This window comes from Rhizobium sp. P1_B8, assembly GCF_056406515.1.
On sequence record NZ_JBFTZZ010000033.1, the window covers coordinates 1 to 100,840 of the forward strand.

Below are 100,840 nucleotides of genomic sequence, written 5' to 3' on the forward strand. Positions count from 1 at the left end.
GGGGCAAGCTGGGTGCGAGCCTGATGCATGTCGCCGATGTCATGCATACCGGCGAGCGGCTGCCGCTCGTTGCCAAAGGCACACCGATGCCGGAGGCGATCACCGTGCTGTCGCGCAAGCATTTCGGCTGCGTCGGGGTGCTGGATGAAGATGGGCGGCTCTGCGGCATCGTCACCGAGGGCGACATGGCGCGCAATCTCACACGCAATCTGGCCGAGCTTGATGTCGACGACATCATGACGCGGACGCCGAAGACGGTGAAGCCGACGGTGCTGGCGACCGCGGCCCTGGCACTGCTCAACCAGCATCACATCGGCGCGCTGATCGTCATCGATGATGACCGCCGGCCGGTCGGGCTGGTGCATTTCCACGACCTGCTGCGGATCGGCGTCGCCTGATCAGGTTCGTTTGTTCAGACGGGCTCGACTCTGAGGTCGCGGCCGTTGCCAGCAGAATCGCAGTTGGTCGCGCTATAGAAGGCGCTTCTGGCCATAATCCGTGGGAGGCGCGATCTTGCTATCGAACGTGCGGAATTGCAGGGAACTGCATTGCAAGCACCCGCAACATCACATGGGCAAGTTTGCTGCCCTATTTCCGGTCGCCGCGTTGACTGAGAAAAATTTTTGGCTGGGGAACCTGGACTCGAACCAAGATTAACGGAGTCAGAGTCCGTCGTTCTACCATTGAACTATTCCCCAGCAGTTGCCGCCGAAGCATGGCTTGGCTGCTGTGCGGCGCTTATAACCAAAAGCGGGCGGATTGCAAATAGCCGTTTTGAAAAAATTCGGTGCTGCTGCGGAAAGGTGAAACCACCCGCAAACCCCCGTCCAAAAAAGAATTTGGCGATTTCGGCGGGCGCTGATATTCTTGCCGCAACGCAAAAATCGAATGAGCGCCTGCTGCATATCTCAAGACTTGCGCGGCGCGGTGGAAAAACAACGTGGAAGACCCCGAAGGCGGCGCAAAGCCGCAATTTGACGGGGCGTCGGCGGCAGGGCGCAAGGACGGCAAGAAGTCCAGGCGCCGCAAGGGCAAACGTGGCGGGCAATCCCGCAACGCGGCTCATCCCGCTTCGCATGAGCCTTCCGGCGGTGCCGGACAGCCAGCGCGCCCGATGGAAGATGCAGCCGGTAATCCGGCCCGCAAGCGCAAGCGCCGCCGTCGTGGCGGCCATGGTGCTGCGCAGGATGGTTCACTTCAACCTCATGTGATGGAACAGGCCGGAGCGGCAGAACATGCCGCCCGGTCCGATGGCGATTCGGCGCCCAGCCGTCGCAACCGCCGCAAGCATCGCGGCAAGCGCGGTCTTCAGGGCCGGCCTCTGACATCGGCAAAACCATCAGGTGTCTCGCAACAGGAACGCCGCGCGGAAGAGACGGCGCTCGGTGCCGAGCTGCGTGAAACAGTGAATGGTGCGAGCGCCAACCGCAGGGGCCGCCAGGAAAGCCATATCAATCCCGGTCACCAGGGGGATCGCCAGGCCGGCGAGCATGCTTGGCCGGAGGAGCTCTATGCCGCTCTCGATCTCGGCACCAACAATTGCCGTCTCCTCATTGCCCAGCCGACCCGTCCGGGACAATTTCGCGTTGTCGATGCTTTTTCCCGCATCGTGCGCCTCGGCGAAGGCCTTGCGGCCAGCGGCCGTCTGTCCGACGAGGCGATGGAGCGGGCGATCGAGGCCTTGAGGATCTGCGCCTCCAAGCTCAGGAACCGGGAGATCCGCCGCATGCGGCTGATCGCCACCGAAGCCTGCCGCCAGGCCGTCAATGGTGAGGAATTCCTCAGCCGCGTCGTTGCCGAAACCGGCCTCACGCTCGAAATCATCGATCGCGAAACCGAAGCGCGGCTTGCCGTCTCCGGCTGCTCCTCGTTGGTCGGTCGCGAGACGCGCTCCGTCGTGCTGTTCGATATCGGCGGCGGTTCGTCGGAGATTGCCGTCATCCGTATCGGCGACAATCGCTTCAGCCGCCTCGCCAATCACATCACCCACTGGACCTCGCTGCCGGTCGGCGTCGTCACGCTGTCGGAGCGCCATGGCGGGCACGACGTCACGCCGGAGGCTTTCGAAGGCATGGTGCGCGAAGTCGAAGGCATGCTCGGACACTTCGATTGCCCGGAGATCGAGGTCGCCCAGACCGGCGACTTCCACCTGATCGGCACGTCTGGCACGGTGACGACGCTTGCCGGCGTCCATCTCGACCTGCCGCGTTATGACCGGCGCAAGGTCGACGGCATCTGGCTGTCGGATGATGAGGTCTCCGCCATGCAGGCAAAGCTTCTCTCCTGGGATTTCGCAAGCCGCGCCGCCAATCCCTGCATCGGGCCGGATCGGGCCGATCTGGTGCTGGCCGGCTGCGCCATTCTCGAGGCGATCCGCCGCCGCTGGCCAAGCCCGCGCATGCGTGTTGCCGATCGTGGCTTGAGGGAAGGCCTGCTCACAGACATGATGGCCGATGACGGCGTGTGGCGGCGCAACCGTAACCGCCGCGGCCAGCGCGCGAGATAGGAAGAAGGCATGACCAAGGCACCGATCGCGGGAAACCGCACCGGCCGCAAGCTCGGCCAGCGCGTCAAAAACAAGAAGATGAAGGCCTCCTCCCGCCAATGGCTGGAGCGCCACCTCAACGATCCCTATGTGCAGCGCGCCCAGCTCGAAGGCTATCGCGCCCGTGCTGCCTTCAAGCTGCTGGAGATCGACGAGAAACATCATATCCTGCGCGGCGCCAAGCGCATCATCGATCTCGGCGCTGCGCCGGGCAGCTGGTCGCAGATCGCAGCCAAGGTCACCGGCTCGACGGATGATGATATTCGTGTGGCCGCGATCGATTTCCTTGAGATGACCCAGCTGCCGGGGGTCAAGATCCTGCAGCTCGATTTCCTCGATCCCAGTGCGCCGGAAAAGCTGCTGGAGGCCGTCGGCGGCACGCCCGATCTTGTCATCTCAGACATGGCGGCGCCAACCACTGGCCACCACCGCACCGACCATCTGCGCACCATGCATCTCTGCGAAGTCGCGGCACATTTCGCCGTCGAAGTGCTCCAGGAAGGCGGACATTTTCTCACCAAGACCTTCCAGGGTGGCACCGAGCGTGAGCTGCTCGCCATGCTAAAGCAGAACTTCCGCCAGGTCGTCCATGTCAAGCCGAACTCGTCGCGCGCCGAATCGGTCGAGATGTTCCTGCTGGCCAAGGGGTTCAAGGGGCGCAAGGCCGAAGGCGACGCTGAAGAAGCTTGATCTTCGTGCCGGTCCTGACGGATGATGGCGATCGACTGCATAGCTCCTTAAAACGCTGTCGATTTAAGGATGAGATATGCAGCAATGGAAAGCGTTGCCGCGTCCTTTGCATATCTGAAAGGGCGCGCGGCGCTGTCAGGATTTGAACCGCTGATCCCATGCTTCTTTACGTCACGCTCGGAACCAACGACCTTTATCGTGCAGGGCATTTTTATGATGCCGTGCTGCCTGTGCTCGGTTATCGCCGACAGCGTTCTTCCGAAGAGGAAATCGGCTATGCCGCCGAGGGCGATACGCGCTGCCGCTTCTGGGTGGTGACGCCCTTCAATCGCCGCCGGGCGACCTCGGGCAATGGCGCCATGGTGGCACTTGCGGCCGAAACACGGGCCGATGTCGACGCCTTCCATGCGGCGGCGATCGCGGCAGGCGCCGTGGATGAGGGTGAACCCGGCCTGCGCTCCTACCATGCCCATTTCTATGCCGCCTATGTCCGTGACCTCGACGGCAACAAGCTTTCTGCCGTCTGCGAAAACCCGCAGTAACGGTGACCTAAACCGTCGCAATCTTTCAGATTCGCTCCTCGCGCTTCAGTCTTTGTTTCCACGCATGTCGTTACCGCAAAACCGCTGCGCGCTTTTCCGCGACATGCTCTATTTCACCGCGTGCTGTTCGGCTTCAACAGTTGCTGCCGTCATCGTTTTCAAGCGGTGGCCGGAAACGAGTGCGCCGGCATTGCGGTCCATCCGGATGAAGGGAATGGTCGCAATGACCGTCAGTCCGGCGATGATGTAGAAGGCAAGGTGGAAATCGGCCACCTGTAGCGCTTCGCCGCTGATGTAGATCGAGCTCTCCAGGATCGCGGCGGCGACCGCAACACCGAGCGCCAGGCTGACCTGCTGCATCACCGAGCTCATCGATGTCGCCTGGCTGGCTTCGGCATCATCGATATCGGCGAAGGCAAGCGCATTGACGCCGGTGAACATGAAGGAGCGGGAAAAGCCGCCGAGCAGCAGCACGCCGATGATGACGAGATGCGGCGTCGACGGCGTGAACAGGCCGGTGATGACAGTCACCAGGGTCGTTACCCCGGCGGCGCCGAGAAGCGTGGTGCGGAAGCCGGCGGCGGCAAAGACCCGCTTCGCCATGAACTTGGTGGTGATCGCCCCGATCGCGCCGGCAAAGGTGATGAGACCGGATTGGAACGGCGTCAGCCCGAAGCCGAGCTGCAGCATCAACGGCGTCAGGAAGGGCATGGCGCCAACGCAAATGCGAAACAGCGTGCCGCCCAAGGTCGAGGCGCGGAACGTTGGGTTCTTGAACAGGTTGAGGTTGAGGATCGGCGCCGGGTGACGCTTGGCATGGCGCACGTAGAGGAGGCCGCAGCTGAGGCCGATCAAGGTGGCGGTGACGCCGATGATCGGGGGCAGGGCCGGCAGACTGACTACCGACAGGCCGAAGACGACGCCCGCAGCCGATAGCGAGGTCAGCACGAAACCGGTGAAATCGAGCCGCGGCGGCGCCGTCGCTTCCACCTCCGGCAGGAAGATCGTCGCAAGCCAGATGCCGATGATGCCGACCGGCACGTTGATCAGGAAGATCCAGTGCCAGCTGAAATAGGTGGTGATGAAGCCGCCGAGCGGCGGTCCGGTGAGCGGGCCGACAAGTGCGGGGATGGTAAGCAGCGCCATGGCCGAGACCAGATCGCTGCGCTTCGTGGTGCGCACCAGCACGAGACGGCCGACCGGGGTCATCATCGCGCCGCCCATGCCCTGCAGGAAGCGGGCAAACACGAATTCCACGAGGTTGGACGAGATTGCGCAGAAGATCGAGCCGATGACGAAGACGGAGATGGCAAGCCGGAAGATCTTCTTGGCGCCGAACCTGTCGGCCATCCAGCCGCTGACGGGGATGAACACTGCCAGCGCCACCATGTAGGAGGTCAGCGCGAGCTTCAGCGTGATCGGCCCGACATGCAAATCACTAGCGATCGCCGGCAGCGCCGTCGCAATGACGGTCGAGTCCATCTGTTCCATGAAAAGGGCGACGGCAAGGATCAGCGGGACGATGCGATTCATAGGCGGGAGCCTTGATGGGGCAGCGGATTGAAGCTGGAAAGGCCCGTGCTGTTTAGTCCCAGCTGTGGGTTATGCCAATCCCCAAATCCCGGTCGACGACACGTTTGCTTCACGTCTGCGTGAGACGGCTTGCGCATCAACGTCGTGTGTCAAGATTGACATATGTTTACTTGGCCGGGGCAAGAAATCCGGTCGGAATCGACACTGGGGGCCGCGCGGTCACACAGCTGCACCTCATGAAGGATGGACATATGACAATTTCGTCGGGAATAAAGCGGCGCACCCTTTTTGCCGCAGGCCTTGGCCTGCTGGCGGCGCCGGGAGAGGGCCGAAGCGGCCGCAACTGGAGACAGCAATCATATGGATGGAACGCCTTTGCCCGAGGTCAATCAATTCAAGCTCGGTTCCTATAAGTTCACCGTCGTCCGCGATGGCACCAGCATTGTCGAAAAGCCCTATGAAACCTTCGGCACCAATCAGGACCCCGAAACCGTCAAGGCGTTGCTGACCGCAAACTTCCTGCCGGCCGACAAGTTCATGAATGGCTATACGCCGGCCCTTATCGATACCGGTTCGGATGTCATCCTCGTCGATACCGGCTTCGGCGCCAGCGGCCGGGCACGTGGGGCCGGTCAACTGACCGAAGGCCTGAAGGCGGCGGGATATTCGGCCGACGACGTCACGCTCGTGGCGCTGACCCATCTGCACGGGGATCATATTGGCGGCCTGATGGAAGACGGCGCGGCGGCCTTCAAGAATGCCCGCTATGTCGTCGGCCGGGCCGAATATGATTTCTGGTCGGACAAGGCACGTGAGGGCACGCCGGCCGAGGGTGGCCACAAGGCGGTGCTTGCCAATGTGGTGCCGCTCGCCGAAAAGACCACTTTCATTAAGGAAGGGGACAGTTTCGCGCCCGGCATAACGGCGATGCTGGCGGCCGGCCACTCACCGGGGCATATGGTGTTCCACGTCGAATCCGAGGGCAAGCGCCTTGTGCTCACCGGCGATACCGCCAATCACTATATCCTGTCGCTGCTGCGGCCGGATTGGGAGGTGCGCTTCGACATGGACAAGACGCAGGCGGCGGCCACCCGCCGCAAGGTCTTCGAGATGATTGCGAGCGAGAAGATCGCCTTCCTTGGCTATCACATGCCGTTCCCGGCGGTCGGCTTCGTCGAAAGGCAGGATGGCGGTTATCGCTTCGTGCCGAAGACCTATCAGTTCAACATCTGATCCGTACCGGTTCAGCCTTTCACGGAAGCGCTGGACCGCTCTAACTTCTTGTTTTTATGCAATTCCGAACGGAAGAGCGCTTACAGCGCCGCGCGTCTTTTCAGACGCGCAAAGGACGCTGTAACACTTTCAATCCTCGCATCGAGCTTTCCGAAAATCCATTCCGATTTTCGGGCCGATGCGCTGGCGCTTTTCCTGCAATGCTCTTGGCGCATGGCACCCATGACGAGCCCGGCGGACATGCCGGGCTTTTTGCTATTTCCTTCCTGTCATAGACGTGTTACCAGCCCTCGCCAACTTCCAAGCAACCCATGCAGACCGCCGGGGCGGACGATTCGTTTCCGGACAGGGTCGCATTTTTATTAAATGAAGGAATTTGGCCATGGCACGCATCATTGAAACGGCAACCGGCGCAGACGCGCTTACCTTCGACGACGTGCTGCTGCAACCGGGACATTCCGAGGTCATGCCGGGCCAGACGAATATCTCCACCCGCATCGCCCGGGATTTCGAACTCAACATCCCGATCATCTCATCAGCCATGGATACCGTCACCGAGAGCCGCCTGGCGATCGCCATGGCCCAGGCCGGCGGCCTTGGCGTCATTCATCGCAACCTGACGCCGATCGAGCAGGCCGAGCAGGTCCGGCAAGTGAAGAAATTCGAAAGCGGCATGGTCGTCAACCCGGTGACGATCGGCCCCGATGCGACGCTTGCCGATGCGCTCGGGCTCATGAAATCCTACAGCATTTCCGGCATCCCTGTCGTGGAGAAGTCCGGCCGCCTCGTCGGGATCCTGACCAACCGCGACGTCCGCTTCGCTACCGATCAGGAACAGAAGATCCATGAGCTGATGACCAAGGACAAACTGGTCACCGTCAAGGAAAACGTCGATCAACAGGAGGCCAAGCGCCTGCTGCATTCGCATCGCATCGAGAAGCTGCTGGTGGTCGATACCGAAGGCCGTTGCGTCGGCCTCATCACCGTCAAGGATATCGAGAAGTCGCAGCTGAACCCGAACGCTTCCAAGGATGCGCAGGGCAGGCTTCGCGCTGCCGCCGCCATCAGCGTCGGCGATGATGGCTTCGAGCGCGCCGAGCGGCTGATCGAGGCCGGCGTCGACCTTCTGGTCGTCGATACCGCCCATGGCCATTCACAGCGCGTCCTCGATGCCGTCAGCCGCGTCAAAAAGCTTTCCAACTCGGTGCGGATCATGGCAGGCAACGTCGCCACCTATGACGGCACCAGGGCGCTGATCGATGCCGGCGCCGATGCCGTCAAGGTCGGTATCGGTCCGGGTTCGATCTGCACGACGCGCATCGTCGCCGGCGTCGGTGTGCCGCAGCTCGCCGCCATCATGTCGGCAGTGCAGGCCGCGAATGATCAGGACGTGCCCGTCATCGCCGATGGCGGCATCAAGTTCTCCGGCGATCTTGCCAAGGCGATTGCCGCCGGCGCTTCCGCCGTCATGATCGGCTCGCTGCTTGCCGGTACCGATGAGAGCCCGGGCGAGGTCTATCTCTACCAGGGACGCTCCTTCAAGGCCTATCGTGGCATGGGCTCCGTCGGCGCCATGGCCCGCGGCTCGGCTGACCGTTACTTCCAGGCCGAGGTGCGAGACACGCTGAAGCTTGTGCCTGAGGGCATCGAAGGTCAGGTGCCGTACAAGGGGCCGGTTTCGGGTGTTATCCACCAGCTCGCCGGCGGCCTGAAAGCGGCCATGGGATATGTGGGCGGCAAGGACCTCAAGGATTTCCAGGACCGCGCCACTTTCGTGCGCATCTCCGGTGCGGGTCTTCGCGAAAGCCACGCCCATGACGTGACGATCACCCGCGAGAGCCCGAACTATCCGGGCGCCGGCCTCTGATCATGAAGGCGGGCAGCCGGATTCCTCTCTGGATCGTCGCGCTGCTCGCAGCCCTCTGTCTTGCCGTCCTCGCCTGGACGACCTTCGGCTTCGTCGTTCCGTTCAAGCACGAAACCGGCCAGGCGGTGCTCGATACTTATTTCGCCGGTTACGACGAGTCGGCGGTCTTCCACATGCAGAAGCTGCTCGATGAGAACGAGACGGCGACCCGGTTGTTGCGCGCCATGTATTTCGGGCCGGAGCTGATCTTTCCGGCATTGCTGACAGCGCTGCTGTTCCTCGCCTTCCTCAAGCTCGGTTCCGGCGGCGCATGGTTCGGCCGATCGGCGCATCCGCTCGTCGGCAAGGCGGTCTACCTGCTGCCGTTCATCTACGGCATCGCCGATTACGGCGAGAACATCTCGAGCCTGATCGCCTTCGGCGATGGTACGCCCTCAGGCCTTGCAACACAGCTGCTGCCGTGGATGACGCGGCTGAAATTCGCAAGCCTTGCTATCTGCTTCATCCTCATCGCCCGGCTCGCCATCGCCAGCTGGCTCTCACCGCGCCAAGACTAAGGGTGCTATCAGCCTGTCCACCGCCACGTCGGATTTGAAAGCCGCGCCACCATGAAATCCGAGAGCACCTCCACCTTCGCAGGCCGAGCCCGGGCAGAGGGCGTGACGAAATAGAGTGCTCCGCTCGGCAGCGTCCAGTCGGCGAGGATCGCTTTCAACCTGCCATCGGCGAGATATTCATGCGCCATGAATTCCGGCAACTCTACAATTCCAAGGCCGTGCAGCGCCATCGGAATCAAGGCTTGCGAATTGGTGGAGCGCAACGGACCGGCCGGCACGACAACTTCCTCTTCGCCTGCCTTATTGCGAAAGCGCCAGACGTCCTGGCGCGGCCGATAGGCGTACCCTAGGCAATGGTCAGCCTTAAGCTCGCGCGGATGTCGCGGCGTGCCGTATCTATCGAGGTACGCAGGTGCAGCGAGAATGAACGGAGCGACCGCTGTCAGCCTCCGGGCGACCAATGAGGAATCCGGCAGAACGGCAATTCTCAGGGCAGCATCGAAACCGTCTCCCACTAGGTCGACGGTGGCGTCGCTCATATGCAGGTCGATAGAAATATCGGGATAGAGGTCGAAAAAGTCGGGCAGGATCGGCGCCAGCCAGCGTGTGCCGAAGGCCATCGGCACGGCAAGCCGGATGAGCCCCCGCGGTTGGCTGGACAGCTCGCGCGCTGCATTTTCCGCAGCCTCTGCCTCCGCATAGAGCCGCGAGGCACTGTCGACCAATCGCAAGCCGAAATCGGTCAGCGCCAGTTGCCGCGAGGTGCGGTTGAAGAGCCGTGCGCCAAGTCTCTCCTCCAGCCGGCTGACAGCCCGCGAAACGGTAGGCACCGACACACCGAGCGTCCTAGCGGCGCGGGCGAAAGAACGCTCTTCGGCGACCTTGGCGAACATTGCGAGGCCTTCGAAATCCGGAAATTTCGTCATTTCATTCCTGTAATAATAGCTTTCATTTCTTTCTATTTCGAAACGTTCGTCGCGTCCATATCTCAGCCTTGGTCGAACAACAGGAGACGACAATGACACAGAGGTTGAGTGGAAAGATTGCAGTGATTACTGGCGCAACGTCGGGCATCGGTCTTGCGACTGCCAAGCGTTTCGCCGCCGAAGGCGCCCAGCTTTTCGTGACCGGCCGGCGCAGGGACGTGCTCGACGCGGCCGTTGCGGAGATAGGGGGTAAGGTTGTTGGCATCCAGGCGGACTCGGCAAAGCTGGCGGACCTTGACCGGCTCTATGAACGCGTGAAAGCCGAAGCCGGCCGGATAGATGTGTTGTTCGTCAATGCCGGCGGTGGTTCGATGCTGCCACTCGGCGAAATTACCGAAGAGCAGTATGACGACACGTTCGACAGAAATGTGAAAGGTGTTCTTTTCACCGTGCAAAAGGCGCTGCCGCTGCTCGGTCAGGGCTCATCGGTTATCTTGACGGGATCGACGGCGGGCTCGACCGGTACTCCGGCCTTCAGCGTCTACGCCGCCTCGAAGGCCGCGCTACGAAGCTTCGCTCGCAACTGGATCCTCGATCTCAAGGATCGCGGCATTCGTATCAATACGCTGAGCCCCGGTCCTACAAAGACAACCGGTCTCGTCGAACTCGCTGGCAAGGATGAGGAGCAACAGCAGAGCCTGCTCGATTATCTCGCAACGCAGGTGCCAATGGGGCGGGTCGGCCGCGCCGAAGAGATCGCCGCCGCCGCACTCTTTCTCGCTTCCGACGATTCGAGCTTCGTCACCGGTACCGAACTCTTCGCCGACGGCGGCGCCGCGCAGGTGTGATGAAATCCGGCGGCCCGCCAATTTTCTGATGGCGGGCCGCCGATGCTGGTATCCCGATCGTCTTTCGACTAATGCTCGCGTCGAAATCGGAAGCGGAAAGGAAACGGCCACACATGACCGGTTATCAAATCTTCTGGCCACTCCTCGCCCATGTGGCCCTGGTCTATGGTCTTTATGCGCTTCTTGGGCTTCGGCGCGCAAAAATGGTCCGCGCCGGCACCATCGCGAAATCGGATTATCGCGAAAATCGTGACGAGCCGGCCGAAAGCCTTGTTGTGAAGAACTGCCTCGCCAACCAGTTCGAACTGCCTGTGCTGTTCTACGCCTGCTGCATTCTTCTCTATGTCACCGAGGCCGACAATCTCGTCGCCCTCGGCCTCGCCTGGGCCTTCGTCGCCCTGCGCTACGCCCACGCCGCCATCCATGTCACCAGCAACGACTTGCGTTATCGCAGCCCGATCTTCGCCGCCGGTTATTTGGCTCTGGCCGCCATGTGGGTCTGGCTCGCCATTTGGATGGCGATGGGGTGAAGCGGCAGGCGAGTTGGCCCATCAACCATCATGCGGACCAGATCGCTTGAATCGGGTTGTGAGCCGATAAAACCGCAGCCTAAAATCGCGATTACACACGCTTTTCCCGGCCGTTAAAATGCGAACGTTTCCATTTACGGCGGATGAAGACCTGCATGTCATATCGACCCGACGCGGTGATTTGGCACATGCCTTCCGCCGCGAACAAAAAGAATGGGAACGACATGGGCGCGGAAAGCATGGATCGGATAGGCCTGCGAAGGAAGCCGAAGCAGGAGCGCAGCATCCAGAGGCTGGACCTCATTCTCACCGCCGCCGCCAAGATCATCGCCGAAAAGGGCGTCAGTGCCATGCGGATGACCGAGCTCGCCGCCGCCGCCAAGGTGCCGATCGGTTCGGTCTACCAGTATTTCCCGGAGAAGGCGGCGATCGTCAAAGCCCTGTTCGACCAGCACGCCTCGGCGATCCAGGCGAAGATGGCGGCGATGTTCACCGGCGTACAGTCACTTGATCAGGCGCTGGATGTCGTCTGCGCCACCATCGACTGGTATTACGATTCCTACCACAACGATCCCGTCTATCTCGGCGTCTGGATGGGAACAGAGACCGACCAGGATCTCTTGCAGCTGAATATCGAGCATAGTGGTCGCGTCGCCGGCATCTTCCATGACGCCGTGCGTCGGCTGGCTCCCGACCTTTGTGACGATGAAATGTACGCGCGTACTTACCTGTTCAGCCACCTGATCGGCGCCGTCATCCGGCTTGCCGCCGTGAGCGAGGAGGCCCTAGCGCGGCGTATGCTCGATGAGTGGAAGCGCGTCATCCGCGCCTCCCTTTTCACCACGACCGTGTCGCGCGCCGCCTGAGAGTTCTTACCAGCTTGGGACCATATTGGCCGCCTTCAGCCGCGGATAAAGGCGCGCCTGAGCGGATTTGACATCCGCTTCGAGCGTGTCGTCGACGACAGTGGGCGTGATGTTGTCGAGGCAGGCGGTGATATGCGCCGTGATCGCGTTCATCAGTGAGAGCGAAACGCCAGGTCGCTTCATGATGCCGATCTGCACCGGCGGCAGCGCCGGGAAGCCGTCCGCCTGGCTCAGCACCTTCATGCCCGTTCGCAGCGCCGATTCCGGCATCACCGAAACCGCCATGCCGGCAAGCACGGCGGCGGCAACGACGGTGCAGGACCAGCTGGTGAATAGGATCTGGTGCTCGCGTCCCACAGCATCGAGCGCCGAGCAGGCGAGCTGGCGCCACTGGCAGTCGCGCCGGCCGACGGCAAGCGGCACCGGCGCGTCGTCGCGGATCGGATGGTTGGCCGAGCCCACCCAGCAGAGCGGTTCGGTTCGCACCACATCGGACATGCGTTCGCGCGGATTGTGGGTGACGAGCGCAATGTCGAGCTCGCCCTTATGCATGCGTTCGGCAAGATCCACCGAGGGCTCGCAGACGATATAGAGCTCGACATTCGGATGCGTCTTGGCGAAGCGGCCGATGATTTCGGGCATGTAGCGGTCGGCATAGTCGTCCGGCGTGCCGATCCGCAGCATCCCCTCCAGCCTGTTGTCGTCGAAGGCCGCGATCGCCTCGTTGTTGAGGCGGATGATGCGCCGGGCATAGTTGAGCAGCTTTTCGCCCTCGACCGTCAGCCGGTTGCCGCGCCCGTCCTTGATGAACAGCTGCTTGCCGATGCGTTCCTCGAGACGGCGCATCTGCATGGAGACGGCCGATTGGGTCTTGTAGACCCGGTCGGCGGCCTTGGTGAAGCTGCCGGAATCGACGATGGCGATGAAAGTCTGCAATTGGTCGAGATCAAGAGGCGCGGACATGTTGTCACCCATAAAGATAGCTGATGATAATCATTAGAAACATTCGTTGGACTGATCAATAGGTCTTTGGCATCTTCGGGATGCAAATCAAGCAAAGTGAAGGACAGACACCCTGCCTGTCCGAGCCCAATTCAGCCTTGCTCCTTCCCGTGCGACCTCGCGGGAAGGGTGGGTTGTTGCGCGCCTAAAAGAAAATCGAAAGAAAGGAGAGTCCCATGCGGATGACAGACAGAACAATAGAACTCGACTGCGGCAAGCTCACCCCGACGTTTTCCCAGCGTCTGGCAGCAGGCTTCACACCGTTGACCTCCCTCTTTCGCGTGTTCCGCAATCGCATGGAGATCAACGGTCTACACGATCTGAACGACACTCAGCTGAGGGATATCGGCCTTAGCAGGGCCGACCTGACCTCTGCGTTCTTGGCGTCGACCTTCTTCGAGGACCCGTCGGAACATCTGACGCGCTCGGCGCGCAATCGCTGGCGCCTGTCGCTCTTCCGCTCCCACGAAGAGTAGGAGCGTCGAGTTTCCCCGCAGGGTGATAGCCAATTAGCCCTGCCGCTTGACCCGGTGATCGGCTTTCCCAAGCCATCTCCGGGTTTTTTTATGCCCTGCAGCGTCCTTTGTGCATCTTTCCAGACGCGCAAAGGACGCTGCAATATTTTGGATTTGCGCGAATTCCTTCCGAAAATCGATTCCGACTTTGGGGGTTATTCGCTCGTCTCAGAGGAGGACTTCGGCCGATAGGTTTCGAAGATCGCTTCCAGGTTCCTCTGATAGTTCTTCTGCACCTCCAGCCCGCTGTCGAACATGGCGTTCAGCATTTCGGTATAGTTGTCGGTATTGATCTTCGCCTCTTCCTTCGGCGCCTCCGGTGCCTTGGTCTTAGTCTGGGCCGCCGGCTGCTGGCCAAGCCCGCCCATCATCTCCTGGAAGGCCTTGGCGAAGGGATTGTCGAGGAAGGGGTTCGGCTGAGATGTCGCTTCCGGCTTCGGCACCGAAAACATCAGCTGCATCGCCTGCGTGAAGGGATTGTCGAAGATGCTGGGCTCTGGGGCCGTCTTCGGCTTCGGCGCAAAGCCGGTGCTTTCCAGCCATTTCTGGATGGTCTCGTTCATCGCGGTGTTGACGAAGGGGTTGACCGGCGAGGCCATCTGGCCGGTCGTCTGCTTGAAGAGCCCGCCCATCAGCGTATCGGCCAGCACCGGCAGCATCCGTTTGTAGATATCTTGGCCGATCCCGGTTATCTGTGCCGCCTGGGCGGCGACTGCGCGCGAAACCTCCTTCGAGCCGAAGAGTTGGGCAAGGATGTTGTTGCCGTCGGAAATACCCTCCGGCGTGAAAGCCCGGCTCATATCCTCGAAATATCGCGCGTAATTGCCGGAGGAGACCGCCTGCATCAGCCCGACGAAATCATAGGGATTGCTGGTGCTGCGTTTCAGCCCGGCGGAAAAGGCCGGCATCAGCGCCGCCATCGCCTTCGTCGCCTGTTCCTGCGCGAGGTTGAACTGCCGGGCGATCGCCTCCATCGCCGCGCCGTTCTGCGCCTGCATCATCATGTCGAAGAGTGGCAGCATGGAAGTTCCTTTCCCCGGGTCGTGACGCGTTGTAACGCCACTATAACCGGAAATGGCAATGCGCAAACTGCTTTTTGCCATAAGAACTTAGGGAGGAATTTATCGAGAGCATGCGACCAAGGCTCCAGCCGCCGGTCGGCGGAGCACCACGTTGCCGGCCCTCATTTCCGCCGCTCGGAGCCAGTCGAAAATAGGGGGCTGTCAGAGCGATTCCGGTAAAACCGGAACCGCTTTGGGTCGGACTCAGTACTGATAGTCCTCGAAGACCGGCTCCACGGAACCGTGCCAGCGGCCGTGATAGAGCGAAAGCAGATCCTCGGCGAGCGTCGCCTTCTTGGCGAGCACCTCGTCGAGCGGCGCCAGGAAGATGCTCTCGTCCTGGCCTTCCCGGTTGAGCTTGCCGCGCGCCTTGAGACCAACCCTTGATATGCCGACCACCTCGCGCGCCATGTCGAAGAGCGGATGTCCGCGAAATTGCGCCTTCAGCCCTTCGGCAGGAACGGCATTGCGCAGGGCGCCGATCTCAGCAAAGCTCCAATCCTTCGTCAGCTCGTCGGCGGCCTCGAGTGCCGCTTCGTCGTAGAGCAGGCCGACCCAGAAGGCCGGCAGCGCACAGATGCGTCGCCACGGGCCGCCGTCGGCGCCGCGCATTTCGAGGAAGCGCTTCAGCCGCACGTCGGGGAAAAGTGTCGAAAGATGGTTCGTCCAGTCACCCATCGTCGGCGCCGGATCGGCGACCTCGCCCTTCAATGCGCCGTTCATGAACTGGCGGAAGGTGACATGGGTACAGTCGTGATAGTGGCCGTCGCGGACGATGAAATACATCGGCGCGTCGAGCGCCCATTCGGCATAGTCGCGGAAGCCGAAGTCGTCGCGGAAGGTGAAGTCGAGCAGGCCTGCGCGCCGGTTGTCGACGTCGCGCCAGATATCGCCGCGCCAGGAGAGCAGCCCGTTCGGCTTGCCCTCGGTGAAGGGCGAGGATGCAAACAGAGCGGTCGCCAGCGACTGTAGCTTCATCGAGACGCGCATTTTCTGGCGCATGTCGGCTTCCGAGGAGAAGTCGAGGTTCACCTGGATCGTGCAGGTGCGGTACATCATGTCGAGACCCTGGGTGCCGACCTTCGGCATATAGCGGGTCATGATCTCGTAGCGTGATTTCGGCATCTGCGGGGTTTCCGCATAGGTCCATTTCGGACTGCCGCCGATGCCGAGGAAGCGGATACCCATCGGCTCGGCGATTTCACGCAGCGTCGCCAGATGCTGGTTCGATTCCTTGCAGGTCTCGTGGATCGTCTCCAGCGGTGCGCCGGAGAGTTCGAACTGGCCGCCGGGCTCGATCGAAATCGCGCCCATACCGTGCTGCTCAGCAAGGCCGATGATGTTGCCGCCGTCGGTGATCGGCTCCCAGCCACTTTTTTTCTGCAGGCCGCTCAAAAGGGCCGAAATGCTGGCATCGCCGAAATAGGGAACCGGGCTGTTGTCGGCGCGGAAGAAGGCGAATTTCTCGTGTTCGGTGCCGATCCGGAAGCGCTCCCGCGGCTTGTTGCCCGCGGCGATATAGTCGGTCAAATCCTGGACCGAAGAGAGCGGTGTCTGGTCGGTAGTGTCGCGGGCCATGCGGGATACCTGTATTCAAAAAGGCGCCCAGGGGGCCGGGCAGTTGGAAGGGTGATTAGGACCCAAGCCACCCATGTTGCAAGTGAAATTGTTTCAACGACGCATCAAAAAAATAACAGCGATTTCCATGTCAACCCGTTTTCGACCTTAGTTCCAGTCGCCGATCGCCGCCTGGACCACCGCCAAGGCCGCAACGGCTGCCGTATCGGCCCGAAGGATGCGCGGTCCGAGCGGAATGGCGGTGACGAAATCGAGGCTTCGAAGCCGCGCCCGTTCCTCTTCCGAAAAGCCGCCTTCCGGCCCGACGAGCAGAGCGAGATGTCTTTCCCTGATCGCTGACAGCACCGGCAGCGGGTTTTGCCCGGCATCGCCCTCGTCGCAATAGATGATGCGGCGCTCGCTTGGCCAGCGGTCGAGCAGGTCGAGAAGCCTGACCGGCTCGGCGACATCGGGAATGCCGAGAATTCCGCACTGCTCCGCCGCTTCGACGGCATTGGCGCGCAGCTTGTCGAGATTGGTGATCTTGCCCTGGACGTGTTGGGTCATCACCGGCTGCAGCAGGCCCGCCCCCATTTCGACCGCCTTCTGCACGAGGTAATCCATGCGGCCGACCTTGAGCGGCGCAAAGAGATAATGCAGGTCGCAGGGCTGCGGCTGCGGCCGCGTCTCTTCGGTGGCCGTCAGCTGAATGCGTTTGCGCGTGGGGAAGGAGAGGCTAGCCTTCCACTCGCCGTCGCGGCCGTTGAAGAGCAGGATCGCCCCACCTTCCTCCATCCTCAGCACATTGGCGAGATAGTTGAACTGATCGGCATTTGCCTCCACGATGGCACCGCTGGAAAGCGGCGCCTCGACGAAAAGCCGTTGTATACGGAAATTGGCGCGCATTCGAAAACTCGAGACCTCAGACGAAGAGCGCGAACATAACCCAATAAATCATTGCCGCAAGCGCTGCCGAAAGCGGCACTGTAACGATCCAGGCGGCGACGATCGTCATGAAATGCGAGCGGCGCACGAGATAGCGCCGTCGCGTCTCGTGGATATTAGGCTCCTCCGGCTCGTCGATATCAAAGCTCTCGGCCTTGCGCCTGATATAGGCAATGCGGCGCTTCGAATGGCGCGTGTACCATTCACGAAAGAATCCGACACCGAAGACCGAGCCGACGGCGATATGTGTGGTGCTGACCGGCAGGCCGAGCCAGGAGGCGACGATGACGGTAAAGGCGGTCGACAGCGCGACACAATAGGCCCGCATCGGATTGAGCTTGGTGATCTCCTCGCCGACCAGGCGGATGAGGCGCGGCCCGAAGAGCAGCAGACCGACGGAGATGCCAAAGGCGCCGATCAGCATCACCCAGAGCGGCGGATGCCCGATGCCACCGCCGCCGCCAATGCCGACCGAATGGACGATCGCCGACAGCGGCCCGACCGCGTTCGAAACGTCGTTTGCGCCATGCGCGAAGGACAGCAGCGCCGCAGAGCCGATGAGCGGCAGCCGAAACAGCGTCCGCAACGAGCTATTGCGGTTTTCGAGAGCCCGCGCTTGGGCGAGAACGAGTGGTCGGGCGGCAAGCCAGCTTACCAGCCCGATGCCGATCCCGATGAGGAGGACGGTCAGCGGCGGGAACCTGCCCGTGGGCGACAGCTGCAGCACCATATAGGCCATGAAGCCGCCGGCCATCACCGCGACCAGCACCGGCACCCAGCGTTGGGCCGCCGCGACCTTGTCATCGCGATAGATAATGAGGGTCTTGACGAGATAAAGCAGCCCGGCTGCAATCAGCCCGCCAATCAGCGGGGAGGTGATCCAGCTCGAGGTGATCTCCAGCATCACCCGCCAGTTCACCGGCTCCGGCCCGACCGCTGAGATGCCGGCCCCGATCACCGCGCCGACGATCGCATGGGTGGTGGAAACCGGCGCGTTCATCCAGGTTGCGAGATTGATCCAGAGGGCCGCCGCCATCAGCGCCGCCATCATGATCCAGCCAAGCAGCACCGGCGGCACCTGGACGGCGTCGACGATGTTTGCGGAAATCGTCTTGACGACCTCGCCGCCGGCGACCGTGGCGCCAAGAACTTCAAAAATCGCAGCGATGACCAGTGCCTGGCCCATCGTCATGGCGCGCGCGCCGACGGCAGCACCGACATTATTGGTCACATCATTGGCGCCGATGTTCATCGCCATGTAGCCGGCAAGGGCCGCCGCTGCCACGACGAGCATCGCTCCCGGCCGGTCGAACACATAGACGCCGGCAAAGAGCATGGCGAGACCGACGAAAATTAATCCGAGGCCAGGCGCCACCAGCCGTCGCAAAACATGCTTCGCCACGTCCTCGGCATGGGTGATCTTGTCGAGGTCCTTGTCGAGCGTACGTTTCGTGAGGACTGCGGGACGTGGCGGCATTCTTTTTCCTGAGGATGACTCTGCTTCTACGCTGCTTTCTTAGCAGTGCAAGATGGCAGGATTCATTCCGCCGGAATTTGCTTTGCCGCTCCGGCCGAAAGCCGGTCGGTCATCGTCCGCTTGAAGGCGAGCAAGAGGTGCCGGAGCTCCGGTTCACGCACACGCCCGGCCGCCTCGTCGAACGAGACCCATTCAATGCGGCGCTCGCCTTTTTCCTTGAAGTTCTTTGCCATGTCGGTGACTTCGAGCGCATAGACCTGCACCTTGCAGATCACCTGCACCCCGTCGCGGAGCACCTTCGAATAGCTGTAGGCGCCAAGCGTTTCCGTTTCGACTACGCCGCGGACGCCGGCTTCCTCGAAGGCCTCCTGCATCGCGACCTCATGGGCGCATTTGCGCGTCATCGGCCAGCCTTTGGGAATGACCCAGCGGCCGGTGTCGCGGCTCGTCATCAACAGCACCTCGACCTCGCCGCTCTTCTTCCTTACCCGGTAGCAGAGTGCACCATATTGCTGTCGCGGCGGGCGCCGGAACATCAGTTGCACATCGGAAGCCAGTCGGGCGAAAAGAGTCAATGGTCGGGTCACCTTCACAGTCGTCGTTAGGAATCACTCATATACGTATATCACGGAAAGCTTACGCAATTCAAAAAGGCGCAGCACGACTCGAAACGCGATTTGATCGCCGTTCATAGGGGAAATCGAGGTGGGACAGGTTCGGAAAATCCGTCACACCCTGTCTCGAATGCGTCACATTGCACAGCTGTACAATATGGCGTGATCTTGCCTTTCGTTCAATGGCGAGATTTAGTGATCCACTATGATCTGGTGAATGTCGTCCTCATGCGTCTTCCATCGCTCAATGCCATCCGCGCCTTCGAGGCCGTCTGCCGTCATGGCAGCATTCTGAAGGCTGCCGAAGAGCTGAATGTGGTGCGCGGCGCCGTACGCCAGCAGATCGCCACGCTGGAGAATCACTTCGGCCGCAAGCTCTTCATACGTGACGGCCGCAGGCTCGTCCCGACCCTGCAGGCCCGGGCTTTTGCCGAAGCTTCGGGTGCGGCTTTCGACATCCTGCAGCGTGCTGCTTTTGAGCTCGACGGGACTGCGGCGAACCGCATCCGTCTCGGCGTGCCCTCCGCCTTCGCAGTCTGGTGGCTGATGCCGCGTGTCGCAGCGATGCAGGCAAGTCTCGGCGACACGGCGGTCGACATCGTGCCGATGACCATCGTCGAACCGTTGCAGATGCACCCAGAATTGGACGCTGTGATCATGGGCGGCGAATATCGTCCTGCCGCGGGCATCACCGCCCTGCGATTCATGGAGGACGAGTTCGGCCCGGTCGCCACGCCTTCGCTTGCCGCGACACTATCGCGCGACCCGGTGGCGATGGGCGCGCTGACGATGCTCGCCAGCCGCAGCGTTCCGATGCTCTGGGACGAATGGTTTGCCGAAAGCGGCACGCCGCCGGTCGTCTTTTCCCGCGCCCAAGAATTCGAGGATCTGCTGCTGGCCCTGGCTGCCGCCCGCTCCGGGCTGGGCATCGCACTTGCCCCGCGTGCCTCGATCGAGGACGATCTCAAGCGCGGGCATCTGGTCGCGCCCTACGGCTTCATTTCCAGGCCATCGGGTTACAGCTTCTGCTGCCGCATGCCGGATGCGAAACGGCCAGCCTTCGCGGCCCTGTCCGGTTGGCTGCTTCGTTGCGGGACACCGGCCTGAAAGAGCAGATTTTCTGCCCCTTCGCCAGAATTACTTCCATATCGGCCGCCTCGTCGCTCCGCTAAAGCAATTCCAGCAAAAGTGTGCAGCGGTTTTGCGTCCGGAAATGCGCAAACCCCAGAAACCGCACGAACACGGAATTGGGAAGAGAGATGATGGAAAAGAGCGCAACCCGCATCGACTGGATCGGCAACAGCTGCCGGCTGCTCAAGGCGACGGCCGCCGAATTCGAGCGGACGCGTCCTTTCGAGGGCCTGTCGATCGGCACCGGCATTCATCTGGAGCCGAAGACGGTGGCGCTGCTGACGACGCTTCGCGCCGGCGGCGCGCGTCTTGTCTGCACGGGCAATCTCAACAGCACCCAGCCTTCGACAGTCGAGTTCCTGCGCTCGCAGGGCATCACGGTTTTCGCGACGCAGACGACGGATCCGGCCGCTCACCATCAGAACCTCGAAGCGGTCATTGCCGAAAAGCCGGATCTGCTCCTCGACAATGGCGGTGATCTCTTCGCCATCGCGGCGGAAAAACCCTACGCCAATCTCCGCGGCGGCACCGAGGAGACCACCTCGGGCCGTACGCGCCTGCTGCCGCTGCGCGCGCGGCTGAACATGCCGATCCTCGTCATCAACGACAGCCCGATCAAGCAGTTCGCCGAAAACAGGCATGCCGTCGGCCAGAGTCTGTTCGAAAGTTATCTGCGCTTCACCAATCGCTCCACCAACGGCAAACGCGTGACGGTGTTCGGCTACGGTGCCTGCGGCAAGGGCACGGCCACCTGTTTCCGCAATGGCTTTTCCACCGTCGGTGTCGTCGATATCGATCCGGTGACGACGCTCGAAGCCCATCTCGATGGTTTCGTCACGCCGCTGCGCGACGCGGCGATCCGCTCGGCCGATATCATCGTCACCGTCACAGGTTTTGCCGGTATCGTGACGGCAGCCGACCTGCCGCTCGTCAAGGACGGCGCGATCCTGATGAATGGCGGCCATTTCCCGCATGAGATCGATGTCGAAGCCTTCCGCCGCCATCCCGATGTCACCGGCATCGACCGCTACGAGGCCGACCATATCGAGACCTTCCATCTGAGCGACGGCCGCTCCTTCCATGTGCTGGGTGGCGGCCACATGGCCAATCTCGCCGGCCCGCGGCCGCTCGGCAATACCGTCGAGTCGATGGATCTCGGCTTCACCCTTCAGGCCCGCTGTCTGGAACGTATCGCCAAGGGCGAAGCCGGTCCCCAATCTTGCCTCGTGCCTGTGCCCGCTGATATCGATGCCCTGGTGGCGAACGCCTATCTCGATTTGGCGCGCTAATTCCGCCGACGGATTAAGGTCAGTCGATCTCGACGACGAGCTTCCCGTCTGCCTGCCGGTCTTCGATCAGCCGATGCGCCTCATCTGTATCGGCAAGGGTGAAGCGGCGCGGGTCGAGCTTCGGCATCACCTTGCCGGCTTCGACGAGCTTCGTCATCTCCCGCATGATCTCACCATGATGGGCGCGTCCTTCGGCGGTCAGAAGCGGCAGCAGCGTGAAGACGCCGGAATAAGTGGCGGCCTTGAAGGACAGCGGCGCCAGCGCATGGCTTCCCCAGCCAAGGCAGCTCACGACATGGCCGAACTGGCTGACGGCTCGGAATGCCGTATCGAGCCCCTGGCCGCCGACCGTATCGTAGACCAGATCGAAACCCTTGCCGCCGGTGTGTCTTGCGACGTAACCATCCACCGTTTCCGCGCCACGATCGATCGGTGTTGCGCCAAGGCCGGCGAGATAATCCGCTTTCGAAGCGCCGTCGACCACATAGACCTCGGCTCCGGCAGCCTTGGCGATCTGCGCGACGATATGGCCGACACCGCCGCCGCCAATCACGAGAACCCTCTGGCCGGCCTTGACCCCGGCGCGGTCGACAAGTCCCTCCCAGGCGGTAATTGAGATCAGCGGCAGGGCGGCTGCCTCGCGCATCGACAGATTCTGCGGCTTTGGTGCCAGCAGCGCGGCGTCGACGGCTGCAAATTCGGCAAGCGATCCCTGAATGCCGCCGACCCCGCCGGTCATGCCGTAGACCGCGTCGCCGCGGCGGAAACCGCTGACGCCAGTTCCGATCTCTTCGACAACACCGGCCATATCGATGCCGACAATGGCGGGAAGCGGATGGCGGGCATGAGCCGCATTGCCGGCCCGGATCTTGAGATCGAGCGGATTGACGCCGCTTGCCTTAATGCGCACCAGAACCTGGCCTTCGCCGGGCACCGGCTTTGCAATATCGGCGATGCGCAATGGCGAATTCGGCATTTCGGCCAGCAGCGCTTTCATCATTGATTGTACAGACATGGCGGTCTCCTTCGTTCGCATCGTGGCGTCCGTAGGGCGCCCGCAACAAGTTGTTCCGGAAGTAAGATGGTTCATTGAAACGCGAATGAAAATGAAAGATAACGACTGAAGCCCATGCATTTTTGTTTGACGGATGCGAGCGATGGAATGGAGCGACCTCAAGCTGTTTCTGGCCATCGCCCGGTTCGGCACGCTGGGGGCAGCAGCCCGCAGCCTCGGGCTGACGCAGCCGACGATGGGCAGGCGGCTGCGTGTCCTTGAAGCCTCTCTCGGCCAGACGCTTTTTCAGCGCACGGCCGATGGCTTCGTGCTGACCGACGAAGGCACAGCGGTGTTCGCCGGCGCTGAACGCATCGAGGAGGAGGCGCTCGCCATGGAGCGCGTCCTTGCCGGCGGCAGCCGTCAGCTCGATGGATTTCTCAGGCTATCCTCATCCGACTGGTTCGGCGCGCATGTGCTTTCGCCGGTGCTGGCGGAATTCTCACAAGTCCATCCGAAGGTAGAGATCGAATTGCTGACCGACAGCCGGCTTCTCAACCTGTCGCGACGCGAAGCCGACCTCGTATTCCGCATCCGACCTTTCACGGAAGCGGAGATCATATCGCGCAAGCTCATCCATATCGAATACGGCCTTTACATCAGACGCGGCGCGCAGCACCCCGAAGCCGGCGACGGCACGGGCGCCCGCCTCATCACCATGGACGAGGCTTTTGGCGACATGCCGGATGTCGGCTGGCTGCAACGCCTGTTGCCGCGGGCCGACATCGTCATGCGCAGCAACAGCCGCGACGTGCAGGCGGCGCTCTGTGCCAATGGAGCCGGGCTCGCCGTCCTGCCGCGGCCGCTCGGCGATTCGCATGCCGCCATCGAACTGGTCGATCTCGGTGAACCGCCACCCGGCCGCGACACCTGGGTCGGCTATCACCGCGACATGAAGCGCCTGGCGCGACTGCGCGCCCTGCTGGATCTCGTCATCGAGAGATTGGCGCGCTGAACCGGCGCTGCCATCAGCGCTCCCAATAGGGGACGGGGCCGTAAAGCTCTGCCAGATAGTCGATGAACAGCCGCACCTTGGCCGGCAGGAACTGCCGGCTGGGATAGACGGCCGACAGCGCGACATTGTGCGAGCCCTCATAGGCCGGCAGCACCTGCACCAGCCGGCCTGCCTTGAGCTCTTCGCCGATATCCCAGGTGGAGCGCAGCGCGATCCCGAGGCCGGCGATGACAGCCTCGCGGATCACCTCGCTGGAATTGGTGATCAGCATGCCTTCCGGCCTGAGACTCAGCGCCCCGTCCGGCCCGTTCAGCCGCCAGGTGTCGTTATTGTGGGCCGGCAGGCAGCGGTGGTGTTTCAGCTCGTCGATATGCTTCGGCTCGCCATGCGCTGCAAGGTAGTTCGGCGAGGCGCAGAGCAGCCGGCGTACCGGCGCCAGACGGCGGGCGACGAGGCTCGAATCGGTGAGTTCGGCGATGCGGATCGCCAGATCGAAGCCGCCGCCGACGATGTCGCTGAATTCGTCGGTCAGCACCAGGTTGATCGCAAGCTCCGGATGCGCCTCCATGAAATCTTTCAGATGCGGCGCGATATGCATGCGCCCGAAGGAGGTCGGGGCCGAGATCTTCAGCGTGCCGTGCATCTGCGCCGAGCGGCCGGAAATGTAGAATTCTGCCTCCTCCAGCCCGGCGAGAATGCCGAGAACGCGGTCGTAGAAGCCCTGTCCGGCTTCCGTCAGCGAAATTTGCCGCGTCGTGCGCTGCAGAAGCCGGGTGCCCAGCCGATCCTCCAGCCGCTTGATTCGTTTGGAGACGACGGCTGGGGAAAAGCCGAGCGCGCGGCCGGCGAGCGACATGCTTCCCGTTGAAACGACCTTGGCAAAGATTTCGAGATCACCCAGATTGGTCATAAGGTTTTGTGACTTTTTCCCCTTTTGGCATAAGTGCTTAGCATTTGCGCCACTTTCGGGAAAGTGCTAAGCCGGTCTATCGGCGGCAGGGAGGTTCGCGGCCGGTTTCCGCTGTCATCTTCCCGCTGCCATTCCCCCTCGTCAGGGCCAGGGAGAGCGCCATGTCCGACGCCATTTCGTTTCTCAGCCCCCGCGCCGACGTGCTGGCGCGCCGAGCCCAGATCGTTGCCGATCTGACCGATCTTCTGCCGCCGGAATGCCTGGTGCATGAGGCGCGCGAGCTGGTACCGTTCGAGACCGACGCCTTTGTGTCCTATCGTCGCCTGCCGCTCGCCGTTGCCCTGCCGCGCACCACGGCTGAGGTTTCGGCCGTCATGCGTTATTGCCATCGCTACGGCATTCCCGTCGTGCCGCGCGGCGCCGGCACCTCGCTCTCCGGCGGCGCCATCCCGCAGGAGGATGCCGTCGTGCTCGGCCTGTCGAAGATGAACAGCATCCTCGAAATCGATCTGCCGAACCGCGTCGCCGTGGTCCAGGCCGGCGTGACCAATCTCAATATCTCCGAATCCGTCTCCGCGGACGGCTTTTTCTATGCGCCTGATCCGAGTTCGCAGCTTGCCTGCACCATCGGCGGCAATATCGGCATGAATTCCGGCGGCGCTCACTGTCTGAAATATGGCGTCACCACCAACAATCTGCTCGGCGTCAGGATGGTGCTGGTCGACGGCACGGTGATCGAGCTTGGCGGCAAGGCGCTGGATGCGGCAGGCTACGATCTGCTCGGCCTCGTCTGCGGCCATGAAGGCCAGCTCGGCATCGTCACCGAGGCGACGGTGCGGTTGATCGCCAAGCCGGAAGGCGCGCGCCCCGTGCTCTTCGGCTTCGAGAACTCGGAAGAGGCCGGCGCCTGCGTTGCCGATGTCATTGCCGCTGGCATTATCCCGGTGGCGATCGAATTCATGGACAAGCCGGCGATCGAGATCTGCGAGGCCTTCGCCCATGCCGGATACCCCCTCGACGTCGGCGCGCTTTTGATCGTCGAGGTCGAGGGGTCGGAAGCGGAGATGGACGCGACGCTGAAGGACATCGTCGAGATCGCCCGGCGACACGCTGTGAAGACCGTGCGCGAATGCCAGTCGGCGACCGAGGCGGCATTGATCTGGAAGGGCCGCAAATCCGCCTTTGGCGCCACCGGCCGCATCGCCGACTATATCTGCATGGATGGCACCGTGCCGCTCAGCCAGCTCTCCCATGTGCTGAAGAGGACTGCCGAGATCGTCGATCATTACGGCCTGCGCGTCGCCAACGTCTTCCATGCCGGCGACGGCAATATGCACCCGCTGATCCTCTTCAACGCCAATGATCCCGAGGATGCCGCCCGTGCCGAGGCGGCCGGCAACGATATCCTTCGGCTCTGCGTCGACGCCGGCGGCTGCCTTACCGGCGAACATGGCGTCGGCATCGAGAAGCGCGACCTGATGCGCCACCAATATTCCGAGGCCGATCTCGTCCAGCAGATGGCGGCGCGTGCCGCCTTCGATCCCGGCTGGCTCCTCAATCCGTCGAAGGTCTTCCCGCTCGAAGGGCGCCCGGCCGCATGATCGATCTGATGCCGACGAGCGAGGAAGAGGCAGCAGTGATCGTCCGCGCCCATGCGGAGAGCGGCCGGCCGCTGGCGATCTGCGGCGGCGAGACCCGCTCGGGCTTCGGCAATGCCGTTGCCGCCGAGGACCGGCTGCGCTCAACCGGGCTTTTCGGCATCGTCGCCTATAATCCCGGCGAAATGGTCATGACTGTTCGATCCGGCACGCCACTTGCCGAGGTCGAGGCGGCACTTCAGGAGAGCGGCCAGATGCTCGCCTTCGAGCCGATGGATCATCGCCCTGTTATGGGCACATCCGGCGAGCCGACCATCGGCGGCGTCTTCGCCGCCAATGTCTCCGGTCCGCGTCGGCTGATCGCGGGTGCTGCCCGCGACAGCCTGCTGGGGCTGCGCTTCGTCAACGGCAAGGGTGAGATCATCAAGGCCGGCGGCCGGGTGATGAAGAATGTCGCCGGCCTCGATCTCGTAAAGCTGGTCGCCGGCTCGCATGGCACGCTGGGTTTCCTCACCGAAGTCACCTTCCGTGTGCCGCCGCGCCCGAAGACGGAGCGGACGGTGGTGCTATCGGGCCTCAACGACGCCGAGGCGGCAAACGCCATGGCGGCGGCGATGGCCCTGCCGGTCGAAGTCTCGGGTGCCGCGCACCTGCCCTTGACGGTGACGTGGAAATTCCTCGCCGGCAAATTGCCCGAGGGCGAAGCGACCGCTTTGCGCATCGAAGGCCTGCCGGGCTCGGTCGACGTGCGCATCGAAAAGCTTGCGACGGCAATGTCGGCCTTCGCCACTGTCACGCGGCTGGAGCAGCCGGAAAGCCAGAAGCTCTGGCAGGAAATCCGTGACGTGCTGCCTTATGCCGACGGCACGGCGCGGCCGGTCTGGCGCGTCTCGGTCGCCCCCGGCACCGGCCATCAGCTGGTCGCAGCACTCCGCCTCGAAGCCGCCGTCGACGCCTTCTACGACTGGCAGGGTGGTCTCGTCTGGATGCGCATGGAGTCAGGCCCAGAAGCCGAACTGGTTCGTCGCTATATCAAGGCGCTCGGCGGCGGCCACGCGACGCTGATCCGTGCATCTGCTGAGGCGAGGGCGGTCACATCAGCCTTCCATCCCGAGCCCGAGGCGGTGGTGATGCTGTCACGGCGGGTGAAGGAAAAGTTCGATCCGGCCGGCATATTCAATCCGGGGAAGATGGGGTGAGGGACAAGATGGATCCGTGTCTGCCTATCTCCAGCAAAACCTCCAATACCCGTGGGGGATTCCGCTAGATGCAAACCAACTTCACCCTGACCCAGCTCCTCGATCCCGATGTCGCCGAATCCGAGCAGATCCTGCGCAAATGTGTCCATTGCGGTTTCTGCACCGCCACCTGTCCCACCTATGTGACGCTCGGCAATGAGCTCGACAGCCCGCGCGGCCGCATCTACCTGATCAAGGACATGCTGGAAAACGGCCGCCCCGCCGATACCGAGGTCGTCACCCATATCGACCGCTGTCTCTCCTGCCTTGCCTGCGTCACTACCTGTCCCTCCGGCGTCGATTACATGCATCTGGTCGATCACGCCCGCGCCCATATCGAAAAGACCTACAAGCGCCCGTTCATGAACCGGCTGACACGCGCCATCCTTGCCGCCGTGCTGCCCTATCCCGGCCGTTTCCGCCTGGCGCTCAATCTCGCCCGTCTCGGCCGGCCCTTCGCCGGCCTGATGCGCGGTGGCGCGCTGAAACCCTTCGCAGCCATGCTGGGACTTGCGCCGCGCCGCATCCCCGCCGCTTCGGACTTCGCAAAACCCGGCACGCACCGGCCCGAAACGGAACGGCGCGGCCGAGTGGCGATCCTTTCCGGCTGCGCCCAGCCGGTGCTCGATCCCGGCATCAACGCGGCGGCGATCCGGCTGTTGACGCGGCTCGGCGTCGAGGTCGTGGTGCCGGAAGGCGAGGTCTGTTGCGGCTCGCTGGTCCATCACATGGGCCGCGCCGAACAGGCGCTCGCCAGCGCGCGCGCCAATGTCGATATCTGGACGCGCGAGATCGAGGGGCAGGGCCTCGACGCGATCATCATCACCGCCTCGGGCTGCGGCACGACGATCAAGGACTACGGCCACATGCTGCGCCTCGACCCCGCCTATGCTGCAAAGGCGGCCAGGGTCTCGGCGCTCGCCAAGGACGTCACCGAATATCTCGCAACCCTCGACCTGCCGGCGCATATGCCGAACGGCGTCACGGTCGCCTATCATTCCGCCTGTTCCATGCAGCACGGGCAACGGATCACGCTTGCGCCGAAGCAATTGCTGAAAGCGGCGGGCTTTACTGTGCGCGATCCCGCCGAAGGCCATCTTTGCTGCGGCTCTGCCGGCACCTACAACATCATGCAGCCGGAGATCTCGGCTGCGCTGAAGGCACGCAAGGTCAAAAATATCGAGGCCACCAAGGCCGATGTCATCGCCACCGGCAATATCGGCTGCATCACCCAGATCGCCACCGGCACCGGCATGCCAATCCTGCACACGGTCGAACTGCTCGATTGGGCCTATGGCGGCGCTGTGCCGGAAAAATTAACAGGTTTGCCGTTAGGCTGAAGCTTGCGAAGGCCCGTCGGGCCGGTCTCGGGAGTTTAGACGATGTGGCGGGGAATGATTGTGCTTGCGGGACTGCTCGGTGCGGCAGGCACCGCCCATGCAAATAGCCGTTATTTCTGTTCCGCCGATGACAAGGAAGCACGCTTCACGCTCGAAAGCGGTTTCGAAAGCGATGCCGGCCACAAGCTGAACCATTTCCGCGGCGCGTTGATCGTCAAGGATGAGGCCCAATCGACAGTATTCGGAAAGCGTGTTTTCGAATCGCAGCACCTGACCAACCACTGGTCGCGCGACGGCGAACTGCTTATGGAGGTCTTTGACGGCGGCGGCGACGATACCGACGGAGCAACGCTGGATCTGGTGGTCGTCGCCGGTGAGCGCGGCAAGCCGTCGGCAAATTTCAGCGGCACCTATTCCCTGACGATCGAAGGCGGTGAAAAACCCTATGCCGTCGAGGGCAAGGTCAGCTGCGGCACGAAATAGCACCGCAGCCGAAATTTATTTACCAGTGGAACGATACGCCGACGTTGACGGCATTCGTGAAGATGTTGGTCTTCAGGTCAACGCCGCTGTCGATCGGAACGTCGATGCGCGAATAGGTGCCCTTGTATTCGACGAAGGTCGACCAGCGCTCGGTCACCTTGAAGTCGACGCCGGCCTGGGCCTGCAGCGTCACGCCGCCGAATTCATAAGCCCAGGTCTTGCCCTCGGGGCGAATCACTTCGACATGCGGAATGTTCACGCCGATACCGGCGCCGAGATAGGGGGTCCAGCGGCGGGTCGGATCCTGGAAGCGGTAGAGACCGTTCACCGTGATCAGGTTCAGGCCGTCGGTGAATTCGAAATGCGACCAGCCGGTCTTGGCCAGCGTATCGTCGTCGGCATAGACCTTGTCATGGGTATAATCGAGCGAGATACCCCAGTTCGGCTTGTTGAAGTTCTCGAGCCACCAGGTGACGCGGCCGCCGTAATAAGGCGGGCTGCCGAAGGACTTGCCTTCCCAGCCGGCGGTGAAGTGCGTGCCGTCGGAAAGATCGACGCCGCTGTGCGGCGCGGTCTGGTAGCCGCCGTAGATTGAGAATTGCAGATCTTCCGCCGAGGCGGAAACTGCCGAACAGATTGTGAAAAACGCGATGCCCGCAAGTACGGAAGCGGAGGAACGCAGCGCATATGTCATTGAATAGCCCCGATATTGCAAATGTGTCGACTCTTAGGCAGGTTTGCCAGCTTTCGGCCTGAAAGTCTAAGCAAAATAAAAGGCGCGTCAAAAAGCGCCTTTCGTTTTTTTGAAAGTGTTGCTCAGCCGCCAAACATCGTGCGCAGCACGTCGATGCCCCGGTCCTCAAACGCCACATTGCCCTGCCGGTTGCCGGGGCCGATGACGATCACCTTGGTGCCGACAGGCGCGCGGTCGTAGAGATGCGTCACATCCTCGTTCATCATCCGGATGCAGCCGGAAGACATGTTGAGGCCGATCGTCCAGGGCTGATTGGTGCCGTGAATACGGAAGATCGTGTCGCGGCCACCCTGGTAGAGATACATGGCGCGGGCGCCGAGCGGATTGTCCTCGCCGCCTTCCTGGAAAGCAGGAATCATGTGTCCTTTGGCGGCTTCGCGGCGGCGCATCTCTGCCGGCGGCGTCCAAGCGGGCCATTCAGCCTTGCGGCCGATCTTGACCACCCCCGACCAGCCGAAGCCGTCGCGGCCGACGCCGATGCCATAGCGGGTGGCGCGGTTGTTGCCCTCGACGAGGTAGAGATATTTGTTGTTGGTATCGATGATGACGGTGCCGGCGGCTTCCGTCGTTACCAGGCGCACTTTTTTGCGCTTGAACTGCGGCTTCACGTATTTCGGCATCTGCGCCACGCGCACGATCTGCGCCGGGCGTCGTGCATTGTCGGACGCGGAGCCTGCGGGTGCAGCAAAGGCGGACGTAGACATCAAGGACAGGACAAGTCCGGCAGCAGCCAGACCCGGCATTAGTTTGATCATTATCGATTCCCCTCAAGCAAATCCGCCCGAAGCTACATGAACTTCTGCCCGATTCAAGATCGGCGTGGCCGGATACAGCAATTTTGGAGAAGGGGAGCCGGATGTTCTTGCGGCCCCTGCTGCATAATTGATCCTCAAATCGGAATCGACTTAAGGAAAAATTATGCAGCAATTTAAAGGGTCACAGCGCCCTTTGCGGCTCTCGAAAAGACGCGCGGCGCTGTAAGTATTGCGCTGCCGTTACATGACGATGACGCGGGTTCCCACACTGACGCGGTCGTAGAGGTCGATGACGTCTTCGTTGCGCAGGCGAATGCAGCCGGAGGAGACGGCGCTGCCGATCGACCAGGGCGCGTTGGTGCCGTGGATGCGGTAAAGCGTCGAGCCGAGATACATGGCGCGCGCGCCGAGCGGGTTTTCCGCGCCGCCGTCCATGCGCGCCGGCAGGTAATGACCCTTGGCGGCTTCGCGGCTGATCATCTCGGAAGGCGGCGTCCAGTCCGGCCATTCGGTCTTGCGGGTGATCTTGTGGGCGCCCGCCCATTCGAAGCCCGGCTTGCCGACGCCGACGCCATAGCGGCGCGCCTTGCCGCCTTGCATCACCAGATAGAGGAAGCGGTTGTTGGTATCGATGACGATCGTGCCCGGCTTTTCCTGCGTGTCGTAGTCGACCATCTGCGGCAGGTATTGCGGTTCGATCGGATGGCGGATCGACGGGATGCCGGGATTGATCGCCGAAACGGTCTGCGGTGCGGCCTGCGGCGCCTGGCGCAGCACGCGACGCTGGAAAAGGCCGCGCTGCTGCTGGCGGACGACCGGCCGCTGATAGACGACGGGACGAACGGTGCCGCCGCCCAGCTGGTTGATCCAGGGCGCGGTCAGATCGGGGCTGAGCACGACGGGCGGGCGAGTGGCGTAGCGGTCGTCTGCAAGGGCGGCCGTGGAGAAAATGCCGAAGAGGGCTGCGGCAAGAACAAGCTGTTTCATCATCGGACGAACTCTCTACAAATGACCGAAAATGCGCTGGCGGGACATGTCCGCCCGGGCGGAGATGTTCCGCCCGGCAAAGACGCTGCCACCCAATCCGCCAGCGAATGGTAAAGATCGATTCATGAAAAGCCGACCGTTGGGATAAACTTTTCGTCAGGGTTACCGTTCGGTTTGGAAAGACGGTTTGCAAATGGTAAAGGCGGAAAAGACCGGAGAACGAAGCGGACCGCCGCAGAATGAAGGATCATGAGCGCGACAGGCATCATCATCGGCGAGGACGGCAGGAGTCGTTGCCACTGGCACGCCAATCTGCCCGATTATCTGCGGTATCATGACGAGGAATGGGGCCGCCCTGTCACCGATGACATCCGCCTCTTCGAGAAGATCTGCCTGGAAGGTTTCCAGTCCGGCCTTTCCTGGCTGACGATCCTGCGCAAGCGGGAGAATTTCCGCGCCGCCTTCGCAGGTTTCGATTTCCACAAGGTCGCCCTCTTCGGCGAAGGGGATGTCGCTCGCTGCCTTGCCGATGCCGGCATCATCCGCCATCGCGGCAAGATCGTCTCGACCATCAACAATGCCAAGCGTGCGATCGAGCTTAGGGACGAATTCGGCTCGCTCGCCCATTATTTCTGGCGCTACGAACCCGGCCATAACGAGCGGCCGGCGGTGGTCGACCGCGAGCATATTGTTGCCAATCCGACGACGCCGACATCCGTGGTCATTTCGAAGGATTTGAAGAAACGCGGCTGGACCTTTGTCGGCCCGACCACAGTTTATGCTTTCATGCAGGCGATGGGTCTCGTCAACGATCATCTGGAAGGTTGCTTCTGCCGGCCCGAGGTCGAGGCGATGCGCACCGCTCTGGTCCGCCCATGAAAGATCTATCCGTGAGAACAATAATCGCCGCCGCTGCCCTTTTCCTCCTGACGGCCTCCGCCATGGCGCAGACGCCGCAGCTCGATCCCGGCGAGAAGCTGGAGAAGCTGCAGTTCCCGGCCGTCACCATGCAGTTGAAGGGCTGGACGAAGTTCGGCAATAGCCATGTCTATACGCTGCCGGTGCACGCCGGCCAGCATATGAGGATCAGTTTTTCCAGTAAGAGCAAATTTGCCTTCCTGGCGATTTTCGACCTGTCGAAACCGGATGACGAGGCCTTCTTCGGCACCGACGAGGACGGCATGAGCTTCGAGACAACGGTCAAGGAGAACGCCACCTGGCTGCTGCGCCCCTATTATTCCAAGGTCTCGCCGCGCCGTGGCCTCGGCGCTCCCTTCAGCATCCTGATCGAGCCGTTGGCGGCTGCCCCGCAGCAGCCGAAACCGGCCGCCGAGCCGGAGCGCCCGTCGCTGTTTCCAAAGGCGCCTGCCAAGCAGTGAGCCAAGAGCTACAAGCGCAACTTGGCAGCTTATGAGAGCCGGTCGATCAGGTCGCGCAATTCGCCGAGGTGGTCGATCTTGCGGAAACGCGGCGCCTCTTTCGGCTCGTCCACATGTTCGAGCACCCAGGTCAGTTCGTGCGGCACGAAAACGCCGTAGCTGCCGGCGGCGATTGCCGGCACGATGTCCGATTTCAGCGAATTGCCGACCATCATCGCCCGCTCCGGCCCGTCGCCGACCTTGGCGAAGATGCGGCGATAGGTGACGGCCGTCTTGTCGGAGACGATCTCGATGGCGTCGAAGAAGTCGCCGAGCCCGGATTGGGCAAGCTTGCGCTCCTGATCGAAGAGATCGCCCTTGGTGATCATCACGAGCAGGTATTTGCCGGCAAGCGCTTCCAGCGTGTCGCGCACATGCGGCATGGTTTCGACGGGATGAGAGAGGAGCTCGCGGCCGGTATCGAGGATCTTGGCGATCACGCCGGCCGGAATCTTGCCCTCGGTGATTTCGATCGCTGTCTCGATCATCGACAGCGTGAAACCCTTGATGCCGAAGCCGTAGTGGCGAAGGTTGCGCTTCTCGGCTTCCAGCAGCCGTTCGGAAATCTTCGGTCCTTCGGCGAAATCGGCAAGAAGCCCGGTGAAATGCGCTTCCGTCAGTCGGTAATATTGTTCGTTCTGCCAGAGTGTATCATCGGCATCGAAGCCGATCGTGGTCAGTGGTCGCGTCGCCATATGCGCACCCTAGAGCATGATGCCGAAAAGTGTGAGCGGTTTTCGGACGACATCATGCTCTCACTCTTTAACTTAGAACAGGATTCAGATTTTAGGCCGACCCGGCCTAAAATCATCCTGTTCTTAAAATATGGCCGGCAATCTATCGGATGCCTGTGTCGAGACAAGGGCATCCGCCTTTACAGCGCCGCGCGTCGGCGTTGAAAAGCGCCGCCGCCGCACTACATGAAAATCGCCTCACCTTGCAGCCAGCCACGGCTGTGCCTGTCATATGCAGGCCAATAATCAAAAAATGAAGTTCAGCAGTTCGCAAGCCCCTCTTGCGGCAGACACAAAGGAATATTTCGACCATGCGTTACAATCAACTCGGAAATACGGGACTTTTCGTCTCGGAAATCTGCCTGGGCACGATGACCTTCGGCGAAGCCAAACAAGGCAGTATGTGGGGCGCCATCGCCGACGTCGACCAGAATGCCGCCGACCGGATCGTCGAGCGCTCGCTTGCATCAGGCGTCAATTTCATCGACACGGCCGACGTCTATTCATCCGGCGAGTCCGAAAGGCTGCTCGGCCAGGCGCTGAAGAACCTCGACATCCCCCGCAAGGACGTCGTCATCGCCACCAAGGTCTACGGCGTCATGGGCGACAAGCCGAATGACCGTGGCGCCTCGCGCGGTCACATCATGGATTCCGTCGAGGCGAGCCTCAAACGCCTGCAGACCGATCATATCGACCTCTATCAGATCCACGCGACCGATACGGTGACGCCGATCGAGGAGACGCTGCGCGCTCTTGACGATCTCGTTTCCCGTGGTCTTGTGCGTTATATCGGCGTCTCCAACTGGCAGGCTTGGCGCATTTCCAAGGCGCTTGGCCTCTCCGAACGCCGCGGCTTTGCCCGTTTTGAAACCGTGCAGGCCTATTACTCCATCGCCGGCCGCGATCTCGAGCGTGACATCGTGCCGATGATACAGGAGGAAAAGCTCGGTCTGATGGTCTGGTCGCCGCTCGCCGGCGGTCTGCTCTCCGGCAAATACGGTCCCGGCGCGCCCGGCAACGGCGAAGGCCGCCGCGCCAGTTTCGACTTCCCGCCCGTCGACAAGGACAAGGCCTGGGCCTGCGTCGCCGTCATGCGCGAAGTCGCCGAAAAGCACGGCGTAAGCGTCGCCACCGTGGCGCTCGCCTATATCCTCGCCAAGCCCTTCGTCACCACAGTCATCATCGGCGCCAAGCGGGTCGATCAGCTCGACCAGAACCTTGCCGCCGTCAAGCTGAAGCTCGATGGTGACGATATGAAGAAGCTCGACGAGGTGAGCGCGCTTGCTCCGGAATATCCGGGCTGGATGCTGGCGCGACAGGGCGCCGGCCGCCGCCCGGCCGATTTCGAGCCGGAGGACTGACCTCGCCAACATAAGTCCTGGGGAACGCCGGACATTTCCGGCGTTCCCCATTTCATCAACGATCGATTATTTGCCGTAGGCTTTGAGCCAGGCGTTCATCTCGGTGATCTCGGCTTCCTGCGCCTTGATGACGGCTTCGGCGAGCTTGCGGATAGCGGGATCTTTTCCATATTGCAGCTCGATCCTGGCCATATCGATCGCGCCCTGATGGTGCGGGATCATGCCGCGGACGAAATCCGCATCGGCATCGCCGCTATACTCGATCATCATATCCTTGTGCATCTTAGCGTTGGCGTCGCTGAAGGCGTGGCTTGCCGCATCGTGGTTGCCCATCGGCTTGCTCATATCCATGGGCATGTCTTCGGCAAGGACAGGAGCGGCAATGATGGCGAGCATTGCAGTGAGGGCGATGATTTTCAAAGACATGAGAGTTCCTTCCTCTGTCTGACAATAGGTTTGCCGGGCAGCTGGGCCACCCGATTGGCATGGATTGCTGTGGTGTCAGGACAGTCGGGGAGGCGGCGACTGCGGTGTCGGTTTGTTGTCATCGAGGGCGCGGGCAAGCGCCGGGACGGGATAGCCGAAGATGGACTTTCCGCTGGCCATGACCATCACCGCCGGTGGCAGCAGCAGACAGGCGGCGCAAAGCGGCATATGCGCGGAATTACCGGTGGCGCACGGGTCTTTCAACGGATCGGCCTCATCAGCCCCCCCAGGCATATTCATGCCTGATATCTCATGGTGCATACTGCCGGTTTCGACGGCGACCGGTGCGTTCATCGACGCACATGTCGGACAGCCCGCCCATGCGGACATGGCGCTGTAGACCAGCCAGCCGAGAAACATCGTGATGAGGGCGAGCATGCGCATACTGTTTTATAGGCGAAGGCCGGGTGCAAGCCAAGCCGACCGGCGATCACATCCTGATCACTGCAGCGCCGCGCGTCTTTTCAGACGCGCAAAGGACGCTGTAGCACTTTCAATTAGCTAGCTTTTGCCGGTGGCGGCAAAACGCCATGCAGCAGGTCGGCCTCCTCATGTGTCTTGCCGTTGCGGTCGATGACGGCATAGGCGATATCGGTCACCAGGCAACTGCGGCAGGAAAGCCCGGAAAGCCCGGCCAGATGTGCCGCGATCAGCCTTTCCACCGTGTCTTCAGGCATTCGCCCGGCGTCAGCTTCACGGCGCCGTTTCACACCGCGACCGATCTGTGACAAGAGGTTGGCGGAAACCACTAGATCGAGATAGGGCACAGCGCGCAGGAAACCGAGCGGTTCGGGCTCGCGGCCGGCGGCAAGTTCATCGTAGCCGGAGAGATCGCGCTCGATCAGCCGGACATTGCGATAGCCCTTGCCCGACAGCCACAGGCGCACCGAGGCGAGATGAACGAGATCGACCAGCACGACGGTGTCGAAATCTCGCGCCAGCACCCTGATCGGTACATCGCGCAACAGACCGGAACCGAGCACGACGGCGGTCCGCTTCTGCCTGAGATCGGCGGTCGCCGCCAGGATTGCCTTCCGGCTCATCTCCTCATGTTCGGCCCAATCCCCGGCGCAGCGCCCGGCGCGCGACCAGAGATTGACGGAATAGCGGATGAACTTTCGATGCGGCTTGCCGGTCAGCGGCAAGGTTGCGGCATAGAGAAGCGCCTCAGTGATCATGAGCATATCCGCATTTCTGATGGATGCCTCTTCGTTGAATCGATTCTCGCAGCCACATCAAGACCCTTCGCCCTTGCCGCTCCCCGCCCAATCCGCTAGGAAACCGCCACTGTCACAGTCAGTGGAATTCCCGGAAATGAACGACAAGCAGAAGAAACCACAAAAGCTCAAGGCCCGCCTGCCGCGCGGCTTCGTCGACCGGACGGCCGGCGATATCCGCGCCGTCAACGAGATGACGGCAAAGATCAGGGGAGTCTATGAGCATTATGGTTTCGATCCGCTCGAAACGCCGCTGTTCGAATATACCGATGCGCTCGGCAAGTTCCTGCCTGACAGCGACCGGCCAAACGAGGGCGTGTTCTCGCTGCAGGACGATGACGAACAATGGATGTCGCTGCGTTACGACCTGACGGCGCCGCTCGCCCGTCATGTCGCCGAGAATTTCAACGAGATCCAGCTGCCCTACCGCACCTATCGCGCCGGTTACGTCTTCCGCAACGAGAAGCCCGGCCCCGGCCGCTTCCGTCAGTTCATGCAGTTCGATGCCGATACCGTCGGCGCGCCCGGCGTCCAGGCCGATGCCGAAATGTGCATGATGATGGCCGATACGCTGGAAGCCCTGGGCATCAAGCGCGGCGACTATGTCATCCGCGTCAATAACCGGAAGGTCCTGGACGGCGTGCTCGAGGCCATCGGTCTCGGCGGCGACGACAAGGCCGGCCAGCGGCTGAACGTGCTGCGCGCCATCGACAAGCTCGACAAGTTCGGCCCGGAAGGCGTGGCATTGCTGCTCGGCCCCGGCCGCAAGGATGAATCCGGCGACTTCACCAAGGGCGCCGGGCTTAACCAGGAGCAGATCGACAAGGTGCTGTTCTTCGTCGGCATCAAGGTCTATGCCGAAAGTGCCGCCCGCCTCTTCGAGCTCGTGGCGGGAACCTCCAGGGGTGGCGAAGGCGTCGAGGAGCTGAATTTCATCGCGGCACTCGTCACCAGCGCCGGCTATGGCCCTGACCGCATCAAGATCGACCCCTCCGTCGTCCGCGGCCTCGAATATTATACCGGCCCGGTCTATGAGGCCGAACTGAGCTTCGACGTCACCAACGAAAAGGGCGAAAAGGTCGTCTTCGGTTCGGTCGGCGGCGGCGGCCGTTATGATGGCCTCGTCTCGCGCTTCATGGGTCAGCCGGTTCCGGCGACAGGCTTTTCGATCGGCGTCTCCAGGCTGATGACGGCGCTGAAGAACCTCGGCAAGCTCGGCGCCAGTGAGATTATCGAGCCGGTGCTGGTGACCGTCATGGACGGCGATGTCGAGGCGATGGGCCGATATCAGAAGATGACGCAGGAACTGCGCGCCGCCGGCATCCGCGCCGAGATGTTCCAGGGCAATTGGAAGAAGTTCGGCAACCAGCTGAAATATGCCGATCGCCGCGGCTGCCCTGTCGCCATCATCCAGGGCGGCGACGAGCGCGCCGAAGGCGTCGTGCAGATTAAGGATCTGATCGAAGGCAAGCGGCTCTCCGGCGAGATCGAAGACAATGCCAGCTGGCGCGAAGCGCGCGTGGCGCAGGAGACGGCGCCGGAAGCCGACCTCGTCGCCAAGGTGCGTGAAATCCTTGCTGCGCAGGCCGAGGATCGGAAGAGGGCGGGCGGCAATGTCTGAGGCATTTCCGACACGCTCTTTGCCTATCGTTCGGAGGCCCGCATGCCTCTGATCAACCTCCCCGAATTCTCCAACGACCTGCTTGCCGAATTTGTCGCGCGCAATGCCGAGCGCATCGACACGCCTGTCATTCAGCCGGCCGAACCTTTCCTTGATATCGCCGGCGAGGATCTGCGCCGCCGCATCTTCATGACGGAGAGCGAAACCGGCGCCAGCCTCTGCCTGCGTCCCGAGTTCACCATCCCCGTCTGTCTGCGCCACATCGAGACGGCGACCGGCACGCCGAAGCGCTACGCCTACCTCGGCGAGGTTTTCCGCCAGCGTCGCGACGGCGCCAATGAATTCTATCAGGCCGGCATTGAGGATCTCGGCGATATCGACCTGTCAAACGCCGACGCCCGCGCCATCGGCGATGCCACCGGCATTCTCGCCCGCCTGCTGCCGGGCCGCCGCCTGGCGGTGACGCTGGGCGACCAGGCGGTGTTCGAGGCGGTCGTCCAGGCGCTCGGCCTGCCGCTCGGCTGGCAGAAGCGCCTCATCCACGCCTTCGGCAATATGACGCAATTGGAAGCGCTGCTTGCCAGCCTCGTCAGCCCGCAATTCGTCACCGGGTTGGACGACGATATTGCCAGGCTTGTCGCATCGGGCGACGAGCAGGCGCTGGTCGCCCATCTCGAGCGGGAGATGCAGAAGACCGGCTATTCGACGAATGCCGGCCGCTCGGCCCTGGAGATCGCCCGAAGGCTCAAGGAAAAGCTCATCCTGTCCGAAACGCGCCTCGACGACGCGGCCTTCCACGTGCTGGAAGAGTTTCTGTCGCTTGACGTGCCGCTCGTCAATGCGTCCGCGGCCCTTGCCGGTTTCGCCGATGCTGCCGGGCTGAAACTCGGCAACGCCCTCGCACGCTTCAATGGCCGGGTCGCAGCACTTTCCAATGCCGGTGTCGATCTTTCCTGCCTCGACTATCGCGCCGCCTTCGGACGCCCGCTCGATTATTACACCGGCCTCGTCTTCGAGGTGACGGTGGAAGGCTCGACCGCGGTTCTGGCCGGCGGCGGCCGCTTTGATCGGCTCCTGACTTTCCTCGGCGCAACGGACCGCATTCCGGCCGTCGGCTTCTCCTTCTGGCTCGACCGTATCGAAACCGAAAGGGCAGCCGCATGACCATCACCATCGCGCTTCCCTCCAAGGGCCGGATGAAGGAGGACGCTTCGGCGATCTTCGAACGTGCCGGCATGACGATCTCGGCGGTTGGCAACGATCGCTCCTACCGCGGCCGCGTCGAAGGCTGGGATGATGTGGAGATCGCCTTTCTCTCGGCTTCCGAAATCTCCCGTGAAATCGGCAACGGCACCGTCGATTTCGGTGTCACCGGCGAGGATCTGATGCGGGAAGGTTTTGCCGAGGTCGACAAGCGGGTCGAATTCTGCGCCCGGCTCGGCTTCGGCCATGCCGATGTCGTCGTTGCCGTGCCGGAGATCTGGCTCGATGTCGACACCATGGCCGATCTCGTCGATGTCGCCGCCGATTTCCGCGCCCGCCACTCCAGGCGCCTTGCCATCGCCACCAAATACTGGCGGCTGACCCAGCAGTTCTTTTCGAGCCAGCACGGCATCCAGCTTTATCGCATCGTCGAAAGCCTGGGCGCCACCGAGGGGGCCCCCGCGTCCGGCTCGGCCGATATCATCGTCGATATCACCTCCACCGGCTCGACGCTGCGCGCCAACCACCTGAAGGTGCTCCAGGACGGCGTCATCCTGCATTCGCAGGCCTGCCTCGTGCGCGCCCGCAAGGAAAGCCATGCCGGCGAACCCGCTGTGCAGGCGATCATCGAGGCAGTGCGCGCCGCCCTCTGAAATTAGCCGTTAAGACACAAGAAAAACCCGCCGTCGGATGACGGCGGGTTTCTCTGTTTCTGGGAGGATATAGCTGGTGTCAGGCCGCTGCGTAGGCACCACGGCGGGCGTCGAGCGAGTAGGCGCCTGCGCCATTGGTTGCGAGCATGATATAGGCGCCGGCGAGCGTGATGTTCTTCAGGAAGTTGACGAAGTTCAGGCCGTTGATCCAGCCGTTGGCCGCAGCCGGGAAATCCGGAACATTGACCGGCGCAAGGTGGAAGACGACGCCGGTGAAGACACAGAAGACGGCCAGCAGCCAGCCGACGATGCGGACCTGGAAGCCGACGAGCACGGCAATACCGGTTGCGAGTTCGAAGAGGCCGGCGAGATAGGTCAGCGCGGTGGAAGCCGGAAGGCCGGCACCGGCGATCATGCCGGCGGTCGCTGCCGGATCAGTTACCTTGCCGAAGCCGGCAAAGATGAACATGAAGGAAAGAAGAATACGGGCAATCAGGATAATGACGTTGTTCGACATGGACGTTGTCTCCGTTTCAATGACTCTGGAGATCTTGGTGCCCCGGCACCGGTTCGACCTCGGATGCCTCTATGTCGCTCTTTTCTTGCGTTGTGGAAAGATAAACGAAAGGGGACACTTCGTTCACTAATATGGAACGATCTCCTTGCCGTCTCCCGCTTGCCTTTGCCAAGCCCGGTCTTTTATGGTCGGCGCCCAACATGGAGAATCCGATGGCAGATCTTTCCGCATTTCCGATCACGACGCGCTGGCCGGCTAGAAATTCCGATATCATCCAGCTCTATTCCCTGCAGACGCCGAATGGGGTGAAGGTCTCCGTCGCCCTCGAAGAGCTCGCTCTCGCCTATGAGCCGCATTATATTTCCTTCGCCGCCAACGAGCAGAAGTCGCCGGAATTCGAATCTCTCAATCCGAACGGCCGCATTCCGGCGATCATCGATCCAAACGGTCCGGACGGGAAGCCGATCGGCCTTTTCGAATCCGGCGCCATCCTGCTTTATCTTGCGGAAAAAACCGGCAAGCTCATCCCTGCTGATGCTGCTGGCCGCTACGAAACCATCCAGTGGGTGTTTTTCCAGATGGCGGGTATCGGCCCGATGTTCGGCCAGTTCGGACATTTCCACAAATTCGCTGCCGACAAGGTCGCCAACAACGCCTACCCGGTGGAGCGCTATCGCGATGAATCCAAACGGTTGCTCGGCGTGCTCGAGGGCCGGCTGAAGGGTCGTCAGTGGATCATGGGCGATCAGTATACGATCGCCGACATCACCACCTTCACCTGGGTTCGCGGCGCCGATATCTTCTATGGCGGTCGCGAGGTGCTCGAATATGCGAAATTCCCCGCCGTCTCGGATTGGCTGGAGCGCTGCATCGCCCGTCCGGCAAGTGCCAGGGGCCTCAACATCCCGGTCAAGCCGGAGTAACCAACAGATCGCCGGAAAGTAGAAAGGCCGCCCTCGAAGACATCGGGAGCGGCCGTTGATTTTGCTCTTCCGGCCTATCGCCAACTCCCGCACAACTCCTTAGATCGGAACAGATTTAAGGGGCTACAGCGTCCTTTGCGCGTCTGAAAGGACGTGCGGCGCTGTCGTGATCTGGCTTGCCCCTTCCAGCTTGAAGCGTGGAAAGATGAAGACGCCGACCATGCTGCCGCTGTATTTCTGCTCAAGCCCGTTCGACTCGCCCATGCAGAACAGCGGCTGGCGGAAGCCGTTCGGCATGATGATCGTCGTCGAAAAACAGAAGGAGGAGCAGAGCGTCGCCGCCTGCTCAAACAGCTCCAATATGTGGCTGCGCTCCTTGGCGTCGTAGCAGCGGATCAGGCTTAAGAGTCCGCATTCCTGTGCGGCAAGACCGTGCAGCATCGCGCTCCATTCGCCGAGACGGAGCATCCCGCTCGAAAAATCTCCAGTCCAGGCTTCGGAAACGGAAAACTGCGCCAACATCTCGTGATTTTGATTGGCGTCATCAAGCGAGCCGGGCGTCAAGGGTACGGCTGCATTGGCTCTGGCGATCTTAAACAAGGCGTTCCCCAGTTCGGATGCGGCTCTTCCGCCGCACGCTCGGCAAACACAAAGAAACAGGATCACGCAGCAGCGGGCATGATGCCCGCGCTTACCTCCGGCGATGATTGCACGGCCATCGGGCCTCTGTAACCGGAGCCCTTCGAAACCGAACGTTCACGCATCGCCTTCCGCACTCCGGCCTGGTCTATTGGCGAAAAATTATCGCCGGGCGCGCTTTAATTGCAGCGCGGATTTATAGGGGCTTTTGGACAAACGGCAACGGCTTTTTAAGGGGTATTCGGATCGGCCTCATTTCTTGGGATGCCCGCATCTTCCGCCTATTTCGCCAGAATTGGCATGGGAAGATCATCTTTGAGAGCTCTGCCAGCGTTTTCACTCCACGTCAGGCCGGAAATACTGCCGCAGCGCTGCGATTTCTCGCATTTTGGCAGGCTCAGAAATACGCAGGCAGCGCAAGCTTGGCGCAAGCTTCGCGCCCGGGGCCGGCAAGAGGGAACTGGGTAAACGTTTCGTCGGCTATGCCAATCAGTGTGCCGCGTTTCGAATCGCTTGGGGGAAAAAGAAAAGGGCGACCCGAGGGCCGCCCTTCCTGTTCCGGATGCCGGAATGGTGGTCAGTGATGGCTTTCGCCAATCACATCATGTCCATTCCGCCAGCTCAGCGCGCTTGACGCGCTGAACCATCTTAGATGATGGGCGGTTTCATGAACGATGCTGTGAAAGGCCGTTGGCCTATCACATCATGTCCATACCGCCCATGCCGCCCATGCCGCCCGGCATGCCAGCAGGGGCATCCTTCTTCGGCAGTTCGGCGATCATGGCTTCGGTGGTGATCAGCAGCGATGCGACAGAAGCAGCGTTCTGCAGCGCCGTGCGAACGACCTTGAGCGGGTCGACGATACCCATGGCGATCATGTCGCCATATTCGGATGTCTGGGCGTTGTAGCCGAAGTTGTCTTCGTTCTTGTCGAGGACCTTCCCGACAACGATCGAGGCTTCGTCACCTGCGTTTTCAGCGATCTGACGAACGAGCGACTGCAGGGCGCGGCGAACGATGTTGATGCCGGCTTCCTGGTCGTCGTTTGCACCCTTGACGGTGATCTTCGTGGAGGAGCGGAGCAGAGCGATACCGCCGCCGGGGACGATGCCTTCCTGAACAGCAGCGCGGGTCGCGTTGAGCGCGTCGTCGATGCGGTCCTTCTTTTCCTTCACTTCAACTTCCGTCGAGCCGCCGACGCGGATGACGGCAACGCCGCCAGCGAGCTTGGCAAGACGTTCCTGCAGCTTCTCGCGGTCGTAGTCGGAGGTGGTTTCTTCGATCTGAGCCTTGATCTGGGCAACACGGCCTTCGATGTCGGTCTTGGCGCCCGAACCGTCGACGATCGTGGTGTTTTCCTTGGAGATCGAAACCTTCTTGGCACGGCCGAGCATGTCGAGCGTGACGGATTCGAGCTTGATGCCGAGATCTTCAGAGATGACAGTGCCGCCCGTCAGGATGGCGATGTCTTCGAGCATGGCCTTGCGGCGGTCGCCGAAGCCAGGAGCCTTGACGGCAGCGATCTTGAGGCCGCCGCGCAGTTTGTTGACGACGAGCGTTGCGAGGGCTTCGCCTTCGACGTCTTCAGCGACGATGAGGAGCGGCTTGCCGGTCTGAACGACAGCTTCGAGAACCGGGAGCATCGACTGCAGGTTCGAGAGCTTCTTCTCGTGAAGGAGAATGAAGACATCTTCGAGGTCTGCGATCATCTTTTCCGGGTTGGTCACGAAGTAGGGGCTGAGGTAGCCACGGTCGAACTGCATGCCTTCGACGACTTCGAGTTCGGTTTCGGCGGTCTTGGCTTCTTCAACCGTGATGACGCCTTCGTTGCCGACCTTCTGCATGGCTTCAGCAATGTCGAGACCGACCTGCTTGTCGCCATTGGCCGAAATCGTGCCGACCTGTGCAACTTCTTCCGAGGTGGAGATCTTCTTGGCCTTGGCCTGGAGATCCTTCACGACGTCAGCAACAGCAAGATCGATGCCGCGCTTCAGGTCCATCGGGTTCATGCCGGCGGCAACGGCCTTGTTGCCTTCGCGAACGATCGCCTGGGCAAGAACGGTTGCAGTCGTGGTGCCGTCGCCGGCGATGTCGTTGGTCTTCGAAGCAACTTCGCGGACCATCTGGGCGCCCATGTTTTCGAACTTGTCTTCGAGTTCGATTTCCTTGGCGACCGAAACGCCGTCCTTGGTGATGCGCGGAGCGCCGAAGGACTTGTCGATGATGACGTTACGACCCTTCGGGCCGAGCGTGACCTTCACTGCATCGGCGAGAATGTCGACGCCGCGCAGCATCTTTTCGCGCGCGGTGCGGCCAAACTTGATTTCTTTAGATGCCATATTCTTAACTCCTGAATTCGAGTTGTTCGGGCAAAAGGCCCGTCAGCCATTTCGGGAAAGCAGGTCGGCCGATCAGCCGATGATGCCCATAATGTCGGCTTCCTTCATGATCAGAAGGTCTTCGCCGTCGATCTTGACTTCGGTGCCGGACCACTTGCCGAACAGGATGCGGTCGCCAGCCTTGACGTCGAGTGCGACAACCTTGCCGGACTCATCGCGCGCGCCGGAGCCGACGGCGACGATTTCGCCTTCCTGCGGCTTTTCCTTGGCGGTATCGGGAATGATGATGCCACCCTTGGTCTTGGCTTCGGACACAACGCGGCGAACAACGACGCGGTCGTGAAGGGGGCGGAAGTTGGTGCTTGCCATTGTCTAATCCCTCGATCGAATGACATTCGCGGACCGGAGTGGTCCACATGGATATGTGTTAGCACTCCCTTGCGGTGAGTGCTAGCGACGAGCATTTAGGGATGGCTCCGAAAGGAGTCAATGAGAGCAATCACGAATTTTTGCGCCGGAATTGTGAAGAGGCTGGAGAATAGTCGGAGATTGCGGCCGAAACCCGGCGCAGCCGAACTCGTCCGCCTTGGGATGGGATCGTCAAGCTTTGCCCATCCACTCCCGCCGATCGCCGGTCGAAATCTTCCCATTGGCCGGCAGCAAAGAAAATGCCTTGCCATCGCCTTGCGCCTTTGCAATGTCACCGGTGACTGAAGCAAATCGGGAAATCGGAATGGCGAAGCGGATAGAAAACTTCTCGGAGATAACAAGTCACTATGATGTGGTGCTCTGCGATGTCTGGGGTGTCGTTCACAACGGCGTCGATCCGTTCCCCAAGGCGGCAGCCGCCCTTGAAGCGGCACGCGAGAGTGGTCTTACCGTCGTCCTTATCACCAATTCGCCGCGTCTTTCCTGGCAGGTGGTCGAGCAGCTGCGCCAGATCGGCGTTCCCGATAGCGCCTATGACAGGATCGTCACCTCGGGCGACGTCACGCGCCGGCTGATCTCCGAAGGGCCGAAGACGGTCTTTCTGCTCGGCCCGGAGCGCGACAAGGCGCTTCTCGAAGGCATTGGCGTCGAGCGCCGGCCGGCGGGCGAAGCGCAATCGCTGGTCTGCACCGGCTTTTTCGACGACGAGACCGAGAAGCCGGAGGATTACACTGACATGCTTCTCGACTTCAAAGCCCGCGACGTGCCGATGATCTGCGCCAATCCCGACCTCATCGTCGAGCGCGGCCATCGCATCATCCCCTGCGCCGGCGCCATGGCCGCCTATTACGAACAGCTCGGTGGCAGCACCCGCATCGCCGGCAAGCCGCACCGGCCGATCTACGAGGCGACGCTGGCCGCTGCTCGCGAGCTTCGCGGCGATTTCCCCGTCGACCGAGTGCTGGCGATCGGCGACGGCATGCCGACCGATGTGCGCGGTGCCTTGAATTATGGCCTCGACCTTCTTTACATCAGCGGCGGGATCCACGCCAGGGAATACACCCTCAACGGCGAAACCGACGAGGCGATCCTCAACGCCTATCTTGAACGGGAAAAAGCCGCGCCGAAGTGGTGGATGCCACGCCTTGCATGAAGAGAAGCCAGCCGATGACCGTCTTCCACCGCAATGAAACCCGGGAACCCTTGCCCGCCCATCTGAAGGGCGGCGTCATTGCCATCGGTAATTTCGACGGCGTGCACCGCGGCCATCAATCGGTGCTGAGCCGCGCGCTCGAAATCTCCAAGGCGCGCGGTATTCCCGCTTTGGTGCTGACCTTCGAGCCGCATCCGCGCACGGTCTTTCGGCCGCAGGCGCCGGTCTTCCGCCTGACGCCCGCGCCGCTGAAGGCCCGCATCCTGGAAGCGCTGGGTTTCAGCGCCGTCATCGAGTATCCCTTTGACTACGAATTCTCGCAGCGCTCGGCCGATGATTTCATCCATTCGATCCTGAAGGATTGGCTCGGCGCCTCCGAAGTCGTCACCGGTTTCGATTTCCATTTCGGCCGCGGCCGCGAAGGCGGTCCCGCCTTCCTGATGAATGCCGGACATACCTACGGCTTCGGCGTCACCTTGATCGATGCCTTCCGCGACGAAAACGCCGATGTCGTCTCTTCGAGCCACATCCGCGCCCTCTTGAAGGAGGGCAGCGTCAGCGAAGTCGCCGGCATGCTGGGCTACCGCTACACGGTGGAAGCCGAGGTGATCGACGGCGAAAAGCTCGGCCGTCAGCTCGGTTTCCCGACGGCCAACATGCGCCTGCCGCCGGAGGTCGATCTTGCTGCCGGCATCTATGCCGTCCGCTTCCGCCGTCAGGACGGCACGCTCCACGATGCCGTCGCAAGCTACGGCCGCCGGCCGACGGTGACGGAAAACGGCGCACCGCTGCTCGAAACCTATCTTTTCGATTTCAGCGGCGATCTCTACGGCCAGCTCTGCTCAGTCTCCTTCTTCGGCTATATTAGACCCGAGCTGAAATTCGACGGCCTCGATCCGCTCGTCGCCCAGATCAAACGCGATGAGGAAGAGGCGAGGGCGCTGCTTGCGGGTGTTACGCCGCTCAGTGCGCTTGATGGGAAACTGTGCTTTTACTGAGGTCGCCTTGAGTGCGGCTGTCGCTGGGACACCGTCAATTCCAGCCGTTGATGCCGATTGCTAGCCGGCAATTCTTCTCTTCCTTTTCCCGGCAAAAACGCCTATGAACCGGCGCGATGACGAAATTTCGGCTGGCAATGATGATGCGAATTATCGGCCCGGCCTTCCGCGCGCGCTAAGCGGCCGGAAGGTCCGGGTTTTCAGCGCTTGGAAACGAGCGCTTCCGCCACCAGCTATTTCACGCCCGTTGCGCCCTTTCCGGGCCGCCAGAAACGATTGCCAGACATGACCGACACAGCCGAAAAGATCGACTATTCGAAGACCCTCTATTTGCCCGACACTGATTTCCCCATGCGCGCCGGCCTGCCGCAGAAGGAGCCGGAGCTCGTCAAGCGCTGGCAGGAGATGGGTCTCTACAAGAAACTGCGCGCTTCCGCCGCCGGCCGCGAGAAATTCGTCCTTCACGACGGTCCGCCCTATGCCAACGGCAACATCCATATCGGCCACGCGCTGAACAAGATCCTCAAGGACGTCATCAACCGCTCATTCCAGATGCGCGGCTACGACGCCAATTACGTGCCTGGCTGGGATTGCCACGGCCTGCCGATCGAATGGAAGATCGAAGAGAAGTACCGCGAGAAGGGCAAGAACAAGGACGAGGTCCCGGTCAATGAATTCCGCCGGGAATGCCGTGAATTCGCCGCCGGCTGGATCAAGGTCCAGGCAGAAGAGTTCAAGCGTCTCGGCATCGAGGGCGACTTCGACAATCCCTATACGACGATGAACTTCCACGCGGAGTCGCGCATCGCCGGCGAACTGTTGAAGATCGCCGCAAGCGGTCAGCTTTATCGCGGCTCCAAGCCGATCATGTGGTCGGTCGTCGAGCGCACGGCGTTGGCCGAGGCCGAGGTCGAATACCAGGACTATGAGAGCGATACGATCTGGGTGAAATTCCCCGTCGTCGAAGGTCCGGCGGCGCTCAAGGATGCATTCGTAGTTATCTGGACGACCACGCCCTGGACGATCCCCGGCAACCGTGCGGTCTCCTTTTCCGCGCGTGTCTCCTACGGCCTCTATGAGGTGACGGCCGCCGAGAACGATTTTGGCCCGCGCCCGGGCGAAAAGCTGATCTTTGCCGATAAGCTGGCCGAGGAATCCTTCGCCAAGGCCAAGCTGCAGTACAAGCGCTTGAGCGATGTCTCTTCGGCTGACTTCGCAGCGATGACCTGCGCGCATCCCTTCAAGGGTCTCGGCGGTGGCTATGATTTCCTCGTGCCGCTGCTCGATGGCGATCACGTCACCGACGATGCTGGCACCGGTTTCGTGCATACGGCCCCAAGCCACGGTCGCGAAGACTTTGATGCCTGGATGTCGGCTGTCCGCACGCTTGAGGCCCGCGGCGTCGAGACCAAGATCCCGTTCCCGGTCGACGACGGCGGCTTCTACACATCAGACGCCCCCGGCTTCGAAGGCGCTCGCGTCATCGACGACAACGGCAAGAAGGGCGATGCCAATGACCGCGTCATCAAGGAACTGATCGCCCGCGGCGCACTCTTTGCCCGCGGCCGGCTGAAGCACCAGTATCCGCATTCCTGGCGCTCGAAGAAGCCGGTCATCTTCCGCAATACGCCGCAATGGTTCGTCTATATGGACAAGACCCTTGCCGACGGCACGACGCTGCGTTCGCGCGCGCTCGGTGCAATCGACGACACGCGCTTCGTGCCCGCCGCCGGCCAGAACCGCCTGCGCGCCATGATCGAAGGCCGCCCGGACTGGGTGCTCTCGCGCCAGCGCGCCTGGGGCGTGCCGATCGCCGTCTTTGCCGACGAGGAGGGCGAGGTCCTGGTCGATGAAGCCGTCAACGCCCGCATCCTCGAAGCCTTCGAACATGAGGGCGCTGACGCCTGGTTTGCCGAAGGCGCCAAGGAGCGATTCCTCGGCAATGACCATGACCATTCCCGCTGGACGCAGGTCATGGATATTCTCGACGTCTGGTTCGATTCTGGCTCGACGCACACCTTCACGCTCGAAGACCGTCCGGATCTGAAGTGGCCGGCCGATCTTTATCTCGAGGGTTCCGACCAGCATCGCGGCTGGTTCCATTCGTCGCTGCTGGAATCGGCTGCCACCCGTGGCCGTGCGCCTTACGACGCCGTCCTCACCCATGGCTTCACCATGGACGAGAAGGGCGAAAAGATGTCCAAGTCGAAGGGCAACGTCACCGCGCCGCAGGAAGTGATGAAGGACGCCGGCGCCGATATCCTGCGCCTCTGGGTCATGACCTCGGATTATGCCGACGACCTGCGTGTCGGCAAGACGATCATCCAGACCAATGTCGACGCTTATCGCAAACTGCGCAACACCATCCGCTGGATGCTCGGCACGCTCGCCCACGACAAGGGCGAGGAGATCGCGCTTTCCGACCTGCCCGAGCTGGAGCAGCTGATGCTGCACCGGCTTGCCGAGCTCGATGAGCTGGTGCGCGAGAACTACGATGCCTTCGACTTCAAGAAGATCGCTCGCGCGCTGATCGATTTCGCCAATGTCGAGCTTTCGGCCTTCTATTTCGATGTCCGCAAGGATGCGCTCTATTGCGATGCGCCGTCGAGCCTGCGCAGGCGCGCCAGCCTGCACGTCATCCGTCAGATCTTCGATTGCATGGTGACGTGGCTCGCCCCGATGCTGCCCTTCACCACCGAGGAGGCCTGGCTGTCGCGTGACCCGTCTGCCGTTTCCGTGCATCTTGAGCAGTTTGCTCCGGTCGCAAGGGAATGGCGCAACGATGCCTTGGCCGAGAAGTGGAAGAAGATCCGCGCAGTGCGTTCGGTTGTGACCGGCGCCCTGGAAATCGAGCGCAAGGACAAGCGCATCGGCTCCTCGCTGGAAGCGGCTCCGCTTGTCCACATTGCCAATCCGGAGCTGTTAAAGGCGCTGGAAGGCCAGGACTTCACCGAGGTCTGCATCACCTCGGCAATCGAGATCAAGGCCGGCGAAGGACCGTCGGATGCTTTCCGCCTTGCCGAGGTGCCTGAGGTCAGCGTCGTGCCAAAGCTTGCAGAGGGTGAAAAATGCGCTCGGTCATGGCGCATCACCAGGGATGTCGGCTCCGATCCGGAATATCCCGATGTTTCGGCCCGCGACGCTGCTGCCCTTCGCGAGCTTGCCGCGCTCAAGTGAAGAATATTGCCGGATGAATTGCGCTTTCGCGGTTCATCCGGTAAAAGCTGCCTGAAAATGGCCGGATTTTTGCGTCAGGGGGACGGTTGTCCGGTTGGGCGAGGATTGCACCGGCAGGGCTGGAAGGGTTTTCATGTTAGCAACGCATTGGTTCCGTATGGGCGCCTGCCTGTCTGTTGTAATGGCGGGATGCTCCCTGGTGTCCAGTTGCGCCAGCAGCCCGACCTACGGCACGGACAAGACCGCCATGGAACAGTTGACCGACGATCTCGGCCAGTCCGTGTCGTTGACTGGACCGGACCCGAAGAACAAGGGCGTCAAGTACACGCCGCGGCCGACGCTGGTGCTGCCGGCACAGGCGCAGAAAGAGACCCTCGTTGCGCCGCAGCAGACGGTCGCCAACAAGGACAATCCGCAATGGCTTGAATCGCCGGAGGAGACCCGCGCCCGTCTCGTTTCGGAAGCCGACGAGAATTCGGACAATCCGAATTACCGTTCGCCGCTCGCAAGCTCTGCGATCGAAGGCGGCCGGCGCACGACGGAAGCCCAGACCAAGGCTTATCGTGAAGCCCGTGCTCTGCAGAAGGGCTCCTATGTCGATCAGCGCCGCTATATATCAGATCCGCCGCCCGGCTACCGCACCGTCGACGATCCGGCAAAGCTCGATGATGTCGGCGAGCCCGAGCTCAAGAAGCAGAAGAAGCGTAAAAAGGATGCAGCTGTCGCCAACACCGGCAAGCAGTGGTGGAACCTCCTGCAATAGCTTTTTCGGCGCGCCGGCAAGGATGACGGCGCCGCGCACCGGCGCTGGAGATTACGGCGCCTCTCTCCTTTGCGAGAAGAACTTTCGCAGCATATCGGCCGATTGGACCTCGTTGAAGCCGGAATAGACTTCCGGGGCGTGGTGGCAGGTCGACTGCCCATAGAATCGCACGCCATTGTCGACGGCGCCGCCCTTCGGGTCCTCGGCGCCGTAATAGAGCCTGCGGATACGCGCAAACGAGATGGCTGCTGCGCACATGGTGCAAGGCTCCAGCGTCACGTAGAGATCGGCACCGACAAGGCGCTCTTGTCCAAGCGCTTCGCAGGCGAGCCGGATCGCGGCGATTTCGGCATGCGCGGTGACGTCTTTGAGCTCGCGCGTACGGTTTCCCGAGCGTGAAACGGCAATATCGTCGATAACGACGACGGCGCCGATCGGCACCTCACCGCGTTCTCCGGCCGCGCGCGCTTCTTCAAGCGCCATCTCCATGAAACGATTTGTCTTCACGATCGCAAGAATTTCCACTTAACCGCAGATGCGTGACCTGATAGACAGGCCCAAAAGGCAGGCAAACAACAAATGACACCCAAAGACAAGCCAAAACGCCCGGGCGCAAAGCCCCTTTCACGGGATATCAGGTCGAAAGCCGGCCCGAAGGCGGACGACGAGAAGCCGGCAAAGCCTGCGGCCGCACGCACGATCGCCGCCGAGACCGATGGTGAGGCCAAGGCCGAACGCATTTCCAAGGTGATGGCGCGCGCCGGCGTTGCCTCCCGCCGCGACATCGAACGCATGATCATGGAAGGCCGTGTGACGCTGAACGGCAGGGTGCTCGAAACCCCCGTCGTCAACGTCACGCTCGCCGATCGGATCGAAGTCGACGGCGTGCCGATCCGCGGCATCGAGCGCACCAGGCTGTGGCTCTATCACAAGCCCGCCGGCCTCGTGACCACCAATGCCGATCCGGAGGGCCGCTCGACCGTGTTCGACAACCTGCCGGACGAGCTGCCGCGCGTCATGTCGATCGGCCGCCTCGACATCAACACCGAAGGCCTGCTGCTGCTGACCAATGACGGTGGTCTCGCCCGGGCGCTCGAGCTGCCGGCGACCGGCTGGCTGCGGCGCTACCGCGTCCGCGCCCATGGCGAGATCGATCAGGACGCGCTCGACAAGCTGAAGGACGGCATCGCCGTCGACGGTGTGCTCTATGGCTCGATCGAGGCGACGCTCGACCGCACGCAAGGCTCGAACGTCTGGATCACCATGGGCCTTCGCGAAGGCAAGAACCGCGAAATCAAGAACGTGCTCGGCGCGCTCGGCCTCGACGTCAATCGCCTGATCCGCATTTCCTATGGCCCGTTCCAGCTCGGCGACCTGCCGGAAGGCCATGTGATCGAAGTGCGCGGCCGGACACTCCGCGACCAGCTCGGCCCGCGCCTCATCGAGGAAGCCAAGGCGAATTTCGACGCGCCGATCTACAATGCGCCGGCCGTCGCTGCCGAGGAAGAGGCAGAGCCCGCAGCACCGGAAAAACGCGAGCGTCCGCGCCGCGACGAGGACAAGCGCGAACGGGCGCTGAGCCGCCTCGACACCAAGCGCGACGACCGCCACGGTGGCGCGCGCAAAGAGGACGACCGCCGCGATGGCGGGCGCCGGGACGATGAAAGGCCAAAGCGTCCCCAGCCGCTCGGCCAGCGCCGCAGCGCCAATGTCTGGATGGCGCCGGGCGCCCGGCCGCTCGGCGAAAAGGCTGCTGCGAAAGCCGCCAAGAATGCGCAGACCGCGCGCCGGCGCGGCGAGCCGGCGCCTGCCAAGAATGATCGCATCGAGGATCGCCCGCGCACACAGGTGAACCGCGTGCGCGAAGAGGATGGCGAATGGATCCGCTCGAGCGAGCAGCCCCGTCGCAAGGATGAGGGCGAGGGCTTCGGCCGCAAGCGTTCCTTCGGGGATCGCCCCGCTCGCGAAGACCGTGGTTTTGGCGACCGCCCGGCGCGCGGCGAACGGCCGTTCAGTGATCGTCCCTCGCGTGGGGATCGGCCCTTCGGCGACAAACCGCGCGGTGATCGCAAGCCGCGTGCGGAAGGTGACGAGCGTCCTCGTGCCGCCAGAACCTCCGCCGGCGAAGGCCGTTCGGAGCGTCCGCGCGGCGATCGGCCGTTCGGTGATCGCCCCTCGCGTGGGGATCGGCCCTTCGGTGACAAGCCGCGCGGCGATCGCAAGCCGCGTACGGACGGTGACGAGCGTCCCCGTGCCGCCAGAACCTCCGCCGGCGAAGGCCGTTCGGAGCGTCCGCGCGGCGACCGGCCGTTCGGTGATCGCCCCTCGCGTGGAGACCGGCCCTTCGGCGACAAGCCGCGTGGCGATCGCAGGCCGCGCGAGGACGGTGATGAGCGTCCGCGCGCAGCCAGAAGCTTTGCCGGCGAGGGCCGCTCCGAGCGTCCCCGCGGTGAAAGACCGTTCGGCGACAAGCCTTCGGGTGATAGACCTTCTGGTGACAGGCCGCGCGGCAAGGGCTTTGCGGCCAAGCCCGGTGGGGCCAAGCCTGGTGGGGCCAAGAGTTTTTCCGGCAAGCCGAAAGGCGCCAAACCCGGTGGTGACAGGCCGGGCGGCGACAGGCCTGCAGGCGGGCCGTCCAGAGGTGGTGCTAAAGGAAAGGGAATGACGCGCGGTGCGGATCGTCGGCGGTGAGTTTCGCGGACGGCCTCTCGCCGTGCCAAAATCCAACGAGATCCGGCCGACTGCCGACCGGACGCGCGAGAGCCTGTTCAATATATTGAGCCATGCCTATCCGGAATGCGTCGATGGCACCCGGATCCTCGACCTTTTTGCCGGCACCGGCGCCGTCGGCCTCGAAGCCGTTTCACGCGGCTGTCGCCATGCGCTCTTCGTCGAAAACAGTGTCGAGGGCAGGGCGCTGCTCTGGGAGAACATCGATGCGCTCGGCCTGCACGGCCGCACGCGCATCCTGCGCCGGGATGCGACCGATCTCGGCAGCGTCGGCAATCTCGAACCCTTCGACGTGCTCTTTGCCGACCCGCCCTATGGCAAGGGTCTCGGTGAGAAGGCGATGGCGGCGGCGGCCGAGGGCGGCTGGCTACGGCCGGGCGCAATCGCCGTGCTCGAAGAACGCGCCGATATTGTCGTTTCCGTCCATCCTTCCTATGTTTTCCTCGAAAGCCGCATCTTTGGCGATACGAGGGTGCATTTCTTCCGATATCAGCCGCAATAAGCGGGGGCGGGCGTGCAGCAGGCAGAGATCATCAGCCCGAAATTGCCCGCGATCAGCGATCTGCCAACGGTTGCGGTCGCTTTCGGCGGCGGCGGCGCGCGCGGGCTTTCTCATATCCACATCATCGAGACGCTCGATGAACTCGGCATCCGCCCGGTGGCGGTATCGGGCTCGTCGATGGGCGCGATCATGGGCGCCGGCATGGCTGCCGGCATGTCCGGCGCCGAAATCCGCGAACATGCGCTGACGACCGTCGGCAACAAGACGGCGGTCGTTGCTCGCATCTGGGGGCTGAGGCCGGCGACGGTGCGCGATGCGGTGGCCAAGGGTATCCGTATCGGCCAGTTCAATCTGGAGCGGATCCTCAAGGCCTTCCTGCCGTCCGAACTGCCGGCCCGCTTCGAGGACCTGCTGGTTCCGATGAAGGTGATCACCACCGATTATTACGGGCAGTGCGAAGTCATCATCGAGCAGGGCGAACTGTTTCCCGCACTCGCCGCCTCGTCCGCCATTCCCGCCGTCTTCATGCCGGTGCGCTTGCGCGACCGCGTGATGATCGACGGCGGCATCAGCAATCCGGTGCCCTATGAATGCCTGATGGATCTTGCCGACATCGTCGTCGGCATCGATGTCGTCGGCGCGCCGGAAGGCGACGGCACCCATATTCCGAACCGCATGGAGAGTATCTTCGGTTCCGGCCAGCTGATGATGCAGACGGCGATCTCGCTGAAGCTCAAGCTTCGCCCGCCGCATATCTTCCTGCGCCCGACGGTCGGCCGCACCGGCGTTATGGATTTCCTCAAAGCCCGCGAAGTCCTCGCCATGTCCGTCGGCGTCAAGGACGATTTGAAATTCGCCCTCGACCGGGAAATCGAGGCTCGGCTGAAGCGCTAGAGCAATTCCAGGAATAGTGCGAAGCGGTTTTCCGCCCGGAATTGCGTAAGAACAAAAAGTTAGAGCGGCTCTGCGCTTCAATGAAAAGCTGAACCGCTCTGTCGCTCGGATTGGCCGTTGGTCCACGGATGAAGGCTTGGTCAGCCGATGTTCAGTGCGGTGGGTCGTGCAGACCCGCGCGAAGATGGACGGGTCAAGGAAACGGAGGCTGGGGCCCGTGCGGTTTTTCGGGAGGTTCCAGACCGGTCGGGCAGCCCAAATTCCGCGGGCGTTTTACCGAGCATCGCTTCGGCTATCAGCTCGGCATCGTCATTGTCGATCTCGAAGAGGCCAAAGCGCAGTTGATAGCCCCAGCTTGCCCGACCGCTTGTGAAGGATAGTCGGTCGAGCAGTGGCCGGATAGGCGTTTCCATGGCCGGCCACCAGGCGACATCCCGCCTCCAGGGGCGGAAGTCGGGATGAACTTCCACCTGATATGCATCAGTTTCCTTGACCATGCCAATTGCAGTCAACGGTTGCAGCCGATCCCTGCCGCCAAATGTTTCGGTCGGCGAATAGTAGATCACGCAGTCACCAGGCGCGCTCCGCCTAAGCGGAGCGGCCTTTCCGTGACAAACCTGCATGAAACCCGCCTCCCGCCCGATGCGTACATGGTTTGCCGATGCCACTGCGATCCAGTTGCGGGACATGTTTCAGCCTTCCGCCACGTTATAGACGCGCAGGCGATGCCCGTCGGGATCCGCCGCGACAAAGCTACGGCCGAAATCGAGGTCGGTCGGCGGCAAAAGGATGGTCGCGCCCTTGCCTTGCCATTCGGTGTGAAGCGTATCGACCAGGTCTGCTGTCGCCACCTTGAAACCGAGGTCGCAGCCGCCGCCCGTGGGAGCTGGAGCCGGCTCAACGCCCGTCTTGCCCCAGAGTCCAAGTGCCAGACCCGAAGGCAGGATGAACATGGCGAAGGTCGGGCTGGCCTCAACGGCGTCCAGCCCGAGCAGTCGGGTATAGAAGCTGGCGCTCTTTGGCGCGTCGGCGACGAAGAGTAGAATGCTGTTGCTGTCGATCACGGTAAGCTCCTGTTTGTCAGTCAGGAGGACACCTACAGAAGCATGCTGACAGATTCTGGCAGCAGCGAGTCCCCGGCGGCGAGTTCGCCACGCTCAAGCTTCGCACGTCCTGGAGTTGATCTAAGCGTCCGCCGTCGCATCCGCGGTTCCGGCCAGCGGATCGTCCTCGAAGGGATCGGCAGCACGTTTCGGCTTGACCAGCGGTTCGGGGCGGACGGGGTGGGAAAACAGCATGTCGCGCCCGGCCTGCAGCCCTTCGGACACCTGCAGCACCAGACGCGCCTCGTCGCGCTTGCGGATATCCTCGCCGATTTCATAGGCGTCGACCTCGGAAACGCCAAGCGCCTCCAGTGTTCGCCGCCCGAAGAGCAGGCCCGATTCCAGCGTTTCACGCAGCTCGTAGTCGACACCTTTGTTGCGCAGTTCGATCGAATGGATGCGGTCGTAGGAGCGCACGTAGAGCCGCGTCTGCGGATAGTCGGCCTGCACCAGCTCCACCACCTTGTCGGTGATTTCCTTCTTCTGCGTGCAGACGAGCACGATCTTCGCCCGGTCGATGCCGGCCGAGCGCAGCACGTCCTTGCGGGCGCCGTCGCCGAAATAGATGCGGAAGCCGAAGGAGGAGGCCTGGCGGATGCGGTCGGCCGAAAAATCGATGACGGTGACGCTGCGCCCTCCGGCAAGCAGGATCTGGGCGGCGATCTGGCCGAAACGCGAGAAGCCGACCATCAGTACGTCGGCGCTGGCACCCTCGAAATCCTCGTCCAGTTCCTCCTGCTCGTCGCCGCGCAGCAGCCGCTTCGAAAGGGCCGATCCGATCGGCGTCAGCGCCATGGACAGCGTGACGACCGCGACCAGCAGCGAGGCCGTGCTCGTCGACATCAGCCCGACCGTACCCGCCGTGGTGAACAGCACGAAACCGAATTCGCCGCCCTGCGGCAGCAGGAAGGCGATGCGGATCGCATCGTCGTGCGGGGAGCCCGAGATCCGGCAGAGCCCATAGATGACGATCGCCTTGACGGCCATGACGATCGGCACGGCGACGATGACGAAGAGCGCGTTGTCGGCCAGAACGTCGAGTTCCAGCGACAGGCCGACGGCGATGAAGAAGATAGCGAGCAACACGCCGCGGAAAGGCTCGATATCCGCCTCCAGCTCGTGCCGGTAGGAGGATTCGGCAAGCATTACGCCGGATAAGAAGGCGCCCATCGCCATCGAAAGCCCGGCAAGTTGCATCAGGCTCGCCGATCCCATGACGACGAAGAGGGCGGCGGCAATCATTGCCTCGCGCGCGCCGGTCCGGGCGATGATCTGGAAAAGCGGCGTTAGCAGGTAGCGTCCCATGACGATCATCGCCGCAACCGCACCGACGGCGACCGCGAAATCCAACAGCGGTGCGTTGTTGCCCTTGTCGCCGCTATCGAGGATGGTGATCAGCGCCAGCAGCGGCACGATTGCCAGGTCCTGGAACAGCAGCATCGAAAAGGAACGTTGCCCGTACCTGGTGTTGACGTCGCCGTCGCCCTCGAGGATCTGCATGGCAAAGGCGGTCGAAGACAGCGCCAGGCCAAATCCGGCAACGATGCTGCCGCGCCAGTCGAGAACTTGGGAAAACCAGGCAAGTGCGGTCAGCGCCAGCCCCGTCAGCACCACCTGCGCCGTGCCCAGGCCGAAGATGTCGCGCCGCATCTGCCAGAGACGGGTGGGCTTCAGCTCCAGTCCGATGATGAAGAGCAGGAAGACGACGCCGAGTTCGGCGACGGCGAGGATCTGTTCGCCATCGGTGATGCCGTGGAAGACCGGGCCGATGACGATGCCGGCGGCGAGGTAGCCGAGCACCGTGCCGAGCCCGAGCTTCTTGAAGATCGGAGCGGCGACCACCGCGCCGCCAAGCAGCAGGATCGTTTCGGAAAAAAGGGCATTGGGCGCTGACATGCTGACAATTTCTTTCAACGGCAGGGAGCACGCAGGCAGCCCCGATAAAGAATCGGCGGCGGCGGCCTTGATGCTTGGGAGAGTGCACAATAAATGGAAGCCGAAGGAAAGGCCAAATCATGTCCTCTGAAATTGATTCCTCGACACTTCTTTCCCGCGCAAGTCAATTGATCGATCTGGCAAGGAAGGCAGGGGCTGATGCCGCCGATGCCGTCGTCGTCCGGTCGCGCTCGCAATCGGTCAGCGTGCGCCTCGGCAAGGTCGAGGGCACGGAATCCTCCGAAAGCGACGATTTTTCCCTGCGCGTCTTCATCGGCAAGCGCGTCGCCAGCGTTTCGGCCAATCCGGGCTTCGATCTTCAGGCGCTTGCCGAACGCGCCGTTGCCATGGCCAAGGTTTCCCCGGAAGACCCCTTCGCCTGCCTGGCGGATGAGGCGAGCCTTTCGAGATCCTATCCCGACCTGCAATTGCTCGATACCACGGAGGTCTCCTCCGAGATGCTGCGCGAGGCGGGTCTTGCGGCTGAAGCGGCCGCGCTTGCGGTCAAGGGTGTCACCAATTCCTCCGGCGCCGGCGCCTCAGCCGGCATGGGCGGCCTCGTTCTTGCCACCTCGCACGGATTCGAAGGCAGTTACATGGCCTCGCGCTTCGGCCATTCCGTCAGCGTCATCGCCGGTGAAGGCACCGGCATGGAGCGCGATTATGATTTCGACAGCCGTCTCTATTATGCCGAGCTCGACGACCCCGCTGAAATTGGCCGTCGCGCCGGCGAACGGGTGATCAAGCGCGTCAATCCGCGCCAGGTGCCGACCGGCAAGGACGTCACGGTGATCTTCGACCCGCGTGTCGCCCGCGGCTTCGTCGGCCATATCGCCGGTGCGATCAATGGTGCTTCCGTCGCCCGGAAGTCCAGTTTCCTGCGCGACAGAATGGGTCAGCAGGTGCTGAAGTCGGGACTGTCGATCACCGACGATCCGCTGATCGTGCGTGGGCCCTCCTCGCGGCCCTTCGATGGCGAGGGTGTGTCCGGCGAGCGGCTTGTCATGATCGAGGATGGTGTTTTGAAGCACTGGTTCCTCTCGACCTCGACCGCGCGCGAGCTCGGCCTCGAGACCAACGGCCGCGGCGTACGCGGCGGCACTGCCGTCTCGCCTTCCTCCACCAACCTTGCGTTGGAACCCGGCGACATCTCGCCGGAGGATTTAATCCGCAGCGTCGGCAACGGTTTTTATGTCACCGAATTGATCGGCCACGGCGTCAACATGATCACCGGCGAATACAGCCGCGGCGCCACCGGCTTCTGGATCGAGAACGGCGAACTCACCTTCCCGGTCTCCGAGGTGACGATCGCCTCGAACCTCAAGGAGATGTTCATGCGCCTGACGCCGGCAAACGACATCGATCGCAAGTTCGGCGTCGCGGCCCCCACCTTCGCCATCGAAGGCATGACGCTTGCCGGACGCTAGAGCATGATGCCGAAAAGTGTGCGCGGTTTTCGGACGACATCATGCTCCAACTGTAGTTCAGAAATGGATTGATCTGATGAGCGACATGGAGAAAGCCCGGTGGCAAAGCGATCTCACGCTGATCGCCGATGCTGCGAGAGAGGCGGGCGCCGTCGCTTTCGGCTTCTTCAACCAGTCTCCCGAGGTCTGGTGGAAGAATGAGGATCGTTCTCCTGTCAGCGCTGCCGATTTCGCTGCAAACAAGACGCTCGAGACCATCCTGCGCAAGGCCCGGCCGGATTATGGCTGGCTCTCGGAGGAAACCGACGACGATGCCGAGCGTCTCTCACGCGAGACGCTGTTCATCGTCGATCCGATCGACGGCACGCGCGCCTTCCTCGGCGGGCAGAAGGTCTGGTGCGTGAGCGTCGCGGTGGTTCATCGCGGCCGGCCGGTGGCCGGCGTGCTCTATGCCCCGGCGCTCGAGGAGCTCTATGAGGCGGTTGAGGGCGGCGTGGCGCTGAAGAACGGCGTGCCCTTCACCGTTTCGGCCGCCGGAGCGGAAGAGATGAGCCGCCTTGCGATCGGCGACGACCTGCTGAAGACCTTTCCGACGGAATTCCGCGACCGGGTGACGCGCGAGAAATACATTCCCTCGCTCGCCTATCGCATCGCCATGGTGGCGGACGGTCGTCTCGAAGGCACCTTCGTCAAGGGCAATTCCCATGATTGGGACCTTGCCGCCGCCGATCTGATCCTTGTCTGTGCTGGCGGCGGTCTCGTCGACATCGAAGGCCAGCCGATCGTCTACAACCGTGCCGAAGTCACCCACAAGGTCCTCTGCGCGGCCCCAACACCCCGCCTCGGCGAATTCCTCGCGGCCTTTGCGGGGCGACGAGACAGTTGACGTTTCCGTCAAAATCCCGCAGATGGGTGGCGGAGGAGAATAGGCAGAAAGAGAACAAAAAATGACTGAATCCGGTGACAAGAAGCAACTTCTGCATCTCGTTTTTGGCGGCGAACTGGAAAGCCTCGATGACGTCCAGTTCCGTGATCTGCAGGGTCTCGATATCGTCGGTATTTTCCCGGATTATGCCACGGCGCTGACGGCCTGGAAGGCGAAGGCGCAGCAGACGGTCGACAATGCGCATATGCGCTACTTCATCGTCCACATGCATCGTTTGCTTGATCCGCAGGAAAAGGCCAGGGGCAACTGACCTTGGCAAGTGCTGCCGGCCGGCCGCTCGTCGAGCGGGGCTTTGGTGCATCGGGCGCCGTCGATCCGGATTGTTGGACGCATTCTGAACAAATTAATCGGCCATTGCGGCCGCAACGATAATTAGGGAATGGGTTTGATGTCGATCGGTTTTGATCGGAGGCTGGCGCAATGAGCTCCCGGATGGCGCGCTTCGGTCTGAACGCATACCGTCTGGCGGGAACCGTGGCCTCTCCTGTGGTCGGCCTCTATATCACCTACCGCACGGCCAAGGGCAAGGAAGACCGGGCCCGCCGCCTGGAACGTTTCGGCTATCCGAGCGCCAACCGGCCGCAAGGCCCGCTCGTCTGGTTTCATGCCGCAAGCGTCGGTGAAACCAACGCCGTCATCCCGCTGATCCGTGAAATCCGCCGCCGCGACATTCATGTCATCCTGACGACCGGCACCATCACCTCCGCCAAGCTCGCCGCCGAGCGCCTCGGCCAGGAAGCGATCCACCAATATGTGCCGCTCGACCTGAAGCCCTCCGTCAGCCGCTTCCTCGATTATTGGCAGCCCGATTGCGCCATCATCGCCGAATCCGAGATCTGGCCGGCAACGGTGCTGGAACTCGGCCACCGCCGCATTCCGCAGATCCTGATCAATGCCCGCATGTCGGACCGCTCCTTTGCCCGCTGGCGCCGGCGCCCGGCGATCGCCGAAGCCTTGTTCGAGAATCTTGCCCTTGTCATCGCCCAGTCGGATGTCGATGCCGAACGTTTCCGCGATCTCGGCGCTGTCCCTGTCATCACCTCGGGCAATCTGAAGGTCGATACCGACGCACCACCTTATGACAGCGCTGTCCTCGCCCGCTATAAGAAGCAGATCGGCGAGCGCAAGACCTGGGCGGCGATCTCGACCTTCGACGGCGAGGAGAATGCCGCCGCCATCGTTCACCGGGCTCTCAGGGAGCGCGACCATCAATTGACGATCATCGTGCCGCGCCATCCCGAGCGCAGCGACGAGATCGAAGCGGCCCTGGTCAAGCAGGGGCTGAAGGTCGCGCGCCGCACCCGCGACGATGTCTTGTCCGCCGATGTCGATATCTTCCTTGGCGATACGATCGGCGAAATGGGCCTCTATTTGAGACTGACGGAAATCGCTTTCGTCGGCCGCTCGCTCTTTGCCGAAGGCGGCCAGAATCCGCTGGAGCCTGCCATGCTCGGCTGCGCCATTCTCTCCGGCGGCCATGTGCAGAATTTCCGCGATGCCTATCAGAAGCTTGCCCGCAGCGGCAGCGCCCGCATGGTGCGTGATACCGAAATGCTGGCCAAGGGCGTGCATTACCTGCTGATCAACGACGACGCCCGCCGCAACATGATCGAGGCCGGCATCACTGCCGTGCACGAGATGCGCGGCGCGCTGACTGCGACAGTGAAGGGGCTGGAACCCTATATCAATCCGCTGACGGTGAAGGCGCGGCTGTTGCCCAAGGCCGTGGCCCAGGTCTGAGGAGATATGATGTCGGCAGCGTCCCCTATCAAAGGCATTCTCTTCGACAAGGACGGTACGCTGCTCGACTATGATGAGAGCTGGCTGCCGGTCAACCGCGAGCTTGCCCGCATCGCAGCCCAGGGGGATGAGCTTCTCGCCGACCGGCTGCTTTCCGCTTGCGGCATGGATCCGGTGACCGGCCATATCGTTCCCGACAGCCTGCTTGCTGCCGGCAATACCCGCCAGATCGCTGAGGGTCTCGTTGCCGCGGGCTCGATGGTCGATGTCGGCGAACTGACGGTCCGCCTTGACGAGCTCTTTTCCAGCGCTGCTGAATTTTCCGTGCCGGTGACCGATCTTGCCGGTTTCTTCGCCCGGCTGCATCGGCGCGGCTTCAAGCTCGGTGTCGCCTCCAGCGACAATGAACGATCGATCCGCCAGACGGCGGAACGTTTCGGTTTTGCCCCCTATGTCGATTACATCGCCGGCTACGACAGCGGTTTCGGCGTCAAGCCGGAGCCCGGCATGGTGCTCGGCTTCTGCGCTGCAACCGGTCTTTCGCCTGAAGAGGTCGCCATGGTCGGCGACAACAACCACGATCTGCATATGGGTCTGAATGCCGGGACGGGGCTGAGGATCGCGGTGCTGACCGGCACCGGTTCGCGCGAGACGCTTGCCGCCGCAGCCGATCACGTGCTTGACGATATCACCGCCATCGAGACCCTGCTGCCGGACCTGCAGCCCGCCTGACCGCCGGCACTTAACCGCGAACATCGGAATCGATTTTCGCGGTTAAGTGCCGGTTCAAAGTCGTAGAGCGTCCTTGATGCGTCCTATCGGAGGCGCGGTGCCGTAAGGCTTGCATTCTTTCAGGTTTTGGCTTCTCAATCCGGCCGGTCGAGAAGCAAGGGGCTGGCTGTGGCTAAAGCAATTCCAGCAAAAGTGCACAGCGGTTTTGCCGGGAAAAGCGCGCAGCGACTTTCCCAAGGGACTGCGTGAGAACAAGCCGGGCAGGGGAGCGGGACGGCAAGATGATATCCGAAGCGCCACCGTTCTGGTGGAGGAAAGCCGATTGGCGGGCCTGGCTGCTGCTGCCGCTTTCTTTTCTGTATGGCCGTATCGCCGGCCACCGCATGGCCCATGCGCGCCGCGCCTCCGTTCCGGTTCCCGTCATCTGCGTCGGCAATTTCACCGTCGGCGGCGCCGGCAAGACGCCGACGGCGCTAACGATCGCCCGCGCCGCCAAGGCGAAGGGGTTGAAACCCGGCTTTCTCAGCAGGGGTTACGGCGGTTCGCTCGATGTGACGACGGTGGTCGACCCTGATCATCACCGGGCGGGCGCCGTCGGCGACGAGCCGTTGCTGCTTGCCCAGGAAGCGCTGACGGTGATTTCCCGCCGGCGCGTCGAAGGGGCTGCGCGCCTGGTGGCGGAGGGTGCCGATCTCATCATCATGGACGATGGCTTCCAGAGCGCCCGGCTGGCGATCGACTATGCCCTGCTCGTCATCGATGCGACCCGCGGCCTCGGCAACGGCCATATCGTGCCGGGCGGGCCGGTCCGCGCGCCGATCCGTCAGCAGCTGCGTTCTGCGACGGCCTTGCTCAAGGTCGGCGGCGGCAATGCCGCCGACAGGATCGTCCGGATGGCGGCGCGCGCGGCAAAGCCCTATTTCACCGCATCGCTGAAAGTGCGCGGCGACAATACGCTTGCCGGCACGAAGGTACTCGCCTTCGCAGGCATCGCCGATCCCGCCAAATTTTTCCGCACCGTTGAATCACGCGGCGCCGAGATCGTCGTCGCCAAGTCCTTCGGCGATCACGAGCACCTGACCGAGGAGGAGATCGACGACATCCTGACGACTGCCGAGCGTCAAGGTCTATTGATCGTCACCACCTCCAAGGATTTCGTCCGCCTCTCCGGCCATCAGGGCAAGGCGGCACGGCTCGTCGAAAAGAGCCGGGTGATCGAGGTCGACATGGTCTTCGAGGATCACCTCGCCCCCAGCTTAATCATTGACCGGGCGATCGTCGCCTGCCGCGAACGGAGGCTGCGGGAGATGAAGGCCTGAGTTAAAACGATTCCAGGAAAGGCTGAACGGCTCTAACAGGCAGCTGCAAACGCCTCGTCCTGCGTACATCTCCAGATGCAACGCTATCACGCGATCGAGTGAAGCAAAGTTTCGCGGGCGGAAGTCAGATGCAACCGGCATGCGCGATCGATCAAGGCGATATTGCGGCTTTCGAGGGCTTCGATCAGGGCGAGATGTTCCTTGATGGCGACCTCATTCCGGGCGCGTTCATCACGCTTGTTCCACTGATAATGATAGTGGAAGACCATGGCTATCACGTCTTGGAAGCTTTCGATAAAGCGGTTTGGCGCGACTGCGGTAATTAGCCGGTGGAACCGGCTGTCCAGCTCCGAGAAATCCTGAAACCGGGCGTCGATATCCGCGAGCAGTTCCAAATGTGCCGCCCGCATAGATTGGATCTGTTTCCAGACGGGCGACCCGTCGGGCAGGGCAGCGAAAAGCCGTGCGGAGCGCATTTCGAACATCTCTCTGATCTCGAACAGCTCGAGTGCGAAACTGGCTGTGAACCCTTTAAAAACCCAGCCTGCATTCTGACGCTTCTCGATCAGCCCATATTTCTGAAATCGATTGAGAAACTCACGGACAATCGTTGTCGCGACGCCGAATTTCCGAGCTAGTTCCGCCTCGTTGATTTCTGTGCCCGGACAGGCATCGCCGCGCAGCATCCATTCCATGAAGCTCGTCTCGACCTGTTCCGAAATTGCCAAGGTCTCTTTCTTCGGATAGCGCTCTTTCTGTCGTGGCTGCTCACGTATGATCCGCCTGTGTGCTTCAGATATGATGATCCCACGTGCGGACATCCCCGCCAGCACCTTCCGCACCGTTGTTCTGCTCACGCCAAGCTGGGCGCGCAGTGCATTTTCGGACGGCAATTCCGCCCCAAGATCGAGCGTGCGAATGATATCGATCATATCATTGAATGCCCGCTTGAAAGTCGTATCCGTTCTCATAGTGCAACTCGTGATATAATTAGATATCCATAAAAAACAATTTGACGCACGTGTATCATATGTTTCTTATGTATAAAAAACGGGGGAGGCTAGGGGAATTTGGAAGACTCCGGGATTCTGCCTCAGAATTCGTCCCGGCCTGGTGGTTCGCACGATGCAACCTTCCAGCCGAGACAATCTGGCATCACATTCGGACTGAAGCTATTGAGCCTTGGCCCTCTATTGATCCTGATTATGCTCATCGCCGTCGTCAGTTTGATCACGCCGGCTTTTCTAAAGCCGGTTAACCTGGGGAACATCCTGGCGCAGACTGCAGTGATTGCTGTTGTAGCAATGGGGCAGCAACTCGTTATCCTGACGCGCGGCATCGACCTGTCTGTCGGCTCGAATCTTGCGCTGGCAACAGTCATCGGCGGACTTGTCTATCAGCAGGTTGATTCTTCAGTCGTCGTCATTATGGCCATGCTGCTTGCCGGCGCTGCCATTGGTGCGGTCAACGGCCTGGTCTTTGTCTACGGTCGGCTGCCACACCCCTTTATCATTACACTTGCGACCTTGAGTATCTGCCGCGGTCTGGCACTTGCATTGGCGCCCGGCCGCACCACCATGCGCGGGATGCCCGATGCAGTGACCGCGATCGGTGGCGGTACGACGCTTGGTGTGCCCAATTCCTTCTTTGCCGTTGCGATGTTCGCGCTTCTTTTTCTGATCCTGACGAAGTCGATTGTCTTTGGCCGTTGGATCTATGCGGTCGGCGGCGCGCCGAATGCCGCCAGAAGCATGGGTATCCCGGTAAAGGGCGTTCTGCTCGCAACCTACATTATTTGCGGCTTTTGTGCAGGTGTCGGCGCGGTGCTGCTCGCAGGACGGACCGCCGCCGCCTCGCCAATCTACGGCAATCTTTTGGAACTCGACACGATTGCTGCGGTGATTATCGGTGGCGCCAGCTTCCTTGGCGGACGAGGCCATCTCGGCCACGCCCTGATCGGCGCGGTGCTGATCGGCGTCATCCGCAACGCCCTTAACCTTCTAGGGGTCGACGTGTTCTTTCAAATGATCGCGATTGGGCTCGTCATCGTCATCGCCGTAGAGGCCGACGTGCTTCGTAACCATCTCGAGGCGCGCGCGCGCGTGCTTCAATCGGCGAGAGTGCAATGAACACTGCATCCACCACACCGGCACTTTCGGTTCGAAACGCCCAGAAGCGCTTTGGCGCCATCCATGCCCTGAAAAATGTAAGCTTTGATGCCTATGCAGGTGAGGTAACCGCTCTCTTGGGTGACAACGGCGCCGGCAAGTCGACGCTCGTCAAATGCATCAGTGGGCTTCATAGTCTCGACGAAGGAGAAATCCTCGTGGATGGTGCGCCCGTATCGCTCCATTCAACGGCCGCCGCCCGCCGCGCCGGTATTGAAACCGTCTATCAGGATCTGGCGCTTTTCGACAACCTGACCCCCGTACAGAATTTCTATTGCGGACGAGAAATCTCTTTCCCCTCCTGGCTGCCGCGTCCGCTCCGCTTCCTCAACACGGGCCTGATGAAGCGGGAAGCAGCTAGCGTCATCGATCGCCTGAAGGTTAAGCTGCCGAGATTCGATGCGCCGGTCGCGCTGATGTCTGGGGGACAGCGACAGGCGATCGCGGTCGCGCGCGCCATTGTTTTTGCGCGCAAGCTGGTAATCCTTGACGAACCAACCGCCGCCCTCGGTCTTCGCGAGTCTCGCCAGGTTCTTGACCTTATCCATCAGCTCAAAGCCGACGGCAATGCCGTGATCATCATCACGCACAATATGGAGCATGTCGCCGAAATCGCCGATCGGGCGGTTGTGCTGCGGCAGGGGCGCAAGGTGGGTGAACTGAAGCCAACGCAAGCGAACAAGCAGGACCTTGTCGCGATGATTGTCGGCGCCGAGGCTTAAAGGAGATCGCTGCTTCTTTGGGGCAGCGGACAACGAGATCGCTCTAGAGGAGGGCGGTCGAAACATGGGAGGTCTATCATGAAACTGCAATCCCTGCTGGGCGCTCTTGCGCTCCTGGCCGTCGCTGTAGTCCCGTCCTGGGCGCAGGAGCCGGTCAAACTCGGCTTTATAACCAAATTCCCTGTACCGTTCTTCGCAACAATGGAGAACGCAGCCAAAGATTATGCAAAGAGAAATCCCGGCGTCGAGATCATCTACGGGCAAGGTACATCGGCAACCGACATCGAGGGCCAGATTGCACAGATCGAGTCCATGGTGACACGAGGCGTGCAGGGCATTGCCCTCACGCCCGTCGATCCCACCGTGTCCACTGCGCTGGACAAGGCGGTGGCGGCCGGTGTCAAGATCGTGCTGATGGATAACAACATTCCGGATTGGAAAGGCAGGACGGCGCTTGCCACGACCAATAATTTCGCTGCGGGCAAAATCGCTGGCGAATATCTCAAAACCGTTCTTAAAGCCGGCGACACGCTCGGGATTCTCGAGGGCGTGCCCGGTGTGCCGGCGCTTGATGACCGCGTGAACGGTATGCTTGAAGGGCTGAACGGGCTTGATGTCAAGATCGTCGGGAAAGGCGCAACAAACTGCACCGAGGAGCTCGGGATCAGTGTCGCCGAGGATCTGCTCACGAAGAACCCGGATCTCAAGGCCATTTATGCCGCTTGCGGCCCGCCCGCTGCTGGCGCGGCGCGCGCAATCAAGAACGCTGGCACCGCCAATGACAAGATTGTGCTGGTCGGTTTCGATTTCTGCTGCGGCGAAGAGGAAGCGCTGAAGAGTGGAGTCGAGGATGCGTCGGTTGCGCAGTTCCCCACCAAGATGGCTGAACTCGGTGTGGATGCGCTGGTAAAATCGATTCGCGGAGAGAAGGTTGAGTCCTTGATTGACTCCGGCGCTGCGCTCGTGACGCCGGAGAATATGGCGAAATTCAAGTGAACCGTCGCCCCTGTGGGGATCGGATCACGCAAACGGTCCGTCCTTCGCTGGGCGGGCCGGCGAGTGACCGCTCGTTGTGCCCAGATTTCAATCTTTTATCGGTACGGCCAGCACGCCTTCAGCAAAGCCTTGGCTGATCGTTATCGATGGTGAGCCGCGCGACGCTTTAGCGCCGCTGGTTCGGCAGCACGCCGGCGCGTTTGTCGGCCTCGATCGCCGAGATCACGTCGGCATAAGGCTCCTGCCGGGCAACACTCCAGTAGCGCAATTCATCCAGCGGGATCTGTTTTCCCGTCATCGCGCAGACGACATAGGAGCCGGGCGAGAGAATCTGGAAATCGCCATCGAGATACCGGATCTTCGCCTCGCGGTTTCCGTGTCCTTCGAACAAATTCATGCGCTCCGTTCCCTGCAGTCTGTCATTAAAGCATGTCGCGCAAAAGTGTGCCGCGGTTTTGCGATCACGACATGCGGAACACCAAAGACCTAAAGCGTGGCAAGCCAATCTGAAAGATCGCGACACGCTTTAGTCTGCCATACTCCCGAAAGGACTGCTTTTCCAGCTTTTTTAGCTTCTGCCGAAAAGCCGTTCGATATCGCTCAGCTTCAATTCGATATAGGTCGGCCGGCCGTGATTGCACTGGCCGGAGCCGGGCGTCACTTCCATTTCCCGCAGCAGCGCGTTCATTTCCTCCGGTCGCAGCCGCCGTCCAGAACGCACCGATCCGTGGCAGGCCATGGTCGCCGCCACATATTCGAGCTTGGCCGATAGGCCCGACGCCGTGTCCCAATGGGCAATCTCGTCGGCAAGCTGGCGGATCAGCCCATGCGCATCGACCTCGCCGAGCATTGCCGGCGTCTCGCGCACGGCAATCGCGCCTGGGCCGAAACGCTCGATCGCAAGGCCGAGTTCGGAAAGCTCGGCCGCATGCTGCATCAACCGGTCGCAATCCTCTTCCGGAATGTCGATGATTTCGGGGATGAGCAGCACCTGAGAGGCCAGCCGCTTGGAGTGCAGCGCCTTGCGCATTGCTTCGAAGACCAGCCGCTCATGCGCGGCATGCTGGTCGACGATGACGAGCCCGTCCTCGGTCTGGGCAACGATATAGTTTGCGTGGATCTGCGCCCGCGCCGCGCCGAGCGGATACCGTGCGTTTGGTTCGGGGGCTGCCGGCTGCGGCGAAAACTGTGGCTCGGCCCGTGCCGTCGGCATCGAAAGCCCGTCGAAGGACGCCTGCGGCCGCTCGCCGAAACCCGTTGTCGGCTGATAGGGCCGGGAGGGCGACGTTTCGGCCGACCATCCGCCCACCTGCGGCCGCTGGGTATTCGGCTGGAAGCCGGGGCGGAAGGAACGCAGCATGTCGCTCGCCCCGGTCGTTGCCGCTCGGCTGCCGTCGCGCGCCAAGGCCTCGCGGATGGCGCCGACGATCAGACCGCGTACCAGGCCAGGATCGCGGAACCGCACGTCGGATTTTGCCGGATGCACGTTGGCGTCGACGAGAGCGGGGTCGAGCGTGATCGACAGCACCGCCACCGGATAGCGTCCGGATGGGATCGTCTCGGCATAGGCGCCGCGGATCGCCGAGAGGATCAGCTTGTCCTGCACCGGCCGGCCGTTGACGAAGGCATATTGATGAGCGGAGTTGCCACGGTTGAAGGTCGGCACGCCGGCAAAGCCGGTCAGCGAGATCTCTTCGCGCACGGCGTCGAGCGCAATCGCATTGTCCCGGAATTCCTTGCCAAGCACCTGCGCCATGCGCGCCAGATGATCGTCGCCGGTCGCCGGAAATTCCAGTGTCGTGCGGTCCGAACCCGACAGCACGAAGCGCACCGCCGGAAAGGCGATCGCCATGCGCTTGACGATCTCGGTAATGGCGCCGGCCTCGGCCTTCTCCGTCTTCAGGAATTTGAGCCGGGCCGGTGTGGCAAAGAACAGGTCGCGCACTTCGACGATCGTCCCGGGATTGGCGGCAGCCGGGCGCATATGCGCGATTTTGCCGCCGGTCACGGCGATCTCGTGGCCGCCGGTGCTGTCGCGCTTGCGGCTTGCGATGCTCAGCCTTGCGACCGAGCCGATCGAGGGCAGCGCCTCGCCGCGGAAGCCGAGCGTACGGATATCCTCGAGCGTCTCCGATATCTTCGAGGTGCAGTGGCGCCTGACCGCCAGTTCCAGATCGGCCGCGTCCATGCCCGAGCCGTTGTCGCTGACGCGCAGCAGCGCCTTGCCGCCGCCAGCCGTGGCGATTTCGATGCGCGTCGCGCCCGCGTCGAGCGCGTTTTCGATCAGTTCCTTGGCAGCGCTCGCCGGCCGTTCGATGACTTCGCCGGCGGCGATCTGGTTGATGAGCGTTTCGGAAAGCTGTCTGATGGCCATGGGCTATTTTCGGGGATTCGCGGGCCGGAGGGAAGGGGTTTCGATGCGCTTTCCCAAAGCGTGATTACCGCCGTCTCCGAATTTGGGGGTGGCTAGTGTTAAGCCGGTTTTAACATAAAAATGGCATTTCTAATCACATACTTCCGGAAGCTGTGAAATCGAACAGATGTGGGACGCAATGGAATGAGTGCCGGCTTCGAAAAGGCGGACACATCATCAGAAATCGATGGGTCTCCCGCCGAGGCCGATCTGCAGACGGCGCTTTTCGATGTGGTGTGCGACAGCCTTTCCGCAGCTTTCATCATCTACGACAAGAACGATCATCTGATCTTCGCAAGCCGCCAGACCCTCGAATTCTTTCCGCTGCCCGCCGAAATGCTGAAGCCGGGCACGCGGCTTCGCGATTTCCTCGGTGCGATGTACGACACCGGCATTCGCCAGCAGTACGATGTCAGGCAGGGCGGCTCACTGAGCCGCGAGGACTGGCTGTCGCAGAAAATCGCCTCGCATTGGCGTGAGCGCTTCGACGCCGTCGAGCGCCACGGAGCCGACAGCTGGGTCCGGTTCGTCAAGCGCAGGCTGCCGGGTGGTTACGGCGTCACCATCATCTCCGACATTTCCGAGAACAAGAAGCGCGAAGAGCAATGGCGCTCCGATCTGGAGCGCGTGCAGCTGACCGAGGACATTCTCGACAATCTGCCGTTTCCGCTTTTCGTCAAGGACCGCAACCTCACCTATGTCGCGGTGAATCTCGCCTTTTGCGAGAAATATCAGACGAGCGCCGACGAGGTGCTCGGGCGCAAGAGCGGTGATCTTTTTTCAGAGGAGATTGCCAAGCGTTTCGAGGAGAGCGATCGCCACGTGCTGGAGACCGGCGAGATGTCCGTCTCTCGCCAGCGTCAGATCTCCCGCGACGGCATCGAGCGCGACATCGTCAGCCGCAAGCACCGCATCGGCAAGCCCGGCCGCTATTTCCTGGTATCGACCATGCAGGACCTGCCGCGCGACGGCGCCGATCTCGATGAGTTCGGCCAAGCGTCCGCGATCACCGCCTCCAGCAATCAAAGCTACCGCCGGGCCTATGTACCGGTACCAACCGGCGGCGAGCGGCGCGAACCGGCGGCGATGGAAGCGATCGTTCCGGAGAATTTCTCCGGCCGCAAGGTCCTCGTCGTCACTGCCGACCTCGCAGCCGAGACCGCCGCGCTGCGGACGCTGACGAAATACGGCTTCGAATCCTGCTCGGTCCGCGGCGAGGACGAAGAGGAGCGGTTCCTGGAAATCGCCACCTCCTCCGGCATCTCGCTCGATCTCTTGATCATCGACAACCAGATGGGCATGCGCTGCCTCGAGCTTGCCGAGCAATACGGCATCCCGGCGCTCGTCATGGACGGTTTCCAGATCGCCAACGAGCTCACATTCCAGATCGCCCGCCATTTCAATCGCAACAGCCGCAGCGCTGCCGGTTCGGATACGGATTGGGAAATCAGCATTTCCGACGATGTGGTCGGCCTGCAGGTTCTCGTGGCCGAAGACAACGATATCAACCAGATCGTCTTCTCGCAGATCCTCGAAGGCCTCGGCTACCGCCATATGCTGGCAGCGACCGGCGACGAGGCCGTGCGCCTCTGGGCCGAGCACCGGCCGCAGATCGTGCTGATGGATATTTCCCTGCCCGGTTTCAACGGCTTCGAGGCCGCCCGCCTCATCCGGCAGATGGAGGAAACCGGCGGCGGCACCCGCACCCCGATCATCGGCGTGCTCACCCAGGCCTTCGAGCGCGACCGCGCCGAATGCGTCAAATCAGGCATGGACGACGTCATCATGAAACCCGTCAGCCCCGATATGCTTGAGACGGTGTTTCAGAAATACCTGCTGGACGAGGCTATGCGGGCGCGAAACTAGAAGGCGATACCCGTCAACTCCCTAGATTTTGGGCGTTTCAGGCGGCGGAGGCCGCTGATTTCCTATCGAATTGTTAAGACATGCCGGTCATTCTTTTGCATGGCTGCGGGGGAAGCTCGGGTTTGCATGATGAAATCGGCGGAAATAGCTTTCTTGACCGTGGGTCAGAATGAGCTTCAGGCGATGGCCTATACCGATCCGCTGACCGGATTGGGAAACCGCAATCGCATGCGGGAGAAGGTCCTGCAGATCTCTTCCGAGCGCGCCAGCGATCCGGCCCCCTTCACCATCGGCATCGTCAACCTCGACAGTTTCAAGCCGATCAACGATCTGTTCGGCTCGACAGCCGGCGATGAAATCCTCTGCCAGGTCGCCCATCGTCTCAGGGCCTGTATTCCTGACGGCGCGCTTGTGACCCGCCATGACGGCGACGAATTCGCCTTCGTGCTGCCGTTGATCTTCGAGCGGGCGAGCGCCGAGAAATTCGGCCAGATGATCCGCGAGGTGCTATCGGCCCCTTACGACCTCGGCGACCGCAACGTCCGTCTCTCCGCTTCCCTCGGCTTCTCCATCTATCCGTTCGCCGGAGAGGATTGCGAGGAACTGCTGAAGAGCGCCGAGACCGCCCTTTACCGTTCCAAGCGCCGCGGTCGCGGCCAGATCACCGTCTATTCGCGCGAGATCGCGCAGGAAATGAAGCGCGCCACGCAGCTGGAGCAGGCGCTCAGAAACGCCATCATCTCGGATGCGATCGACGTGCATTTCCAGCCGATCGTCTCGCTGTCCAACAATCAGGTCGTCGGCTTCGAGGCGCTTGCCCGCTGGAACGATCCCGATCTCGGCTTCGTGTCGCCCGGCGTCTTCGTGCCGCTCGCCGAAGAGCGCGGCTTCATCGACGCGCTGTCGGAGGCGTTGCTGCGTAAAGCTGCCGAAGCAGCACTTTCCTGGCCGCGCGAACTCTTTCTGTCGTTCAATCTTTCCTCGGCCCAAATGATGGATCCGGGCACGAGCAGCAGCGTCCTGTCGATCCTTGGGCGCGTCGGCTTCGATCCGCATCGCCTGGAGCTGGAGATCACCGAGACCGCGGTGATGAGTTCGGCCGATACCGCTCATCGCATCATCACCGATCTGCGCACCGCCGGTGTGCGCATCTCGCTTGACGATTTCGGCACCGGTCAGTCGAGCCTCGGGCGCCTGCGCGACTTCATCTTCGACAAGATCAAGATCGACCGTGCCTTCGTCTCGCGCATCAATTCCGATCGCGCCTCCGAACACATCGTCAAGGCGATCCTTACCATGTGCGAGGGCTTGGAACTGGAAGTCGTGGCGGAAGGTATCGAGGATTATGCCGAGGCGGTGAAGTTGCGCACGCTCGGCTGCGGCATGGGCCAGGGCTATCATTTCGGCCGTCCGGCGGACGGTATCGCCACGCTGCGCTTCCTGCACGAGAATTATTATGATCCGACCGTGATGGAGCGTGTCAGCGCATAAAACGATGGCGCCCCTGGGAGCGCCATCGCCTACGCTATACTACCACGCACGGATTACTTAGGCGTGGTCGAGCCGGTTGCCGTGGTGTCGGTACCGGTCGCAGCCGGAGCCTTTTCGGCCGCCAGCATTGCCAGCGTCTTGAACTCAGGTGCGGCCTTCAGCGATTCAGACGTTTCGCTGGTCGTCAGCTTGACGCTGCCGTCCTGGGTGTTCTGCGCGACGGTGATCTTTTCCATCGGCACGGCGACGTTCTTTTCGCCGATGCCGAGGAAGCCGCCGACACCAACGATTGCGGCTACAAACCCGCCATCCTTCTTCAGGATCAGGTCGTTGACGCTGCCGATGCTTTCATTGTTGCCGTTATATACCGACTGGCCGATATAGGTGTTGGCGCTGACCTGGTCCGGAGACTGTTCCGTCAGATAGCCGGCCTGAGCCGTGTCTGCCGTCGGTGCTGCGGCCGGAGCCTGTGCAGCATCGCCTGCGGGCTTGGTGACATCAGGCGTCATCGGCTTCGGTGCTGCCGGATCGGCGGGGGCCGCCTGGGTCGGAGCAGCGGGATCCGCAGGCTGCGGGGCTGTCTGCGAGAATGCCGCCGGTACGAAAGCCGTGGCAAACAGTGCGCCAGCGGCAACGGTCGTCAGAAGTTTGCGTGTCATTTCGAACCTACCTTCGTTTTTCCCTAGAGTGTTCGCTGGCGCGGCAACACCTGTTTCTCAGGTCTCGTTGCCGCGCCGGTTCGAAGGGGAAATGACTGGTGGAGCGATTGGTTCCGGTTGAAAACACGGAAAATTTCTCGATTTTCACGGAACATTTATCGAAGAACCGCCGCTAAAACGAGAAAAGGCGCCCCGGTCGGGAGCGCCTCTGATGGCCTCTGATCACCCCGTGATCAGATCACGTAGACGGGATCGAACACGCCTTTGACCTCGATGCCGAGTTCCAACAGCGCGCCGGCACTGGGCTGCGCCGAACGGGCATCCTCATCCAGCCCTTCCCAGGCGGTCGTTACCGCCAGGCGGTCGGCATTGACGCCGATGAAGGCAGGGCAGGAGGGTTGGACCGCAGGAACCTTGTAGCGCGAGATGCGCAGGCCGTCCGGACTGTAGCGGTCGACGACGCCGGCACCCCAGCGCGCATTCCACAAATAGCCGTCGGCATCGACCACCGAGCCGTCGATGTCGCCGGGGTCGTCCATGCTGTCGACAAGCACGATCGGCTCGCCCGAAGGCAGGCCGGTCAACGGATCGACCATGACGCGCATCAGCCGGTTGATGCGGGAATCCGTATAATAGCCGATCGTGCCGTCAGGCGAGAAGCAGATCGAATTCGGGATGCTGATGCCGTTGAAGATCTTCGTCACCTTGCCGCTAGCGACGTGATAAATGGCGCCGGCCTGGTTTTCCGCCCGCTTGCTCATCGTGCCGATCCAGAGTGCACCGGAAGGATGCGTGCGGCCGTCGTTCGAACGGTTTTCCGGCCTGTCGTTTTCGAGTGCTGCGTAGAAGGTGAGGTTGCCGCTTGCGACGTCGCGCACGAAAAGCCCTTCTTCCGTCGCGATCAGCTGCCGCCCGGCGTCGATGCGGGCAAGCACGCTCGCCATCACAGGCAGCGGATGCACCTTTTTCGTGCCCGTCGAAAGATTGAGTTCGTGCAGTTCCTTGCCGAGGATGTTGAACCACCAGACGGTATTGCTGTCCGGATCATAGGTCGGGCCTTCACCGAGAACGGAATTGGTATTGCAAAGTGTTTTGCCCTCGAACTCATAAATATCGGTCATACGTTCACGCTCCCAATGGCTGCATCATAGGCGTAAATGGTCGCCTTGGCGCGCTCGGCAACCTCTGATGCGGTCATTCCTGGCTTGTAGATGCTGGTGCCGAGGCCGAAGGCGAAGATGCCGGCCTTGGTATAATCGCCGAAATTCTTATCCGACACACCACCGACGGCGGCAATCATCAGCTCCGGCGGCAGGATTGCCCGGATCGCCGTGATGCCGGAAGGGCCGAGCACGCTGGCCGGAAAGAATTTGAGACCGGTGGCCCCGGCGCGCGCTGCTGCCAGCGCCTCGGTCGGCGTAAAGACGCCCGGCATCGTCACCATGCCGTAGTCGCGCGCCCGGATAATCACCTCGGGCTCGACATTCGGGGTGACGAGCAGCTTGCCGCCGGCCGCATGCAGGCTGTCGACCGCCTCGACGGTCAGCACCGTGCCGGCGCCGATCAGCACGTCGGCCGGTGCCATCTTCGCGGCGATCTCGATGGATTTGAACGGTTCCGGCGAGTTGAGCGGGATCTCGATCGCCGTCAGGCCATTTTCGATCAGTGCACCGACGACGCTTTCGGTCTCGTCAGGCCGGATGCCGCGAAGGATGGCGATCAGCGGGCGTTTCATGTCGGGGAAGGGGATACGGTTCATCGTGTCAGCTTTCTCAATTCGGCCAGATGGCTTCGGCGGCAGCCGAAAGCCCGCGGCGCACGGCCGCGTCGGCGTCGATGGCGGTGAAGGCAAGGGAGAGGGTGTTGAAGGCCTGTTCGTAGAGCGCCTGCAGGCGCCCTGAGGCGACGAGGGTGATGTCGGTGCCGTTTGCCGCATCTTGCAGCGCGCCGGCGATTTCGAGGCCGATCAGCGTGCCGGATAGCCGGGCTTGCGCGGCAGCGGCAGAAATCCCGTGCAGGAGCTGGCCGGAGCGGGCGGCAAACAGCAGGTTGGAGGCAAGGGCCGGGCGCGCGAAAGCGGCCGAGACGGCGGCCTCGAAGGCTGCCGCATCCGCTGGCTGCTCTGCCGCACCGGCAACGGCATGCGAAAGGATCGTGTGTTTGCTGATGACGTCGAACAGCTCGCCGGTCATGAAGGTCGAAAAGCCGGTCACCTTGCTGTCCGTCACATGCACCCATTTCGAATGCGTGCCGGGCATGCAGACCGCCTGCGCTCCGGAGCTTGCGCGGCCGAGCGCGCCGAGAAGCTGGGTTTCTTCGCCGCGCATGACGTCGGGCGTCGCCATGTCCCGCTGGGCAAGGCCCGGCAGGATGCGGATGTCGCGGCTTTCACCCGGTACGGAGACCGCCCCGGTCAGGATCGAGGCAAGCGGCGTCGGCACGTCGATATAACCGGCCTCGACCCAGCCCTGCCGTGCGCCGGCCATGCCGCAGATGATCACCGGCAGGTTTTCCGGCGCCTCAATGGCTGTGAGATGGCCGGTAAGCACCGCGGAAAAGCCGGTCTTTGCCGCGCTCGTCATGCCTTCGCCGCTGCGGCGTTCGGCAAGGACGGTGCCGTCCCTACCCATCAGCCACAAGCGGAAGCTGCTGGTGCCCCAGTCCACCGCGACATAAGCGGGATTTGCCATTACAGAACGCCTCCATCGACAATCAGGGACTGGGCGGTCATTCCAGCCGCACAGTCGGATGCAAGAAACAGGCAGGGACCGACGATCGCATCGGGTTTGAGCGCGACCTTCAGGCACTGGTCCTCGACCGAGCGAGCAATGCTCTCCTCGGTGAGCCAGTGCTGCATCTGCCGCTCGGTGACGACCATGCCGGGCAGAATGCAGTTGACCCGGATGTTCTCCGGCCCGAGCCTGCCCGCCAGGCTCTTCGTCAGCCCGACGACCGCCGCCTTGGCTGCCGCATAGGCGGGAAAGCCGCCCATGTTCAGCTTGAAGGCAATCGACGACATATTGATGATCGCCCCGCCGCCGGCCACCCGCATCGACGGCACGACTGCCTGCGAGGTGAAGAACACATGCTTGAGGTTGACCGCCTGGTTGTTGTCCCAATAGGCCTCGGTCACCGCGTCGAATTCATGGCGGTCGTCCCAGGCGGCATTGTTGACCAGCACGCGGATCGGCCCTGAGCTGGCAATGACGCTATCGACCGTGCGCCGGATCGCCTCGATGTCGCGCAGATCGGCATGGTGAAAGGAGACCGGATGCGTCGTCTCCCGCGACAGCCTGTCGGCGAGTTCGCGGCCGGCAGCCTCGGCGATATCGATGAACGAGACCTTGGCGCCTTGGCGCGCGAAACCTTCGACGATCGCAGCACCGATGCCCGATCCGCCGCCGGTCACCAGCACGGCTCGGTCTTTGAACTCGGGAAATTGTGCTGCTGGCATCATGGTCACCGTCGCCTCCCGACCGTATCGTTGTTCCATTATTTGGAACTTAATTTGACTATATGGAATTATCGAATTACAGTGGCCTTTCTGTCAAGGGTGGATGAGGCAATGGATTCAAACGGCGGCGGCGCAGCACAGGCACGTGAGACCGGCACGCTCGGCAAACTGATGGTTCTGCTCGATCTTGTCACCCATGCGGATGCGCCGCTGCGTTTTACTGATGTTCTGGCTCTCGCCGGCCAGCCGCGCGGCACGCTGCATCGCCAGCTCAGCCATCTGGTCGAGGAAGGGCTGCTCGAGCTCGATGGCGACGGCCGTTATGCGCCCGGCCTGCGCCTGCTCGATTTCGCCGCGCGCAGCTGGGCGCGCAACGAATTCCGCCTGATCGCCGAGCCGCACCTTGCCGATCTGCAGCGGGCAACCGGCGAGACGGTGCATCTCGGCGTTCTCAGGGGCCAGTCGATCATCTATCTCGACAAGGTCGAAGGCCGACAGCCGGTGCGCATGTATTCTCAGATCGGCAATGCCTCGCCTTGCTACTGCACCGGCGTCGGCAAGGCCGCCCTTTCGCTGCTTCCGGCCGAAAGCCTCGTCGATCTCGTCGCTGGCCTGAGCTTCACCAGCTTTACCGCCTCGACCCATGTCTCGGCCGAAACGCTGCTTGCCGAAATCCGCGAGATTGCCGATCAGGGCTATGCTTTCGACCGCGAGGAGCATGAGGCCGGCATCCGCTGCGTCGCCGCACCGGTCTGGTCGGAGGATCGGACCTTTATGGGGGGTATTTCGATTACCGGCCCGGCCTATCGGTTGTCGATGGAACTTCTGCACCAATGGGCCGTTCCGGTTCAACTGGCGGCTGCGAGGATCATGGAAGGCATGCGCGTCCGTCTCGGTCCGCGCCGCTGAGAGAAAAATTGCTATCAGCCCGCTGCTGGACGCAATCGCAGAGCATGCTTATGATGAGCGCGATATTGAGATTTGCCGACGAATCACCACAACTAGAACGGTCCGCGAAATCTACAACCAGTCACCGGCCGAACGCTCAACGCTGAAGCCGATTCCAACCAGCGATCGTCGTTCCCCGATGCAATCGAAACACCCATAGCGGGCAGGTTTCGCAAACGGTTTGCCGGCCGCTGTGCCGAAGATGAAGAAATGTGATGGCACCCTTGTCGCAAACATCCACGGAAGAAGACGATTATATCAAGGAAATAGCGGGCCTGAAGACCCAGTTCGATATTTTCCGTTTCATGAAACGGGTGACGGAAGCCTATCGCAGCCGTGCCTTCATGGTCCTCAACCTGCCGCCGATCACTTCCTTCGATCTTCAGGGCAGCACTGTCATCACCAGCTGGCCGGCCGAGCTTCTGGCTCTCTATGACCAGGAAGGCCTGATGGTGAACAGCCCGGTCCTCAGACGCCTCAGAACATCTGCGCGGCCCTTCTTCTACGACATGTCAAGACAGAACTGGTCGCGGGACGACGGCAAGTCCATCCTCGTCGCCTCCCTGTTCGAGCGCTTCAAGATGATGCGCGGCGCCTATTTTCCGACGCACGAGCCCTCCGGACTGCGCGGCGCCGTCTCTTTCGCCGGCGACCGCGAACCCTTCAGCCCGGCCGAGATGCGCGAACTCTGCTATATCGCCATCCATGTGTTCGACAGGCTTGCCGAGATCCGCAACCTCGATACGCGCATCACCGACACGCTGACCGACCGCGAAATCGATTGCCTCAACTGGACGGCGGCCGGCAAGACCAGTGCCGAAATCGCCGAAATCCTCACCCTGTCCGAGCACACGGTCAATCACTACCTCAACCGCGCCACCAAGAAGCTCGACACGGTCAACCGCACCCAGGCCGTCGCCAAGGCGCTGCGCATTGGCTTGATCAAATAAGTTGCAAAAAACAACCGAATGCTTTCGAAGCCGCCCAGCGCATAGGCAAGTCCTTCCCGGTGGAGGGCTGTCCCAAGCGCTTTTGCGCTGATTTTCCATCTGGCACGCTTTCTGCATCTCGTTTTGCGAGAGGTCCAGAGGGGACTTTGAGACCAGCGCCAGGAAATGGCGCGGCCGACACACCGCTGCCCGACGCCGATGCCGCTTTCTCCCGGCCCTTCGGTGTCGGCGGCGGTTGTTGCGTTTTGGCACCGCTTCTTTCGCAGCTGTTTGCGATTTCCTCTTCCCGGTTCACTTTTCACTGGCCTTTTGCTCGGCTTGCTCTAGTTCGCCCCGGATTGCGCCGGTTCTCGGGGAGACCGTTGCGGCCATCAGGGCGAAAGCCCGGCGGACTTGATGGCCGCAACGGATTGCCAATTCCCCGCCGCTCTTTTGGCACGCCGTCAAATCGATTTTCTTCCCGATGATTTTGTTTGGCGAAGGCTTCCGTCTCCACTATCTCTACTGCATGATTTCAGCCTTGATCGATTTCGATCAAGGCTGAAATCATGCAGCAATTCAAAGTGCTACAGCGTCCTTTGCGCGTCTTGAAAGACGCGCGGCGCTGTAGTCTGCAAGAAAAAGCAGTGAGGGTGGAATGACCGACGTCACCAAGGAACAGGTTCTCGAAACGCTGAAGACCGTGCGTGGACCGGATCTCGAGCACGATATCGTCGAGCTCGGCATGGTCTCCGACGTCTTCATCTCCGACGGAAAGGTCTATTTCTCGATCACTGTTCCGGCCGACCGCGCCAGGGAGCTTGAGCCGATGCGGCTCGCTGCCGAGCGCGTCATCAAGGAAATGCCGGGCGTCAAGGGCGCCCTCGTCACACTGACCGCGGACAAGAAGGCGGCCGCCGCTGCTCCGGCGGCCCGCCCTGCGCCGAACCCGCCGCACGGTCATCCCGGCCACGATCACGGGGCCCACGCCCCTCAACAGCCGCCGCGCGCCGGCAAGATCGGTGTGCCTGGCATCGGCGCCATCATCGCCGTCGCCTCGGGCAAGGGTGGGGTCGGCAAGTCGACCACCGCCGTCAATCTCGCGCTCGGGCTGCTCGCCAACGGTCTTCGCGTCGGCATTCTCGATGCCGATATCTATGGTCCCTCGATGCCGCGACTGCTGAAGATATCCGGCCGCCCGACGCAGATCGACGGCCGCATCATCAATCCCATGGAGAATTATGGCCTCAAGGTCATGTCGATGGGCTTCCTTGTCGACGAGGAGACGGCGATGATCTGGCGCGGGCCGATGGTCCAGTCGGCGCTGTTGCAGATGCTGCGCGAAGTCGCCTGGGGCGAACTCGATGTTCTCGTCGTCGACATGCCGCCCGGCACCGGCGACGCGCAATTGACCATGGCCCAGCAGGTTCCGCTTGCCGGCGCCGTCATCGTCTCGACGCCGCAGGATCTCGCTCTGATCGATGCCCGCAAGGGCCTCAACATGTTCCGCAAGGTCGAGGTGCCGGTGCTCGGCATCGTCGAGAATATGAGCTATTTCATCGCTCCTGATACCGGCACCCGCTACGACATCTTCGGCCATGGCGGCGCCCGCAGGGAGGCCGAGCGCATCGGCGTGCCCTTCCTCGGCGAAGTGCCGCTGACGATGAACATTCGCGAAACTTCCGACGCCGGCACGCCGCTCGTCGCCTCCGAGCCGAACGGCGTCGTCGCCGGCATCTATCGCGGCATCGCCGCCAAGGTCTGGGAGCAGATCGCCGGCCAGTCCCAGCGCCCGGCGCCGACGATCGTCTTCGAATAATGCATGTCGCCCGGAAGTGTGCAGCGGTTCCGGGATAACGTCGGTGCTTGAGCGAGCCGAATCACTGCGACGGATACCCCAAATTGTGGGGGAAACGTGGTGAAAAGCCGCGCTTCACGGAAGATGTCTTGATTATTTCACGGCTTTGCTTCATATGCCGCGGCGCCATGATGGCGTTTTGCTGCAGATGCTCAATGACGGTCGTCTTCGTTTCGAAGAGGCGGCCCGCCTGCAAGTTCGGAGTTGTCTTGTCGATCGAAGGATTGGGAACTGCGATGCGGTTGAGCACAATGCGCATGCCGACCTTTGAGGTTGGATGCAGCCGGAGAGACTACCGGTGATTACCGCTTACTGTTCGAATTGCAAGTCGGTCGAGATCCGCGATCTGTCGCATGCCGCCTCCTTTCCCGAGGATGTCGTCTGGATCGACATGATCGAGCCGACCCGCGACGAGGAACTCTATGTCGAAAAAATTCTCGGCATCGAGGTTCCGACCCGCGACGATCTCAAGGATATCGAGCCTTCTGCCCGTCTCTATGTCGAAAACGACGCCGTCTTCATGACCGCCTCGCTGCTCTGGAAGGCTGACACCGACATACCGACTCTGACCGATGTCGCCTTCATCCTGGCCGGAAACCGCCTGGTCACCATTCGCTACGCTCATCCCAAATCCTTTGCGCTGTTCATCGCCGCGCTCCACCGGCTGCCGGAAAACTGGCGCAGTGGTGCCGCCCTTCTCGCCAAGCTCTTGGAGACGATCGTCGACCGCACCGCCGAGATCCTCGAAATCTCCGTTTCACGCCTCGACATCTTGTCGACGCATGTCTTCGGCGACCGGGCAAGGAAGGTGCGCAAGCCCTCGAACTACCTCGAGGAGAAGCTGCGCGATATTGCCGGCCATCACCGGATGATCAGCAAGGTGCGCGACAGTCTCGGTTCGCTTGCCCGCCTGCTGACGTTCTTTCACACGATCCCGGCGATCCAGCAGGACCGCGAGGCGAAGGAGCTCTGCCGCACCGTCTCGCGCGATATCCAGTCGCTGTCGGAGCATGCTTCCTTCGTCGCCGCCAACATCACATTCCTGCTCGACGCTTCGCTCGGCCTGATCAACATCGAGCAGAACTCGATCATCAAGATTTTCTCGATTGCCTCGGTGGTGTTCTTGCCGCCGACATTGGTCGCCTCCATCTATGGTATGAACTTTCAGATCATGCCGGAGCTGACCTGGGTCGCGGGTTATCCCTACTCGCTGGCCCTGATGGTGATATCCGCCGTCATCCCCTTCTTCTTTTTCCGCTGGAAAGGCTGGCTCTAAGGAGCCTGTTGCAACTTCATGTCCGAAGAGAGCCATCCGAACGAACGCCACATGACGCCGCGAAAGCTGTTCTATCTCGGGCTGGGTTCCGTCGGTGTCGTCTACGGCGATATCGGTACCAGCCCGCTCTATGCCTTTCGCGAGGCGTTGAAGCCGGTGGCGCATGACGGCGTCACCCGTTTTGAAGTCATCAGCCTGATCTCGCTGATGATCTGGGCGCTGACGATCATCGTCACCATCAAATATGTGCTCTTCCTGCTGCGCGCCGACAACGACGGTGAGGGCGGCACGCTGTCGCTGCTTGCTCTGCTGATGAAGACCGCCAACGGCCATACCGCCATCCTGATGCTGCTCGGCCTGATGGGTGCTGCCCTCTTCCTCGGCGATGCGATGATCACGCCGGCGCTTTCAGTGCTGTCGGCCGTCGAGGGTCTGAAGCTCGTCACACCCAGCCTCGCGGAATATATCGTGCCCATCTCGGTGGTGATCCTGGCGCTGCTCTTCGTCGTGCAATCGCGCGGCACCGGCGCCGTCGCGAAGTTCTTCGGCCCGATCACCGCCGTCTGGTTCCTCGTCATGGCTGCCGCCGGCATTTCCCATATCTCGGACGATTACGGCATCCTGGCCGCCTTCAATCCCTATTATGCCGTCAGCTTCCTGCTGCATGAGGGCTTCTACGGCGTCGTTGTGCTCGGCGCCGTCTTCCTGACGGTGACGGGTGCCGAGGCGCTCTATGCCGATCTCGGTCATTTCGGCCGCCGCCCGATCCAGTGGGCCTGGTTCCTGCTGGTTTTCCCGGCGCTGACGCTGAACTATCTCGGGCAGGGGGCGCTCGTTCTCGGCAATCCGATGACGATGTCCGATCCCTTCTATCTGATGTATCCGAAATGGGCGCTGCTGCCGGTCGTTATCCTGGCGACCGCCGCGACGATCATCGCCAGCCAGGCGGTCATCACCGGCGCCTTCTCGATGGTGCGCCAGGGCATCAACCTCGGCTTCCTGCCGCGGATGGAAATCCTCTTCACTTCGGAAACCAATACCGGGCAGATCTTCGTGCCGTCGGTCAATGCCGTGCTGTTCATCGGCGTCATCTTCCTGGTGCTGAGTTTCAAGACTTCGGACGCGCTGGCGACCGCCTATGGCATCTCCGTCACCGGTGCGATGGTCGTCACCTCGATCATGGCCTTCGAATTCGTCCGCGCCCGCTGGAACTGGTCGCTTCCCGTCGCGGTGATCGCGCTTGCGCCGCTGGTCGTGCTCGAAATGATCTTCCTCGGCGCCAACCTTTTGAAGATCCACGACGGCGGCTATATCCCGATCATGATCGCCACGGCCTTTACCGTCGTCATGTGGACCTGGCGTCGCGGCACGGCGATCCTGATGGAAAAGACCCGCCATACCGATATTCCGCTCGCCTCCTTCGTCAGCTCGATCGAGCGCAAGAGCGAACATTCGCCGGCCCAAGTCCCGGGTACGGCGATCTTCCTGACCAGCGATCCGGAATCCGCCCCCGCCGCCTTGCTGCACAATCTCAAGCACAACCATGTGCTCCACGATCGCAACGTCATCTTGACGATCCGCACGATCAACAAGCCGCGCGTGCCAAGCCACGACCGCTACAAGGTCGAGCAGATTTCCGAGCGTTTCTCCCGCGTCGAGCTGCTGTTCGGCTTCATGGAATCGCAGAACGTCTCGCAGGCCTTGGCGACATTGCGCAAGACGGGGCTGAAGTTCGACATCATGTCGACCTCCTTCTATCTCGGCCGCCGCAAACTGGTGCCGGACGCCAAGTCGGGCATGCCCTATTGGCAGGACCGGCTCTACATCGCCCTCGCCAACGCCGCTGCCAATCCCTCGGACTACTTCCGTCTGCCGGCCAACCGCGTAGTGGAACTGGGCTCGCACGTTATTATTTGATTGCGCTTCGCCGCCGGCCTTTCTCCCCGTGTCGACGGGGAGAAGTCGCGGGTATTGCGACAGCACGCATCCCTTCGGGTTGTGCTGAGCTGCCCATAGGCACATTCCGGCACGGCCTGTTAACCGGACGTCAAGGTTAATGCGAGATTTTCAATGGAATGTTCCCGCGTTCCATGCCCGGAGTCCGTGTTGCGTCGAAAGAGCCCTTCCCGTAGCAAGCTGCGTCTCATTCCCGAGAATTGGGTGTCGCCCGTAATCTTCGGTCTTGCCGGCTGGCTGATTTTCCCGAGCGTCGCTTCTCATGCCGATCTGGCCGCCATGCTCGCCGGCCTCGATCATGAGGGGGAGAACTGGCGCATGGTGCTGACCAATTCGCCGGCCGGCTCCATCCACCAGGCCGAACTCGCCTTCGCCGAGCCGATGGTGACGGGTTCGATCTCCGCCGGTGCCGGCATGGTGCTGCCCGATGGCCGCAAGGTCGCTTTTACCGCCAAGGACAAGGGCCACGAGGACACGCCGGACGAGGATCGGGTCAATCGCAGCACCAAGAAGGGCCGCGTCGTCGCTGTCGAGAAGATGCAGCCGCCGAAGGACTTTTCCGCCGGCTCGATCCTCGAGCGCACCAAGATGCTCTTCACCCCGAGCTTCGATCTCAAGGACAGGTCGGCCTTCGTCAAGCCGAAGATCCAGGGCAAGGAAATCCAGATCGCCACATCTTTCTATAAGACGCAGCCTGTTGTGACCGATAATGGCGTGCCGGCAATGCTCGCAAGCCTCGTCACCAGCAACAAGGCCGACGTGCTGGCCACGGCCTATGCGCCGGCAGCACCTGACTATGCCCGCCAATCGCCCTTCGATTCCATCCTGGCCGAGCCGGACAGCGGCCGCTTCGTTCCGGAGATCGGCCCGCGCGATCATGCCTGGGCCGCAAGCGTGCTGGCGCCGAGCGTCTTTTCCGCCCGCGAACAGCAGTGCCTCGCCTCCGGCATCTATTTCGAGGCACGGGGAGAATCGGTGAAGGGCCAGGCGGCCGTCGCCCAGGTCATCCTCAACCGCGTCCGCAATCCCTCCTATCCGAAGACCATCTGCGGCGTCGTCTACCAGAACGAGGACTGGCGCAACCGCTGCCAGTTTTCCTTCGCCTGCGACAGCATCAAGGACAGGGTGAACTCGGAATATCACTGGCGAGTCGCCCGCGATGTGGCGATGGCGGTGACATCAGGCAAGATCTGGCTGCCGCAGGTGGGCTCGGCGACGCACTATCATGCCGTCTATGTCAGACCGAAATGGGCAAAGACCATGGAAAAGGTCGGTCGCATCGGTCTTCACGTCTTCTATCGCACCTATGGCGGCGGCTGGAGTTGAGATAAAGCGCTTGGGCAAGCAGATTTCCGGCCCGGAAAAGCGGATTCTTTCCGTCGAATTTGCGCGATCGATCCGGAGTCGATTTATCTCTTTGATTTGATAGAATTATTTTCTCGCTGGACAGAAGCTGTCTACGCCTTGACTATGCTAATCCCTAAAACTATGTTGCGCGCGACTTCAGAACGGGCCGGAAGGGTCTCAACCTTCGTGTCCGGGGTCCGAATGACCGGGGTAGCGGGAGTGCGGGCGACGGGCAGACGAGGAGAGATCCATGGCGGACGACCGCGAGGAAAGTCTTGAAAAGCGCCGTGCGCAATTGGGAGCGAAACTCGCGACCAAGGGCGTCGAGACGGGAGAAGACGAGGCTAGGGAAGCCCGCGCCGAGGTAAGCCGCAAAGGTTATGCCCAGGCGATGAAGCTTTCCAGCGAGTTCATTTCCGCAATCGTCGTCGGTGCTCTCCTTGGCTATCTCCTCGACCGTTTTGTTGGCACGGCGCCTTGGGGTTTGATTGTTCTTCTGCTTCTCGGATTTTGTGCCGGCGTTCTGAACGTGCTGCGTTCTGCGGGGGTGGTGGCCCATCCCCTGGACGACAAGGACGACAAGAAATAAGGACCGGTTCCGGTCCAGTGCAATGACCCCGCGTCCTGCGGGCCAAAGAGAGAGAACAAGCGGTGTCTAACGATCCGACTCATCAGTTCCTGATCCAGAAGATTGTGCCGATCGAAATCGGCGGAATTGATTTTTCGTTCACCAATGCATCGCTCTTCATGGCCGCTTCGGCTGCCGTTGCCGTAGGCTTCCTCTATTTCGCGACCTCGAACCGCGCCATCGTGCCGGGCCGTTCGCAGTCGGTCGCGGAAATGTCCTATGAGTTCATCGCCAACATGCTGAAGGAAGGCGCGGGCAAGCAGGGAATGAAGTTCTTCCCGCTGGTCTTTTCGCTCTTCACCTTCGTTCTGACGGCGAACCTGCTCGGCATGTTCCCGTATTTCTTCACGGTCACCAGCCAGATCATCGTCACTTTCGCGCTGGCGCTCTTGGTTATCGGTACGGTTCTCGTCTACGGTTTCTATAAGCACGGCTTCCACTTCCTGAATGTCTTCGTGCCCTCGGGCGTGCCGGGCGTTCTGCTGCCGCTGGTCGTCACGATCGAAATCATCTCCTTCCTGTCCCGTCCGATTTCACTCTCTGTTCGTCTTTTTGCGAACATGCTCGCCGGTCACATCACGCTGAAAGTGTTCGCAGGCTTCGTCGCCTCGCTCGGAGCCCTTGGTGCTGTCGGTGTCGGCGGCGCCGTTCTTCCCCTCATCATGACCGTCGCCCTGACCGGTCTCGAGTTCCTCGTCGCCTTCCTTCAGGCTTACGTCTTTGCGGTGCTGACTTGCATGTACCTCAACGACGCAATCCATCCGGGCGGGCACTAAGGATAACGACATCGACGTCAAAGGGCGTCAGTCATTCGCCGCAACAACCATTTCAAAGGAGTTCAACATGGAAGCGGAAGCAGCAAAGTACATCGGTGCAGGCCTGGCTTGCTTTGGTATGGCCGGTACGGCTCTCGGCCTCGGCAATATTTTCGGCAGCTACCTCTCCGGCGCTCTGCGCAATCCGTCTGCCGCTGACAGCCAGTTCGGCCGTCTGGTATTCGGCTTCGCCGTTACGGAAGCTCTGGGCATCTTCTCGCTGCTCGTCGCTCTCCTCCTCCTCTTCGCCGTCTGATATCGGCGAATAGATGGATCACGGCCTGCGACCGCAAGCCGTGATCCTTTGCATTTGCAGTCCACCTGGAGGTGAGCATGTTTTTTGTGACCCCGGCTTACGCTGAGGAAGCACCGGCGGCAGCGACGGGTACGGATGCGCACGCCGCTCCGGCCGCAGGCGAGGTCCATACCGAGACTGGTGTTGCCGAAGGCGAACACGCCCGCGGCCCTTTCCCGCCTTTCGATTCGACGACCTTCGCGTCCCAGCTGCTCTGGCTGGTGATCACGTTCGGCGTCTTCTATTTGCTCATGCAAAAGGTCATCGCGCCGCGCATCGGGGCCATCCTTGATCAGCGTCACACGCGTATTTCCCAGGATCTGGAAGAGGCAGCCCGCCTGAAGGCGGAAGCCGATGCCGCCGTCCGGACCTATGAAGGTGAACTGGCCGCTGCCCGCGCCAAATCCAACGCGATCGGCGCCGCCGCCCGAGACGCCGCTAAGGCCAAGGCCGAAGAGGATCGTCGCGCTGTCGAGGCGAGCCTGTCGGAAAAGATCAAGGCTGCCGAGCTCCGCATCGGCGAGATCAAGGCCAAGGCCTTCGCCGACGTCGGCACCATTGCCGAGGAAACGGCGGCTGCCGTTGTCGATCAGTTGATCGGCGGCACCGTTGCCAAGGCCGATGTCGCTGCCGCCGTCGCGGCTGCCAAGAAGGAGGCTTGATCGATGGAATTTGCCTTTGACGCGACTTTCTTCGCCTTTGTCGGCCTCGTCCTCTTCCTGGCGCTGGTCGTTTACCTGAAGGTTCCGGGCATGATGGCACGGTCGCTCGACGACCGCGCCGACCAGATCCGCAACGAATTGGCCGAAGCCAAGCGTCTGCGCGAAGAGGCCCAGCACCTGCTCGCCGAATACCAGCGCAAGCGCAAGGAAGCGGAAGCCGAGGCGGCCCATATCGTTGCCGCCGCGGAGCGCGAAGCCCAAATGCTGACTGCTGAAGCGAAGAAGAAGACGGAAGAATTCGTCACCAATCGCACGGCGCTCTCCGAGCAGAAGATCAAGCAGGCCGAGGCCGAAGCGATGAAGGCGGTACGTTCCGCTGCTGTCGATCTGGCGATCGCCGCCGCAGAAACCGTGCTTGCCAAGCAGGCCGATGCCAAGGTTCAGTCCGAGCTCTTCGGCAATGCCGTCGGCCAGGTCAAGACGCGGCTCAACTGAGCGCTTCGAAAAAGATTGCGAGGAAAGGCCGGGCATGTCCCGGCCTTTTCGTTTGAGCGGTTTTTTCTTCTGCTTGGCTTTTTTTGAATGGCCTATTCGGAAAGCAACTCGTCCGTCTCAGGACCGTCCTCGACCTTTCGCAACGGCCTGAAGCTCATCCGGTGCAGGGAACAGGGGCCGTGCCTCTCGATGCCGGCGCGGTGCTGCGCCGTGCCATAGCCAACATGCGCCGCAAAACCGTAATCCGGAAATACATTATGCGCTCGTGCCATCATCCGGTCGCGCGTCACCTTGGCGACGATCGAGGCGGCGGCGATCGAGACCGAGCGGGCATCACCCTTGACCACGGCCTGCCCGGGGCAATCAAGGCCGGGCGGCACATCGAGCCCGTCGGTCAGCACGTAGCTTGCTGGAATGGCGAGGCTGCAGATGGCTCGGCGCATGGCGTCGAGGCTTGCCTTGCGGATATCCGTCTCGTCGATGCGCGTCGAGCTGGAGGAGGCGATCGAGACGGTCGCCGTCGCAAGGATCTGTACGAACAGTTCCTCGCGCCGTTGCGCCGAAAGCTGCTTGGAATCGTTCAGACCCTCAGGGATGCGCCGCGGATCAAGGATGACCGCAGCAGCAACGACCGGTCCCGCCAGCGGCCCGCGGCCTGCCTCATCGGCACCGGCAACCGGCCAGTGGCCGGCCTTGCGGGCTTTGAGTTCCAGCCGGAAATCCGGCACGAGCGGAACCGTGTCGAAAAGCAGCGGAGAATCGGGTGACGTGCGAGGTTTCATGCGGCTGAACCTCGCACGCCAACCCGATTGCCCGCAAGTCCCCGGATCAGGGCGGCGGCCGGGGACGCTCCGGCGGATGGTGGCGGTCAGGGCCATCCGCGGGAATTGCGCTCGGGCTCGAAAACAGGCGGTTTTCTCGAGAGCCGATGCGCAAGCTCGAAGCAATTCCAGGAAAAGTGCCGCGCGGTTTTCCGTCCGGAATTGCGTAAAAGGTTAGAGGCAATTCCAGGAAAAGTGCCGCGCGGTTTTCCGTCCGGAATTGCGTAAAAATAAAAGGTTAGAGCAGCGACAACTGCACGCCGCTGCCATCGGGCGGCACGAACAGATCGTCGCGCAGCGGCACGCTGCGGCGTGTCAGGCCGAAACGTCGGGCGGCCATTTCAAAACGCCGGGCGATTTGCCAGGCATAGGGGCCGGCGCCCTTCATGCGCTTGCCGAATTCGGCGTCATAATCCTTGCCGCCGCGCATCGAGCGCACCAGCGACATCACATGCCGGTAACGATCAGGGTAATGCTGCAGCAACCAGTCGCGAAACAGTGGGCTGACCTCGAGCGGCAGCCTGAGGATGACATAGCTCGCCTCGGCGGCGCCGGCAGCCTTGGCCGATTCGAGGATGCGCTCCAGCTCATGATCGTTCAGCGCCGGGATAAGCGGAGCGGCCATGACAGCCGTCTGCACGCCTGCTTCGGCAAGGGTGCGGATCGTCTCCAGCCGCCGCGGCGGCGTGGCGGCACGAGGCTCCATCGTCCGGGCAAGCTTGCGATCCAGCGTGGTCACCGAGATGCCGACACGCACCAGGTTCTTAGCTGCCATCTCCTGCAGAATATCGAGATCACGCAGGATCATCGCCGACTTGGTGACGATCGATACCGGATGGTTCGCCTTGTTCAACACCTCGAGAATGCCGCGCATGATGCGCCATTCCTTCTCGATCGGCTGATAGGGATCGGTATTGGTGCCGATGGCGATCACTCGCACCTTGTAGCCGGGCTTGGCGAGTTCCCGCTCCAGGAGTTTTGCCGCATCGGGCTTGGCAAAGAGCTTCGTCTCGAAATCGAGCCCTGCAGAAAGCCCCATATAGGCGTGTGTTGGCCGGGCGAAACAATAGATGCAGCCGTGCTCGCAGCCGCGATAGGGATTGATCGAGCGGTCGAAGGGAATGTCCGGCGATTCGTTGCGGGTGATTGCCGTGCGCGGCTTCTCGACCTGCACTTCTGTCTTGAAGGGCGGCAGCTCTTCCCACGTCTGCCAGCCATCGTCGACGGTCTCCCGCTGCAGCGCCTCGAACCGACCTGTCGGGTTCAGCCCCGCCCCACGTCCACGCCGCCGATCGACCTCGACTCTCAGACCGGAGGAAACGATCATCGCATCGGCAATATCTGCCGTATTGGCAGGCGCGAATGCGGCCTGCCCTGCCAGGGACTGCTCTCTCATCGGATTCTCCCGTGGCGGAAAGCCATCGCCTCCGCCCGTTCTGCTGATTAAATTCCTATCTGCAAAACGAGAACAATGCAAGAACAAAATGAGGAAAACGGTGCTGGCAAAAATTTGTGCGGCGCATTATAAATGGTCAATGTTGACGGTTGTTCTCGAATGTCAGGATCAGGAATCTGAGCTGGCGCAGACCTTATCGGTATTGGTGGCAGGCGCGGTGGAGGGGCTGGTGAGCGATGTGGTCGTGCTCGATCACGGCTCGCGCGACGGCACCTCGCGGGTGGCCGACGCCGCCGGCTGCCGCTTCCATTCGCAGTGGGATATCAAGGACATCGTCCGCTCCGCCCGCGGCGAATGGCTGCTCTTCGTCGAGCCGGGCGCGAGACCCCAGGCGGGCTGGATCGATGAGATCGCCGAATATGTCGCGCTGAACAAGCTGCCGGCGCGCTTCACCGCCTCGCGTGGTTACAGGCGGCCGTTCTTCCAGCGTGTCGGCCGTGCCGTGCCGCCGCTGGAACTAGGCTTTCTCCTGCCGAAGAAGCAGGCGCTCGCCATCGCCAAAAGCGGGATGCGGCTTACCGAATTCGTCAAGGGCCAGAAGCCGCGCAAGCTCGCGAGCGAACTGATTCCCTCCTGGGTCGCCCGCGCTGCACGATAGGTGCCGCAAACCTCTCCATGAGCAAAAGATGGCGCCCAATAGGATTTCGCGCTATAATTCAACATGGCGCCGTCGAAGCGCCGCGCTTCGCAACGGAATGGCCATGGAATGCCGGTGAACGGCAGAACAGGTCAGCGAAAATCTCCTCTTCTGCCGGGTTTCCGGCGAAAGGAGGTGCGTCATGGTACGCAGTATGATCTACGGCCTCATAGCCGTCATATTGCCGACATTGGTGATCGCGCATCCGCATTCGGCAGCATCGCAGATGATGCGCAGTTGCGCAGGCCGACCCGAAATCGTCAATTTCCTCGACAAAAACTTCGCCGAAAAGCTCACGGCAGTCGGACTGATCAACGAGAACGCCATTCTTGAGGTCTATGCCGCCGAAAGCGGCACCTGGACCCTCATCGTCACGGATGTTCACGGCATAAGCTGCGTTCTGCTGTCGGGTGATAGCTGGGACACCATGCCCGTCTTGCCGGGCCTGGCCACATAGTGAATGCCCCTGGTTCGCCAGGGGCAACCATGCCCTACTTCGTCGCGCCGCGTTTCAGGTGTTCGTCCAGACGCGGCATGATCTCGACGAAATTGCACGGCGCGCTGCGGTAGTCGAGCTGTCCTTTCAGAATGCCGTCCCAGGCATCCCGGCAGGCACCGGGTGAGCCCGGCAGCACGAAGATGAAGGTGGAGTTGGCAACGCCTGCCGTGGCGCGCGACTGGATCGTCGCCGTGCCGATCTTCTCGTAGGAGATCCGGTGGAAAATGGCGGAAAAACCGTCCATCCGCTTTTCGAACAAAGGCTCCAGCGCCTCTGGCGTCACGTCGCGGCCGGTAAAGCCGGTGCCGCCTGTGGTGATGACCACGTCTATGTCTTCTCTGTCAGTCCAGGCCTTCACCCGCGCGGCAATCTCCGCGCGATCATCAGGCACGATTCCCCGGTCGACCAACCTATGGCCCGCCTCTGTGATCCGCGCCGCCAGCGTGTCGCCTGACTTGTCTGTCTCCGGCGTGCGGGTATCCGAGATCGTCAGAACCGCAATGCCGACCGCGATGAAGGGCCGCTTTTCGTCCAGACCTGCCATCATGCGCCTCCCGAAACCGTTTGCGTCGCCTGGAAATACCAGTCGGGCCGCTCGTCGTGAAGAGCTGCCGCCGCATCTTCGGCAGCAGCCATGGTCGCAAAGATGCCGAAACAGGTGGCGCCGGAACCGGACATGCGGGTCAAAAGCGCGCCGTTAGCCTGCAGCATCGCCGAGATCGCCGCAATCTCCGGCACGAGTTCGCGCGCCGGCGGTTCCAGGTCGTTGCGGGCAGCGGCAATCGCCGCGAGCCAGTCGGCAGCTAGAGGCCGGCTCGGTGGCAGGCTCAGGGCCGGATTGTTCTTTGTCGCCAGTTGGCGGAAAACCTCGGGCGTGGAGACGCCCTTCAGCGGATTGGCGAGCACCATGGCAAGGACGGGCAGCTCCGGCACGGGTTCGATCTTTTCGCCGATGCCGCGGGCAATCAGCGGCCGGCTCGCAAGGCACATCGGCACGTCGGCGCCGAGCTTCAGGGCGAGAGCTGCGAGTGCCTCCTCGGGCAAGCTCGTGTCCCAGATCCGCATCAGCCCGCGCAGCGTCGCGGCCGCATCGGCCGAGCCGCCGCCGATGCCGGAGGCAACCGGCAGGTTCTTTTCGAGATGGATACGGACGGGAAAGGCGAGGGGCCCGATCACCTCGCGCAGGAGGTCGCGCGCCTTCAACACCAGGTTGGTGCCGCCATCGCCGGCAAGTGTTTCGCCGAAACGGCCAGACAGGGTAAATTCGTCGGTCGGCGACCGCATGAAGTCCAGCCGGTCGCCATGATCTGCGAAGGTCACCAGCATATCGAGCAGATGATAGCCATCCGGCCGCTGGCCCGTCACATGCAGGGCCAGGTTGATTTTGGCGCGAGCTTCCTCGGAGATGCTGGAGCATGATGCCGAAAAGTCTGAGCGGTTTTCGGACGACATCATGCTCTACTTCTTTGATCTCGAAGCGGCCAAGCCCTCTTCAGGGCCCTCTTCAGGCAAACGTCCCGCCCGTCAGGATTTCTTGTCGACCGGCGGCGGGATGACGGGTGCCGGATCCGGCTGCTTCTTGTCGGCCGCCTTGGCATCGTCGCTGGCGGGAGGCAGGCCGTTGGCGACCTTGTCCTTGATCTTCGGAATTTCGGCGGCTTCAGGCTCCGAGCTGAGCGCCCGGTTCCACTGGTAGACAGCCTCGAGCTTGCGCCCGACGCGCCAGTAGGCATCGCCGAGATGGTCGTTGATCGTCGCGTCGCCGGCCTTGATCTGTGCGGCCCGTTCCAGCTCGTCGACGGCATCGTCGAAGCGGTTGAGGCGGAAATAGGCCCAGCCGAGCGAATCGATGATGTAACCATCGTCAGGGCGAAGATCGACGGCCTTCTTGATCATGCCGAGACCTTCGTCGAGGTTCCGGTTCATGTCGATCCAGGAATAACCGAGATAGTTCAGCACCTGCGGCTGGTCGGGATTGAGCTCCAGCGCCTTGCGGAAGTTCGGTTCCGCCTGGTCCCACTTCTTCAGCCGCTCATAGGCGATGCCGCGTTGGAAGAAGACGCTCCAGTTGGCGCGGCCGGGGATGGGGCCGATCGCATCGACGGCCTTGTCGTAATTGGTGGCCATCGCCTGGTAGTCCTTGGCGTCGGAAAGGACGCTGCCATAGGCGAGGTAACTGCGGATGTCCTTCGGGTCGGAGGCGATCAGCGCCTGCAGGTGCTTGCGCGCCTCATCCACCTTGCCGCCCTGGGCAAGGGCAAGGCCGAGCTGCAGCTCGGAGATGCGCCGCATCGGTGAATTCTCCGGCACCTTCTTGTAGAGCGCGATGGCGCGGTCCATCTGGTTCTGCTTCTCGGCAATGCCGCCGAGCAGCACCAGCGTATCGGCGCTGTTCGGATCGAGCGCATTGGCCGTCTGCAGGTAAAGCGAGACGATATCCTCGGCGCCGTCGCGGTTCAGCGCGCCACCGACGGAGAAGAGCACGCCGGCAGCGCCTTCTTCGGCCGTCTTGACCTGCTGTTCCTGCTTCTCGTTCTTTTCGACGCTGTCGCGCAGCGCATTCAGCGGCGCATAATTCGGCAGCAGGTTGTCGCCGACGGAAACGGCGTCGAGCGCCTTCTGCTTGTTGCCTTGTGTTGCTTCGAGGCGGGCAAGCGCCATGACCGCGCGCATGAAGGTATCGGGCGCTGTCGCTCCGCCTTCCTTGTCGAGCACGGCATCGTTCAGATGCTGGCGGGCGGATTTCACGTCGCCGATGGCGATGGCGATCGCGCCGGCATTGTAATTCTGGAAGATGCGGAACCAGTCCGGCCCCTTCATCTTCTCGACCATGGCAAGCGCTTCCTTGCCGCGGCCGGCGCCGACACGGGCCCAGGCGAGCAGCAGGTCGTTCATCATCCGGTCGAGATCGTTCGGCCCCTTATATTTCAGGATGGACTCGGCGGTCTTATAGTCGTCGCGGCGCACGGCATCCATGCCGCGCACAATCGTGGTGATGCGCTCGACGGAAGGATCGCCCTTCAGGTCGTTGGCGTATTTGACGCCCTCCTTGATGTCGCCATTGAGCAGCAGCGAGATCATCAGCCGCTGGCGAATCTCGGGATTGCCGGGCTCGATCTGCAGCGCCTTCTTGTAGAGCTCGATCGCCGTTTCGTAGTCATGATCGACATCGGCCGTGCGCGCGGCAAGGAAGGCGCCGGAGAAGCTGGTAACGCTATCGGCATCAAAGTGAGCGGCCGTGCCGGCATCGTCTGCCTTGGCCGCATCCTCGGCGTTCACGCCGCCGACACTGCCCAGCGAAAGGACAGCTGCAAGCGCTGCGCTCGTAAGAAGACGGATGGCAAGTCTCTGCCGCATTAGGAAACCTTTCTTCGACAGCGTCCCGACAATGGTGCCGGCCGCAAAACAAGTTGCGATCACTGATTCATAACAGGATGGCTTTTTTGAAGCGGCGCCGCAAGAAAATCAGCCTGCGATCAAGGACGTTTGATCAATTGACGCGCTCGATGCAGAAGTCGATCACTTCCATCAGGGCGGATTTCCACACCGTATCGGGAAGCGGCGCAAGCGCGTCCCGCGCGATCGTGCCATAATGGATCGCGCGGCCGATCGTGTCGCTGAGCGTGCCATATTTGGTGATCAGCCCCAGCGCTTTTTCGAGATTGGCGTCGGTGCTGTTGCCAGCTTCGATCGCATCGCGCCAGAAGGCGCGCTCGTCCTCGGTGCCGCGGCGATAGGCGAGAATGACAGGGAGGGTGATCTTGCCTTCGCGGAAATCGTCGCCGACATTCTTGCCGAGATCGGCAGCCTTGCCGCCGTAGTCGAGCGCGTCGTCGACGAGCTGGAAGGCGAGCCCCAGATTCATGCCGTAGGATTTCAGCGCATTGCGGCCGGAGCGGCCGGTCTCGGCAACGATCGGCCCGACTTCGGCGGCCGCGGCAAAGAGAGCCGCCGTCTTGGCTCGAATGACGGAGAGATAATCGTCCTCGGTCGTCTCCATGTTCTTGGCGACCGAAAGCTGCAGCACTTCGCCTTCGGCGATCACGCAGGCGGCGGAAGACAAGACCTCGAGCGCATCGAGCGAGCCGACATCGACCATCATGCGGAAGGCCTGGCCGAGCAGGAAGTCGCCGACCAGCACGCTTGCCTGGTTGCCCCAGATCATCCGCGCCGTCGGCTTGCTGCGGCGCAGATCGCTTTCGTCGACGACGTCGTCATGCAGCAGCGTCGCCGTGTGCATGAACTCGACCGATGTGGCGAGCTTGACGTGGTTTTCGCCCCTGTAGTCGAACAGCGAGGCGGAAGCCAGTGTCAGCATCGGCCGCAGCCGCTTGCCGCCGGACGAGATCAGATGGTTCGCCACTTCGGGGATCATCTGCACGTCGGAGCCGGCCTTGGACAGAATGAGCTGGTTCACTCGCTCCATGTCCGCCCTGGTGAGATCGACCAATGGCTTGATGGATGCCAGTTTGTTTTTGCTTTCTTCAAGCGGTATGACCACGCCCAACGACCCGGACTCCTGTTCATTCTTTGCACCTGACAATAGAAAGGGGCGATGGACGCGGCAAGGGGTGAATTGTCGCGCTGAGCGAAATTGGAAGGAAAACGACGGCAAATGCATGAGCTTATCCGCGCCAACGACCCCGTTCTGCTCTCTTATGCCGAGAGTTTGATGAAGGATGCGGGAATTCACTGCTTCATCGCCGACCAGGGCATGAGCGTGCTGGAAGGCTCGCTCGGCATGCTGTCGCGTCGCCTGCTGGTGGATGAGGAGATGGCCGATCAGGCGCGCCGCATCCTCACCGATGCCGGTCTCGGTGGCGAGTTGCGCGAGCGGAAGTGAGCTCCGATGACCGGGGAAACCGCTGACACCATCGATGCCTTTCATCGCGGCGCCTTTCATGTGGTGCAGCCGAAGGGCAGGGGCCATCGCTCCGGCATGGATGCGATGCTGCTTGCGGCTCTGGTCGCCGACGATCGCCCGGTCAGGGTTGCCGATCTCGGCGCCGGCGCCGGTGCTGCCGGCCTTGCCGTCGCCTCGCGGCTTGCCGATTCACAAGTGGTGCTTTTCGAGCGCTCGGCCGAGATGGCCGATTATGCCCGCCGCAGCATTCTCTTGCCCGACAATGCCCATATCGCCAACCGCGTCAGCGTCGTCGAGGCCGATGTGACGCTGACCGCCAAGGCGCGCAACGATGCCGGGCTCACCGATGAGAGCTTCCACCACGTCATCATGAACCCGCCCTTTAACGACGCCGGCGATCGGCGCACGCCGGATGCGCTGAAGGCCGAAGCCCATGCGATGACCGACGGCCTGTTCGAAAGCTGGATCCGCACCGCTGGCGCTATCATGATTCCAGGCGGGCAATTGTCGCTGATCGCCAGGCCCCAGTCGATCGCCGAGATCGTTGCCGCCTGTGGCCGGCGCTTCGGCGGCATCGAGATCACCGCTATCCACCCGCGTCCGGGCGAAAACGCCGTCCGTATCCTGGTGACTGGTATCAAGGGATCGCGGGCGCGGCTGTCGCTGCGCGCCCCTCTGATCATGCACGAAGAGGGGAGCCACAAGTTCTCCCCTCTCGTCGATGATTTCAACAATGGCCGGGCGGCCTACGCCAGGCTTTAGAGTGGTAAGTTCACGCTTTAGCCGGTGACAAAGTCGAAGAGCAGCTTGACGTTCAGCCCGGCGATGACGACCGCGATCAGATAGGCGATGCCGCTCAGCCAGCGGGGCGCCACCAGTTCGCCCATCTTGGCCTTGCTGGCGGTGAACATGACAAGCGGGAAGACGGCGAAGGAAAGCTGCAGGCTGAGCACCACCTGGGTGAGGATCAATAGCTGCGCCGTGCCCTGGTCGCCGTACCAGATGGTGACGATCGCCGCCGGCACGATGGCGATGGCGCGGGTGATCAGCCGGCGTACCCACGGCTTCAGCCGGATCTTCAGGAAGCCTTCCATGACGATCTGGCCGGCAAGCGTTGCCGTCACCGTCGAGTTGAGGCCGCAGCAGAGAAGCGCGATGCCGAAAAGCGTCGGCGCGATAGCGAGGCCGAGCAGCGGCGACAGCAGTGAATGGGCCTCGCCGAGTTCGACGACGTCGGTCTTGCCGTGCGCATTGAAGGCGGCCGCCGCAAGGATCAGGATCGAGGCGTTGATCAGAAGCGCGAAACACAGCGCGACCGTCGAGTCGATCGTCGCAAAGGTCAGCGCCTCCTTCTTTTCGGGAACAGTATGGCCGTAGGCCCGCGTCTGCACGATGCCGGAGTGAAGGTAGAGATTGTGCGGCATGACGGTCGCGCCGAGAATGCCGAGCGCCAGATAGAGCATCTCCGGATTGGTGACGATGTCGGTGGTCGGGAAGAAGCCGGTGAGGACGGCGCCCCACTGTGGGTCGGCAAGCAGGATCTGCACGCCGAAGCAGACCGCGATGACGCCGAGCATCGCGATGATGAAGGCCTCCACCCAGCGGAAGCCGAGCTTTTGCAGGAAGAGGATCACGAAGACGTCGAGCGCGGTGATCAGCACGCCGAGTTCGAGCGGGATGCCCATCAACAGATTGAGGCCGATCGCCGTGCCGATCACCTCGGCGATGTCGGTGGCGATGATGGCGATTTCCGCAAGGGCCCAGAGCGGTACCGAGACATATCTCGGAAAGGCGTCGCGGCAAGCCTGCGCAAGATCGCGCCCGGAAGCGATCGCGAGACGCGCACAGAGCGCTTGCAGCACAATCGCCATCAGGTTGGAAAGCAGTGCGACGGTGAGCAGCGCGTATCCGAATTTCGAGCCGCCGGCGAGCGAGGTCGCCCAGTTGCCCGGGTCCATGTAACCGACGGCGACCATGTAGCCCGGCCCGGCGAAGGCTGCTGCCCTGCGCCACCTCGAGCTGTGACGCCCGGTTCCGACGGTGCGGTAGACATCGGAGAGCGATCCCTCTCCGCGTTCGTGCCGCCAGCCGCTCTTTGCATTCGGATTGAGGACGTCCATGCGATTTCCACCTGTTTTATCGTCAGGGCACTATGACGAATTAGAATGATAATGCAAGTCATTCGCAACAACAAAATCAAACCTGCTATTTTCGGGAACGCGGCCATTGCGTTTGCCGTTCCAGCGCATACATGGATGCCGATCGCAAACTGCGATCGTGCGACCCGAAGCGAAGGATGGGAAATGGCCGGATTCTTGAGAAAACTGCTGCCGAAACGGTTCCGCAAGGACGGCATCACCATCCCGGTCGTCCGGCTGCAGGGGGCGATCATCAGCGGCGGCGGCCAGTTCCGGCCGACCCTCAATCTCGCCAATGTCTCTCCGGTTCTGGAAAAGGCCTTCGCCATGAAGGACGCGCCGGCGGTTGCCATCTCCATCAATTCGCCGGGCGGCTCGCCCGTCCAGTCGCGCCTGATCTTCAACCGCATTCGCGAGCTCGCTCGCGAGAAGCAGAAGAAGGTGCTGGTCTTCGTTGAGGATGTCGCCGCCTCCGGCGGTTACATGATCGCGCTTGCCGGCGACGAGATCATTGCCGATGCCACCTCCATCGTCGGCTCGATCGGCGTCGTCTCCGGCGGTTTCGGTTTTCCCGAACTCCTGAAGAAGATCGGCGTCGAACGCCGCGTCTATACGGCGGGCGAAAACAAGGTGATCCTCGATCCTTTCCAGCCGGAAAAGGAAAAGGATATCGAGTATCTGAAGAG

At 61.9% G+C, this 100,840-nt stretch carries 98 protein-coding genes, 1 tRNA gene and 3 pseudogenes; 59 read left to right on the top strand and 43 right to left on the bottom strand.

Annotation, left to right across the window (positions count from 1 at the left end; all coding sequences use genetic code 11):
- On the top strand, positions 1 to 398 hold a 398-nt coding region (locus AC1D2N_RS29355), incomplete at its 5' end, for a CBS domain-containing protein (protein WP_477982511.1).
- A gap of 226 nt (positions 399 to 624) precedes the next feature.
- Here AC1D2N_RS29355 and AC1D2N_RS29360 read toward each other — a convergent pair.
- Positions 625 to 698 (bottom strand) — tRNA-Gln (locus tag AC1D2N_RS29360).
- A 242-nt stretch (positions 699 to 940) separates the two neighbouring features.
- Here AC1D2N_RS29360 and AC1D2N_RS29365 point away from each other — a divergent pair.
- The 3 genes from AC1D2N_RS29365 (at position 941) to AC1D2N_RS29375 (ending at position 3,777) form a co-directional block, all read left to right on the top strand.
- The gene (locus tag AC1D2N_RS29365) at positions 941 to 2,506 is read left to right on the top strand and encodes a Ppx/GppA phosphatase family protein (protein ID WP_130651760.1); all 1,566 of its coding nucleotides are present in this window, start codon (positions 941 to 943) and stop codon (positions 2,504 to 2,506) included.
- A 9-nt stretch (positions 2,507 to 2,515) separates the two neighbouring features.
- The gene (locus tag AC1D2N_RS29370; RefSeq protein WP_018449420.1) at positions 2,516 to 3,235 is read left to right on the top strand and encodes an RlmE family RNA methyltransferase; all 720 of its coding nucleotides are present in this window, start codon (positions 2,516 to 2,518) and stop codon (positions 3,233 to 3,235) included.
- A gap of 158 nt (positions 3,236 to 3,393) precedes the next feature.
- A complete protein-coding gene (locus AC1D2N_RS29375; RefSeq protein WP_130651761.1) occupies positions 3,394 to 3,777 on the top strand; it encodes a VOC family protein in 384 nt (127 codons plus the stop codon).
- A gap of 108 nt (positions 3,778 to 3,885) precedes the next feature.
- Here the strand turns inward: AC1D2N_RS29375 and AC1D2N_RS29380 are convergent, their stop codons facing one another.
- Complete coding sequence (locus tag AC1D2N_RS29380) at positions 3,886 to 5,310, bottom strand: DHA2 family efflux MFS transporter permease subunit (RefSeq protein ID WP_130651762.1); 1,425 nt, start codon at positions 5,308 to 5,310, stop codon at positions 3,886 to 3,888.
- Between the two features lie 251 nt (positions 5,311 to 5,561).
- On the opposite strand from AC1D2N_RS29380, the pseudogene AC1D2N_RS29385 reads away from it, so the two are divergent.
- The 3 genes and pseudogenes from AC1D2N_RS29385 to AC1D2N_RS29395 all read left to right on the top strand — a co-directional run bounded on the left by AC1D2N_RS29385 (position 5,562) and on the right by AC1D2N_RS29395 (position 8,967).
- Positions 5,562 to 6,543: pseudogene (locus AC1D2N_RS29385) on the top strand (MBL fold metallo-hydrolase).
- A 382-nt stretch (positions 6,544 to 6,925) separates the two neighbouring features.
- On the top strand, positions 6,926 to 8,410 hold the full coding sequence (gene guaB / locus AC1D2N_RS29390) for an IMP dehydrogenase (protein WP_130651764.1): 1,485 nt from the start codon (positions 6,926 to 6,928) through the stop codon (positions 8,408 to 8,410).
- 2 nt (positions 8,411 to 8,412) lie between these two features.
- Positions 8,413 to 8,967 (top strand): hypothetical protein, encoded by a 555-nt coding sequence (locus AC1D2N_RS29395; protein ID WP_130651765.1) that lies wholly within the window; start codon positions 8,413 to 8,415, stop codon positions 8,965 to 8,967.
- 8 nt (positions 8,968 to 8,975) lie between these two features.
- Here the strand turns inward: AC1D2N_RS29395 and AC1D2N_RS29400 are convergent, their stop codons facing one another.
- A complete protein-coding gene (locus AC1D2N_RS29400; protein ID WP_018244935.1) occupies positions 8,976 to 9,893 on the bottom strand; it encodes a LysR family transcriptional regulator in 918 nt (305 codons plus the stop codon).
- A gap of 92 nt (positions 9,894 to 9,985) precedes the next feature.
- Here AC1D2N_RS29400 and AC1D2N_RS29405 point away from each other — a divergent pair, with 92 nt between their 5' ends.
- The 3 genes from AC1D2N_RS29405 to AC1D2N_RS29415 all read left to right on the top strand — a co-directional run bounded on the left by AC1D2N_RS29405 (position 9,986) and on the right by AC1D2N_RS29415 (position 12,137).
- The gene (locus AC1D2N_RS29405) at positions 9,986 to 10,741 is read left to right on the top strand and encodes an SDR family oxidoreductase (RefSeq protein WP_130651766.1); all 756 of its coding nucleotides are present in this window, start codon (positions 9,986 to 9,988) and stop codon (positions 10,739 to 10,741) included.
- A gap of 113 nt (positions 10,742 to 10,854) precedes the next feature.
- The gene (locus AC1D2N_RS29410; RefSeq protein WP_130651767.1) at positions 10,855 to 11,271 is read left to right on the top strand and encodes an MAPEG family protein; all 417 of its coding nucleotides are present in this window, start codon (positions 10,855 to 10,857) and stop codon (positions 11,269 to 11,271) included.
- Positions 11,272 to 11,495: 224 nt separating this feature from the next.
- Entirely contained in the window at positions 11,496 to 12,137 is a 642-nt protein-coding gene (locus AC1D2N_RS29415; protein ID WP_130728904.1) for a TetR/AcrR family transcriptional regulator, read from the top strand.
- Positions 12,138 to 12,143: 6 nt separating this feature from the next.
- On the opposite strand, the gene AC1D2N_RS29420 is transcribed toward AC1D2N_RS29415, so the two are convergent.
- Complete coding sequence (locus AC1D2N_RS29420; RefSeq protein ID WP_032995021.1) at positions 12,144 to 13,100, bottom strand: LysR substrate-binding domain-containing protein; 957 nt, start codon at positions 13,098 to 13,100, stop codon at positions 12,144 to 12,146.
- A 215-nt stretch (positions 13,101 to 13,315) separates the two neighbouring features.
- Between AC1D2N_RS29420 and AC1D2N_RS29425 the strand changes: the two genes are divergently transcribed.
- Positions 13,316 to 13,615 (top strand): YjiS-like domain-containing protein, encoded by a 300-nt coding sequence (locus AC1D2N_RS29425; protein ID WP_018449411.1) that lies wholly within the window; start codon positions 13,316 to 13,318, stop codon positions 13,613 to 13,615.
- 194 nt (positions 13,616 to 13,809) lie between these two features.
- Here the strand turns inward: AC1D2N_RS29425 and AC1D2N_RS29430 are convergent, their stop codons facing one another.
- The 5 genes from AC1D2N_RS29430 to AC1D2N_RS29450 all read right to left on the bottom strand — a co-directional run bounded on the left by AC1D2N_RS29430 (position 13,810) and on the right by AC1D2N_RS29450 (position 19,269).
- Positions 13,810 to 14,676 (bottom strand): DUF937 domain-containing protein, encoded by an 867-nt coding sequence (locus AC1D2N_RS29430; protein ID WP_130651769.1) that lies wholly within the window; start codon positions 14,674 to 14,676, stop codon positions 13,810 to 13,812.
- Positions 14,677 to 14,919: 243 nt separating this feature from the next.
- Positions 14,920 to 16,293 carry a glutamate--cysteine ligase gene (locus AC1D2N_RS29435; RefSeq protein WP_130651770.1) on the bottom strand — a complete coding sequence of 458 codons (1,374 nt, stop codon included), beginning with the start codon at positions 16,291 to 16,293 and terminating at the stop codon, positions 14,920 to 14,922.
- 147 nt (positions 16,294 to 16,440) lie between these two features.
- Positions 16,441 to 17,178: a 16S rRNA (uracil(1498)-N(3))-methyltransferase gene (locus AC1D2N_RS29440; RefSeq protein WP_130651771.1), complete on the bottom strand. Its 738-nt coding sequence runs from the start codon at positions 17,176 to 17,178 to the stop codon at positions 16,441 to 16,443.
- A gap of 16 nt (positions 17,179 to 17,194) precedes the next feature.
- Positions 17,195 to 18,694, bottom strand: coding sequence for an inorganic phosphate transporter (locus AC1D2N_RS29445; protein ID WP_130651772.1), 1,500 nt, complete (start codon positions 18,692 to 18,694; stop codon positions 17,195 to 17,197).
- A gap of 62 nt (positions 18,695 to 18,756) precedes the next feature.
- Complete coding sequence (locus tag AC1D2N_RS29450) at positions 18,757 to 19,269, bottom strand: NUDIX hydrolase (protein WP_018449406.1); 513 nt, start codon at positions 19,267 to 19,269, stop codon at positions 18,757 to 18,759.
- A 234-nt stretch (positions 19,270 to 19,503) separates the two neighbouring features.
- On the opposite strand from AC1D2N_RS29450, the gene AC1D2N_RS29455 reads away from it, so the two are divergent.
- Both AC1D2N_RS29455 and AC1D2N_RS29460 read left to right on the top strand, forming a co-directional pair.
- Positions 19,504 to 20,415, top strand: coding sequence for a LysR substrate-binding domain-containing protein (locus AC1D2N_RS29455; RefSeq protein WP_130728905.1), 912 nt, complete (start codon positions 19,504 to 19,506; stop codon positions 20,413 to 20,415).
- 155 nt (positions 20,416 to 20,570) lie between these two features.
- Positions 20,571 to 21,728, top strand: a complete 1,158-nt coding sequence (locus tag AC1D2N_RS29460; RefSeq protein WP_130651773.1) for an adenosylhomocysteinase — start codon at positions 20,571 to 20,573, stop codon at positions 21,726 to 21,728.
- Between the two features lie 19 nt (positions 21,729 to 21,747).
- Here AC1D2N_RS29460 and AC1D2N_RS29465 read toward each other — a convergent pair whose 3' ends face one another.
- Positions 21,748 to 22,743: a zinc-dependent alcohol dehydrogenase family protein gene (locus AC1D2N_RS29465; RefSeq protein WP_130651774.1), complete on the bottom strand. Its 996-nt coding sequence runs from the start codon at positions 22,741 to 22,743 to the stop codon at positions 21,748 to 21,750.
- Positions 22,744 to 22,885: 142 nt separating this feature from the next.
- On the opposite strand from AC1D2N_RS29465, the gene AC1D2N_RS29470 reads away from it, so the two are divergent.
- The gene (locus tag AC1D2N_RS29470) at positions 22,886 to 23,737 is read left to right on the top strand and encodes a LysR family transcriptional regulator (RefSeq protein WP_130651775.1); all 852 of its coding nucleotides are present in this window, start codon (positions 22,886 to 22,888) and stop codon (positions 23,735 to 23,737) included.
- 13 nt (positions 23,738 to 23,750) lie between these two features.
- Here the strand turns inward: AC1D2N_RS29470 and AC1D2N_RS29475 are convergent, their stop codons facing one another.
- Positions 23,751 to 24,647 (bottom strand): LysR family transcriptional regulator, encoded by an 897-nt coding sequence (locus tag AC1D2N_RS29475; RefSeq protein ID WP_018449401.1) that lies wholly within the window; start codon positions 24,645 to 24,647, stop codon positions 23,751 to 23,753.
- Between the two features lie 161 nt (positions 24,648 to 24,808).
- Here AC1D2N_RS29475 and AC1D2N_RS29480 point away from each other — a divergent pair, with 161 nt between their 5' ends.
- The 4 genes from AC1D2N_RS29480 to AC1D2N_RS29495 all read left to right on the top strand — a co-directional run bounded on the left by AC1D2N_RS29480 (position 24,809) and on the right by AC1D2N_RS29495 (position 29,306).
- Positions 24,809 to 26,248 carry an FAD-linked oxidase C-terminal domain-containing protein gene (locus AC1D2N_RS29480; RefSeq protein WP_130651776.1) on the top strand — a complete coding sequence of 480 codons (1,440 nt, stop codon included), beginning with the start codon at positions 24,809 to 24,811 and terminating at the stop codon, positions 26,246 to 26,248.
- Positions 26,245 to 27,444, top strand: a complete 1,200-nt coding sequence (gene glcE / locus AC1D2N_RS29485; protein WP_130651777.1) for a glycolate oxidase subunit GlcE — start codon at positions 26,245 to 26,247, stop codon at positions 27,442 to 27,444. Before AC1D2N_RS29480 ends, glcE begins: the two co-directional genes overlap by 4 nt.
- Before the next feature lie 68 nt (positions 27,445 to 27,512).
- Positions 27,513 to 28,823, top strand: coding sequence for a glycolate oxidase subunit GlcF (glcF, locus tag AC1D2N_RS29490; protein WP_130651778.1), 1,311 nt, complete (start codon positions 27,513 to 27,515; stop codon positions 28,821 to 28,823).
- A 42-nt stretch (positions 28,824 to 28,865) separates the two neighbouring features.
- Positions 28,866 to 29,306, top strand: coding sequence for a hypothetical protein (locus tag AC1D2N_RS29495; RefSeq protein WP_026231136.1), 441 nt, complete (start codon positions 28,866 to 28,868; stop codon positions 29,304 to 29,306).
- A 19-nt stretch (positions 29,307 to 29,325) separates the two neighbouring features.
- Here the strand turns inward: AC1D2N_RS29495 and AC1D2N_RS29500 are convergent, their stop codons facing one another.
- The 3 genes from AC1D2N_RS29500 to AC1D2N_RS29510 all read right to left on the bottom strand — a co-directional run bounded on the left by AC1D2N_RS29500 (position 29,326) and on the right by AC1D2N_RS29510 (position 31,805).
- Positions 29,326 to 30,000: an outer membrane protein gene (locus tag AC1D2N_RS29500; protein ID WP_018244954.1), complete on the bottom strand. Its 675-nt coding sequence runs from the start codon at positions 29,998 to 30,000 to the stop codon at positions 29,326 to 29,328.
- A gap of 122 nt (positions 30,001 to 30,122) precedes the next feature.
- The gene (locus tag AC1D2N_RS29505) at positions 30,123 to 30,815 is read right to left on the bottom strand and encodes a L,D-transpeptidase (protein WP_018244955.1); all 693 of its coding nucleotides are present in this window, start codon (positions 30,813 to 30,815) and stop codon (positions 30,123 to 30,125) included.
- 240 nt (positions 30,816 to 31,055) lie between these two features.
- Positions 31,056 to 31,805, bottom strand: coding sequence for a L,D-transpeptidase (locus AC1D2N_RS29510; protein ID WP_018449395.1), 750 nt, complete (start codon positions 31,803 to 31,805; stop codon positions 31,056 to 31,058).
- 246 nt (positions 31,806 to 32,051) lie between these two features.
- Here AC1D2N_RS29510 and AC1D2N_RS29515 point away from each other — a divergent pair, with 246 nt between their 5' ends.
- The gene (locus AC1D2N_RS29515; RefSeq protein ID WP_130651779.1) at positions 32,052 to 32,681 is read left to right on the top strand and encodes a DNA-3-methyladenine glycosylase I; all 630 of its coding nucleotides are present in this window, start codon (positions 32,052 to 32,054) and stop codon (positions 32,679 to 32,681) included.
- The gene (locus AC1D2N_RS29520; RefSeq protein ID WP_130651780.1) at positions 32,678 to 33,181 is read left to right on the top strand and encodes a hypothetical protein; all 504 of its coding nucleotides are present in this window, start codon (positions 32,678 to 32,680) and stop codon (positions 33,179 to 33,181) included. The genes AC1D2N_RS29515 and AC1D2N_RS29520 overlap by 4 nt, the downstream gene beginning before the upstream one ends.
- Before the next feature lie 29 nt (positions 33,182 to 33,210).
- Here AC1D2N_RS29520 and AC1D2N_RS29525 read toward each other — a convergent pair whose 3' ends face one another.
- The gene (locus AC1D2N_RS29525; RefSeq protein WP_018244959.1) at positions 33,211 to 33,915 is read right to left on the bottom strand and encodes an HAD family hydrolase; all 705 of its coding nucleotides are present in this window, start codon (positions 33,913 to 33,915) and stop codon (positions 33,211 to 33,213) included.
- 350 nt (positions 33,916 to 34,265) lie between these two features.
- On the opposite strand from AC1D2N_RS29525, the gene AC1D2N_RS29530 reads away from it, so the two are divergent.
- On the top strand, positions 34,266 to 35,315 hold the full coding sequence (locus AC1D2N_RS29530; RefSeq protein ID WP_130651781.1) for an aldo/keto reductase: 1,050 nt from the start codon (positions 34,266 to 34,268) through the stop codon (positions 35,313 to 35,315).
- 66 nt (positions 35,316 to 35,381) lie between these two features.
- Here AC1D2N_RS29530 and copM read toward each other — a convergent pair whose 3' ends face one another.
- From copM to AC1D2N_RS29545, 3 genes are all read right to left on the bottom strand, one after another.
- Positions 35,382 to 35,741 (bottom strand): CopM family metallochaperone, encoded by a 360-nt coding sequence (gene copM / locus AC1D2N_RS29535; protein WP_130651782.1) that lies wholly within the window; start codon positions 35,739 to 35,741, stop codon positions 35,382 to 35,384.
- A 75-nt stretch (positions 35,742 to 35,816) separates the two neighbouring features.
- Complete coding sequence (locus AC1D2N_RS29540; protein WP_130651783.1) at positions 35,817 to 36,185, bottom strand: hypothetical protein; 369 nt, start codon at positions 36,183 to 36,185, stop codon at positions 35,817 to 35,819.
- Between the two features lie 113 nt (positions 36,186 to 36,298).
- Positions 36,299 to 36,985 (bottom strand): hypothetical protein, encoded by a 687-nt coding sequence (locus AC1D2N_RS29545; RefSeq protein ID WP_477982527.1) that lies wholly within the window; start codon positions 36,983 to 36,985, stop codon positions 36,299 to 36,301.
- A gap of 130 nt (positions 36,986 to 37,115) precedes the next feature.
- Between AC1D2N_RS29545 and hisS the strand changes: the two genes are divergently transcribed.
- Genes hisS through hisG form a run of 3 tightly spaced genes read left to right on the top strand, consistent with a single transcriptional unit; the run spans position 37,116 to position 40,495 of the window.
- Positions 37,116 to 38,639 (top strand): histidine--tRNA ligase, encoded by a 1,524-nt coding sequence (gene hisS / locus AC1D2N_RS29550; RefSeq protein WP_130651785.1) that lies wholly within the window; start codon positions 37,116 to 37,118, stop codon positions 38,637 to 38,639.
- A gap of 42 nt (positions 38,640 to 38,681) precedes the next feature.
- Positions 38,682 to 39,803, top strand: coding sequence for an ATP phosphoribosyltransferase regulatory subunit (locus tag AC1D2N_RS29555; protein WP_018244965.1), 1,122 nt, complete (start codon positions 38,682 to 38,684; stop codon positions 39,801 to 39,803).
- A complete protein-coding gene (hisG, locus tag AC1D2N_RS29560; protein WP_003556816.1) occupies positions 39,800 to 40,495 on the top strand; it encodes an ATP phosphoribosyltransferase in 696 nt (231 codons plus the stop codon). Before AC1D2N_RS29555 ends, hisG begins: the two co-directional genes overlap by 4 nt.
- A gap of 79 nt (positions 40,496 to 40,574) precedes the next feature.
- On the opposite strand, the gene AC1D2N_RS29565 is transcribed toward hisG, so the two are convergent.
- Positions 40,575 to 41,012 carry a DoxX family protein gene (locus AC1D2N_RS29565; RefSeq protein WP_018070161.1) on the bottom strand — a complete coding sequence of 146 codons (438 nt, stop codon included), beginning with the start codon at positions 41,010 to 41,012 and terminating at the stop codon, positions 40,575 to 40,577.
- A gap of 212 nt (positions 41,013 to 41,224) precedes the next feature.
- Here AC1D2N_RS29565 and AC1D2N_RS29570 point away from each other — a divergent pair, with 212 nt between their 5' ends.
- Positions 41,225 to 41,935, top strand: coding sequence for a glutathione binding-like protein (locus tag AC1D2N_RS29570; protein ID WP_113542648.1), 711 nt, complete (start codon positions 41,225 to 41,227; stop codon positions 41,933 to 41,935).
- A 123-nt stretch (positions 41,936 to 42,058) separates the two neighbouring features.
- Here AC1D2N_RS29570 and AC1D2N_RS29575 read toward each other — a convergent pair whose 3' ends face one another.
- From AC1D2N_RS29575 to groES, 3 genes are all read right to left on the bottom strand, one after another.
- A complete protein-coding gene (locus tag AC1D2N_RS29575) occupies positions 42,059 to 42,535 on the bottom strand; it encodes a hypothetical protein (protein ID WP_130651786.1) in 477 nt (158 codons plus the stop codon).
- 737 nt (positions 42,536 to 43,272) lie between these two features.
- A complete protein-coding gene (groL, locus tag AC1D2N_RS29580) occupies positions 43,273 to 44,913 on the bottom strand; it encodes a chaperonin GroEL (protein WP_018244970.1) in 1,641 nt (546 codons plus the stop codon).
- Positions 44,914 to 44,985: 72 nt separating this feature from the next.
- Positions 44,986 to 45,282: a co-chaperone GroES gene (gene groES / locus AC1D2N_RS29585; RefSeq protein WP_477982531.1), complete on the bottom strand. Its 297-nt coding sequence runs from the start codon at positions 45,280 to 45,282 to the stop codon at positions 44,986 to 44,988.
- A 364-nt stretch (positions 45,283 to 45,646) separates the two neighbouring features.
- On the opposite strand from groES, the gene AC1D2N_RS29590 reads away from it, so the two are divergent.
- From AC1D2N_RS29590 to AC1D2N_RS29605, 4 genes are all read left to right on the top strand, one after another.
- Positions 45,647 to 46,495, top strand: coding sequence for a TIGR01459 family HAD-type hydrolase (locus AC1D2N_RS29590; protein WP_130651787.1), 849 nt, complete (start codon positions 45,647 to 45,649; stop codon positions 46,493 to 46,495).
- Positions 46,496 to 46,509: 14 nt separating this feature from the next.
- Complete coding sequence (locus AC1D2N_RS29595; protein ID WP_130653502.1) at positions 46,510 to 47,493, top strand: bifunctional riboflavin kinase/FAD synthetase; 984 nt, start codon at positions 46,510 to 46,512, stop codon at positions 47,491 to 47,493.
- Positions 47,494 to 47,778: 285 nt separating this feature from the next.
- Positions 47,779 to 50,670, top strand: a complete 2,892-nt coding sequence (gene ileS, locus AC1D2N_RS29600) for an isoleucine--tRNA ligase (RefSeq protein WP_130653503.1) — start codon at positions 47,779 to 47,781, stop codon at positions 50,668 to 50,670.
- A 133-nt stretch (positions 50,671 to 50,803) separates the two neighbouring features.
- Entirely contained in the window at positions 50,804 to 51,433 is a 630-nt protein-coding gene (locus tag AC1D2N_RS29605) for a hypothetical protein (protein WP_113542655.1), read from the top strand.
- A 51-nt stretch (positions 51,434 to 51,484) separates the two neighbouring features.
- On the opposite strand, the gene AC1D2N_RS29610 is transcribed toward AC1D2N_RS29605, so the two are convergent.
- A complete protein-coding gene (locus AC1D2N_RS29610) occupies positions 51,485 to 51,922 on the bottom strand; it encodes a nucleoside deaminase (RefSeq protein WP_047621938.1) in 438 nt (145 codons plus the stop codon).
- Between the two features lie 90 nt (positions 51,923 to 52,012).
- On the opposite strand from AC1D2N_RS29610, the gene AC1D2N_RS29615 reads away from it, so the two are divergent.
- From AC1D2N_RS29615 to AC1D2N_RS29625, 3 genes are read left to right on the top strand one after another with little or no spacing between them, the layout of a single operon-like run.
- Positions 52,013 to 54,124: a pseudouridine synthase gene (locus AC1D2N_RS29615; RefSeq protein ID WP_130651788.1), complete on the top strand. Its 2,112-nt coding sequence runs from the start codon at positions 52,013 to 52,015 to the stop codon at positions 54,122 to 54,124.
- Positions 54,105 to 54,665: a 16S rRNA (guanine(966)-N(2))-methyltransferase RsmD gene (rsmD, locus tag AC1D2N_RS29620; protein ID WP_017959156.1), complete on the top strand. Its 561-nt coding sequence runs from the start codon at positions 54,105 to 54,107 to the stop codon at positions 54,663 to 54,665. Before AC1D2N_RS29615 ends, rsmD begins: the two co-directional genes overlap by 20 nt.
- Before the next feature lie 12 nt (positions 54,666 to 54,677).
- Positions 54,678 to 55,559 carry a patatin-like phospholipase family protein gene (locus AC1D2N_RS29625; protein WP_018244977.1) on the top strand — a complete coding sequence of 294 codons (882 nt, stop codon included), beginning with the start codon at positions 54,678 to 54,680 and terminating at the stop codon, positions 55,557 to 55,559.
- Between the two features lie 95 nt (positions 55,560 to 55,654).
- Here AC1D2N_RS29625 and AC1D2N_RS29630 read toward each other — a convergent pair.
- The 4 genes and pseudogenes from AC1D2N_RS29630 to AC1D2N_RS29645 all read right to left on the bottom strand — a co-directional run.
- Positions 55,655 to 55,796 (bottom strand): annotated as a pseudogene (locus AC1D2N_RS29630) (IS481 family transposase); the annotation flags it as partial.
- 44 nt (positions 55,797 to 55,840) lie between these two features.
- A pseudogene (locus AC1D2N_RS29635) lies at positions 55,841 to 56,248 on the bottom strand (EVE domain-containing protein); the annotation flags it as partial.
- Between the two features lie 3 nt (positions 56,249 to 56,251).
- Entirely contained in the window at positions 56,252 to 56,623 is a 372-nt protein-coding gene (locus AC1D2N_RS29640; protein WP_047621943.1) for a VOC family protein, read from the bottom strand.
- Between the two features lie 120 nt (positions 56,624 to 56,743).
- Entirely contained in the window at positions 56,744 to 58,558 is a 1,815-nt protein-coding gene (locus tag AC1D2N_RS29645; protein WP_130651790.1) for a monovalent cation:proton antiporter-2 (CPA2) family protein, read from the bottom strand.
- A gap of 119 nt (positions 58,559 to 58,677) precedes the next feature.
- On the opposite strand from AC1D2N_RS29645, the gene AC1D2N_RS29650 reads away from it, so the two are divergent.
- The 6 genes from AC1D2N_RS29650 (at position 58,678) to lpxK (ending at position 64,761) form a co-directional block, all read left to right on the top strand.
- Positions 58,678 to 60,024 (top strand): TldD/PmbA family protein, encoded by a 1,347-nt coding sequence (locus AC1D2N_RS29650; protein WP_130651791.1) that lies wholly within the window; start codon positions 58,678 to 58,680, stop codon positions 60,022 to 60,024.
- Positions 60,025 to 60,100: 76 nt separating this feature from the next.
- Positions 60,101 to 60,910, top strand: coding sequence for a 3'(2'),5'-bisphosphate nucleotidase CysQ (locus AC1D2N_RS29655; protein ID WP_130651792.1), 810 nt, complete (start codon positions 60,101 to 60,103; stop codon positions 60,908 to 60,910).
- Positions 60,911 to 60,971: 61 nt separating this feature from the next.
- Positions 60,972 to 61,220, top strand: a complete 249-nt coding sequence (locus AC1D2N_RS29660) for a DUF4170 domain-containing protein (RefSeq protein ID WP_018244984.1) — start codon at positions 60,972 to 60,974, stop codon at positions 61,218 to 61,220.
- 170 nt (positions 61,221 to 61,390) lie between these two features.
- The gene (gene waaA / locus AC1D2N_RS29665; protein WP_094086640.1) at positions 61,391 to 62,710 is read left to right on the top strand and encodes a lipid IV(A) 3-deoxy-D-manno-octulosonic acid transferase; all 1,320 of its coding nucleotides are present in this window, start codon (positions 61,391 to 61,393) and stop codon (positions 62,708 to 62,710) included.
- 9 nt (positions 62,711 to 62,719) lie between these two features.
- Positions 62,720 to 63,442 (top strand): HAD family hydrolase, encoded by a 723-nt coding sequence (locus tag AC1D2N_RS29670; RefSeq protein WP_130651793.1) that lies wholly within the window; start codon positions 62,720 to 62,722, stop codon positions 63,440 to 63,442.
- A 281-nt stretch (positions 63,443 to 63,723) separates the two neighbouring features.
- Entirely contained in the window at positions 63,724 to 64,761 is a 1,038-nt protein-coding gene (lpxK, locus tag AC1D2N_RS29675) for a tetraacyldisaccharide 4'-kinase (protein WP_130651794.1), read from the top strand.
- Positions 64,762 to 64,847: 86 nt separating this feature from the next.
- On the opposite strand, the gene AC1D2N_RS29680 is transcribed toward lpxK, so the two are convergent.
- The gene (locus tag AC1D2N_RS29680; protein WP_018244988.1) at positions 64,848 to 65,732 is read right to left on the bottom strand and encodes a GntR family transcriptional regulator; all 885 of its coding nucleotides are present in this window, start codon (positions 65,730 to 65,732) and stop codon (positions 64,848 to 64,850) included.
- Positions 65,733 to 65,831: 99 nt separating this feature from the next.
- Between AC1D2N_RS29680 and AC1D2N_RS29685 the strand changes: the two genes are divergently transcribed.
- From AC1D2N_RS29685 to AC1D2N_RS29695, 3 genes are all read left to right on the top strand, one after another.
- Positions 65,832 to 66,890, top strand: coding sequence for an ABC transporter permease (locus AC1D2N_RS29685; protein ID WP_477982537.1), 1,059 nt, complete (start codon positions 65,832 to 65,834; stop codon positions 66,888 to 66,890).
- The gene (locus AC1D2N_RS29690) at positions 66,887 to 67,651 is read left to right on the top strand and encodes an ATP-binding cassette domain-containing protein (protein ID WP_130651795.1); all 765 of its coding nucleotides are present in this window, start codon (positions 66,887 to 66,889) and stop codon (positions 67,649 to 67,651) included. Before AC1D2N_RS29685 ends, AC1D2N_RS29690 begins: the two co-directional genes overlap by 4 nt.
- 78 nt (positions 67,652 to 67,729) lie before the next feature.
- The gene (locus AC1D2N_RS29695; protein ID WP_113542665.1) at positions 67,730 to 68,647 is read left to right on the top strand and encodes a sugar ABC transporter substrate-binding protein; all 918 of its coding nucleotides are present in this window, start codon (positions 67,730 to 67,732) and stop codon (positions 68,645 to 68,647) included.
- A gap of 166 nt (positions 68,648 to 68,813) precedes the next feature.
- Here AC1D2N_RS29695 and AC1D2N_RS29700 read toward each other — a convergent pair whose 3' ends face one another.
- The gene (locus AC1D2N_RS29700) at positions 68,814 to 69,044 is read right to left on the bottom strand and encodes a DUF2093 domain-containing protein (RefSeq protein WP_003588271.1); all 231 of its coding nucleotides are present in this window, start codon (positions 69,042 to 69,044) and stop codon (positions 68,814 to 68,816) included.
- Between the two features lie 171 nt (positions 69,045 to 69,215).
- Positions 69,216 to 71,021: a DNA mismatch repair endonuclease MutL gene (gene mutL, locus AC1D2N_RS29705; RefSeq protein WP_130651796.1), complete on the bottom strand. Its 1,806-nt coding sequence runs from the start codon at positions 71,019 to 71,021 to the stop codon at positions 69,216 to 69,218.
- 183 nt (positions 71,022 to 71,204) lie between these two features.
- Here mutL and AC1D2N_RS29710 point away from each other — a divergent pair, with 183 nt between their 5' ends.
- Both AC1D2N_RS29710 and AC1D2N_RS29715 read left to right on the top strand, forming a co-directional pair.
- Positions 71,205 to 72,926 carry a response regulator gene (locus AC1D2N_RS29710; RefSeq protein WP_130651797.1) on the top strand — a complete coding sequence of 574 codons (1,722 nt, stop codon included), beginning with the start codon at positions 71,205 to 71,207 and terminating at the stop codon, positions 72,924 to 72,926.
- A gap of 126 nt (positions 72,927 to 73,052) precedes the next feature.
- Positions 73,053 to 74,417, top strand: a complete 1,365-nt coding sequence (locus AC1D2N_RS29715) for a putative bifunctional diguanylate cyclase/phosphodiesterase (protein ID WP_130651798.1) — start codon at positions 73,053 to 73,055, stop codon at positions 74,415 to 74,417.
- Between the two features lie 53 nt (positions 74,418 to 74,470).
- Here the strand turns inward: AC1D2N_RS29715 and AC1D2N_RS29720 are convergent, their stop codons facing one another.
- The 5 genes from AC1D2N_RS29720 to AC1D2N_RS29740 form a co-directional block, all read right to left on the bottom strand.
- Positions 74,471 to 75,076, bottom strand: a complete 606-nt coding sequence (locus tag AC1D2N_RS29720; protein WP_018244995.1) for a PRC-barrel domain-containing protein — start codon at positions 75,074 to 75,076, stop codon at positions 74,471 to 74,473.
- Positions 75,077 to 75,309: 233 nt separating this feature from the next.
- Entirely contained in the window at positions 75,310 to 76,197 is an 888-nt protein-coding gene (locus AC1D2N_RS29725) for an SMP-30/gluconolactonase/LRE family protein (protein WP_130651799.1), read from the bottom strand.
- Entirely contained in the window at positions 76,194 to 76,835 is a 642-nt protein-coding gene (locus tag AC1D2N_RS29730; RefSeq protein ID WP_018244997.1) for a 2-dehydro-3-deoxy-6-phosphogalactonate aldolase, read from the bottom strand. Before AC1D2N_RS29730 ends, AC1D2N_RS29725 begins: the two co-directional genes overlap by 4 nt.
- Before the next feature lie 13 nt (positions 76,836 to 76,848).
- Complete coding sequence (locus tag AC1D2N_RS29735; RefSeq protein ID WP_130651800.1) at positions 76,849 to 77,766, bottom strand: 2-dehydro-3-deoxygalactonokinase; 918 nt, start codon at positions 77,764 to 77,766, stop codon at positions 76,849 to 76,851.
- Positions 77,766 to 78,533 (bottom strand): SDR family NAD(P)-dependent oxidoreductase, encoded by a 768-nt coding sequence (locus AC1D2N_RS29740; protein ID WP_196251451.1) that lies wholly within the window; start codon positions 78,531 to 78,533, stop codon positions 77,766 to 77,768. The genes AC1D2N_RS29735 and AC1D2N_RS29740 overlap by 1 nt, the downstream gene beginning before the upstream one ends.
- A gap of 108 nt (positions 78,534 to 78,641) precedes the next feature.
- Between AC1D2N_RS29740 and AC1D2N_RS29745 the strand changes: the two genes are divergently transcribed.
- The 3 genes from AC1D2N_RS29745 (at position 78,642) to AC1D2N_RS29755 (ending at position 82,226) form a co-directional block, all read left to right on the top strand.
- A complete protein-coding gene (locus tag AC1D2N_RS29745; RefSeq protein WP_028734919.1) occupies positions 78,642 to 79,439 on the top strand; it encodes an IclR family transcriptional regulator in 798 nt (265 codons plus the stop codon).
- Between the two features lie 254 nt (positions 79,440 to 79,693).
- Positions 79,694 to 80,428 (top strand): LuxR family transcriptional regulator, encoded by a 735-nt coding sequence (locus AC1D2N_RS29750; protein WP_018449364.1) that lies wholly within the window; start codon positions 79,694 to 79,696, stop codon positions 80,426 to 80,428.
- A gap of 637 nt (positions 80,429 to 81,065) precedes the next feature.
- Positions 81,066 to 82,226, top strand: coding sequence for an Mrp/NBP35 family ATP-binding protein (locus AC1D2N_RS29755; RefSeq protein WP_130651801.1), 1,161 nt, complete (start codon positions 81,066 to 81,068; stop codon positions 82,224 to 82,226).
- Between the two features lie 61 nt (positions 82,227 to 82,287).
- Here AC1D2N_RS29755 and AC1D2N_RS29760 read toward each other — a convergent pair whose 3' ends face one another.
- Complete coding sequence (locus tag AC1D2N_RS29760; protein WP_130651802.1) at positions 82,288 to 82,524, bottom strand: hypothetical protein; 237 nt, start codon at positions 82,522 to 82,524, stop codon at positions 82,288 to 82,290.
- A gap of 39 nt (positions 82,525 to 82,563) precedes the next feature.
- Here AC1D2N_RS29760 and AC1D2N_RS29765 point away from each other — a divergent pair, with 39 nt between their 5' ends.
- From AC1D2N_RS29765 to AC1D2N_RS29800, 8 genes are all read left to right on the top strand, one after another.
- Positions 82,564 to 83,541 carry a magnesium transporter CorA family protein gene (locus tag AC1D2N_RS29765; protein ID WP_130653505.1) on the top strand — a complete coding sequence of 326 codons (978 nt, stop codon included), beginning with the start codon at positions 82,564 to 82,566 and terminating at the stop codon, positions 83,539 to 83,541.
- Between the two features lie 18 nt (positions 83,542 to 83,559).
- Positions 83,560 to 85,458, top strand: a complete 1,899-nt coding sequence (locus AC1D2N_RS29770; RefSeq protein WP_018449360.1) for a potassium transporter Kup — start codon at positions 83,560 to 83,562, stop codon at positions 85,456 to 85,458.
- A 153-nt stretch (positions 85,459 to 85,611) separates the two neighbouring features.
- On the top strand, positions 85,612 to 86,823 hold the full coding sequence (locus AC1D2N_RS29775) for a cell wall hydrolase (RefSeq protein ID WP_130651803.1): 1,212 nt from the start codon (positions 85,612 to 85,614) through the stop codon (positions 86,821 to 86,823).
- A 271-nt stretch (positions 86,824 to 87,094) separates the two neighbouring features.
- Positions 87,095 to 87,433: an AtpZ/AtpI family protein gene (locus tag AC1D2N_RS29780; protein ID WP_012756239.1), complete on the top strand. Its 339-nt coding sequence runs from the start codon at positions 87,095 to 87,097 to the stop codon at positions 87,431 to 87,433.
- A 62-nt stretch (positions 87,434 to 87,495) separates the two neighbouring features.
- Positions 87,496 to 88,248: a F0F1 ATP synthase subunit A gene (locus AC1D2N_RS29785; RefSeq protein ID WP_018245007.1), complete on the top strand. Its 753-nt coding sequence runs from the start codon at positions 87,496 to 87,498 to the stop codon at positions 88,246 to 88,248.
- Between the two features lie 67 nt (positions 88,249 to 88,315).
- The gene (locus tag AC1D2N_RS29790) at positions 88,316 to 88,543 is read left to right on the top strand and encodes a F0F1 ATP synthase subunit C (RefSeq protein ID WP_003545854.1); all 228 of its coding nucleotides are present in this window, start codon (positions 88,316 to 88,318) and stop codon (positions 88,541 to 88,543) included.
- A 77-nt stretch (positions 88,544 to 88,620) separates the two neighbouring features.
- Positions 88,621 to 89,244, top strand: coding sequence for a F0F1 ATP synthase subunit B (locus AC1D2N_RS29795; protein WP_018245008.1), 624 nt, complete (start codon positions 88,621 to 88,623; stop codon positions 89,242 to 89,244).
- Between the two features lie 3 nt (positions 89,245 to 89,247).
- Positions 89,248 to 89,739 (top strand): F0F1 ATP synthase subunit B, encoded by a 492-nt coding sequence (locus AC1D2N_RS29800; protein WP_018245009.1) that lies wholly within the window; start codon positions 89,248 to 89,250, stop codon positions 89,737 to 89,739.
- A gap of 92 nt (positions 89,740 to 89,831) precedes the next feature.
- On the opposite strand, the gene AC1D2N_RS29805 is transcribed toward AC1D2N_RS29800, so the two are convergent.
- Positions 89,832 to 90,521: a ribonuclease HII gene (locus AC1D2N_RS29805; RefSeq protein ID WP_018449358.1), complete on the bottom strand. Its 690-nt coding sequence runs from the start codon at positions 90,519 to 90,521 to the stop codon at positions 89,832 to 89,834.
- Between the two features lie 277 nt (positions 90,522 to 90,798).
- Positions 90,799 to 91,956, bottom strand: a complete 1,158-nt coding sequence (locus tag AC1D2N_RS29810) for a PA0069 family radical SAM protein (RefSeq protein WP_018245011.1) — start codon at positions 91,954 to 91,956, stop codon at positions 90,799 to 90,801.
- A gap of 139 nt (positions 91,957 to 92,095) precedes the next feature.
- Between AC1D2N_RS29810 and AC1D2N_RS29815 the strand changes: the two genes are divergently transcribed.
- Together AC1D2N_RS29815 and AC1D2N_RS29820 are read left to right on the top strand one after the other, a co-directional pair.
- Entirely contained in the window at positions 92,096 to 92,614 is a 519-nt protein-coding gene (locus tag AC1D2N_RS29815; protein WP_018245012.1) for a glycosyltransferase family 2 protein, read from the top strand.
- Between the two features lie 181 nt (positions 92,615 to 92,795).
- Positions 92,796 to 93,110 (top strand): hypothetical protein, encoded by a 315-nt coding sequence (locus AC1D2N_RS29820; RefSeq protein ID WP_026231129.1) that lies wholly within the window; start codon positions 92,796 to 92,798, stop codon positions 93,108 to 93,110.
- Positions 93,111 to 93,144: 34 nt separating this feature from the next.
- Here AC1D2N_RS29820 and moaB read toward each other — a convergent pair whose 3' ends face one another.
- The 4 genes from moaB to AC1D2N_RS29840 all read right to left on the bottom strand — a co-directional run bounded on the left by moaB (position 93,145) and on the right by AC1D2N_RS29840 (position 97,659).
- Positions 93,145 to 93,696 (bottom strand): molybdenum cofactor biosynthesis protein B, encoded by a 552-nt coding sequence (gene moaB, locus AC1D2N_RS29825; protein ID WP_018516570.1) that lies wholly within the window; start codon positions 93,694 to 93,696, stop codon positions 93,145 to 93,147.
- Positions 93,696 to 94,607 (bottom strand): 4-(cytidine 5'-diphospho)-2-C-methyl-D-erythritol kinase, encoded by a 912-nt coding sequence (locus AC1D2N_RS29830; protein WP_130651804.1) that lies wholly within the window; start codon positions 94,605 to 94,607, stop codon positions 93,696 to 93,698. Before AC1D2N_RS29830 ends, moaB begins: the two co-directional genes overlap by 1 nt.
- Before the next feature lie 69 nt (positions 94,608 to 94,676).
- Positions 94,677 to 96,509, bottom strand: a complete 1,833-nt coding sequence (locus AC1D2N_RS29835; RefSeq protein WP_018245016.1) for a tetratricopeptide repeat protein — start codon at positions 96,507 to 96,509, stop codon at positions 94,677 to 94,679.
- Positions 96,510 to 96,642: 133 nt separating this feature from the next.
- Positions 96,643 to 97,659, bottom strand: a complete 1,017-nt coding sequence (locus AC1D2N_RS29840) for a polyprenyl synthetase family protein (protein WP_130651805.1) — start codon at positions 97,657 to 97,659, stop codon at positions 96,643 to 96,645.
- Between the two features lie 108 nt (positions 97,660 to 97,767).
- Between AC1D2N_RS29840 and AC1D2N_RS29845 the strand changes: the two genes are divergently transcribed.
- A complete protein-coding gene (locus AC1D2N_RS29845; protein WP_003545870.1) occupies positions 97,768 to 97,995 on the top strand; it encodes a putative signal transducing protein in 228 nt (75 codons plus the stop codon).
- 6 nt (positions 97,996 to 98,001) lie between these two features.
- Positions 98,002 to 98,778 (top strand): tRNA1(Val) (adenine(37)-N6)-methyltransferase, encoded by a 777-nt coding sequence (locus tag AC1D2N_RS29850; RefSeq protein ID WP_130651806.1) that lies wholly within the window; start codon positions 98,002 to 98,004, stop codon positions 98,776 to 98,778.
- 17 nt (positions 98,779 to 98,795) lie between these two features.
- On the opposite strand, the gene AC1D2N_RS29855 is transcribed toward AC1D2N_RS29850, so the two are convergent.
- The gene (locus AC1D2N_RS29855) at positions 98,796 to 100,136 is read right to left on the bottom strand and encodes an Nramp family divalent metal transporter (RefSeq protein ID WP_130651807.1); all 1,341 of its coding nucleotides are present in this window, start codon (positions 100,134 to 100,136) and stop codon (positions 98,796 to 98,798) included.
- Positions 100,137 to 100,319: 183 nt separating this feature from the next.
- On the opposite strand from AC1D2N_RS29855, the gene AC1D2N_RS29860 reads away from it, so the two are divergent.
- The coding region (locus AC1D2N_RS29860; protein WP_477982545.1) for a S49 family peptidase at positions 100,320 to 100,840 on the top strand (521 nt) is incomplete at its 3' end.

Excerpts from the sequence above, each read along its gene's own strand:
- AC1D2N_RS29795 (WP_018245008.1), top strand. The coding sequence starts at position 88,621 with ATGTTTTTTGTGACCCCGGCTTACGCTGAGGAAGCACCGGCGGCAGCG.
- AC1D2N_RS29545 (WP_477982527.1), bottom strand. The coding sequence starts at position 36,985 with ATGCTCATGATCACTGAGGCGCTTCTCTATGCCGCAACCTTGCCGCTG.
- AC1D2N_RS29395 (WP_130651765.1), top strand. The coding sequence starts at position 8,413 with ATGAAGGCGGGCAGCCGGATTCCTCTCTGGATCGTCGCGCTGCTCGCA.
- AC1D2N_RS29595 (WP_130653502.1), top strand. The coding sequence starts at position 46,510 with ATGACCGTCTTCCACCGCAATGAAACCCGGGAACCCTTGCCCGCCCAT.
- AC1D2N_RS29445 (WP_130651772.1), bottom strand. The coding sequence starts at position 18,694 with ATGCCGCCACGTCCCGCAGTCCTCACGAAACGTACGCTCGACAAGGAC.
- moaB (WP_018516570.1), bottom strand. The coding sequence starts at position 93,696 with ATGGCAGGTCTGGACGAAAAGCGGCCCTTCATCGCGGTCGGCATTGCG.
- AC1D2N_RS29660 (WP_018244984.1), top strand. The coding sequence starts at position 60,972 with ATGACTGAATCCGGTGACAAGAAGCAACTTCTGCATCTCGTTTTTGGC.
- AC1D2N_RS29465 (WP_130651774.1), bottom strand. The coding sequence starts at position 22,743 with ATGTCTGTACAATCAATGATGAAAGCGCTGCTGGCCGAAATGCCGAAT.
- AC1D2N_RS29740 (WP_196251451.1), bottom strand. The coding sequence starts at position 78,533 with ATGATGCCAGCAGCACAATTTCCCGAGTTCAAAGACCGAGCCGTGCTG.
- hisS (WP_130651785.1), top strand. The coding sequence starts at position 37,116 with ATGAACGACAAGCAGAAGAAACCACAAAAGCTCAAGGCCCGCCTGCCG.
- AC1D2N_RS29610 (WP_047621938.1), bottom strand. The coding sequence starts at position 51,922 with ATGGAGATGGCGCTTGAAGAAGCGCGCGCGGCCGGAGAACGCGGTGAG.
- AC1D2N_RS29715 (WP_130651798.1), top strand. The coding sequence starts at position 73,053 with ATGATGAAATCGGCGGAAATAGCTTTCTTGACCGTGGGTCAGAATGAG.
- AC1D2N_RS29500 (WP_018244954.1), bottom strand. The coding sequence starts at position 30,000 with ATGACATATGCGCTGCGTTCCTCCGCTTCCGTACTTGCGGGCATCGCG.
- copM (WP_130651782.1), bottom strand. The coding sequence starts at position 35,741 with ATGTCTTTGAAAATCATCGCCCTCACTGCAATGCTCGCCATCATTGCC.
- AC1D2N_RS29710 (WP_130651797.1), top strand. The coding sequence starts at position 71,205 with ATGAGTGCCGGCTTCGAAAAGGCGGACACATCATCAGAAATCGATGGG.
- AC1D2N_RS29480 (WP_130651776.1), top strand. The coding sequence starts at position 24,809 with ATGTCCGACGCCATTTCGTTTCTCAGCCCCCGCGCCGACGTGCTGGCG.
- AC1D2N_RS29520 (WP_130651780.1), top strand. The coding sequence starts at position 32,678 with ATGAAAGATCTATCCGTGAGAACAATAATCGCCGCCGCTGCCCTTTTC.
- AC1D2N_RS29760 (WP_130651802.1), bottom strand. The coding sequence starts at position 82,524 with ATGCGCATTGTGCTCAACCGCATCGCAGTTCCCAATCCTTCGATCGAC.
- AC1D2N_RS29750 (WP_018449364.1), top strand. The coding sequence starts at position 79,694 with ATGGCACCCTTGTCGCAAACATCCACGGAAGAAGACGATTATATCAAG.
- AC1D2N_RS29820 (WP_026231129.1), top strand. The coding sequence starts at position 92,796 with ATGGTACGCAGTATGATCTACGGCCTCATAGCCGTCATATTGCCGACA.
- AC1D2N_RS29495 (WP_026231136.1), top strand. The coding sequence starts at position 28,866 with ATGTGGCGGGGAATGATTGTGCTTGCGGGACTGCTCGGTGCGGCAGGC.
- AC1D2N_RS29555 (WP_018244965.1), top strand. The coding sequence starts at position 38,682 with ATGCCTCTGATCAACCTCCCCGAATTCTCCAACGACCTGCTTGCCGAA.
- AC1D2N_RS29700 (WP_003588271.1), bottom strand. The coding sequence starts at position 69,044 with ATGAATTTGTTCGAAGGACACGGAAACCGCGAGGCGAAGATCCGGTAT.
- AC1D2N_RS29425 (WP_018449411.1), top strand. The coding sequence starts at position 13,316 with ATGCGGATGACAGACAGAACAATAGAACTCGACTGCGGCAAGCTCACC.
- groL (WP_018244970.1), bottom strand. The coding sequence starts at position 44,913 with ATGGCATCTAAAGAAATCAAGTTTGGCCGCACCGCGCGCGAAAAGATG.
- AC1D2N_RS29475 (WP_018449401.1), bottom strand. The coding sequence starts at position 24,647 with ATGACCAATCTGGGTGATCTCGAAATCTTTGCCAAGGTCGTTTCAACG.
- AC1D2N_RS29845 (WP_003545870.1), top strand. The coding sequence starts at position 97,768 with ATGCATGAGCTTATCCGCGCCAACGACCCCGTTCTGCTCTCTTATGCC.
- AC1D2N_RS29725 (WP_130651799.1), bottom strand. The coding sequence starts at position 76,197 with ATGACCGATATTTATGAGTTCGAGGGCAAAACACTTTGCAATACCAAT.
- AC1D2N_RS29800 (WP_018245009.1), top strand. The coding sequence starts at position 89,248 with ATGGAATTTGCCTTTGACGCGACTTTCTTCGCCTTTGTCGGCCTCGTC.
- AC1D2N_RS29380 (WP_130651762.1), bottom strand. The coding sequence starts at position 5,310 with ATGAATCGCATCGTCCCGCTGATCCTTGCCGTCGCCCTTTTCATGGAA.
- AC1D2N_RS29745 (WP_028734919.1), top strand. The coding sequence starts at position 78,642 with ATGGATTCAAACGGCGGCGGCGCAGCACAGGCACGTGAGACCGGCACG.
- AC1D2N_RS29830 (WP_130651804.1), bottom strand. The coding sequence starts at position 94,607 with ATGATGTCGTCCGAAAACCGCTCAGACTTTTCGGCATCATGCTCCAGC.
- AC1D2N_RS29510 (WP_018449395.1), bottom strand. The coding sequence starts at position 31,805 with ATGATGAAACAGCTTGTTCTTGCCGCAGCCCTCTTCGGCATTTTCTCC.
- AC1D2N_RS29680 (WP_018244988.1), bottom strand. The coding sequence starts at position 65,732 with ATGAGAACGGATACGACTTTCAAGCGGGCATTCAATGATATGATCGAT.
- AC1D2N_RS29405 (WP_130651766.1), top strand. The coding sequence starts at position 9,986 with ATGACACAGAGGTTGAGTGGAAAGATTGCAGTGATTACTGGCGCAACG.
- AC1D2N_RS29415 (WP_130728904.1), top strand. The coding sequence starts at position 11,496 with ATGGGCGCGGAAAGCATGGATCGGATAGGCCTGCGAAGGAAGCCGAAG.
- AC1D2N_RS29755 (WP_130651801.1), top strand. The coding sequence starts at position 81,066 with ATGACCGACGTCACCAAGGAACAGGTTCTCGAAACGCTGAAGACCGTG.
- AC1D2N_RS29440 (WP_130651771.1), bottom strand. The coding sequence starts at position 17,178 with ATGCGCGCCAATTTCCGTATACAACGGCTTTTCGTCGAGGCGCCGCTT.
- AC1D2N_RS29770 (WP_018449360.1), top strand. The coding sequence starts at position 83,560 with ATGTCCGAAGAGAGCCATCCGAACGAACGCCACATGACGCCGCGAAAG.
- glcF (WP_130651778.1), top strand. The coding sequence starts at position 27,513 with ATGCAAACCAACTTCACCCTGACCCAGCTCCTCGATCCCGATGTCGCC.
- AC1D2N_RS29615 (WP_130651788.1), top strand. The coding sequence starts at position 52,013 with ATGACACCCAAAGACAAGCCAAAACGCCCGGGCGCAAAGCCCCTTTCA.
- AC1D2N_RS29430 (WP_130651769.1), bottom strand. The coding sequence starts at position 14,676 with ATGCTGCCACTCTTCGACATGATGATGCAGGCGCAGAACGGCGCGGCG.
- AC1D2N_RS29780 (WP_012756239.1), top strand. The coding sequence starts at position 87,095 with ATGGCGGACGACCGCGAGGAAAGTCTTGAAAAGCGCCGTGCGCAATTG.
- AC1D2N_RS29420 (WP_032995021.1), bottom strand. The coding sequence starts at position 13,100 with ATGTCCGCGCCTCTTGATCTCGACCAATTGCAGACTTTCATCGCCATC.
- AC1D2N_RS29695 (WP_113542665.1), top strand. The coding sequence starts at position 67,730 with ATGAAACTGCAATCCCTGCTGGGCGCTCTTGCGCTCCTGGCCGTCGCT.
- AC1D2N_RS29400 (WP_018244935.1), bottom strand. The coding sequence starts at position 9,893 with ATGACGAAATTTCCGGATTTCGAAGGCCTCGCAATGTTCGCCAAGGTC.
- AC1D2N_RS29375 (WP_130651761.1), top strand. The coding sequence starts at position 3,394 with ATGCTTCTTTACGTCACGCTCGGAACCAACGACCTTTATCGTGCAGGG.
- AC1D2N_RS29470 (WP_130651775.1), top strand. The coding sequence starts at position 22,886 with ATGGAATGGAGCGACCTCAAGCTGTTTCTGGCCATCGCCCGGTTCGGC.
- AC1D2N_RS29460 (WP_130651773.1), top strand. The coding sequence starts at position 20,571 with ATGGAAAAGAGCGCAACCCGCATCGACTGGATCGGCAACAGCTGCCGG.
- lpxK (WP_130651794.1), top strand. The coding sequence starts at position 63,724 with ATGATATCCGAAGCGCCACCGTTCTGGTGGAGGAAAGCCGATTGGCGG.
- AC1D2N_RS29530 (WP_130651781.1), top strand. The coding sequence starts at position 34,266 with ATGCGTTACAATCAACTCGGAAATACGGGACTTTTCGTCTCGGAAATC.
- AC1D2N_RS29690 (WP_130651795.1), top strand. The coding sequence starts at position 66,887 with ATGAACACTGCATCCACCACACCGGCACTTTCGGTTCGAAACGCCCAG.
- AC1D2N_RS29565 (WP_018070161.1), bottom strand. The coding sequence starts at position 41,012 with ATGTCGAACAACGTCATTATCCTGATTGCCCGTATTCTTCTTTCCTTC.
- AC1D2N_RS29835 (WP_018245016.1), bottom strand. The coding sequence starts at position 96,509 with ATGCGGCAGAGACTTGCCATCCGTCTTCTTACGAGCGCAGCGCTTGCA.
- AC1D2N_RS29730 (WP_018244997.1), bottom strand. The coding sequence starts at position 76,835 with ATGAACCGTATCCCCTTCCCCGACATGAAACGCCCGCTGATCGCCATC.
- AC1D2N_RS29810 (WP_018245011.1), bottom strand. The coding sequence starts at position 91,956 with ATGAGAGAGCAGTCCCTGGCAGGGCAGGCCGCATTCGCGCCTGCCAAT.
- AC1D2N_RS29735 (WP_130651800.1), bottom strand. The coding sequence starts at position 77,766 with ATGGCAAATCCCGCTTATGTCGCGGTGGACTGGGGCACCAGCAGCTTC.
- AC1D2N_RS29570 (WP_113542648.1), top strand. The coding sequence starts at position 41,225 with ATGGCAGATCTTTCCGCATTTCCGATCACGACGCGCTGGCCGGCTAGA.
- AC1D2N_RS29525 (WP_018244959.1), bottom strand. The coding sequence starts at position 33,915 with ATGGCGACGCGACCACTGACCACGATCGGCTTCGATGCCGATGATACA.
- AC1D2N_RS29650 (WP_130651791.1), top strand. The coding sequence starts at position 58,678 with ATGTCCTCTGAAATTGATTCCTCGACACTTCTTTCCCGCGCAAGTCAA.
- AC1D2N_RS29435 (WP_130651770.1), bottom strand. The coding sequence starts at position 16,293 with ATGGCCCGCGACACTACCGACCAGACACCGCTCTCTTCGGTCCAGGAT.
- AC1D2N_RS29855 (WP_130651807.1), bottom strand. The coding sequence starts at position 100,136 with ATGGACGTCCTCAATCCGAATGCAAAGAGCGGCTGGCGGCACGAACGC.
- AC1D2N_RS29410 (WP_130651767.1), top strand. The coding sequence starts at position 10,855 with ATGACCGGTTATCAAATCTTCTGGCCACTCCTCGCCCATGTGGCCCTG.
- ileS (WP_130653503.1), top strand. The coding sequence starts at position 47,779 with ATGACCGACACAGCCGAAAAGATCGACTATTCGAAGACCCTCTATTTG.
- AC1D2N_RS29605 (WP_113542655.1), top strand. The coding sequence starts at position 50,804 with ATGTTAGCAACGCATTGGTTCCGTATGGGCGCCTGCCTGTCTGTTGTA.
- AC1D2N_RS29590 (WP_130651787.1), top strand. The coding sequence starts at position 45,647 with ATGGCGAAGCGGATAGAAAACTTCTCGGAGATAACAAGTCACTATGAT.
- AC1D2N_RS29670 (WP_130651793.1), top strand. The coding sequence starts at position 62,720 with ATGTCGGCAGCGTCCCCTATCAAAGGCATTCTCTTCGACAAGGACGGT.
- groES (WP_477982531.1), bottom strand. The coding sequence starts at position 45,282 with ATGGCAAGCACCAACTTCCGCCCCCTTCACGACCGCGTCGTTGTTCGC.
- AC1D2N_RS29815 (WP_018245012.1), top strand. The coding sequence starts at position 92,096 with ATGTTGACGGTTGTTCTCGAATGTCAGGATCAGGAATCTGAGCTGGCG.
- AC1D2N_RS29370 (WP_018449420.1), top strand. The coding sequence starts at position 2,516 with ATGACCAAGGCACCGATCGCGGGAAACCGCACCGGCCGCAAGCTCGGC.
- AC1D2N_RS29805 (WP_018449358.1), bottom strand. The coding sequence starts at position 90,521 with ATGAAACCTCGCACGTCACCCGATTCTCCGCTGCTTTTCGACACGGTT.
- guaB (WP_130651764.1), top strand. The coding sequence starts at position 6,926 with ATGGCACGCATCATTGAAACGGCAACCGGCGCAGACGCGCTTACCTTC.
- AC1D2N_RS29515 (WP_130651779.1), top strand. The coding sequence starts at position 32,052 with ATGAGCGCGACAGGCATCATCATCGGCGAGGACGGCAGGAGTCGTTGC.
- hisG (WP_003556816.1), top strand. The coding sequence starts at position 39,800 with ATGACCATCACCATCGCGCTTCCCTCCAAGGGCCGGATGAAGGAGGAC.
- AC1D2N_RS29850 (WP_130651806.1), top strand. The coding sequence starts at position 98,002 with ATGACCGGGGAAACCGCTGACACCATCGATGCCTTTCATCGCGGCGCC.
- AC1D2N_RS29540 (WP_130651783.1), bottom strand. The coding sequence starts at position 36,185 with ATGCGCATGCTCGCCCTCATCACGATGTTTCTCGGCTGGCTGGTCTAC.
- AC1D2N_RS29720 (WP_018244995.1), bottom strand. The coding sequence starts at position 75,076 with ATGACACGCAAACTTCTGACGACCGTTGCCGCTGGCGCACTGTTTGCC.
- AC1D2N_RS29645 (WP_130651790.1), bottom strand. The coding sequence starts at position 58,558 with ATGTCAGCGCCCAATGCCCTTTTTTCCGAAACGATCCTGCTGCTTGGC.
- mutL (WP_130651796.1), bottom strand. The coding sequence starts at position 71,021 with ATGGCCATCAGACAGCTTTCCGAAACGCTCATCAACCAGATCGCCGCC.
- AC1D2N_RS29505 (WP_018244955.1), bottom strand. The coding sequence starts at position 30,815 with ATGATCAAACTAATGCCGGGTCTGGCTGCTGCCGGACTTGTCCTGTCC.
- AC1D2N_RS29790 (WP_003545854.1), top strand. The coding sequence starts at position 88,316 with ATGGAAGCGGAAGCAGCAAAGTACATCGGTGCAGGCCTGGCTTGCTTT.
- glcE (WP_130651777.1), top strand. The coding sequence starts at position 26,245 with ATGATCGATCTGATGCCGACGAGCGAGGAAGAGGCAGCAGTGATCGTC.
- AC1D2N_RS29655 (WP_130651792.1), top strand. The coding sequence starts at position 60,101 with ATGAGCGACATGGAGAAAGCCCGGTGGCAAAGCGATCTCACGCTGATC.
- waaA (WP_094086640.1), top strand. The coding sequence starts at position 61,391 with ATGAGCTCCCGGATGGCGCGCTTCGGTCTGAACGCATACCGTCTGGCG.
- AC1D2N_RS29775 (WP_130651803.1), top strand. The coding sequence starts at position 85,612 with ATGGAATGTTCCCGCGTTCCATGCCCGGAGTCCGTGTTGCGTCGAAAG.